Genomic DNA, 96,273 nt, shown 5'->3' on the forward strand with positions numbered 1-96,273 from the left:
GAAAGTAATTATTTGTATTGGTCACTTCGTTTCATTGAAACCTAATTTGAAGCCTAAGCTTCTAATTGGATTATCATCAACGAGTGCCCACACAGATTGATAGGTTTATATTGTTAAAGAGCTTTTCTTCTTTGTGACTCACATCACTTCGGAAGAGGCGGTCATTTTAGCGAGATAAAGTTTAGTGTCAACCACTTTTTTCAAACTTTTTTCAAGCGTTTCCGCTTGGCTAATTGACCTTGCTAACTCGTTGTTCGTTTCTTTCGAAGCGTTCCCGTGTCAGCGAGGTGGCATTATAGAGATCGCCATCACATTGGCAAGCCCTTTTTTCAGTTTTTTTTGATTTTTTAACTGTTTGAGTATTTTCTATTCAAAAGCACCTGTTTTAGTCACTTTTCTATGCCTTAATAGGCAAAGAATCTCGAACAAAGGATAAAAAATGAGCTCATTACGCAGTTATAAAGGAATCCAACCTCAAATTGGTCAACGCGTTTATATTGATAGTAGCTCAGTACTAGTGGGCGACATTAAAATTAATGACGATTCGAGTATCTGGCCATTGGTCGCTGCTCGTGGTGATGTGAACCACATTCATATAGGTAAGCGAACTAATGTCCAAGATGGCAGCGTTTTACACGTCACTCATAAAAATGCCGAAAACCCTGAAGGCTACCCACTGATTATTGGTAATGACGTTACCATCGGACACAAAGTCATGCTACATGGTTGCACGATTCAAGATCGAGTGCTTGTGGGTATGGGTGCGATTGTTTTAGATGGTGTAGTAATAGAAGAGGAAGTCATGATTGGTGCGGGAAGTTTAGTCCCACCTAGAAAGCGCTTGGAAAGTGGTTACCTTTATGTAGGTAGCCCAGTAAAGCAAGCCCGTCCTTTATCAGAGAAAGAACGAGCCTTTTTACAGAAGTCTTCTGATAACTATGTACAGAATAAAGAAGACTATCTGCATCAAGTTAACGAGATTAACTGATTACTGTAATTTGGCCTTGCTCATTAAAAGCCTCATCTTCTATTAACTCTTCAGCAAGCTCTTCCAATTCAAAACGGTTCTGAGCGAATACCTCTAGGGCTTGCTGCTCTCCTTTTATAGAGATACCTGCAATCTTTTCAAGTTCATCCAATAAGACAACGCACTCTATTAATGCCCCGGATTGTTGAGCAGGAAAACGGATGGCTTGGTTTTCTTCATCCCAAGTTTGAATATCAGCAAACAGAATCGACTGATTCATGAATCACATTCCTTCTAGATTTTTTCTTATTTCACGTAATATCTGCTTTGTACCCGGTCTTAAACCACGCCACAACATAAAGCTCTCTGCTGCTTGCCCCACTAACATCCCAAGACCGTCATATGCGGCAACAACGCCACTATCAAGTGCCCATTGATTGAATGCCGTTTTACCCGAGCCATACATCATGTCATAGGCATGTGTACGAGAAGTGAAAATCGCAGCGGAGATAGCCGGTAGCTCACCACTTAAACTCGCAGACGTCGAGTTAATGACAACATCAAATCCTTGGGAAATTTCAGACATCTCAATAGCACGAATCTGACCATAAGGTGCAAACATCTCAGCTAACTGCTCTGCTTTCGACAGCGTTCGGTTGGTAATAACAATTTCACTTGGCTGCTGATCAAGGAGTGGCTTAATCACACCACGTGCAGCACCACCGGCACCAATGAGTAATATACGCGCACCTGCTAATGGCACTTGGTATTGAAGTAAGTCTTGTACAAGCCCTTCCCCATCCGTGTTATCACCGATGATCTCCCCATCATCTAACTTCTTAAGCGTATTAACGGCACCCGCAAGTTGGGCTCTCTCTGTCAGACGGGTAGCAAATTGGTAGGCATCCTCTTTAAAGGGAACCGTGACGTTACATCCTTTACCTCCGGTAGAGAAAAACATCTTCGCCGCACTGGTAAACTCACCAACGGGTGCTAACTCAGCGGTATACGTTAAATGTTGATTGGTTTGACGTGCAAATAGCGTATGTATAAATGGGGATTTGCTGTGTCCGATGGGATTACCAAAAACGGCGTAACGATCTATTTGCTGTGTCATATCCTTACCTGCAGAAATAAAAAAAGGGTCAACTCGATTAAGTTGACCCTATCACTATCTACATAAGGAAGAAAGCCTTACCACTCTCGGGGTTTGAGGTAGTTCTCGTATAGATCAGCTTCAGGAGAATTTGGCTCAACTTGGTAACGATATTCCCAACGAGCGAGGGGCGGCATCGACATCAAGATCGATTCTGTTCTTCCACCACTTTGCAGCCCAAACAAGGTACCGCGATCATAAACTAGATTGAATTCGACATAACGACCACGACGGTACAGTTGGAACTCGCGTTCACGTTCACCAAACTCGGTCTTTTTACGGCGTTCAACAATAGGTAGATACGCTTCTGTATATCCTTCACCTACCGCTTTGATGTAGTCGAAGCATTTATCAAACTCCCACTGATTCAGATCATCAAAGAAAAGACCACCAACGCCACGGGTTTCATCGCGATGAGGTAGATAGAAGTATTTGTCACACCAAGCTTTATGATCTTGATATACATCGCTACCAAATGGGGCACAAATCTCTTTGGCTGTGTTATGCCAATATTGTGCGTCTTCTTCAAATGGATAGAAAGGCGTAAGATCGAAACCGCCACCAAACCACCAAATTGGATCTTCACCCTCTTTCTCAGCAATAAAGAAACGCACATTCGCATGTGAGGTCGGTATGTAAGGGTTTTTAGGATGCATCACCAAAGAGACACCCATCGCTTCAAAATGACGACCCGCTAACTCTGGACGATGAGCGGTTGCAGACGCAGGCATCTCTTTCCCTTGAACATGAGAAAAGTTAACGCCCCCTTGCTCAAATACGTCTCCGTCGCGCATCACGCGAGTACGACCACCGCCACCTAAGCGTTCACCAGGCTCTCGATGCCACGCATCCTCAATAAATTCTGCTTTGCCGTCAGCCGATTCCAACTGCTGACATATCGAATCTTGCAGCTCCATCAGAAACTGCTTTACTGCTTGCTTATCAATTGCCGACATCTTTCTTCCTTTGCAAGGTTAACCTTGTCTTAATACTTGTGAAGTTTTAGCATCGCGAATCTCACTTGGTTTATCTCTGCCACCGGTTTCGCCTTCAAGAACGGCCACCAGCTTATCGCCGAGCTGCTGATAAACTTCTGCAGTTTTCATACATGGTGGTTCACCAGTTAAATTCGCGCTGGTAGAGGTTAGCGGCTTTCCAAACGCATTACACATTTTTTGTACTAAAGGATGATCCGTTACACGCACAGCTATTGAATCAAATTGACCTGACACCCAATGAGAGACTTTGTCGCTACATGGCATAATCCAAGTAACCGGACCTGGCCACGTTTGTTGCACTTTAGCGAGTTGCTCAGAAGTTAACTGAGACTCATCAATATAAGGCAAAAGTTGCTCGTAGCTAGCGGCAATTAAGATCAGCCCTTTTTCTACTGGGCGCTGTTTCAACTCTAATAGTTTTTGAATTGCTTCTGGATTATCGGGATCGCACCCAACACCAAAGACACCTTCGGTTGGGTAAGCAATGACCTCACCATTATTGAGAGCGTTGAGCGCTTGATTAAAGTTATCCACGAATACTTCCTGTTGAATCTCTGTTTTGATAAGTGTACAAACAATCACAACCAGTGACTAAAGCTATTTATTTATAAATTGTATCAATCTGATTTCAAACCCCACGCAAACGTTTGCTTAACATCAAAATCCCCGTATAATGCGCTCAAAATAAATGCTCACCTATTACGCGAAGCTTTGAAGGAGTTTGAGATGAAAGTCGGTATCATCATGGGTTCAAAATCAGATTGGCCAACAATGAAACTAGCCGCGGAGATGCTAGATACATTTGGTGTCGAGTACGAGACCAAAGTTGTTTCTGCTCACCGCACACCTCAACTTCTTGCAGATTATGCGACTAGCGCGAAAGAGCGCGGACTAAAAGTCATTATTGCGGGTGCTGGCGGCGCTGCTCACCTACCGGGAATGACTGCAGCCTTCACTGCTCTTCCTGTACTTGGTGTTCCTGTTCAATCTCGCGCATTAAGCGGGCTAGACTCTCTTTACTCTATCGTTCAAATGCCAAAAGGAATTGCGGTTGGTACATTAGCGATTGGTGAAGCTGGCGCGGCAAACGCAGGTCTATTAGCTGCACAAATCATCGGAACACACGATGAAGAAGTGATGGCGAAAGTCGAAGCATTCCGTAGCGAGCAAACAGAGACGATTCTGGCTAACCCAAACCCAGCAGAGGATTAATCACATGCATGTTCTAGTGTTAGGCGCTGGCCAACTCGCTCGGATGATGTCTCTGGCAGGTGCGCCACTTAACATTGAGATCTCGGCGTATGATGTCGGTAGCGAAAACATCGTCCATCCTTTAACGCAAACCGTGTTGGGGCAAGGGCTAGAAAATGCTATCGAAAACGCAGATGTGATCACCGCAGAATTCGAACACATCCCTCATGATATTCTCGATATCTGTCAGCAGAGCGGTAAATTCCTCCCATCAACAGAGGCAATTAAAGCTGGCGGTGATCGCCGAATCGAGAAAGCTTTGCTTGATAATGCCGCGGTTCGTAACGCTAAGTACTACGTAATTAAAACTCGTGAAGACTTTTCTACGGCGATTGAGCGCGTTGGTATACCTATGGTGCTAAAAAGTGCACTCGGTGGCTATGACGGCAAAGGACAGTGGCGATTAAAAGACCTCAATCAAGCAGACGCTATTTGGGCTGAGATGGCAGAATGTATTGCAGCGACTGAGACTCAGGCGATTGTTGCCGAAGAGTTCGTTCCATTTAACCGTGAAGTTTCCCTAGTAGGTGCGCGCGGCAAAGATGGTAGCGTTGCTGTTTACCCACTTGCAGAAAACGTTCACACTAATGGCGTGCTGACATTATCTACAGCCATTGCTGACAATGAACTGCAGCAGCAAGCAAAGACCATGTTTACAGCGGTTGCAAATAGCCTCGATTACGTAGGCGTACTTGCACTGGAGTTTTTCGATCTAAATGGCGAGCTACTGGTCAATGAAATTGCTCCGCGAGTACATAACTCTGGTCACTGGACGCAACAAGGTGCTGAAACCTGCCAATTTGAAAATCACCTGCGTGCTGTGTGTGGCCTACCATTAGGCAGTACTAAACTGATTCGCTCGACTTCAATGATCAATATTTTGGGCGAAGATACACTGCCACCTGAAGTGCTCACAATGGCGGGATGCCATGTGCATTGGTATGGTAAAGAGAAAAGAGCGGGTCGTAAAATGGGTCACATCAATGTGTGTGGTGACTACAATGGCGAGTTGCAACGTAAGCTCTGTGCACTAGCTGACGTGCTAAGCAAAGAGGCATTTCCTGCAGTTCATCAATTTGCAGAAAATTTCTCAGAATAAACAGTAAACAAAAACGGCGCTCAATGCGCCGTTTTTCAATCTTGACCAGTTTGTGTGTGATGACACTTTCTTTCTGCACACTGCAGTTTGTCACCGCTGGCTAACTTTTTCTCTATCAGTAACGGATAACCACACTTCTCGCATTTGCCTGCAACAGGGGGCTGATTCACCGCAAATTTGCACTTCGGGTAATTGTCACACGCATAAAACAGCTTACCGAAGCGCGTTTTACGCTCAACTAAATGCCCCTTTTGGCACTCCGGACACATTAAATGCTGCGATTCTTGCTCTTCTTGAGGCTGATCCAGAGACTCAATATGATGACATTGTGGATAGTGACTACAGCCGATGAACATGCCATAGCGACCTTGGCGTAACACCAATTCATTACCGCATTCAGGGCAAGCTACACCAAGCTCTTTCACTACATGACCGTCATTTTGGTGTAACGGTTTAATGAAATCGCATGTGGGGTACTGATTACAACCGAGAAATGGCCCATGTTTACCATGGCGAAGCTGTAATTCACCATCACATTGCTCCGACTGACATTTCGGACACGCTTGATGCTCTAATGCATGCTCATGTAGAGAAAACAGCTGCTGATCGATTTTATTGCTCATGGTTAGTTATAAAGCTCGTTAATGAAGAACACCTTGCTCTTTGGTATATAACAGCTCTTCCATAAGCGTATAAGCGTTTTCATTGCCTGGTACATTAAACAGCACCATCAATACAATCCACTTAAGATCATCCAATTCAAACTCATCGGTTTCTAGACCCATAATACGGTCAATGACCATTTCGCGTGTCTCTGTCGTCAACACATTTACTTGCTCTAGAAAGGTAATGAAGCCTCGACACTCTAAGCTCAGGCGTTCACATTCTCTTGCCGTGTAAATACGAGTTGAAGTCGATGTACTGCATACAGAAATCGCAGAGTGAGCCTCACTTTGCTGTAGAGCAGCGAGCTCTTCCAGCCAGACAAGGGCTTTATAGATGTCTTTTTGATGAAAACCAGCGCGAAGAAGTTCTTCTTCTAGCTCATCTTGATTGACTTGTAACTCCGCATCGCTATGGATGTAAGTCTCGAACAGATACATAAGGATATCCATCATCATAGCTAGCCCCTCCCCTTTAAAATATAGCCACCGGAAACTGCAACAACATGCCCTGAAAGCTCAAGCTCTAAGAGCTGCATCATGACTTCTTGAACAGGTATATTGGTCCTGCTTGCAAGAATATCAACTGGTGTAGCCTTACTTCCTACGTTAGCTAACAGCTGAGGAAATGGCAATTCTTCTTTACTATCTAATTGTGTAAATAAATCGCTTTGAATCGGTGGCTTACTTATATGAGACCAGCGAATCAAAGTATCGATTTCAGCTAAGATGTCATCAACCGTTTGAACTAAGCAGGCCCCTTGTTTTATCAATAAGTTACAGCCGCGACCCTGAGGATGGTGAATGGAGCTTGGAATCGCAAACACATCACGCCCTTGTTCATTGGCATAGCGAGCCGTAATCAAGGATCCACTTTTTTCAGCCGCTTCAATCACCAATACTCCGGTGGATAAACCACTAATGATACGATTCCGACGAGGAAAATGATCTGCTTTGGGCTTCGCCAGTGGATGAAACTCAGACACCAATGCGCCGCTCGAAGCAATTCTCGCCGCCAATTGACGATGGCGAGCAGGATAAATAGAGGAAAGACCAGACCCTAGTACCGCGATAGTCTGCCCGTTTGCACTGAGCGCACCATCATGAGCATAACCATCAACACCAAGTGCCAAACCGCTAGTAATCACCAAATCATGTTCTACTAACTCACTTGCAAAGCTACGAGCACAATTAAGTCCATCAATACTTGCATTGCGACTACCCACAATCGCAAGTTGAGGTTTAGATAACGCTTCAACCTCGCCCTCAACAAATAACACCGCAGGTGCACTGCCCGCTTGTGTTAATAAGGAAGGATAAATGGCATCTTCGGTGGTGATAATGTGTCGCTGTTCTTCTGCCTCTAACCAGGTAAGGCAAGCCTCCACTTCTTTTTCAGCTCGGTGGCGCAAGAAGTGGATCTGGGAATCACTAAAGCCAACACTCTTTAGTGCACAAGAGTCCAGACTAATAATGTTGGCAGGTGTATCTATGGCCGTTAGCTTAGCAAAGGTTTTGGGGCCAACTCTGGGAGTAAAGTAAAGCGCTAACCAAGCCGCTAATGTATCATCCGTCATCACTTGGGCGGTCAAGCGGAGATTTTAGGGTGCTCTCAAGGCTTATTGGCTGACTGCTTTGCGTCACCACAGCTAAGCTGAAATGAGAATAGGGACGAATCACCATCACATGACCAATAGGAATATCCGGCAATTGTGCTTCTTCTCCACCGTTCAATTTCACCAAAGCGCCCGGTTTATAAAGCTCAAACATCATACCTTGACCAATTTGGTCTGAGCTACCGACATTCAGCACCACCACCTGATCTTGTGCAACATACTGACTGCCTTCTAGTGCCCCTAAAATAGTCGCGACACTTTGTGATGGCGAAGGTGCAGGAAAAAAGGTCGGAGTTAATGCAGCAAGCTGCTCCCGATCCGCTGGTAGAGCAATATCGTCTGCTAGGATCTCATGCTGCTGTGATAGAACTTTTAAGCCACTGTACTGCGCTCCGGTTAACTCAAGTTTAGCGACCGCTACTTTCTTAAGCGCCACCATTTTATGAGTGCCGTGCTCAAATTCTTCGACAGGGCGATAAATAACCCACTGCGGAAGGTTTTGCTCACCATTGATATAGATAAGGTCTTGCCCAGCTAGGTATTGTTTACCATCACTAGCCCCTAACACTCGAGCGCTAGATTGTAGCTCCTCAATAGTCAGCAGTCGGTCATCTTCGAGATAAGGTAATACTAAGCCATCAGGCAATGCTGCCAGCGGTTGTCTAATGGTCTTCCTTACTTTTGGGCTGAGTTTAATAACAGGTTTTAAGCCTAAAACGGGCTGACCATTACGCCAAAAGAGTGTCAGCTTGTCGCCAGGGTAAATAAGGTGAGGGTTTTCAATTGATGGATTAACCTGCCATAAACGAGGCCAAAGCCAAGGGCTATCTAGATAAAGTGCTGAGATATCCCACAAGGTATCACCCTTTACGACCGTGTATGTCGTCGGTGCATCTTTTTTTATTCGTAGAGGCTGCTCTTTTGTCCAAGCGGAAAAAGAAACCATCATAGACAACAACAAACCAATAAAATAAACCGTTCGAAATGGCATTACAATCATCCCAGATAACCCCTAAAGATGCGGTGATTAGATTCGCGACAACTGCTTATAAACGCGTCAAAAACGCAATGATGCTGTCATTTGGGCTACAAAATGTCTAGAATTGAGCCAACGAGGTTTATCCTGATTCGGCACAGTTCAACATTTCGAGTGTATATGTCTGTATTACAAGTATTAACATTCCCAGATGATCGCCTTCGCACCGTAGCAAAACCGGTTGAAGAGGTGACACCTGAAATCCAAAAATTCGTTGATGACATGATTGAAACCATGTACGACGAAGAAGGTATCGGCTTGGCTGCAACTCAAGTTGATTTCCACCAACGTATCGTTGTTATCGATATCTCTGAAACGCGCGATGAGCCAATGGTGCTTATCAACCCAGAGATTCTAGAAAAACGCGGCGAAGATGGCATTGAAGAGGGCTGTCTGTCAGTTCCTGGTGCTCGTGCGCTAGTGCCACGTGCGGCAGAAGTAACGGTTAAAGCACTTAACCGCGACGGCGAAGAGTACACATTTGAAGCTGATGATCTTTTAGCTATCTGTGTGCAGCATGAACTTGATCACTTAGAAGGCAAACTGTTTGTTGATTACCTTTCGCCTCTAAAGCGTAAGCGTATTCAAGACAAGCTCGCTAAGATCAAGCGCTTCAATGAGAAGAATGCTAACGCCTAACCGCTAATTAATAAAAGGAAGGTACCTTGAGCAAACCTTTAAAAATTGTTTTTGCTGGTACTCCGGATTTCGCCGCCCGTCACTTGGCGGCGTTGTTGTCTTCGGAGCATGATGTTATTGCTGTGTATACCCAGCCAGACCGTCCAGCAGGTCGCGGGAAAAAACTCACAGCAAGCCCGGTTAAACAACTCGCTCTTGAGCATGATATTCCGGTTTATCAACCAGAGAACTTTAAGTCAGATGAAGCCAAACAAGAGCTTGCAGGCTTAAACGCGGACCTAATGGTCGTGGTTGCTTACGGATTACTTTTACCTCAAGTGGTACTGGATACTCCGAAGTTAGGTTGTATCAATGTGCACGGTTCTATTCTTCCTCGCTGGCGCGGTGCCGCTCCAATTCAACGCTCTATTTGGGCAGGGGATAAAGAGACAGGCGTGACTATCATGCAAATGGACATTGGTCTTGATACCGGCGATATGCTGAGCATTGCTACACTGCCTATCGAAGCGACTGACACCAGCGCCACCATGTATGAGAAGCTGGCAGAGCTTGGCCCAGATGCACTCGTCGACTGCTTGACGGACATTGCGAATGGCAGTGCCGTTGCACAAAAGCAAGACGATGAACTGGCTAACTATGCGAAAAAGCTCAGCAAAGAAGAAGCCTTGATCAACTGGAGTGATGATGCCGCGCATATTGAGCGTTGCGTCCGCGCTTTCAACCCTTGGCCAATGAGCCACTTTGTTGCCGCTGAAAATAGCATCAAAGTGTGGCAAAGCCGCGTGGCAGATCAAACCACCGACAAAGCCGCAGGTACCATTCTTCAAGCGGATAAAACCGGTATCTATGTCGCGACAGGCAATGGAGTACTGGTACTTGAGCAACTGCAAGTTCCTGGTAAAAAAGCGATGCCAGTTCAAGATATTCTGAACGCTCGCGCAAACTGGTTTGAAGTCGGTACTCAACTGGCTTAACACTTATCCCGTAAGGGAGACGTACATTTTGAGGGTGGAGACACCCTCCCTTAATCTAAGGTATTCAACATGAATGTTCGCGCTGCTGCTGCTAACGTCCTTTTCCAAGTGGTCGACAAAGGCCAATCTCTTTCACACGCACTGCCTGCGGCTCAAAAAACTATCAGACCAAGAGACCATGCTCTCTTACAAGAGATCTGTTACGGCGCTCTACGTTATTTACCGCGTTTAGAGTCTATTGCCAATGAGCTAATGGATAACCCGTTGAAAGGCAAAAAGCGCGTCTTTCACCATTTAATTTTGGTTGGCATTTATCAGCTTAGCTTCATGCGTATTCCTGCTCATGCTGCAGTTGCAGAAACGGTTGAAGGCACTAAAACACTAAAAGGCCCAAGCCTAAGAGGCTTAATTAATGCAGTATTACGTAGCTACCTACGTGAGCAAGAAGCATTAGACGAGAAAGCCGTTAGCCACAACGCTGGTAAGTACGGTCACCCAAACTGGCTACTGAACATGCTGCGCGAAAGCTACCCTGAGCAATGGGAGCAGTTGATTGAAGCTAACAACAGCAAAGCCCCAATGTGGCTACGCGTAAACCGTCAGCACCATACTCGCGATGAATACCTTGAACTGCTGAAAGATGCAAACATTGAATTCAGCATTCACCCTGAAGCTGCTGATGCCATAAAATTGGCTTCACCTTGTGATGTAACACTGCTACCTGGCTTCAATAAAGGTTGGGTTTCAGTACAAGACGCAGCGGCTCAATTATCGGTGAACTACTTACAGCCACAAAATGGTGAACTGATCCTAGATTGTTGTGCTGCGCCGGGTGGTAAAACCGCGCACATTCTTGAGCACACCGAAGATACAGAAGTTGTTGCGATTGATTGTGATGTGAAACGCTTAGATCGCGTATACGACAATCTAGAACGCCTACAACTGCGTGCCGATGTGATTTGTGGTGATGCTCGTTACCCGCAAGAGTGGTGGACAGGCGATAAGTTTGACAGAATTCTGTTAGATGCTCCTTGTTCTGCAACTGGCGTAATTCGCCGTCACCCAGATATCAAATGGCTACGTCGCGCCAATGACATTGACGCGCTCGCTGAACTGCAGAGCGAAATCATGGATGCGATGTGGGGTCAGCTGAAAGAGGGTGGCACCATGGTTTACGCCACTTGCTCAATCACACCTAAAGAAAACGTCCTACAAGTAAAAGCCTTCCTTGAGCGTACGCAAAACGCAACATTGGTTGGCTCTGATATCGAAAACCCTGGTCGTCAGATTTTACCAGGAGAAGAAGATATGGATGGTTTCTACTATGCAGTGCTAGTGAAACAAGCATAATTAAATTTGAGCGGCTAATGACTTTGTCTTAGCCGCTATTTCATTGCAACGAATAAAAACTTAAGCTGTTATCGAACAAGCTAAGCGAACAAAGAGAAAAGCTATGAAAATCATCATTCTTGGCGCAGGTCAGGTTGGCGGTACACTCGCTGAAAACCTGGTAGGTGAAAATAACGATATCACTATCGTTGACCGAGATAATGACCGACTGCGCGAACTGCAAGACAAGTATGATTTACGCGTTGTTCACGGCCATGCCAGTCACCCAAATTCACTGCGTGAAGCCGGAGCACAAGATGCCGACATGTTGGTCGCCGTAACCAATACGGATGAAACTAACATGGCTGCATGTCAGGTTGCTTTTTCTCTGTTCAATACACCAAACCGCATTGCGCGTATTCGCTCTCCACAATACCTAATGGAAAAAGAAGCACTTTTCCAATCAGGTGCTGTGCCGGTCGATCACCTGATCGCCCCTGAAGAGTTGGTCACCAGCTACATCGAACGCCTTATTCAATACCCTGGCGCTTTGCAGGTTGTGAGTTTTGCTGAACAGAAGGTGAGCTTAGTCGCTGTTAAAGCCTACTACGGTGGCCCTTTGGTTGGTAATGCGCTTTCGACTCTGCGTGAACACATGCCACACATCGACACTCGTGTTGCTGCAATTTTCCGTCAAGGTCGCCCAATTCGCCCTCAAGGCACGACCATTATTGAAGCCGATGATGAAGTCTTCTTTGTTGCCGCAAGTAATCACATTCGCTCGGTAATGAGTGAGCTACAGCGTCTAGAAAAACCTTACCGCCGCATTATGATCGTCGGTGGTGGTAACATTGGTGCAAGCTTAGCTAAACGCCTTGAACAAACCTACAGCGTTAAGTTGATTGAGCGCAGCTACCAACGTGCTGAAAAACTATCAGAAGAGCTTGAGAATACGATTGTTTTCTGTGGCGACGCGGCAGACCAAGAGCTGTTAAGTGAAGAGAATGTCGATCAAGTCGACGTGTTTATCGCTCTAACTAACGAAGATGAAACCAACATCATGTCCGCTATGCTGGCAAAACGCATGGGCGCAAAAAAGGTGATGGTGTTGATCCAACGCGGCGCATACGTTGACCTAGTACAAGGCGGCGCGATTGATGTCGCGATCTCTCCTCAACAAGCGACCATCTCAGCACTACTGACTCACGTTCGAAGGGCCGATATCGTCAACGTATCATCACTACGTCGCGGCGCAGCAGAAGCGATCGAAGCAGTTGCTCACGGCGATGAAACCACCTCAAAAGTGGTGGGCCGCGCGATTGGCGACATCAAACTGCCACCAGGCACGACTATAGGTGCGATTGTTCGTGGTGAAGAAGTACTTATCGCCCACGACCGAACTGTGATTGAACAAGATGACCACGTTGTCATGTTCTTAGTAGATAAGAAATACGTGCCTGACGTGGAAGCTCTATTCCAGCCGAGTCCGTTCTTCCTTTAGGATTGGCATCATGGTCAACTTCCGTCCCGTATTATTTGTGATCGGGCTAGTTCTCTCAAAACTGGCCCTATTTATGTACATTCCGACCCTAGTCGCATTTTTTACAGGTACACCTGGCTTTCTCGAGTTTGGCCAAGCGGTCATCATCACTCACCTTGCCGCTTTCGCTTGTTTAAGTGCTGGCCGAACCAAACGATTCAAGCTCAGCGTGCGCGATATGTTCCTGATCACTAGCTTGGTCTGGACAATAGCCAGCGCTTTCGCTGCACTGCCGTTTGTCTTTATTAACCACATCAGCTTCACTGACGCCTACTTTGAAACCATGTCCGGCATTACCACCACAGGCTCTACCGTTTTAAGTGGTCTTGATAATATGGCACCGAGCATTTTGCTTTGGCGCTCGATATTGCAGTGGCTCGGTGGTATTGGTTTTATCGTTATGGCGGTGGCTGTTCTACCCATGCTGAACGTCGGTGGTATGAAATTATTCCATACCGAATCATCCGACTGGTCAGATAAAAGCAGCCCACGTGCAAAAACGGTAGCGAAAAACATCATGTCCGTTTATGTGGTACTGACCGGGCTCTGTTTAGTAGGCTTTATGCTGACGGGGATGAACCTATTCGAGGCAATAAACCACTCGTTTACCACCTTATCGACCGGCGGCTATTCCACCTCTGATGGGTCCATGAACCATTTCTCAAACGGTGCGCATTGGGTCGCGACTCTATTCATGTTCCTTGGTGGTTTGCCATTCTTGCTGTTCGTTTCAGCGATTCGTAAACGCCGCCTTAATGAGTTACTAGAAGATGCCCAAGTGCGCGGATTCACTTACCTATTTTTAGGCACCAGTGCTGTGATCAGCGCTTGGTTGGTGATTCGCGACGGCTATACCATTCTCGATGCTCTGCGAGTCTCAATGTTTAACATTGTTTCAGTGGTAACAACGACAGGTTTCGGCTTAGAGGATTTTACCGCTTGGGGTGCACTACCAACCACTCTATTTGCATTCTTGATGATGGCCGGGGCGTGTTCAGGTTCTACCTCCGGTGGGATTAAGATCTTCCGCTTTCAAATCGCGATAACCTTGCTTAATAAGCAAATGATGAAGCTGATTCACCCATCAGGTGTGTTTGTTCAGCGCTACAATCGCAGGCCTGTAAATGACGACATTGTCCGTTCAATTGTGGCATTTGGCTTAATGTTCTTCATCACCATTATTGCCATAGCAGGTTGCTTGAGCGCGATGGGGTTAGATCCGGTGACCAGTATTTCTGGAGCGATTACTGCCGTTGCCAACGTAGGTCCGGGAATGGGGAGTGTCATTGGTCCAACAGGTAACTTTGCCCCACTACCAGATGCTGCCAAGTGGATTTTGAGCTTAGGTATGCTAATGGGGCGTCTAGAAATTTTGACCCTATTGGTGCTGTTTTTTCCTGCCTTCTGGCGACGTTAAACCAAAGAACTCGCCACTAAACAGGCTGAACATAGAGATAGATAGCAAAAAAGTGGCAGGCGCATCCAGCCAATACGAAGCCATGCCAGATGGCGTGATTGTAAGGAATGCGTTTTGCCACATAGAACACCACGCCAAGCGAGTAAATTAGCCCGCCAATTCCAAGCAATACCAAACCACCCATTTCAAGGTTCATCGCCAACTGATAAATAACGATCAGTGACAGCCACCCCATGAGCAAGTAAGTGACCAACGATAGCTTTTTAAAGCGATAAACAAACGCTAGCTTCATGATGATACCCACCAGCGCAATGCTCCAGATCACCACCATCAAGCCAACAGCCAAGGGCGTACGTAAGCTCACCAGTAAGAAAGGGGTATAACTGCCGGCAATCAATAGATAAATAGCACAGTGGTCAAAGGTTTTAAGAGCGCGTTTGGCTCTGGGATTTGGAATAGCATGGTACAGCGTTGAAGCCAGAAACAGCACAATCATGCTGCTGCCATAAATAGCCATACTAGCTAGTGTCATGGTATCGGCATTATGCTCAACAGACTTCACTAGCAATAACACTAACCCCACGACACCTAGCAACATACCGAGTGCGTGAGTGGCGGTATTGGCGATCTCTTCTTTAACGCTATATTGAGATACTTCGCTCGCGGACATAACCGTGCCTACTCCAGAATTTGAATAATTGCTCCAGAGTATGGCACATTCAGCTTACACTTGTAAGCTCAAATTGTTAACTTTCGATTAAGAGTGCTGATCAAGATAAGCCAATACTTGCTCACCTGCCTGATCCGCTGGGGTATGCAAAGGAATGGTCAATTCACGTTTCAACTGACCGACACCAAGTAGACTTGCCAGCATTCCTTTAGCCCCTTTGCGGTGGCGATCAATTTCAAACCACATCTGGAGAGAATCTTCGGTGCGATAAGCGACCATCTCCAATTCTCTCCAACGACCATGAAATGGGCCTGTGGTTGGTACAAACTCAAACTCTTGAACAAATGGCATCGCAAAGCCATCCACTTGCTCACATTCGACTTGGCGAATACGCAGCCCTTGCTCCTCAAGCGCCGTAAAAATGCCATCAAGTAGAGGATCCGGGCGAACCGTTAAGATATCTTTATCGCTAGGGTCTTTGGCCATCGCAATGTCGAGCCCAGTCTCTAGCCAAACTTTCGAATCACCGATGGTTACTGGTGTATTCCAAGGCACGTCTAGCTCAACATCAAAGGTGCGCTCTTCACCCGGCTCGATCGTAAATGCGTAAGGTAACTTCCAATCGGCCAGAACATAACTGGTTGGGACACGACGCATTCGACCCGCGTTTTGCTGATTCTTATCATGATTCGCAGGGACTTCTTTGATATAGCGACAATAAAGCTTTAGCTCAATGTTATCGATATCTTGTGCCGTGGCGCCTCCATAGACGTGAATGGTAATATTGACCTTCTGACCCGGATAGAGCACTTCTTGCTGTAGAACTGAATCCACTTTTGCAGAGCCCACTCCAAAACTCGCCAGGGTTTTCTTGAAAAACGACATACACTTCTCCTTGGCAACCTTCGCCCTAAATATGCTTAAAGTAACATACTAATCTGTCACCTTGTCTTACTGCTGCAACCTCCCTCACAGATTTACCGACTCTACGACTAAGGCCGTAGCGATTATATATCGATCAATGAATAGCTTGATGCTAATCTAATCAGTGATATGCATGCATATCATTATTCCTGTCTCGTTATTTGGATTGGCGAAAGCCAGAGAGCCACCCTTCAGCGATGAAGCTCAACTCATAGCGGGTCAGGCCATTACATTGGCAATGGATATGCCTGACAGTTAGGTAACGTAATGCGACCAACTACCGTCAGGTTCTCGCACACAAATCGTAGTGCGATGCGTCGTCGTAGCGGCTTTGCTGCTGCTCCAACGGCAAAAAAAGTAGCGCCTGCTATGACTTTAGTAGAAAAGACCGTCTTAATGACGTCAGCTCCTGCTAAAATCGTGAAGGCAGCTTAATTAAAAAGCGCAGTTTCGACTGCGCTTTTTTCTTAACTCAAAAACACCAATCTGATACCTTTACCTCAAATCATTATAATTATTGTGGAGAAATCAAATGAAGTGTCACCGTATTGAGGAGCTGCTTGAGCTACTTGAGCCAGAATGGCAAAAAGACCAACAAATGAACCTGCTACAGTTCATCGTAAAACTGGCTGATGAAGCTGGTTATCAAGGTAAACTTGAAGATCTGACTGACGATGTGCTGATTTACCACCTAAAGATGCGTAACAGCGAAAAAGACGAGATGATTCCAGGTCTGAAGAAAGACCAAGAAGATGACTTCAAAACCGCAATTCTTCGTGCACGCGGCATCATCGACTAACCCCAAAATAATACGATAGGCGACCTTAAGGTCGCCTTTTTTATAGCTAAATAATTGTATCAACAGCAACTGTTAGGTCATTTATTCATAAAACTGTGCTGACCTTTGTTGTTAAAGGTTGATAGCCTTAAAGAAATAAAATTGTTATTGCGTATATAATCGCCGTCCATAAGTTTTTACTAAAATAGCAATGTCTACAGAGTGTGGAACGTATAAATCACACCATTAAGCCTAAGAAGGAAGCTCCATGAGTCAGGATAAAATCGATATCAAAGATGTGACTCCTAAAACCTTTAACCCTAAAACCCACAAAACCAAGGGCGATAGGTTTAACCCAAGCAACCGAATTTACGTCCGAGAAAGCAAAGGCACCTTCCAAACTCTTCGTCGCTACGGCGGTTGGTTTTTGTTGCTGCTGTTTGCTTTAGTACCGTGGATCCCTTACGGCGATCGCCAAGCGATCTTGCTCGATATAGGTAACCAACAGTTTAACTTCATCGGTACCACGCTTTACCCTCAAGATCTGACCCTATTAGCGCTGCTATTTATGATCGCAGCATTTGGCCTATTCTTTTTAACCACCTTTTTAGGCCGGGTCTGGTGTGGTTATCTCTGCCCACAAACCGTTTGGACATTCATGTACATTTGGTTTGAAGAGAAACTAGAAGGCAGTGCCAATAAACGTCGTAAACAAGACTCAAACAAAATTACGCCAAACCTCGCCATGCGCAAAGCCGCTAAACATGCGGCTTGGATTGGGATTGCACTGGCTACCGGTCTCACCTTTGTTGGCTATTTTGTACCGGTAAAAGAATTAGTGGTTGGCTTCTTTACCTTTGATGCCGACTTTTGGCCAGTATTCTGGGTTCTGTTCTTTGCAGGCTGTACCTATGCGAACGCAGGTTGGATGCGCTCTATTGTTTGTATTCACATGTGTCCTTATGCTCGCTTCCAATCAGCGATGTTTGATAAAGACACCTTCATCGTTGGCTATAACACAGAGCGCGGTGAGTCTCGTGGCCCTCGCTCTCGTAAAGCCGATCCAAAAGCCCTTGGATTAGGTGACTGTATTGACTGTGATTTATGTGTGCAGGTATGCCCAACCGGTATCGATATTCGCGATGGCCTACAATACGAATGTATTAACTGTGGTGCTTGTATCGATGCATGTGACAAAACCATGGATCGTATGGGCTATGAGAAAGGCCTTATCAGCTATACCACAGAACATCGCCTGTCCGGTAAACACACAAAGGTCATGCGACCAAAACTGCTCGGCTACGGTGCTGTGTTACTAGTGATGATTGGTCTCTTCTTCGCTCAGATCGCCGCCGTTGACCCTGCAGGTTTAAGCGTACTAAGAGATAGAAACCAGCTATTTAGAGAGAACAGCGCTGGTGAGATTGAAAACACTTACACCCTTAAGGTCATCAATAAGACTCAACAAGAGCAGAAGTACACGCTTGATGTAAAAGGGCTTACCGACGTTTCCTGGTACGGTAAACAGACTATTCAAGTTGCACCGGGTGAGGTGATTAACTTACCGATGAGCTTAGGTGTGAACCCTGACAATCTCGACTCTTCAGCTTCGACAATTCAGTTTATACTGTCTGACAGCGAAGACTTTACTATTACAGTCGAGAGCCGGTTTATTAAGAAACTTTAGGCGCTTCACTTAATCAATGGAAAAAGGCTCAGCAATGAGCCTCTTAAACATTCTTAACCCATTGAAATTGTTAATTTTTAAAAAATCAACGTCCACATAATAACCACACACATCTATTAATGTTGTTAATTGAGGGCACTAAGCCCCCTCAAAGTATTTATATAAACACAATTGAGTGCACGCAGTTCAATATGAAATACTTTCGTATTAAGACAGTATTGCCCTAAACTACTCTAAAGGAAGGAGATTGGTTATATGGAATTAACGAGACTTGTATACGCGAGTACTACTTCGCAACAATTTGATCTAGACGCCATGGATAAGATTCTTGAATCCTCAAGAAAGCACACCAACATAAAGGTCATTGAAATGTCTCCAGCTAACAAGAGAATGTTTGGAAGCTGGGACATGGCGTACATACCTATACCTGACCTCCTACTTCCACTGAACCTAACTTTTATGGGGAGCAAACGCTTTAACCCATACGAACTATCACCTAGTGACATTAATGATTTCTTTTTTCAGTTGTCTACTCAACTACCGAGAGCACATCGCATGAACAAAAGCCTATTATGCTAATAACGATAGAAATCATATTGCTTTTAACACCTATCATCGCAGTTGGCCTTATTCAGCATTCACTTGTAAAGCTAAAGATAGCAAAAATAATGCTAATTTTTGGTGCTTTAGTATTTAGCCTTAGCCTTGCAATTGAATGGTTAGAGGTCATTCTAAACAAAAATTTTTTGGCTGTTGGCAACTCAATAATTATGGGTAACAACTGGTGGTCCATAATCTTGAAACCACTTACGTTTGTTGTGTACTTACTCGCTTATTCAGAGCTAGACACCACATCAACAAAAGAAAACACAGATTAGCTTCATAGACTAAGCTCATTGTATAAGATGAACTTTAGGGTGAGTGGAGCTATGAACTATATTCTTATTTCTATCGAGCTGTTATTGGTTGTGACTCCTCTAATCATTCATTGGGCAATGCTTAACAATCAATTGTCGTTAAACCTATCATTCGCAATTATCACTCTTGGTTTTGGCGTAATGCTAATCGCTTTATTCGTGAATTTTATTGAAGCGTTTGAGCTGATACACACTAAAAGCTTAGAACCTTCAATTTTCTTCGGTGGTACTTGGCATTCCCTATTTTTTGTTCCTATTACATTTATCCTATATCTTGTAAAACTAAGTGAGATTTATGAGTTTAAGTTGTCCGACAGCTAAGCGACTAGCTGAGACAGCATACCCAAACGTCATATGACGAAGACAATGACGTTTATAATGACGTTTTCTTTGAGACAAACAAAAAGCCCACTGCAGTCAGTGGGCTTTTCTCATTAAAACACTTTGGTTTCGAGCCGAATTAGGCGGTTATTGTGTCGCCAGAAGATAGCGACGATAACCAACATGGAGGGCGGCAAGCCCATTGAGGTGAGGTATTGCAGCAACTCAACCATGATTACTTGAACTCGTTACGCAGGGTTTCCCATAGGCCAAGCGCAACCGGAACGAATGTACCAATCAGCCCACCAAAGCTCACGCCTGTTTCTGATACTGACGCAGTGACTAATTCAGGATGACCTACCGCAGCCGCGGCACTGGCCGCAAGCAATGCTACGCCTTTGTAAGTGGACGGCTGCTTAACGAGGTTCTTCAGATACTTTTTCATAATAGTTTGTTTTCCTTTAAGAACTTAAGGGCGTAAGCGCTGATGATTGCGCCCAGCACCACGACCATGATTTTTTTTGCATCTTGTTTGCTCATGCCATTGCGACCCCTTTCTGAGCCTGCTCTAGCGAGTAGTGACGGCCGACTTCCATAATCGACATGGAGTGAATCAGGCGCGCCAGCGTGTTATCGCTTCGCAGGTCAATCGGCGCGTCAGGGCTAATACCGACACGCTTTGCCACAAACTCCGCGTAATGGTCGGACGCGTTCTCATGGCTGGGTGCAAACTTATGGATAAGCTCACGGATACTCTCTAGGCCGTAGCGGCCTTGGTAGGTATCACGCAGCAATTTAGCGCCCGCACGAAAGCCATATTCCGGTGCTTGGAACGTCTCAAAACGCTTGTCCACCGATGGCGTGACTTTGCCGAGCCAGTTGTTATTTACATTGCTCTCGATGTTGAGCGGGTTATTCGCTCGAACGCCGCGAGGCTTACTAATGGAATTAACCACGGTTGTTACCTCTTGAGTAATCGTTGTTAGGACTTCATTTCCGCTCTTGGTGCGGGTGACGTACAACGCGCCACCCGCGACCAACAGACCAAACGCAATTAGGCCTCTCACATCGGCACCACATCTTCGACAACCTTGTCGACCACATTCATATTCATAATGGTGAGACAGAACGGGTCAGCTTCTCGGTTAGTGATAGGTGGGCGATTGAGCTCTATCGCGTCTTTTTTCCACATCAGCTTTTCTGAGTATTCAGGGAAGGTGAACCCCGCACGACTCCAATCAAGCGCACACGCCAAACGCGGATTGTTGAATGTAAAATTCAGCGCTTCGTCGGTCAGCTCGCGAAAGCCGAGAGGCAGATAAATCGCCTTGGTGTAGTTAGCTGTAAGAATCAGCACGTTATCGCGGTCACGAGTCACCGTGAGCGGAACATGAAGCGCCGCAAAAGAAATCTCCGGCTCAGAATCCACATCAAAGCCAATTTCCATCGTCAGACCACCCCACTTATCAAGGTTTTCGAACCCTTCTGAGTTCAAGGCAATCTCATAGCGAATATTGACGTTAACAATCAGCTCGATTTCTTTGTCTTGATGCCCTGCAGGGTCAGCAAAGATAGGGTCTGAAATGTAGCTTGGTATAAGCTCTCGGTAATGAATCGGTGTATTACCCTTGCGGTTACGTAATGAGCGAACGTCTTTACGCATGTAATAATCACTGTCGTCATCATTTTTCTTTTCAAGGATTTCATCAGGGTACTTGATAGGCTCAAGCGCAAACGTCATCGGCTTAAAGATACGCTCACTCTCGCTATTGCTGCCGCCAGAGCCTTGTCCCAAAGACAAAACGTATTCAGTTAGGCGCTCGACTTTGTTAACCGAGCTACCCTCACCAATAATGGCGCGGATTTGCTCAGTCAGTAGGTTTTTGTTCATCGTGACACTCCAAGATAAGTACGCGGTCAGTCTCAGCGCCTGTCAGCTCAATCGCTGCCGTGGATTCGATTTCAATGGTCTCGCCCTTATAGAGCGGGTAATTGCCATTGAGTTGAATCGCACCTTTGTTCCAGTTCGGCGTGCGAATGGTGATTTTCTTACGCGTTGGGTTTTCTGGAATGGTTGAAGGCATACCCAGATTTTTAGTCGTGATGGCATTGGCTACCGCGAGGCTTGCCTGAACCTTTGAGCCTTCCGCAAGACTGACAACTTGGTCAGGCGCAAAGCTGATGGTTTGGTCAGGTGCAATCTCTACAGGCGGCATCTTATCCACCGCTACGCGTTGGCCATCTGACGGCGGCTGAAAGTCACCCTTACCAAATTCGATATCAATGGTTTGCGAGGCTGACGAATGCAGCAGCACACGGCCAAGCAGCTCATTGTTTTTAATCACCGCACCTTGTGGAATCGTCACGCGCTCACCGGAGGAGGTTTCCATCAAGATAGGCTCAGCGGCATAGCGCAGCCAAAGCCAAGTACCGGAGATGGTCACCGGATACGGCTGATTTTCTTGCAAGGTAAATTTCATCGTTTCTTCAGCGCCATCATGGCCACCGCTCCCAGAATCAAGGCAATCACAACCAACATGATGATTTGCTCTTTGCGCGTCTCACTTTGGCCGTTGTCTTGTTTGAATTTCGCTAGCTCCATGACGGAATCTAGACTTTGTTTGTTTTGCTCCGCTTGGTTACCCGCGAGCCCTGCCAACATTTGCAAGTTCTCCGAGTTCGCCGAGCTCATATCGTCTAAGGCATCACCCGCAAACGACAGCGAGCCATTCATTGCGCTTTCCGCAAATAGCAGGCTTTTTTCAATCGCGCCGTGGTCGGTGGCTGTGACATTAATGGTCGATTCAGACACGCCACTGATGGCCGTGCCGAGGTTGTTACCAGAAATGGCGTTTTGACCACTGACGTTACTGGTTGAAGTGATGTTCTTAGAGCTGGATTTACCACCCATAATTACACTCTCATCGTTAGGTGCGTGGTTTGGGTTAATGGCTTCTCAGTGGTATTCAGGCGACGAACCAAGCGCGCCAACGCAGGAAAATACGTCTCAGCGGAAATACTCTTAAGCCCCGCTGTTTTCACATACTCGGTCAGCTCTTGAATGCCTTTGATAACGCCACAACCGGACACGCCCCACAGGTAATAGCTCTCGTTGATGATTTGTCCGGCCACCGTGATGCTGTAGCCCTCACCCGTTAATTGATAGAGGCTCACGCGCCCTGTCTGGACTTCGGCTTTTAGCTCCTCAAAGTCCTGCGGACAGGCACGAAAGGCCACTTTTAAACGGGCTAAGGCTTCGGGGCATTCAGTGACGCAGACAATCATTTTTTACGCAGCACCAGAAAAGCTAGAACGATGACCACCGCCGCAATCAACCAAGGGCTAACCCCTTTCGGGCTTCCCATGTTGATTGAGCCAATGCTTTGGCCGCTGTTATTGGTACTGGTCGCCGTCGATGGCCCCGCTTGACCACCACTGATAGGCATCGAGCCGCTATTGGTTAAGCCGCCGCCTAGCATCGGAATCATAGTTTCCCCTTAAGGAGCACATAGCCCACTACCAACAAGGTCAGCAGCATAATGAGTTTGCTAGAGCCCTCAGAGAGCTGAAAACCCACAATGCCACCGCCCACAAAGACCAACGGAATCAGTAAAGGCATTACTTCTTCCCCTTCATCAGCATCATGGCGAGCATAAGCAGCACAAGCGCACCGACACCCATTACGATGTAAGTCGTATTCATGCCGCCTTGGGTGCTCACCAGAGGGCGACCGTCTGCGGTCTGCCCTTCTACTTGATGTGGTCGCGCCGCGTCTGGATTGCTCGCGGTTTGCTTGTTGGCGATGTCGTTTTCAGCGACACCTTTAACCCAAGTGCTTCCCGCATCAGAGACAGCATCAACGAGCTCGCCGCCTGCCTCACTGATTGCATCTAACCAACTCATAGCGACTCCTATTGACCGTTAACGACAGCCACTTGCTCGATGGCTTCCACAATCAATGGCACGCTACCGCTTGAGGTCTTCTCAAGCTCAAATTGCAGTGAGCGCACCGCTTGAGTCTTCAACTTGCCTTCCGTACCAAAGCCAGTACGGATGAAATCAAGCGAGAACCAACCGCTGTTTTGCTCAAGCCCCATCGACGCCAAGTCAAAGATGTTGTCGGCCTTGTTCACGTTCATTTCTTCGCGATCATCACGAATCACACGAACGCGTTCAATCGTGTCGTCTTTGAAGTGAATACGGTTGATGTTTAGGTATGGCGAGCGCTCCGCCCAATCAAACGGAGTACGGCCAGAGGCTGACGCAAACCAAGTGAGTGAGAAGATACGAGGCATAAACAGACGCTGAGATTGCGCTTCCGTGATATGAGCGCGAGCACGAATCGACGGCGCGCTGCCGCTTTTCGCTTTTAGCTGGATGTAGACGAACCAGATTTCACCTGGCAACGTCACCAGCTCACCCTGACGCACACCAATTTTGGTACGCATGGTTAAGTCGCTAAACGAAATCACATAGCGGCCTTTTTGGGTGTAGTTTTGGCGGTGCTCTTGCAAATCCACCATGTCTTGACCAGACAGTGAGACAATCTCTTTACCGTTGTGAGTGATGCGCACGCGCTCAATATCAGACGGGTTTTCGATGTCCGTGACCAGCTCAAGGTTTTGGTAGGTTGGACCCGACACCAAGCGCAAAGTAGCTTGGTTACCCCAAGCGACACCCTCAACAGGGTCTAGCTCTTTAGGGCGCGGGTTAAATAGCGTTTGAAGTGCTTCCATTGTCGTTCTCCTTAGAACCAGCCAGTTTTGCCGTTGATGGTTTCTTTCAGAGTTTTCATGGCAGCAATGTTGTTAATCGCCGCCAGAATGATGATGGTCAGCAAGGCCGTGATTAACATGTTTTTGTGTTGTGCTTTCATGTTGTTTCCAATTCGTCACAGGTTGAAAAGAGCCTTGATTAAGAAAGGAAACCGAAGAAAGAACAATGGGAGGTAACCTATAGGTTAAACGTCTAACCTATAGGTTGGATTGTGAGTTGAATCACCGATAATTTAGGGTAAGTTTTGCGCCCGTTTGGCAGTTAAAAGCGCGCTTTTCAACGTTACCAATCCCGTCACGCACGAGCATGTATTCAGCAATCGGCTTGTTGATTTTCTGCTTGTTGACCTTGGCCGAGACGAGCGAGGCAATCTCGCTAATCTCTAAGCCTTTTTTGTCACCTAACCACTTCGCATCAGACATCGAGTTAACCGCCCCAATCCACCAAGTCGAGGATTGTTCAGTCACGGTTTTTGGCACTTCCTGACCACGCTGAAACACGGTGTGAATCACTAAACCATACTGGCGACCACCGCGAAGCAGCTCCCCCGCTTTGCCCTTGAGTTTGCCGGAGGTCTCAACGCAGCTCGCCAACTCTTCGATAACGGTATGCAACTTGGGCGAATGGCCGTTACCCATCGCCCATACCACCGCGCTAAAGAACTCCAATTCATCAGCCGTTGCCCCGCCCTTGGGAATGTACGCGAGCTTAAACGACTGACCGGAGCGACGAGCCACCAGCAAAGATTTGACGAACGCGGCGCGAGATTCAGTGCCATGACACATCTGCCCTTGAAACTTCGCCCCTGCATAATTTCGGTACGGGTCAAAAAACACCGCTTGCGAAGATTTGGGGACGAGCCCCAAATGCTTCACTGCCGAGGTTTTACCCCCGCCCGTTCCCGCCACATAAATCACATGCTCGGCATCGTGTGACGGATTGGAGTTCACCGGATTAGGCAGGTTGAGCGGCTTTGGCTTTTTCGACATTGCGCTTTTCCTCCTCCGCTTTTTGAATCGCTAACTCTTTGATGGTGCGCTTTGAGGTGTAAATCAGGCCAAGCACCGCAATCAGTAACGTGGCCTCTTCGATGTAATCCCCAAACACGGCCATAATGCTGCCGCCGTGTTTATTAAGCACTGGCACCGCCGCATTGATCACTTCGGTTTTGCCTTTTTCATCAAAACTAAACTCCACACCGGAGATAATGCAGGTGGCTTGCTCGCACAAGGTGAACATCACTCCCATAAAACCTTGCAGCGCTTCATCGTTCAGCCCTTCGGTTTCTGGTGCGGTTTCTTCGGTTAGTTCAGTGGGTGACTCTTCGGTTTCAAGCTGTTTAATGAACCCGCCAAAATCGCCCCAATCGTCGCCCTCAGCTAGAGGCTCTAAGGTTTCATTCGGTTGCTGCATTGGTCACCTCCTCAGATTGTGGTTTTGGCATCAACAAGCGAAACGCCCACAGCAGGGCAATCAGTACACCAAGCGCGGTCAATACACGTTTGAAGGTGAAAAACGACGTTGAGACAGGCGCTTTATCTTCGGTTTCGCTTTCGGTTAACGCAGTGCTTCCAACCTTGTCATCACTGGGCTCAGCGATTAACTCAGGTTCAACACTTTCAACGGTTTCTAGTGCACTGCTTTCGGTTACACCTAACACCTCTAACGGCTCAGCAATCAACGCTTTCAGCTCGCTTTCTTCGGTTACCCCGTTCTTTGTGATGTAGTCATCAATACGCTTGCTAATTGAACTGTTGCCACACTCAGGACACTTGTAATACTTCAAGCCAAGGTTGCGAGCGTTTTTAGGTGGCTCACCAAGCTCTATCAAACGCCCCTCACCCACTTGGTGAACAGTTGAAGCGCTAGCGCAAACCGGACACGACACATAGCCGCGAACCGGATTAGGATACTTACTCATCGCCAGCCTCCACCACTTGCGCCTCTTCAATGCTGCCTAACTGGTTTAAGTTAGCTGTCACATGAGCGCGGTATTTCTTGCGAGCGACATTGTTAAGCTTGGTGAGTTGCTCGATTTGCTCAAAGAAGTTAGGCGCAAGTCCTAGCGCCTCAAGTGAAAATGAGCCTGTCATCAACATCTTAGTTGCCCTGCTCATAAGCTTGCTCATATCCATGTTTTTGAGCTTGTTCACTTCACCCTCAACGCTGGCTGTCAGTTGGTCTGCCGCATCAAGCGCATCCAAATCACGCTGACAGTCTTGGATTGATAGTGTTTTCATAAGATTTCCCCTGTCTCTCGACGTTAGTTAATTGAAATTAGTAAGCGGTATTTTTGACAGTGAATGAAACCTTTGAGGTATCAGCCACAACGACAACGCCGCTATGAATCAGGCGAACGGCTTCATCTCGCCCAACAAGCTCAATAAATGGGTTGCCTTCTGTCTCCCCTAGTGACTGAGTATCAGCAATAACAAGCTGCTCTCCCATTGCGCTTTGAATTAGGCAAAAGCTCACCTTGTTCTCATCAAAACTCAGAATCATGCTCTATATCTCCTTAATTTGAATGGATTTGCCCCTGATTCCCATCGTTGGCGTGCTTGGTTAGTGACACTGAAAATACTGCTCAAGGTCACTCATGTTTCTGCTCAGCAGCTCGTTGTGAACCTCTTCACTCACCAAAGGCGGCAAGGGTTGCTCTAACTGACTCATCCAGTTAGCTTGCTTGAGCTGCCATGCCTTAAAAGCCCGTTGATAGCGGTCTTTGGCTTCAAGGCGTATATCATCTACATAGGCATCATCAGTGCGCATACTCCATCCGCGAGCGCCCGCCGCCCACTCTAAGAACTCATTAGCTTTGTGCTCGCACTCTTCCCCTTCGAAACTGATAGAGAATTGATTGCCAGAGCTGGCAAATACACCACGGCTGCGCAATTGCTCCTTATCTGCTTTGATTTCGCTTTCTAGCTGATTCATCAGGCGATTAAGCTTGACCACCACATCGACCTTTCGCGTTTTCTTGTTGATGTCGATAGCCTTTTTTGTTTCAGATTTAAGGGCTTGCTTGCGGTTAATTGAGCGCTGAATAGGTGCGCGCCATTGCTCCAAGCGATAGCCGCACTCTTTGATAATCCCAGTCATGTTGTGCACATCGAAACTCGCCAGCGCTTCCCAATTGGGGGCGCGACTACAGCGCGCAATGTTGTAACGGTTGCCCTTAATCAGTCCTTGGTCGTCATTGCCACCTTTGGCCGCATAACCCACCGCTTTAATTAGGTAACTCGCGGCCGCGTCTTTGTATTGAATGCGCTCAAGATGAGCGATGCCATGCCCCCACAAACGCTCTAGTCGTTTCGCCCATGCTTGGAAGTGCTCCGGCTTGACGCGCCAGTTAAGCAAGATGTGCACATGCGGGTTAGGCTGACCGTGCTCGTTGGTCGGACACTCAGCAACCCAAATGTAATGAAAATCCGCTTTACCGCGAGCAGGACCCACCAATTCAACCTTGCTCTCACATCCCCAAATAGGCTTTGCCTTCCAGCGCTTCGAGCTTAATGGTTTAGCGGGGCCGCAAAGCTCAACCTTGTTTTTCTTGCCCATCAAAGGCGCTGGCTTGTAGTGACCAGCCACCCGAACTTCATCACCCTCAAGGGGCAAGTTTGCCTGCCCAGAGAGGTGGCTTTGCTTATAGCTAAAGCCGCGATGAAACATACGCTTAGCACCATCAAGAAACCGCGAAACCTCACTACCAATCGTAATTTGCAGTGGTGAATATGGCGCCATGTCCTCAGACAGAGGCGTGAACTCACAGCCTTGCGAGGTCAGATGAACATTTGAATCAGTAGCAAACAATTTTGCGCGCTGAAAATCGTCAAACGTCAACGTTAGGAAGGTAGAAAACCCACCATGACACGCTGATACGTAAGCACCCGATTCAAATATTTTCTTAACTGCATTTTGAGACAGCTTTTCCGTGTTTCGCTCGCCCGTTGGTGCTTGTGGTGCATCACTTGGGCTTGGGTGATAAGTCACTTGCAGTTTGATTTGTTTCGACCAGTCACGCTTAAGCAAGTAAGCGCGGCTCAATCCCTTACTTGGGATGTAGTCGAGTTTTTTCAGCTCGCTATCTCGCACCCATCCGGTCTGCTGAGCATTTTGCTCGATGCCATAACACTGCGGCTCAACATAAACACTCTCGCTCTTGGTGCGCGGTTTGGGGCGGCGTGAGCGGGTAATAAAGCGGTCTAAGTGCTTACGATTGGTGTGTCGGACTTTGCCGCCCTTTGACAAGCCTAGTGTCTCCACGCCTACGGCGTGCGCTTCGCGCTTAGGATTGTTGAAATATTCAGGGGTGATTAACGTAAGTTTTCCATCCCGAACTAACTGCCAAGTGTCGGCTTGTTCTTTGGTATTAAGAAAATGAACTTGCTCGATTGCATTCAACTTACCAAGTTCACTATCCATCCAATCAGAATTTGGAGCACTAAAAAAACCGCTCTCGATAGCGGCTATGTTCTTCTCAGTTGTTGACACATCTTGTGCCAGTGCAGTTACAAAGCCCACATCGTGCGGGCTGAGAATATGGGTAATCTCTCGCTCAGCTTGCGGTTCGTAAAGATGATTCACACTCAAGCCACTCCACCAAAACTAAACCAGCCAAAAATAAAACTGAAACAGCCAATTAGCGCCCACGTAGCAAAAACAACATCACCTGTTTCATTAAGTGAAAATTCAGAGGCTTGAGGGTTATGCTCCTTTCCCATCAAAAAAGTAAGTACACCAAAAATGAATAGGCCTAATACGTCAGTGCTCATGCAATTACCTCCTTGTGCTTAATGGCTTGAAGTCGTGCAGCTTTCTTAAACTCTGCCTGCCCCTTGCGGCTGTACCTGTAATCTTTGCCACCTTGAGGCTTAGAGCGATATCCTTTCGGAAACCACTTAGCCTTGATGTCATCTATGGTTTTAAGCCCTTGCTCCGTTGGCATACCTACACCTCCACGCTTTCTAACAGTTCAATTGCCTCCTTGAGTTGGTCGCAAACACCATCAAGATAGGACTCAGCATTCGGGAAAGGAGCAAAACGCGCATCTAGAACTTCAAGCAGTGCTTTTGCTTCGCTAGAGTGCGAAAAATCAATATTGATTGAGTGAATTGGTGTTTTCATCGCTGCCCCCTACATCGCCGCTTTCCAGTCTTGATACTTAGCGGCTTGCTCTTCCGCTAACTGGTCAATAGCTCGCATATTGATGAGAACTCGACGTGCATCACTTGAGGTTTCGCGCTTCAAAAGGGGCAATTGGCCACGCTTAACTTGCATTCTCACAGCGGCAATAGAAAAACCTGTCAGCTCTGCATACTTCTCAACTGTGACGAAAGACCCATAAAAACCGCTAACATCATTCATTTCTGTTTGTTTATGACCTACCATGACTTAAACACTCCCAAAAAACAGTTAAAGAACCACTAAGTGGTTCGTAAAGGTTCTATTAGATTTAAACACAAGTTAAATGGTTTTCAAAGGTTCTCAAGGGTAATTTTATGAAAGAGTGGGTAATGAGCGATTTGCTAATTGAGCTCGATGGAATGCCAAACACCATCACAGGAATTGGACAAAAAGCCAGAAGAAACAATTGGTTAAAAAGAAAAGCCATAGGGCACGCACGCGCTGTCGAATACCATATTTCCAACTTTCACCCAGACATACAAAAGCAAATAATTGAGAGACTCGTCACAGATAAATCTGAGCAAGAAAAGCTCTTAGAGAAAGACTGGTCTCTTCCTCCTAGCAATGCACACGGTTTAAAACCTCTAAATGAGTTCGAAGAATGGGCAAAGCTACCAGTTTATGATGTACATGCAGCCGCAGGGGCGGGAACTTTGGTTCAATCGGAATTTCAAATCGGTGTATTTAGCCTACCGATAGAGTTACTACATGAATATGGCTTAAAGCCCGATTATAGCTCTGTAATATTCGTTGACGGCGACTCAATGGAACCAACTTTAAGCCATAGGGACAGGCTACTTGTTGATATAAGAGAGCAGCAGCACCCTGTTGCAAACGGGGTGTATGTAATTCGAATTGATGATGCGGTATACGTTAAACGCTTGCATTGGGATATTGAAAATGGCGTTTATAAGGTTATTTCTGACAACCTTAAATACCCTGCTTTCAACATTAACCACAAGAACGGGCGCAACTTTAAAATCATCGGCAAAGCGGTCGCTCCTGTTATGAAGAAAATCATATGAGCATCAAGAAAGACGGTGAAAAGTGGCTTGTAGACTTGAGGCCATCAGGAAGAAATGGCAAGCGCTTCAGACGTAAGTTTGACAAGAAAGCAGAAGCTTTAGCCTATGAAAAGCACATACTGTCTACGCACCACAATAAAGAGTGGTTAGGTTTACCCAAAGATAAACGCCGCCTTTCTGAGCTTATAGATATTTGGTGGGTTAAATCAGGCCAACTAAAACGAACCGCAGCCAACTACCGCAAAAAGGTAGAGCTAATTTGTCGTGAGTTAGGCGACCCCACCGTAAACAATATTGACGCGACTTTAATTAGTAACTGGCAATTAGAGCGTATGGCAAGAGGACAAAAAGCAAACACAGTTAGACGCCTGACCTCCTGCTTAAGTAATGTATTTTCCGTTCTGATTGAGACAGGCGATTTTACTGGTGCACATCCACTGAAAGACCTAAAGCAACCCGCGCCTGAAAAGTCGGAAATGACTTACCTGACTCTAAAGCAAACCCAAGAACTCTTGGATTATCTTAAAAATGATTGGGAGCTATTAAAAATAGTAGAGATTAGCTTAGCTACGGGCTCACGGTGGAGAGAAACGGTCACACTAAAATCAAGCAACCTTAGTCCTTATCGCATCCGATTTACTAACACAAAAACAGGTAAGCCAAGAACCGTACCTATCAGCAAGCAGTTATATGATGACATTTACCCAGAGAGCGGTGGCAACTTGTTTAGTGAAGACCCGCAAGTAAGGTTAGTTAAGATATTTGATAAGCTAGATTTTGATTTACCCAAAGGGCAAAAGGTGCACGTTTTACGCCATACGTTTGCAAGTCACTTTGTAATGAATGGTGGGGACATTTTAACCCTAAAGGAAATACTCGGGCACGCTAGTATTAATCAAACGATGACTTACGCGCACTTGGCTCCTGACCACTTGGTTGATGCAGTTAAACTCAACCCACTAAACAAACTAAGAGATCCACAAAATGACCACACTTATGACCCAGAGCGCCCCATAGCCATATAATGCATAAATTTAAGTGTTTGAATTTAATAACAATGAACTACTGTTACCCACAGTAAACAACTTAGGAAACGCTCAGCAATGAGCCTTTTTTATTTATGACTCAACAACAAGCATTCAACTTTGACGCACTCACACCAGACTTCATGTGGTACGCCCTTGAGAGTATTGGCATTCGAGCTGAGTCAGGTTTCTTAGCACTCAACAGCTACGAAAACCGCGTATATCAATTTACCGATGAAGAGCGTCAACGCTATGTGGTGAAGTTCTATCGCCCAGAGCGTTGGAGCCAAGCGCAAATTCAAGAAGAGCACGACTTTACTCTTGAACTGATTGAATCGGAGATCCCAGTTGCACCGCCCGTTGTGATTAACGGTCAATCACTGCATCAATATCAAGGCTATCTATTCGCATTGTTTAGTAGTGTCGGTGGTCGTCAGTTTGAGGTCGACAATCTAGAGCAGCTAGAGGGCGTGGGTCGCTTTCTTGGCCGTATCCATAAAGTCGGTGCCAAACAACCATTTCAGCACCGCCCAACCATCAGTTTGGACGAATACCTTTATCAACCACGTAAGTTACTCGAAAACTCGTCATTCATTCCCATGCATCTAGAGAATGCCTTTTTTAGCGATCTCGATTTGCTGATTAAAACCTTAGAGCAACATTGGGAAACTCCGAGCAGTATTATCCGCCTTCATGGTGACTGTCACCCTGGTAATATCCTGTGGCGTGACGGCCCGATGTTTGTCGATTTAGACGATTCACGTAATGGCCCGGCGATTCAAGATCTCTGGATGTTACTTAGCGGCGAGCGCGCTGAAAAGCTCATGCAGTTGGATATCGTGTTAGAGGCCTATCAAGAATTTAACGACTTTAATAGCAACGAATTGAAACTTATTGAGCCTTTACGCGGTCTACGAATGGTGCACTATATGGCATGGTTAGCAAAACGATGGCAAGATCCGGCGTTTCCGCTCGCCTTCCCATGGTTTAATGATCCAAAATATTGGGAAAGCCAAGTGCTTGGATTTAAAGAACAGATTTCGGCACTCAGTGAACCACCTTTGTCGCTTATGCCTCAGTGGTAAGATGAAAATAACGCCAACAAGCCAAACAACAATAACATGGAGTCAACAATGAAAAAGCTGTTTGCACTATTTGCAACATTGATGCTGAGCCTGACTGCTCACGCGGCACAATTCAAAGAAGGTGAGCACTTTAAAGTTCTCGACCTAGTAGCATCAAAGAAACCAACCGTAACTGAGTTTTTCTCTTTTTACTGCCCGCACTGTAATACGTTTGAGCCAATCATCCAGCAGCTTAAAGCGCAATTGCCTGCAGATGCAAAATTCCAAAAGAACCACGTTTCTTTTATGGGGGGCAACATGGGTGAGTCGATGAGCAAAGCTTATGCGACCATGCTAGTGCTTAAAGCTGAAGACAAAATGACCCCTGTGCTATTTAACCGCATCCACAACATGCGTAAAGCACCGAAAAATGATGAAGAGTTACGTCAGATTTTCCTAGATGAAGGCATTAATGCGAAGAAATTCGATGCTGCATTCAAAGGTTTTGCCGTTGACTCAATGGTACGCCGATTTGATAAGCAATTTAAAGACAGCGGTTTGTCTGGTGTTCCTGCAGTTGTGGTAAACAATAAGTACCTAGTTCAAGCGCAAAGCATCGCGACAATTGATGAGTATTTTGAGCTGGTTAACTATCTGCTGACTCAGAAGTAATCAGTAAAGTGAAAAGGAGCCAACGGCTCCTTTTTTTATTTACTCTGATAGATATCTTTTAGCAGATCATCTTTCTCTTGCCACACATTGCCCAACCATTGTTGGAATTGTCTTTTGTAAGGCTTATCTTGAAAGTAATCCCCACGAACCTGTTCATCCACCGGCAATACGTTTATTCGCACCACGACCTTTTTCATCCGCCCCATTAACAGATCTCTGAACGGCTTTTCTGTGTTTTCAGGGTAAGCCAGAGTGACATCAATGATACTTTCAAACTGATCCCCCATCGCAGCCAAGGTGTAAGCAATACCGCCGGTTTTAGGTTGCAATAAATATTGATAGCCCGCTTTGCTCTTACGCTGTTTTGCCTCAGTAAAACGGGTACCTTCAACGTAATTCACCACAGTTGTTGGGGAGTACTTAAATTTTTCACATGATCGTTTAGTCGTTTCTAAATCTTTACCGCGCATATGAGGATTGCGAATCAAATATTCGCGAGAATAGCGACGCATAAACGGCATATCGAGGGCCCAGCATGCCATCCCAATAAATGGAACGTATAAAAGTTGTTGTTTTAAGAAGAACTTAGGCATTGGAATACGATCTTTAAACACACTGCAAAGAACCACTATGTCCGTCCAGCTCAAATGGTTGCTGATCATCAAATACCAACCAGATTTGTTCAGCTCTTCGCCCCCTTGAACATCCCACTCAATTCGATTCAATAAACGCAAAATCACAGCATTAATCGTCGCCCACAGCCACATCATTTTATTTGCTATTCGAGTACATATAGCTTTGAGCCGAGCGCTCGGCAGTAAAAATTTAAACAGCGCAATTACGCAAATGATCAATGAACAGAATGCCGAATTAAATACGACAAGCACAACATTTAATACAAGAAGTAAATATGCCAACATAGCGATTAATAATGAGATCCGTATGAAATAAATAAAACTTTCATGTGTGAATAATAAAACAGCGTGTAATTATACTAGTCCTTAAGCACATTGGAATCGTTGTCGTTATGGTCAGATTAGTTAGTTTGATACGGATTCTGAGTCATAGATATCAAGTAGGGAAACCTTCATGAACAAAACACTTTCAGCAATCACACTCGCTCTGTTCGTAACACCTGCCGTAGCTCAACTCTCTGAACAGGCAGGATTCAGCGGAGAAATCAGCCTTAACACCGGATACACTTCTTCAACATCCAACTTTAATGCCTCTGGCGATAAGAAAATCGACTCACTCAACCATGATCCAGATACTGAAAATGGCTTTCTTGTCGCACCTTTAGGTAGCTTAGCGTATACCTTTGGTGAAACATTAAACCAGCAAGTCTATGCGGGTATGTCTCGTGACGACATTGCCGTCGGTACCCTCGCGCTTGAACTCGGCTATAAATATCAATTAGATTCAGGCATGGTCATTGATGCCTCTTATCTGCCAACAGTGATGTCCGGTGAAGTATGGGAAGACCCATATGTGGTCGGCGAAAACCGAAACAAAACGGATGAAACGGGCAACGCTTATCGAATTAAATTGAGCAACCTTTTCAATACCGCACTAACACTCGATGCCGCCTATGGCACCAAAAATGTTGAAGACGAGCTATCTGGTCAAACACAATTAACCACAGAGCAAGCGAAGCAGCTAGAACGAGACAGCAAATCTTACTATCTAAAAGGCAGTTACCGCTTACCTTTGAATCGAACTACGTTTCTTCTTCCTTCTGTGACGATGATCCAAACAGATGCTGATGGTGAGGCAAATTCCTATCGCTCACTTGGTGCAGAGCTCTCACTATTTAAGATCATCAATCGCCACCAATTTGCTCTAACCGCAAGTTATGCGAATCGCGCGTACGACAGTGAAAACCCACTCTACAACAAAACTCGCGATGAAAATGAATTTGGCTTTTTTGCAGCTTACGAATATCAACAGTTTATGGGTTGGCAAAATTGGTCACTAATCAGCTTTGCCGGTTATGGCACCACACAAGCCAACATCGACTTTTATGATCAACAAGAATCCATCCTCTCGGTGGGTATTAACTACCAGTTTTAAGTATAAAGCCCGCAAGTACGTAAATTAACGGTTTGCGGGCAGCTACTTATACCGCTTGCGCCGTTAACTGCTTCAATAACCTATCCATTGAACGATACCCTAATGCCTCTGCTAAGTGAGCTTTTTCAATCTGCTCAGTTCCTTCCAAATCGGCAATCGTGCGAGCTACTTTAATTATTCGATGGTAAGCACGAATCGATAAACCAAGGCGATGCAGCGCACTCTCTAAAAACTGCGCATCGGCCTTTTGCAGCGGACAATAGCGCTCAATCTCTCGACTCCCAAGTAGGGCATTAACCTTGTTTGCTCTGGCCAACATCCGCCTACGCGCAGCAAAGACTCTTGCTTTGACGACCTGTGTTTCTTCCCCCCTATCACCACCTTCTGCAAGAGTTCCTTTAGGTAGAGCAGGGATCTCTAACGACATATCAAACCTATCTAGCAGCGGCCCAGAAAGGCGACTCAGGTAACGAAGAATAGTTTGAGGATTAACCCGAGATTGACTGCCTTCGTAGTACCCGGTCGGGCTCGGGTTCAAAGCGCCAACCAATTGAAAGCGCGCCGGAAAACGCGTCTTACCTTGAGCGCGTGAAATAATAATCTCCCCCGACTCAAGTGGCTCACGTAACGAGTCCAAGACTTTTCTCTCAAACTCTGGCATCTCATCAAGAAACAACAAGCCATTGTGTGCCAATGAGATTTCCCCAGGGCGCGGAATTGAGCCCCCTCCAACTAATGCAGCCATCGAACTTGAATGATGTGGCGCTCGAAAAGGACGCTGCTTCCAATTGTTTGCATTGATTTCTTGTTGGGTTAACGAGGCCACCGAAGCTGTTTCCATCGCCTCCTCTTCATTCATCTCAGGCAATAAGTCGCACAGTCTCGACGCAAGCATGGTTTTCCCCGTGCCCGGCGGCCCGAGAAAGAGAAGGTTGTGATTACCTGCTGCCGCAATCTCAAGAGCACGCTTTCCCTGTTGCTGACCAATAATATCTTGCAAATCTCTGCCTGTTTTAGCTGTGGATGGTACCTCAGGCGTTTGGTGGAGAGTTAAAGCTTGTTGGCCACATAAGTCACCACACACCTCCAATAAACTTTGTGCAGATTTATGCACCTCTTCGCCAACTAAGGCCGCTTGGTCTCCATTTTGTTCTGGCACCACCAAACAACGCTTTTCTCGATTAGCGGCAAGGGCTGCTGGTAGTACGCCTTTCACACTGCGTAGCTCACCAGAAAGAGCCAACTCACCAATAAACTCTTTGTCAGATAAATGAGTCAATGGAATTTGCTCAGAAGCCGCAAGAATGCCCAGAGCTATCGGCAGGTCGAATCGACCTCCCTCTTTAGGCAAATCGGCAGGAGCCAAATTAACCGTGATCCGTTTGGCTGGAAATTCAAAGCGCGAGTTAATGATCGCACTTCGCACTCTGTCGCGAGACTCCTTTACAGTCGTCTCTGGTAAGCCAACTAAGGTAAACCCTGGCATACCATTACTAATGTGGACTTCTACCGTCACACTCGGGGCCTCAACGCCTACAGACGCTCGGCTATGAATTACCGCTAATCCCATATCACTCTCACACTCCAAACGCGCACTATTTATCTCCCTGATAGTTGGCTTAAATAGTCATCAGCTTTGTTATATAGCCTGCTCAGTTGCTGAAAGAATGTGAAAAAAGTATGAGTTTTTGCTTGTCATTTAACGGAATTGTATGTTACCACTAGAGACGCAAACAATTTCGTACCACATTAGGTACTAGAATCGATAGAAAGAGCTATGAACCTTAACGCCCGCTTCAACGCACTGATTGTCCTGATTATCGTGGTCATTATTGATTCCACGCGGGGGCTGGTGGGCGAAAGATAACCACAGAATTTCAAAAACCCCCGCACTGAAAAGTCCGGGGGTTTTTTTACAACTTATTACGCTGAAAAATTAGACTGAAATAGAGCTTATCCTAACCGTAGTCGTTCATGGTTAGAGATGACAGGAAGAATGGGAGCGCACATGAAGTGCAATGCAACACAATATCGTCCAAACGATAAAAAAGGAGGCTTACGATGACAGGTGCCCAGTTAGTCGTAGCCGCATTAAAGCAACAAGGGATTGAAACCGTATTTGGTTATCCTGGCGGCGCTATCATGCCAATTTATGATGCCCTCTATGATGGTGGTGTAGAACACATCCTCTGTCGACATGAACAAGGGGCGGCCATGGCAGCGATCGGTATGGCTCGTGCCACACAAGATGTCGCTGTTTGCATGGCAACATCAGGTCCAGGCGCAACCAACCTAGTTACAGGCCTTGCTGACGCCTTTATGGACTCAATTCCGTTAGTTGCAATCACAGGTCAGGTCGCGAGCTCCCACATTGGTACTGATGCATTCCAAGAGATGGATGTGATCGGTATGTCACTCTCTTGTACTAAGCACAGCTACCTAGTCACTGATATCAATGAACTAGCACCAACGTTGGCAGAAGCGTTTGAAGTAGCAAAAACAGGCCGACCAGGCCCTGTCATTGTCGATATCGCGAAAGATGTTCAATTAGGTCAAGCTCCTGTTGATGTCTTACCTCCTTTTACGCCACCAGCAATGCCAGTTGCGAGCCCAGAATCCATTGCTTTAGCACAAACACTGCTTTCTCAAAGCTCTCGCCCAGTTCTGTATGTTGGTGGGGGTGTGCAACTTGGCCGAGCAACTGATGCTGTCCGTGAGTTTGTACGTTTAAACCCAATGCCTTCTGTAAGTACATTAAAAGGTCTAGGGACGATCGAGCGCCATGACCCACACTACTTAGGCATGCTAGGCATGCACGGCACTAAAGCGGCAAATTTGGTCGTTCAAGAGTGTGATTTGTTGATTGCAGTCGGTGCGCGCTTTGATGACCGAGTAACAGGTAAACTCGATACCTTCGCTCCAAATGCCAAAGTGATTCATATCGATATCGATGCGGCAGAAATCCACAAACTACGCCAAGCGAACGCACCTGTGCGCGGCGAAATTCCGGCAGTACTACCTCAATTAGAATTAAGCCAAGACATCACACCTTGGGTTAAACACAGCGAAAGTCTGCGTAGCGGATTTAAATGGCGCTATGACCACCCTGGCGATCTGATCTTCGCTCCGGGTCTACTCAAGCAACTTTCTGATCTAATGCCAGATAGCTCTATTGTCTCTACTGATGTTGGTCAGCACCAAATGTGGGCAGCACAGCACATTCAGCCACGCGATCCACAAAACTTCATCACTTCAGCAGGCCTTGGCACTATGGGCTTCGGTTTGCCAGCTGCGATGGGTGCAGCAGTCGCACGTCCAGATGACCAGTCAATCCTAATCACAGGTGACGGTTCATTTATGATGAACGTTCAAGAGCTTGGTACGCTTAAACGTCGCCAAATCCCTGTGAAGATCGTTCTACTCAACAACCAACGCTTGGGCATGGTTCGTCAATGGCAATCACTGTTCTTTGATGGCCGCCACAGCGAAACGATTTTGGATGACAACCCTGATTTTGTCATGCTAGCTAAAGCCTTCGACATCCCTGGCAAAACCATCACCAAGAAAGAAGAGGTTGAGCCAGCTCTTAAAGAGATGCTAGAAAGTAAGACGTCTTACATGCTTCATGTTTTAATCGATGAAGAAGAAAACGTATGGCCGCTTGTACCGCCAGGTGCTTCAAATAATGAAATGCTGGAGAACACATAACATGGAAAGATATCTACTCGACATTAAAGCCGATGATAAGCCGGTACTGTTAGAACGTGTTCTTCGCGTAGTGCGCCACCGTGGCTTTATCGTCAAGCAAGTGGCAGGTACGCAAAATCACGAGAGCAAAATAGCTAGCGTTGAAATCATTGTCGACAGTGATCGCCCTATCTCATTTTTGACCAATCAGATCGAAAAACTATGGGATGTCCGCACTGTTGAGGTCACGCAAATCGCTCGTGACGAATTACCAAATAACAACTTACAACAAAAGATTTGTGCATAAGGAAGGCAATAATGGCTACAAAAACAGCAGATTACATTTGGTTTAATGGTGAAATGGTTCCTTGGGCAGAGGCAAACGTCCACGTTTTGACTCATGCTATGCACTACGGTACTTCAGTTTTTGAAGGCGTACGCTGCTACAACACACCAAAAGGTCCAATTGTCTTCCGCCATCTTGAGCACGCAAAGCGCTTAAAAGATTCAGCGAAAATCTACCGCTTCCCTATCCCGTACACGGTTGAAGAGATCATGGAAGCGACGCGCGAAACAATCCGTCAAAATAAACTGGATAGCGCTTACATCCGTCCACTCGGCTTTGTCGGTAACGTTGGTCTTGGTGTATGTCCACCAGCAGGCACGGAAATGGAACTGATCATTGCCGCATTCCCTTGGGGTTCTTACCTAGGCGAAGAAGCACTAGAAAATGGTGTGGATGCAATGATCTCTAGCTGGAACCGCGCTGCACCAAACACAATTCCAACTGCAGCAAAAGCAGGCGGTAACTACCTATCATCACTACTGGTTGGTGGTGAAGCTCGTCGCCATGGTTACGATGAAGGTATCGCACTGAGCGTGGATGGCTACCTATCTGAAGGTGCTGGTGAAAACATCTTTGTGATTAAAGATGGCGTAATCATGACTCCTCCAGCAACCAGTGCCATTCTACCGGGTATCACGCGTGACTCGATCATGACTATCGCACGCGATCGCGGCTATGAAGTACGTGAAGCAAACATTGCTCGTGAAGCGCTTTACCTTGCAGATGAAGTCTTCATGACAGGTACAGCGGCAGAAGTCGTGCCAGTATCCACCATCGACAAAATTGAAGTGGGCAGCGGCAAACGCGGTCCAATTACGAAAGAACTTCAAGAAGCTTACTTCGGCCTATTTAACGGCACCACAGAAGATAAGTGGGGTTGGTTAGATTACGTTTACCCAGCAGACGCGGCAAAATAAGGAAGTAGTAAGATGCCTAAATATAGATCAGCCACCACCACTCACGGACGTAACATGGCCGGCGCTCGTGCCCTATGGCGTGCTACTGGGGTAAAAGATGACGATTTCGGTAAGCCGATTATCGCGGTTGTAAACTCATTCACTCAATTTGTTCCAGGCCACGTGCACCTAAAAGATATGGGCCAACTGGTTGCCGGAGAAATTGAAAAAGCAGGCGGTATCGCCAAAGAATTCAACACCATTGCGGTCGATGACGGCATCGCTATGGGTCACGGTGGCATGCTTTACTCTCTGCCATCACGTGAATTGATCGCAGACTCGGTAGAGTACATGGTCAATGCACACTGTGCTGATGCCATGGTATGTATTTCGAACTGTGACAAAATCACTCCAGGAATGATGATGGCAGCTATGCGCCTTAACATTCCTGTTATTTTTGTCTCTGGCGGTCCAATGGAAGCGGGTAAAACTAAGCTTTCAGAGCAAATCATCAAACTGGATCTTGTTGATGCCATGATTCAAGGTGCCGATCCAACGGTTTCTGATGAGCAAAGTGAGCAAATCGAACGTTCAGCGTGTCCAACTTGTGGCTCATGTTCTGGCATGTTCACCGCCAACTCAATGAACTGTCTGACCGAAGCACTTGGTCTATCTCAACCAGGTAACGGTTCCATGCTGGCAACACACGCAGACCGCGAGCAACTGTTCATCAATGCAGGTAAACGCATTGTCGATTTGACCAAACGTTACTACGAGCAAGATGATGAATCGGCTCTGCCACGTAACATTGCTAACCGTCCAGCGTTTGAAAATGCGATGGCTCTTGATATTGCCATGGGCGGTTCGAGCAACACAGTTTTACACCTACTCGCCGCTGCGCAAGAAGGTGAGATTGATTTTGACATGAATGACATTGATGAGATGTCTCGTCGCGTACCACACCTTTGCAAAGTGGCACCATCGACTCAGAAGTACCACATGGAAGACGTACACCGCGCGGGCGGTGTGATGGCAATTCTGGGTGAACTGGATCGCGCCGGCCTTCTCAACGGTGACACAAGCACAGTCTTGGGCATGTCGATGAAAGAGCAGCTTGCTCAATACGACATCATGCAAACTGAAGATGAAGCGGTACTTAAGTTCTTCCGCGCTGGCCCTGCGGGTATCCGCACCACAAAAGCCTTCTCACAAGATTGCCGTTGGGATCGTCTTGATGATGATCGCGTAGAAGGCTGTATTCGCACCAAAGAGAATGCCTTTAGCCAAGAAGGTGGCTTAGCGGTACTTTCAGGTAACATCGCTGTAGACGGCTGTATTGTTAAAACAGCTGGTGTGGATGAAGAAAACCTTAAATTCCAAGGCCCAGCGATTGTATTTGAAAGCCAAGACACCGCCGTTGATGGCATCTTGGGCGGTAAAGTGAAAGCGGGCGAAGTGGTTGTTATCCGCTACGAAGGTCCAAAAGGTGGCCCAGGTATGCAAGAGATGCTTTACCCAACCACTTACCTAAAATCTATGGGTCTAGGTAAATCTTGTGCCCTACTGACTGATGGTCGATTCTCTGGTGGTACATCAGGCCTATCGATTGGTCACGCCTCTCCAGAAGCGGCAAGTGGCGGTACGATTGGTCTGGTTCAAGATGGCGATATTATTACCATCGATATCCCAAGCCGCTCTATCACTCTGGATGTGCCGGAAGCAGAATTAGCTGCACGCCGCGCGAAACAAGATGAGCTAGGTTGGAAACCTGCGAACCGTCAACGTGAAGTCTCTTTTGCTCTAAAAGCTTACGCAAGTATGGCAACCAGTGCAGACAAAGGTGCGGTGCGAGACAAATCCAAGCTAGAGGACTAGCTTATGTCTGACTCTCAACCAGCAAAACAGCTGCTACAAACTGGCGCGGACTACCTGCGCCAGATCTTGCGTGCACCTGTGTATGAAGTGGCGACGGTCACGCCACTTCAAGATATGCCTCGACTTGAAGAGCGCATTGGCAACAAAGTGCAAATCAAACGAGAAGATCGCCAACCGGTACATTCGTTTAAGCTGCGCGGTGCTTACAACATGGTCGCAAGCCTTAGCGAAGCTCAAAAAGCGGCTGGGGTCATTGCAGCCTCAGCGGGCAACCACGCACAAGGCATGGCACTATCTGGTACTAAACTTGGCATCAAAACCACCATTGTGATGCCAAAAACAACCCCAGACATTAAAGTTGATGCTGTGCGTAGCTTTGGTGGCAATGTGGTCTTGCACGGTAGCAACTTTGATGAAGCCAAAGCAGAGGCTGAACGCCTGTCTACAGAACATGGCTATACCTTTGTCCCGCCATTCGATCACCCATTAGTGATCTCGGGCCAAGGCACAATTGGTATGGAAATGCTGCAGCAAAACGGTCACCTGGACTACATTTTCGTCCCTGTTGGGGGCGGCGGTTTGGCTGCAGGTGTTGCGGTACTAGTCAAACAGCTGATGCCAGAGATCAAAGTCATCGCCGTTGAGCCAGAGGATTCAGCTTGCCTAAAAGCCGCTCTTGATGCGGGTGAGCCTGTCGTACTGGACCAAGTCAGCATGTTTGCCGATGGGGTTGCCGTTAAGCGTATCGGCGAAGAGACCTTCCGTCTGTGTGAACAGTTTATCGATGGCCATATTTCTGTCTCAAGCGATGAAATCTGCGCTGCTGTAAAAGATATCTTTGAAGATACCCGCGCAATAGCGGAGCCTTCAGGCGCTCTAGCACTAGCTGGTCTTAAAAAGTATGCCGAGCAACATCAGTTAAAAGGCAAAAATTTAAGTACAGTATTATCTGGAGCAAACACCAATTTCCACGGTTTACGCTATGTCTCTGAGCGATGTGAATTGGGTGAAAAACGTGAAGGTCTACTCGCCGTCACTATCCCAGAACGTCAGGGCGCTTTTTTCGAGTTTTGTAACTTGATTGGTGGCCGAGCCGTGACAGAGTTTAACTACCGCTACAACGACGATAAATTAGCCAATATCTTTGTCGGTGTTCGTTTACAAGGTGGGCAAGAAGAGCTCGACCACATCATTCACGATTTACGTAATGGCGGCTACCCGGTTGTCGACCTATCTGATGATGAAATGGCCAAGCTACACGTTCGTTACATGATTGGTGGTAAACCATCAAAACAGCTCAAAGAACGCCTCTACAGTTTTGAGTTTCCAGAATACCCTGGGGCTTTGGTTAAGTTCTTAAGCACGCTCGGTACCCATTGGAACATTAGCCTGTTCAACTATCGTAATCACGGTGCAGACTATGGCCGAGTTCTATGTGGTTTCGAATTAGATGAGTCGGACTTATCCCAATTCTCTGCGCATCTACGTGAATTGGGTTACCAATGTAAGGATGAAACGGACAACCCGTCCTACAAATTCTTCCTATCCTAACTACAATAAAGCCAATCATTCGATTGGCTTTATTTTCATCACCATCACTAAAATAAGCAAAATGCGTGATACGCATAAATATAATGCTAAAGTTTCATTTTAGTCATAACCATTTTAGGTCTACACTCAACTCAGTTTTTAAATTGCTGCTCTATGTTGTGGAGATCACCTATGTTTAACGCACTGATTCTAAACCAAGAAGACAAACGCACTATCGCTTCAATCGAACAGATCGACGAGGCACAATTACCTGAAGGTGACGTCCTAATCGAAGTTGATTACTCATCACTAAACTACAAAGATGGCTTAGCGATTACCGGTAAAGGCAAAATTATCCGCAACTTCCCTATGGTGCCAGGTATCGATCTCGCAGGTACCGTAGTGAGTTCAGAAGATGACCGCTACCAAACTGGCGACAAAGTGGTACTGACTGGTTGGGGTGTCGGTGAAAACCACTGGGGCGGTATGGCACAACGTGCGCGTCTAAAAGCAGATTGGTTAGTGCCTCTACCACAAGGCTTAGACAGTAAAAAAGCCATGATGGTCGGTACTGCTGGCTTTACTGGCATGCTATGTGTGCAAGCGCTGCTTGATGCGGGTATCAAACCAGAAAATGGTGAAGTACTTGTCACAGGCGCAAGTGGTGGTGTTGGCTCTGTGGCGGTTACTTTGCTTGCTCAGCTTGGCTACACAGTCGCTGCAGTAACAGGTCGCGTTGAACAAAATGGCCCACTGCTCGAAAAACTTGGTGCAAGCCGCATCATCGACCGCGTTGAGTTTGAAGAGCCAGCACGTCCGCTAGAGAAACAAATCTGGGCAGGTGCGGTTGACACGGTCGGCAGCAAAGTTTTGGCAAAAGTTCTCGCTCAAATGGATTACAACAGCGCAGTCGCAGCATGTGGTCTAGCGGGTGGTTTTGATCTGCCAACCACGGTTATGCCATTTATTCTGCGTAATGTTCGTCTACAAGGTATCGATTCAGTATCGTGCCCAACAGAGAAACGTATCGCAGCATGGGAAAAACTGGTTGAACTACTACCAGACAGCTACTTCGAGCAAGCATGTACTGAGGTTGAGCTGGCAGAAGCACCAAAATACGCTGAAGATATCACTAACGGTCAAGTAACAGGCCGCGTAGTTATCAAGCTTTAAGCTCGCACAATAAAAAGAGCCAGCACCTATAATGCTGGCTCTTTTTTTATTTAAGCGGTTTAGTCCAAACCAATATCTTCAATTCGTTTGGCAATCAAACGGCTGCACTCTTCCTTTACGATGCCTCTCAACCACTCTTGGGCAGGAGAATGTTCACAGCGCGGATGCCAGATCATCGAATAATCAAACGGCGTAAACTGAAATGGTAAAGGCTTAATCACCAAGTCATAACGCTCAGCAACCAGATAAGCTAAATCTGCCGGAACGGTAATAATGATTGGCATGGTATCAACGATAGCTAACGCCGCCTCAAGATGATAAGCACGCAGCACCATTTTGCGCTTAGGCTGATCCACCAATGCACCTTCAATCAAGGCTTTGACACCATCACTAATCGCAATCATTGCATGCGGATAAGTGAGGTAATCCGACAAGCTCATCTCTTGATTGGCTAACGGATGCTGTTTTGAAAGCAAACACAGCACACCTACCCGACCTAAAATCTCACTACGCAAAGGCTCAACAGGGCCAATGGGACGACAAATCGCAAGATCAGCATTTTCATAAGTCAGTTGATCGGCCAATCTGTCGTGCTGCAACGGCAGAAAATTAAACGACACATTCGGCGCTTCTTGATAAATACGCGGTAAGGCAAATGGCAAAATGGTCTGCATCGCATAATCTGTTGTCGCGATAGAGAAAGTTTGATCGCAGCTTTGTGGATCAAACTCTAATGGAGATAAAAGCTGACGCAAAGATTCTAGAGGCTCGCCCAAAGATCGATCAATTTCGAGCGCTTTCTCGGTTGGAATCAGATGCTGCCCTTGGCGAGTAAATAAAGGATCACCAAGCATTTCTCGTAAACGGCCAAGTACTCGACTCATTGCCGACTGGCTCAGATTCAAACGGTTTGCGGCCTTACTGACACTGCACTCTTCAATCAATACTCGCAGTGCCACCAGCAGATTCAAATCACGGCGATAGATATCTTCTAGTTCCACGTTCAATCACTGAATTAATAAGGGAATAAATGGATTGTACCTTTTTCAGGCAAAAAAAATCCCGCTTTTCAGCGGGGAAGCCCAAGAAAACTGGGGATAGTGTCGGAATGTAGTTGAATGTAGTCGCAAGTATGAACAATAGTTGGAAGTGCTATTGGCCATCCTCTTGCTCAGATGCGCTCGGCCAGCGATGCATCTCGAGCCAAATACCTATCACCGTGGCACCCATACCAAGCAATGGCATAAATGACGATGACTCCGCTGGAGAACGTAAAACCAAAGCACAGAAAGAGACAAAGCACAGCACGGAATAGATTGTTAAACGATCTAAAGCTGTCATAGAATTCTGATCCTTGATTTAAATGTTACCAACTTGTTAACTAAGTTAAAACAAAATGATCACTTTGCCAAGGGGTTATTGAATATTTTTTCTTCACTAGTATTATCTAGGCCAAATTGAGTTAAACAAAGAAACGACCATGACATTCAACCCAGAACAGGCAAATCAAACCCTAGAGGCAGAAGGATTACGCTGCCCAGAGCCAGTGATGATGGTCAGGAAGACAATTAGAAACATGCAAGATGGTGAGATTTTATTGGTGAAAGCCGATGACCCATCAACCACTCGTGATATTCCAAGTTTTTGTCGCTTTATGGATCATCAACTCATAGGCTCACAAACAGAAGAATTGCCTTATCAGTATCTGATCAGAAAAGGGCTCAGCTAAACATTTCAGCATACTCGCACTTTTTTATAACACCGCACAATTAATCAGTTTTTCATTATTTCCTCCCTTTATGCTGAGCGAAGTTAAGGGAGGAAACTTTATGCAACGCAATCATTCCATCGATGCTATTCGCGGTACGTTATTGCTCATTATGTCCATCAACCATTTTATTTGGATTACGGTCGGCTGGGCAGACATTCAATACATCACTCTTCAACCTTTTGGCCAAGTCGGTGCAGCTGAAGGTTTTATTTTCATTTCAGGTCTAATGGTGGGGTTAGTCTACTCAACCTACAACAGCCAAGTGATGCGTCAAAAGCTACATCAACGCGCAAAGCAGCTCTACATATACCACATGTCAGCTATCGCTGGTCTCCTCGTTGTCGGAGCGTTGTATATCCACTTTGTTCCACCTGTTCACACGTTCTATGACAATGTATTTCCTGGCTTAATGGAGAACAAAGCTCTCGCATTGGCTGCTAGCGCAACCTTGATTCACAAACCGGCCTACTTCGATATTTTACCCATGTATGTGATTTTCCTTCTGATCGCTCCAATCGTATTAAAGCAGCTATCAAAAGGACGTATGATTGAAATCTTAGTTGTGAGTTTAATTACGTGGCTGTCGAGTCGGTTTATTAATCTCTCGGAAATGCTTACACCTCTTTTCCCAGATAGTGAACTCAACACTGGCTATTTCAGCTTACTCGCGTGGCAATTATTATTTGTTATCGGGATCTGTTTAGGCTATCGCGCACAACACCAGCCCATCAATTGGTTCAAGTATCGTTCAGTGACTGCCTTAGTCGCAATTACAGCATTAGTGATATTCGTGCTTAATCGCAACGTATTAGGTCAGTATGGTATCCATCAAGGCACGCTGTATGAGCTAGCGGACAAACCGTTGATAGGCTGGCTACGAGCAGTCAACTTGCTGCTACTGGTATACCTGTTTGCATGGTTACTACACCGAAAACCCAACGCACTCGCCTTCAAGCCACTCGCATTGATCGGTCGTAACTCGCTACAAGTATTCACTTGGCATTATTTGGTGATATTTACTTTGGCTCCGGCAACCCTAGGTTACTTAGACTTTCAACCTAGCCTAACCATTAGTCTAATGATAGTTGCCTGTTCATTATTGATACCTCCTCTTTGGAGAGAGCGACGCAAAACCAACAAACTCAGCATCGAAAAAGTCAGACATAGTGGCTAAATAACATAAAATCAGCGTTTAATAACCGGGATAAGCAATTCAATATACCAAACTTGTCCCGGTTGCTCTTCAGCACAGACAATCCACTCAAGCCCTTTCCTTACAACAAAACCCACCTCATGAAGGTAAGAATAGTAAAGTGAGTCTAAGTCCTCACCTATTTGAGATAAGCAACCTTGTAGAACACATTTCAAAACCATACCTGATTTGATATGTGTTGAGCCACCCGATTCGATAGTAAAACGACTAACTTGATAATCATGATCTGGAGAGTAATCAGAGCTCTGTAACCGACCAATCATTAACTGTTCAGCACCGGCGTTTACTGCAGGTAGAGCGATTTTGAAATGATTCAAAACAAACGCCAATCGCTGGCTTTTTTCGACACACACAGCAGGAATTTCGACAGTTTCGATACGCCCTGATAAAGTTTGGTTGCTCAATGGAGAGCGACTTAAATGTTGAATTGAATCGGGAAGTGAGCTTGCCTTGGAGAAAGGTCGAAGCTCAACCCAAAACAGTAAGTTGCCATTTTCATCCAGTTGCCAAATATAGGGAAGGCGCTTAAGTGTCAATTTGCGAGGTATACAAAAGACCTGATTGAGGTAAACGAACAAGGCTTTAAGCGGAGGGTTATGAGATAAATTAAATCGCCACATCTTACGCTGAGATAACTCAATGCGAGCCAAAGGCTGTAATGAGCCTTCCTGCTCTCCATTACACACCGCCAACATTTGGAACTGACCAGAACTCACCGAACAATTATTGCGATATTCTAAAGCATAGTAGCGTCGATCTTGATGCTGCCAGCCACTAGTTGCTTCTGCGAACGTTTGCCACATCTGTTCAACCTTAAACCCCGTCTCTTTCTCATCAAAAAAAACAGAAGAAAAATTACTGACTACACCGAAGAAGGTATCAGCAGGAAAGGTGACCTCTTCTGGCGGGCATGACTGCATCCGTTGAAAAAATGACAGATAGATCGAGTCAATTGGAGGAACACCAAAAAACTTAGCCAATGTCGGATTACGTTTAAAATGCTTAGGTGATACGAGAAAATTTTGACGAACCGCTCGATACAGTGCTTCTTGAGATTCAAAACCATGCTCAAGCGCAATATCGAGCACATTGCGTTCAGAGCTTGCAAGAGCATCAATCGCAAGAGTAAGTAAACGCAAGCGATAATAGCGCCCAAGTGGGATGCCGGTGTAACGCTTAAACTCATGTTGAAGATGCCAACGACTGACATTTAAGGTAGTCGCGATTGCGTTGATGTTGAGTTTACACGGTAAACGTGTTTCAACCGTTTCAACAATACGATAAATAAAAGAAAACTGCCGCATAGCTCTAGTTGTATCAGGCAATTACAGCTGAGCAATCATGCTGCAAACAGTTTACGTCTCACTTCAAAAATTGCGTAAAAAAAAGCAGCCAATGGCTGCTTTTTACTATTCGTCGTATTCTAAGGTGCGGACTTCTGATTGAAGCTTATTGAGCTGCTTTCTCATCGCTCGCATCTCTTCATGCATTGGGATAATGTGCGCGACTCGAATCCAGGCCTCAACGGTCAATCCCGTCAAGATAAATGAGCCCGCGACAATCGGTAGCCACATATCCGTGAGTACCATGGCCAACAAGCACAAGGCTAGGCCAACAGTGAACAAATAACTCTGACTTTTTGGGGTCATCCCCATATAACGTGTAAGCATCTTCTTGCCCTCTCGCTATCATCCACAAGGTTAAATTACCATGACAATGATGACACTAATATGTCAACGATCACGTCTTTCACTGAATCCAATTAAAGAGTTTAAAAGCTGAGTTTTTTCCGTAAAAACAAAGGCCCCAACATAGAGTTAGAGCCTTGTGTCATTTTATTTTCTAGCGTTTAACTGCGAGGTTTCAAGTCAAGGACGTGTAATAAACGTTCTGGCGTTCCTTCCCAAATCATAGGGCGACCTTTCGGGTTTTCCGCATTCCACCAACCAGTGAAACGAGTCGTGTTGTACTGGTAGAAATTAGGGCCAGATAAGACAGGAACGGTGACTTGGTTCTCTGCAATCACCTTTTGGATAGAATGAGCAATCGCTCTCTGCTTTCCAACATCCGCTGTCTTGTAGAAGCTATCAAGAAGCGTATCTAATTTATCACTCTTCCAATGGTGCATAGCAAAACGCGGCATACCTTCTGAAGCTTGTAATCGAGAGTGGTAACCACTATCCCAATATTTGTGAGGCGTTGGTCCATGGAAGTAGTTGGTATAAGCAATGTCGTAATCAGCACCTAGCATACTCTTGTTGTAGATAGAGAAATCAGGTGTACGAGCTTTGACTTTAATTCCTACATCTAGCAATTGTTCCGTCGCCAACATGACCGTGTTGTTAAAGTCTGTCCAGCCCTGTGGTGACTGAATATTCAACTCAAACTTACCGCCGGATGGAGACTCAACAAAGCCATCATTATCTCGGTCTTTGTAGCCAGCTTTTGCCAATAGCGCTTTTGCTTGCTCTGGCGAATAGGTCATAAATGGCTTGTATTTATCGTGTACCGCTTCATCAGACCACGCTTCAAACGCATAGCCCAATCCAGACGCGAAGTCATTCATGACAGCATTGCCATAGTTAGCGATATCAATCAGTGTCTGACGGTCAATTGCCATAGAAAATGCGCGTCGGAACTGAATGTCATTTAACACTTCATGTTTAACTTTATCTTTCGATGCATAGTTAAACATAAAGGCTTGCGTCCCCGCTGGTGGGTACCAGTAACCATGATGGTTTGATGCTTTCATGTAAGTCTGATCAATGTCTGGGATAAATGAACCAGCCCAATCAATCCGAGAGTTCATCAACTCACCAAGCACTTGATCATTATGATTCATTTGTGGCACTCGCAAACAATCGACCTCCAGATTATCGTTATCCCAGTAGTGCGGATTACGACATTGTAAGAATAACGTCGAAGTAAACTGAGGCAGTTCAGTAAATGGTCCAGTACCAACAGGGTTAGGATTCATAAAGGCTGCGGGATCTTCAACGGACTTCCACTGATGCTCAGGCACCACAGGCACTTGAGCAATTTCGTAGCCAATATTGGTGTTTACCGTATCTAAATTGAAGCGAACTTGGTAAGGCCCCAACTTTTCTACCGACTTAATTTTACTGCTGATGCCACGATCGTCGATGTTTGGATTATTGCTTACCAGATCAAAGGTGAATACGACATCATCTGCATCGAACGTTTCACCATCTGACCATTTAACTCCTTCGCGTAGGTCAAACGTTATGCTGAGCAAATCATCACTCATCGTACTCCCAGTTGCGAGGCGATACTCAGGCACATTTCCTTTCAACTCATTAAAAATCACCAGAGGCTCGAACATGAAATCTCGCGCCGTATGAAGGCGAGAAACAGCATACGGGTTAAAGTTGCGAATCAATGATGGATTATGGTTTGGAATAATGGTCAGTTTAGACATGGCATCGAGATCAGACGCCAAAGTTGAGTTAGCAGAAAATACCAGTGCTGAGGTGATTAACGCAGATAGAAGATTTGTTTTCATGGCAATACCTTATGAGTAGTAATGCACAAAAATTAACCGGAGTATCCTTATTCTTCAACATGGGTAAAAGTAACTAAAAAACATAAAGTTGCACAAATAATACAACTTTTCCTGTTCGATAATTAAACAACGAAATTACCATAAAAAATAATGATACTTTGCGTGTCATATCATTGATTACAGCGGTATTTGAAGAAAAGTTACCACATTTTCAACAGGCATAAATTAATGCTGAATCTAATAAAATGCGATCAGATTAAAACTTCATCTGATCGCATCGACCGTAAGATCCAGATATTAAGAGAAAATGGCTGCACCAATGGCTAAACCAACAAACAGCAAAGCCGTCACTTTTCGGATCAATGCTAATGGCAATTTGTCTGCGGACAACTTGCCAATCAGCACCACTGGCACATTGGCAAGCAACATTCCGATAGTGGTACCGAGAATGACCATAATCAGCGCTTCAGAATACTGCGCACCCAATATCGAAGTGGCAATCTGTGTCTTATCACCTATCTCCGCAATGAAAAAGGCGATGAAACTGGCAACAAATGGGCCTCGATTGGAGATTTCCTCATCTTCATCCAATTTATCTGGAATAAGAACCCAGCCAGCCATAGCAAGGAAGCTCACCACCAACACCCATTTAAGAATATCAGGTGACAGGTAATCAGCCACCACAACACCAAGCCAAGCAGCAAGTGCATGGTTTGCTATAGTGGCAAAAAAGATAGCGGCAATAATGGGTATGGGTTTACGGTAACGACTCGCCAGTAGCAAGGATAGCAATTGGGTCTTATCGCCAATTTCTGCTAAGGCTACGGTAGTAATTGAAATAGCTAAAACGCTCACGACATGCTCATTGGGGCAGGGATTATAATTTTAACCATAGACAAACCTCATGCCCCACCCCGGTTCATGATGTTTATCTAAGGTCTTGCTAAGCTCATGTGCATGAGCCTCGAACGCCATGGTGATTGTGCACCAATTATGTTGACGAACGAACCGAGTAGAGACGACATCTACCAAGTAAGCTACTCCCCAAAGATGGCTGCATTTTAGCCATCTAAACCAGACATCTCAAGCAATTAACCCATCAAAAACTCCCTTTTAGGAAAATTTGAACCGATACGCCATTAAAAATCCACTAAAGGAGAATTTTGCTTAGGAATTAATCACGATTAGCGCTACTCCCATGCCAAATATCTGGGTATACTTGATTGTTATTTTTCTCTGTTTTAGACAGACCTTTTACTCAAAGAATCGCGCGAATTACTATGCAAAAATACGATATCAAAACCTTCCAGGGAATGATCCTCGCGCTGCAGGATTACTGGGCACAAAACGGTTGTACTATTGTTCAACCTCTAGATATGGAAGTAGGTGCAGGCACCTCTCACCCAATGACATGTCTACGTGCACTTGGCCCAGAGCCAATGTCGACAGCTTACGTTCAACCTTCACGTCGTCCTACCGATGGCCGTTACGGTGAAAACCCGAACCGTCTGCAGCACTATTATCAATTCCAAGTAGCCCTAAAACCTTCTCCAGATAACATTCAGGAGTTGTACCTAGGCTCGCTTGAAGTTCTTGGTATTGACCCGCTAGTTCACGATATTCGTTTCGTAGAAGACAACTGGGAAAACCCAACGCTAGGCGCATGGGGTCTTGGTTGGGAAGTATGGCTAAACGGTATGGAAGTGACTCAGTTCACTTACTTCCAGCAAGTGGGTGGCCTTGAGTGTAAACCTGTAACGGGTGAGATCACTTACGGTATTGAGCGTCTAGCAATGTACATTCAAGAAGTAGATTCAGTTTACGATCTTGTATGGAACGTAGCACCAGACGGCAGCAACGTGACTTACGGTGATATCTTCCACCAAAACGAAGTTGAGCAATCAACTTACAACTTCGAGCACGCCGACGTAGATTTCCTATTCACGTTCTTCGACCAGTGCGAGAAAGAGTGTAAAGAGCTACTTGAGCTTGAGAAGCCTCTACCACTTCCAGCTTACGAGCGAATTCTAAAAGCGGGTCACGCATTTAACATCCTTGATGCGCGTAAAGCTATCTCTGTAACAGAGCGTCAACGTTACATCCTTCGTATCCGCAACCTGACTAAATCAGTTGCTGAAGCATACTACGCATCACGTGAAGCACTTGGCTTCCCAATGTGTAAGAACAACGAGGAAAAGTAATCATGGCTAAAGAATTTCTAATTGAACTGGGTACTGAAGAGCTACCACCAACGCAACTTCGCACTCTAGCGGAAGCGTTCGCAGCAAACTTCGAAGCTGAGCTAAAAGGCGCAGACCTAGCACACGAAGGTGTGAAATGGTACGCAGCTCCTCGTCGTCTAGCACTTAAGGTTTCAGCTCTAGCTGAAGGCCAAGCTGACAAAGTGGTTGAGAAGCGTGGTCCTGCAGTTTCTGTGGCATTCGATGCTGACGGTAACGCAACCAAAGCGGCTCAAGGCTGGGCGCGTGGTAACGGCATCACAGTTGAGCAAGCTGACCGTCTAATAACAGACAAAGGCGAATGGCTTCTGTTTAAACAAGAAGTAAAAGGCCAAGCAACGTCTGAAATCGTTGTTGAACTGGCAGCAAAAGCACTGGGTAACCTACCTATCGCTAAGCCAATGCGCTGGGGTAACAAGACCACTCAGTTTATCCGCCCAGTAAAAACGCTAACTATGCTAATGGGCTCTGACCTTATCGAAGGTGAGATCTTAGGCGTAGCATCAGACCGCACTATCCGTGGTCACCGCTTCATGGGTGAGCAAGAGTTCACTATCGAATCTGCAGAGCAATACCCAGCGATCATAGAAGAGCGCGGTAAAGTAATGGCTGATTACGAAGCGCGTAAAGCAATCATCCTAGCTGATTCGCAAAAAGCAGCAGCAGCGGTTGGCGGTAAAGCTGACCTAGAAGATGACCTTGTTGAAGAAGTAACATCTCTGGTTGAATGGCCAGTAGTACTAACAGCGAAATTTGAAGAAGAGTTCCTAAAAGTTCCTTCTGAAGCTTTGGTTTACACCATGAAGGGTGACCAAAAATACTTCCCTGTTTACGATGAAAACAAGAAGCTACTTCCTAACTTTATCTTCGTATCGAACATCGAGTCTAAAGAGCCTCGCCACGTTATCGAAGGTAACGAGAAAGTTGTACGCCCACGTCTTGCTGATGCTGAATTCTTCTTCAACACAGACCGTAAGCGTCCTCTGATCGATCGTCTTCCAGAACTAGACCAAGCTATCTTCCAGAAGCAGCTTGGTACTATCAAAGACAAGACAGACCGCATCACAGAACTTGCTGGCTACATCGCTAAGCAAATCGATGCTGACGTTGAGAAGTCTAAGCGCGCAGGCCTACTGGCTAAATGTGACCTAATGACCTCTATGGTATTCGAATTCACGGATACTCAAGGTGTAATGGGCATGCACTACGCGACTCACGATGGTGAAGACGAACAAGTTGCACTGGCACTTTACGAACAGTACATGCCTCGTTTTGCTGGTGACGAGCTACCAAGCACAGGTATCTCATCTGCTGTAGCAATGGCTGACAAGCTAGATACTATCGTTGGTATCTTCGGCATTGGCCAAGCACCTAAGGGCTCTGACCCATTTGCACTTCGTCGTGCGTCTCTAGGTGTACTACGTATTATCGTAGAAAACGGCTACAACCTAGACCTAACTGATCTAATCGCAAAAGCGAAAGAGCTACTAGGCGACAAGCTAACCAACGACAACGTAGAAGCTGACGTTATCGACTTCATGCTAGGTCGTTTCCGCGCATGGTACCAAGATGCTGGCTTCAGCGTGGATATCATCCAAGCAGTACTGGCTAACCGTCCTACTAAACCAGCAGATTTCGATCAGCGCGTGAAAGCGGTATCTCACTTCCGTGAGCTAGAAGCGGCAGAAGCACTAGCAGCAGCGAACAAACGTGTAGGTAACATCCTAGCGAAATTCGATGGAGAGCTAGCTGCTGAGATTGACCTAGCACTTCTACAAGAAGACGCAGAGAAAGCACTAGCAGAAAGCGTTGAAGTGATGACAGAAGCGCTAGAGCCAGCATTCGCTACAGGTAACTACCAAGAAGCACTAAGCAAGCTAGCAGGTCTACGTGAGCCTGTTGATGCGTTCTTCGATAACGTAATGGTAATGGCAGACGACGAAGCTCTGAAGAAGAACCGTCTAACGCTACTTAACAACCTACGTAACCTGTTCCTACAGATTGCGGATATTTCTCTTCTACAGAAATAAATCTCAGCACAAATAAAGCCTTATGCTTTATAAGTCTACTCAAGCCCAACTCCTCGGAGTTGGGTTTTTCTTTATCAATGCCCCAATTTAGTGCTTTTCGTCTTATTATCATTAAGGTATGTTCAAGGATTACTCTATTGGTCAGCCACGCACTGATCTCTGATAACAATAAGCAATGACAATAATGAATTAGGTAAAATCAGTAATGCAATTCTCTAAGTTTGGTGAAAAATTCAATCAGTACTCCGGTATCACACAATTAATGGATGATTTAAATGATGGCCTCCGCACCCCTGGTGCCATCATGCTCGGTGGTGGTAATCCAGCCGCGATTCCAGCTATGCTCGATTACTTTCGTCAAACTAGTGAAGAGATGCTCGCCAATGGAGAACTCGTGGCCGCCATGGCGAACTACGATGGTCCTCAAGGCAAAAATACATTCGTAAAAGCACTCGCTCAACTACTGAAAGAGACCTATGGCTGGAACATCAGCGAAAAAAATATTAGCTTAACCAACGGCAGCCAAAGTGGTTTCTTTTACCTATTTAATTTATTAGCAGGTAAGCAGCCTGATGGTTCACACAAAAAGATTCTACTGCCTCTAGCACCTGAATATATTGGCTACGGTGATGCGGGTATCGATGAGGATATCTTCGTTTCTTATCACCCTGAAATCGAAATGCTCGACAACGGCTTGTTTAAATACCATGTCGATTTTGAGCAACTAAAAGTGGATGACTCTGTCGCTGCAATCTGTGCTTCACGCCCGACTAACCCAACTGGCAACGTTTTAACTGATGAAGAAATTCAAAAGCTCGATAAATTAGCGCGTGAAAACAACATTCCGCTGATCATCGATAATGCCTATGGCTTACCTTTCCCAAATATTATTTTTGAAGACGTACAGCCATTCTGGAATGAAAACACCATTCTATGTATGAGCTTGTCCAAGTTAGGCTTACCAGGCGTACGCTGCGGTATTGTGATTGCGAGTGAAGAGATCACCCAGGCGATGACCAATATGAATGGCATTATCAGTTTAGCTCCGGGAAGCTTAGGGCCTGCGATTGCCAATCGTATGATTGAGAAAGGCGATCTGCTAAAACTAAGTTCAAATGTCATCAAACCTTTCTATCAGCAAAAATCTCAGAGAGCGGTAGAGTTACTGCAAAATGAGATTACCGATCCTCGCTTTCGTATCCATAAGCCGGAAGGTGCCATCTTCTTATGGCTATGGTTTGACGAACTGCCAATCACAACCATGGAGCTGTATAAGCGCCTTAAAGCTCGTGGCGTGTTGATTGTACCAGGCGAATACTTCTTTATTGGCCAAGAAGATGACTGGGACCATGCTCATCAGTGTCTGCGTATGAACTATGTTCAAGAGGATGAGATGATGCAGAAAGGCATTAAGATCATTGCTGAGGAAGTTGAGAAGGCATACCAACAAGGTTAATACCAAGTTATGACCTGAATTGCGATTGCTTTCCAAGTCGCTAGAGCAAGATTCGCTACTAGGGATAAGCTCTAGCGCAATGTCTGCGCATACTTACCACAATCGCTACACATCCTACAAAGCTAGATACAAAAAAAGAGCACCGCCTTTTCAAGGTAAGGGTGCTCTTTCACTCTTCTTCCCGACTATACTCAGCTAGTTAAAGCTGATGACAATTAGCCTTCGATTAGGTTATTGCCATTAATCGCAATCTTACGTGGCTGCATCGCTTCTGGAATTTCACGCTCTAGGTCAATGTGTAATAGACCGTTTTCCATACTTGCACCCACTACTTTTACGTAGTCTGCTAGCTGGAATTTACGTTCGAAATCGCGCTCTGCGATACCTTGGTATACGTAGGTTTTTTCAGCTTCTGTTTTACGCTCACCCTTTACGATCAGCATATTTTCTTTTTGAGTCAGATCGAGTTGGCCTTCAGCAAAGCCAGCAACTGCCATCGTAATACGGTAGTTGTTCTCATCTTTTTGCTCGATGTTATACGGAGGGTAACCGCCAGAAGTGTTCTTCGAGGTGTTTGCTTCCATCATGTTGAATAGACGATCGAAGCCAATTGCGTTGCGGTAAAGTGGAGTGAAATCTACAGTTCTCATAATGCTATCCTTTTAGTAAGCAATAGTCTTAGTCGTGAGTTTGCACGGATCGATCTTATATTCGAACGTGAACGACTAAGGGACTCATTTGCTACTCCTCTGGCTGCCTCTGTTAGGCTATATGCGCGGGGACATAGAAACGAATCAAGTTCAATTGTGTGTTGCTATCGTCATCCTCTCTTGAGCGATGCGAAGCCAACAAGTCCAGAGGTCTGTTTCTTCTCTCTTGAGCAAGACAGCTTTCCTCTTCACAAATAGATATGTGGTTGGAGCAAATTAGTTTCAAGGGATCGAATTAAAAAATTTTCTATACGCTTCTAGAGATCCCCAACTCGGTCGTTCCTCCCTCTTGAGGATGACGCTCCGGACAATTGAAAAATAATGAAAACATCGGAAACAAAAAAGGACCACCATTTCGGGTAGTCCTTTAAAAATTTAGTTTTTTGAGACGAAGCTATTTCGTTTTAGTTCAAGGAGGAGGCGCGGAGCATACGAAGGTATGTGAGCACCTCTGACACAGAAATTAAGCGAAAGAGCAAAGTATCAAAGATACTAAACGTCTAGGTTAGCGACTTTCAGTGCATTCTCTTCGATGAAGTTACGACGAGGTTCTACTTGGTCACCCATTAGTGTCGTGAACAGTTGGTCAGCACCTACTGCATCTTCGATCGTTACTTGCATCATGCGGCGCGTTTCTGGGTCCATCGTAGTTTCCCAAAGCTGATCTGGGTTCATCTCACCTAGACCTTTGTAGCGCTGTAGGCTTAGACCACGACGTGACTCTTTAATTAGCCACTCTAGTGCTTCAACAAAGCTCGATACAGGCTGAGTACGTTCACCACGCTTGATGTAAGCGCCGTCTTCAACTAGGCCGTCTAATGCTTCAGAAAGAGACGCAAGTTTGCTGTACTCTTTAGAGTTAATTAGATCGATGCTTAGAGCAAAATCGTGTGTTACACCGTGTGTACGTACGATGATCTTAGGTAGATTTAGACCTAGCTCAGCGTGCTGTTCAACTTCGAAGCTGTATTGGCTTGCGCCCACTTCTTTCGCATTTAGCTGTTTCACTAACTGCTCAGTCCAAGATTCAACCGCTGCTGCATCATGACACTGCTCAGCCGTTAGGCGTGGCGTGTAAATGAACTCGTGCACTAGAGCGCGTGGGTAACGGCGGCTCATACGATCCATCAGCTTGATGCCCGCGTTGTATTGCTGAACAAGCTTCTCTAATGCTTCACCAGATAGAGCTGGCGCTTCAGGGTTAACATGAAGAGCTGCGTTATCTAATGCCAATGCTACTTGGTATTGGTTCATTGCATCTTCATCTTTGATGTACTGCTCTTGTTTGCCTTTCTTCACTTTGTAAAGCGGTGGCTGAGCGATGTACACGTAGCCACGCTCAATAAGCTCTGGCATTTGACGGTAGAAGAAGGTCAATAGTAGCGTACGGATGTGCGAACCATCGACGTCGGCATCGGTCATGATGATGATGTTGTGGTAACGCAGTTTGTCTGGGTTGTATTCGTCGCGACCGATACCACAGCCGAGTGCTGTGATTAACGTTGCAACTTCTTGTGAAGAAAGCATCTTGTCGAAACGTGCTTTTTCAACGTTAAGAATCTTACCTTTAAGCGGTAGGATTGCTTGGTTCTTACGGTTACGGCCTTGTTTTGCGGAGCCGCCTGCCGAATCACCCTCCACTATGTATAGTTCAGAGAGTGCAGGATCTTTTTCCTGACAGTCAGCTAGCTTGCCTGGTAGACCCGCTAAATCTAGCGCGCCTTTACGACGAGTCATTTCACGAGCTTTACGCGCTGCTTCACGAGCACGTGCTGCGTCGATGATTTTAGAACAAACCATCTTCGCTTCTGTTGGGTTTTCCACTAGGAACTCAGACAGTTTCTCACCCATTGCCGATTCAACTGCAGATTTCACTTCTGATGAAACCAGCTTGTCTTTGGTTTGGCTTGAGAACTTAGGGTCTGGCACTTTTACAGAGACAACCGCAGTTAGACCTTCGCGCGCATCATCACCAGACGTAGCTGTTTTCGCTTTCTTAGAAAAACCTTCTTTATCCATGAAAGTATTCAGAGTACGTGTTAGTGCTGCACGGAAGCCCGCTAAGTGAGTACCACCATCGCGCTGAGGAATGTTGTTGGTGAAACAGTAGATGTTTTCTTGGAAGCCGTCGTTCCACTGCATTGCCACTTCAACAGAAATACCATCTTCACGCTCATAATCGAAGTGGAAAATTTTCTCAATGATTGGTGTTTTGTTAGTGTTTAGGTGATCAACGAATGCTTGAATACCACCTTCAAACATAAAGTGATCGCTCTTGTCTTCTTCACGCTCATCTTTCAGCATGATAGAAACACCAGAGTTTAGGAATGATAATTCGCGTAGACGCTTCGCTAAAATATCGTAGTGGAATTCAGTGTTTGAGAATGTCTCACCACTTGGCCAGAAACGGATTTGCGTACCGGTTTTATCCGTATCACCGACAACTGCTAGTGGTGCTTGAGGCTCACCATGATGGTAAGTCTGAGTATGGATATGACCACCACGATGAATCGTTAGTGTCACTTTTTCAGACAGTGCGTTTACCACAGAGACACCAACACCGTGAAGACCGCCCGATACCTTGTATGAGTTGTCATCGAACTTACCACCAGCGTGAAGTACCGTCATGATAACTTCTGCTGCTGATACTTTCTCTTCTGGGTGCATTTCCGTTGGAATACCACGGCCGTCATCGCTCACAGAAACTGAGTTATCCTCATGAATTGTCACAATGATGTCTTTACAGTGACCTGCCAACGCTTCATCAATTGAGTTATCCACCACCTCAAAAACCATGTGGTGCAGACCGGTACCATCATCCGTGTCGCCGATGTACATACCAGGACGCTTACGTACGGCGTCCAGACCTTTTAGTACTTTAATACTCGATGAATCGTAATTTTCAGACATGAGTTATCTTCCGCTATATATTTTGTTCTATTGTGCCATGTTCCACATGGAACATCTTGCCATTTTCATCGACCATGTCGGCTATCTGGCTGTCAGTAATAGAACTTACAAAAACTTGAGCCCCCGTCTCTTTCAAGCAATCTGCAAGACGCTTGCGACGTTGGCTATCTAATTCCGATGCAAAGTCATCAATTAAGTAAATACACTGTTTGCCCGTCATCTCTGTCAGATGTTGTCCCTGCGCAACACGCAATGCACACACCATCAATTTAAGCTGACCACGTGACAGAACATCCTCTACAGGCGTGCCATTTACTTTGATTTTTAAGTCGGCTTTGTTGGGTCCACTAAAGGTGTACCCCAAGGCCTGATCCCGTTCAAAATTCTTCTCGAGAATTTCTTGGTAAGGTGTTTCTTTATCCCAGCCCCGATAGTACTTGAGCTGGATATCAAACTCGGGCAAAAAAGTCTGACATATTTGTTCTGCTTTGGACTTCATCTGTTCAACATAAACAGAGCGCCAAAGACTGATATTCTCCGCCAGTCGAGCCATCTCTTGATCCCAATAACTGAGTTCGCGATAACTACGAGCGGTTTTAAGCAGCGCATTACGCTGTTTGTTCAAGCGTTTAAATCGGCCCCATGCATCATAAAATGCTGACTCGGTATGAAAGACTCCCCAGTCGATAAATGCACGGCGATGTTTTGGTCCATCTGTCAGTAAATCAAACCCTTCAGGATGAATTAACTGTAGCGGTAACACTTGTGCCAACTGAGCCAACTTTTGCCCAGATTGACCGCCTATTTTAACCTCTGTTGAGCCATCACGCTGCTTATTAATGCCAATTGGTAGCTCAAATTGATCCGAGTTCAAAAAACGCCCATGAACAAACAGTTCGTTATGGTCATTTTGGATCACTCGCCCCGTCAGAGAACTCTTAAACGAGCGGCCATGCCCTAACAAATAGATCGCTTCTAGAACGCTCGTTTTGCCACTTCCGTTAGGACCAATAAGAAAGTTAAAGCCTGCTGATAGTTCAATATCACAGGCTTTAATGTTTCGAAATTGCTGAATAATAAGACGAGAAAGCGGCATGCTAGAGTCGAATTGGCATCACCACATACATGGCACTGTCATCATCGGCATTCTCGATTAATGCACTCGCATTGGCATCCGACATTGAGATTCGAACTTTTTCACAACGCAATGTATTAAGAACATCCAAGACGTAGCTAACGTTAAAACCAATCTCAATTGGCTCGCCTTCAAAGCTAACGTCTAGCATCTCTTCCGCTTCTTCTTGCTCAGGGTTGTTCGCGGTGATACGCATTTCAGTATCAGCTAAATTCACCCGTACACCACGGAATTTTTCATTCGACAAGATAGCTGCGCGTGAAAACGCCTGACGCAATTCATCACAACCAGTCTCTAGCGTTTTAGTGGTACTTTGCGGCATTACGCGGCGATAATCTGGAAAACGACCGTCAACAAGCTTAGAAGTGAAGACAAAGTTGTTCACTTCTGCACGTACATTGGAACTGCCAATCTGTAGAGTCACCGGTTGCTCTGGAGCATCCATCAGCTTAACCAGTTCAAGCACACCTTTACGCGGTACAATGATCTGCTGCTGAGCAAAATCGGCACCTAACTGAGTTTGAGATACCGCCATACGGTGACCATCGGTTGCCACACTGCGCAGAGTTGTCCCTTCAATCTCAAACAACATACCGTTGAGATAGTAACGTACGTCTTGGTTGGCCATCGAGAATTGTGTCTTCTCAACCAAGCCGCGTAATTCAGCTTGAGTTAGAGAGATTTCAACTTCGCTCTGCCAATCTTCAATATTTGGAAACTCATTTGCCGGCAATGTCGATAGTGAAAATCGGCTACGACCAGAACGAACTTGAACGCGATCGCCTTCTAATACAAAGGTAATCACTGAATCATCTGGCAGACCACGGCAGATATCTAAGAATTTACGTGAGGGTACAGTAATACTACCCGCTTCAAAATCCCCTTCTAACGTCACTCGACTGATCAGTTCCACTTCAAGATCGGTTGCCGTCATAGACAGCACATTATCTTCTACTTTTAGCAGTAGGTTACCAAGGATAGGTAAAGTTGGACGACCACCTAAAGCACCCGACACTTGTTGAAGAGGCTTAATTAAATGGCTACGTTCAATGGAAAATTTCATAGGACGCTCTTATCAGATTTCTTTTTGCTTATACAAAGAGTAATGGTCAGGTGCAATTACCTCAATACTTGAGGCGTTAGGATACTGCGAATTAAGAAGAAAGGGTACGAATCAAGTTCGAGTAATCTTCTTTAATGTCATGACTCTCTTCGCGTAGCTGCTCTATCTTACGACAAGCATGTAGAACCGTTGTATGGTCACGGCCACCAAACGCATCACCAATTTCAGGTAAGCTGTGGTTAGTTAGCTCTTTAGCCAAGGCCATAGCAAGTTGGCGTGGGCGAGCAACCGAACGTGAACGACGCTTAGACAGCAGATCTGCCACTTTAATCTTGTAGTATTCCGCGACTGTCTTTTGAATATTGTCGATGGTCACGAGCTTTTCTTGCAGAGCCAGTAGATCACGAAGCGCTTCACGAACAAAATCAATCGTAATAGGACGGCCGGTGAAGTTGGCATTGGCAATAACGCGATTTAGTGCACCTTCGAGTTCACGAACATTCGAGCGTAGACGCTTAGCAATAAAGAATGCCACTTCATCCGCAAGGTGAATTTGGTGATCTTCAGCTTTCTTCATCAAGATCGCAACGCGCGTCTCTAGCTCAGGAGGCTCGATCGCAACCGTTAGACCCCAACCAAAGCGAGATTTTAAACGATCTTCTACACCGCTGATCTCTTTCGGATAACGGTCAGACGTCAAAATGATCTGCTGATTGCCTTCAAGTAACGCATTAAAGGTATGGAAGAACTCTTCTTGCGAACGCTCTTTATTAGCAAAGAATTGAATGTCATCGATAAGCAATGCGTCAACGCTACGATAGTAACGTTTGAACTCTTCAATCGCGTTGTTCTGCAGCGCTTTCACCATATCTTGCACGAAACGCTCTGAGTGCATGTACACCACTTTCGCGTTTGGCTTGTTATCCACAATGGCATTGCCGACTGCGTGCAATAGGTGAGTTTTGCCTAAGCCCGTACCGCCATATAAAAACAGAGGGTTATAAGCAGAGCCTGGATTATCAGAGACTTGACGCGCTGCTGCCAAACCGAGTTGGTTCGATTTACCTTCAACGAAGTTAGTAAACTTATGCTTAGGGTTCACATTTGAACGGTGATTGATGTCCGCGATCGCCTCTGCGTCATCATCCCATGTTTTATGCACAGGCTTACGAGCTTGCAACTGCGCTGGCGCTGATGATTCAGCGGCGATGTCAGCTGGAGTCCGCTTTGGCTTTGGTGCAACCGCAGGACGACTGCCAATTTCAAAATGCAGGCTCGGAATATCGTTTCCACAATATTCTTTTAATAAACGGTTGATGCTATTGAGATACTTATCACGCACCCAATCAAGCACAAAGCGATTTGGGGCAAATAAAGTGAGAGTATTGTCATTGAGCTCCGCTTGTAGACCACGGATCCAAGTATTGAACTCAGTTGCGGTAAGCTCTTCTTGTAATTGTTGCTGGCATTGCAACCAAAGCGAAGATGACACGGTGCCCCCACTCGAAGTAATTGATCGGAAAAGATTGGCAATTTTACCTGTTGATAACCAAGATCGCCAGCAATTGATCGTCGTTCCAGTGAATAAGATCTAAGTTATTCACAATATTTTCGAGATTATTGGTTGGATCCCCACACTCTGCCCCACTATTACTCACACATTGATCCACAAATGAGCAAATATACTAAGATCGTCATTCTGGTGATAACTCTGTGTATGAAACTTTTTTGTAGCACCCAATTTACCCTGATTTGGATCGTTATTCACCGACTTCAAACATGACAAATGTATGCCATCAAATTTAACCTTATTACTCTAATATCTAGGTTATCGCACTTGGTTATTTCTCTAATTAAGTGAACTAACAGTAATATTTATCCCCATAATTATATGGAGTTGTACTATGAAAACCTGGATTAAAGCTGCCGTTGCAGCAATCGCACTATCTGCCGCAACCGTTCAAGCTGCGACTGAGGTCAAAGTTGGCATGTCTGGACGCTATTTTCCGTTCACTTTTGTTAAGCAAGACCAGCTACAAGGTTTTGAAGTGGATTTATGGGATGAGATCGGCAAACGTAATGATTATAAAGTTGAATACGTTACGGCGAATTTCTCTGGCCTATTTGGTTTACTAGAAACAGGTCGCATTGATACGATTTCTAACCAGATCACAATGACGGACGCACGTAAGGCGAAGTACCTATTTGCTGACCCATACGTTGTTGACGGTGCTCAAATTACCGTTCGTAAAGGCAATGACGCGATTCAAGGTGTTGAAGATCTTGAGGGTAAAACAGTTGCAGTTAACCTAGGTTCTAATTTCGAGCAACTGCTTCGTAATTACGATAAAGCAGGCAAGATCAACATTAAAACTTACGATACAGGTATCGAGCATGATGTGGCTTTAGGTCGTGCTGATGCGTTTGTGATGGATCGTCTATCTGCTTTAGAGTTAATCAAAAAGACGGGTCTGCCACTTCAACTAGCAGGACAACCGTTCGAGACCATCGAAAACGCATGGCCATTTGTTAACAATGACAACGGTAAAAAACTGCAAGCTGAAGTGAACCAAGCACTTGCAGCAATGCGCGCCGATGGCACGCTTGAGAAAATCTCGCAAAAATGGTTTGGTGCTGACATCACTCAGTAATCCAACTTAGTTTTCTACCTAACTTATTCAGGTAGAGCTTTAACCCACTGCTTTCCTTCCTTTGCAGTGGGTTTTGCTTTTCTATGTCGTTATACATTTAGGACAAATTATGGGATTTGATTTTAACTACATGCTGGAGTTGATGCCGATACTACTCAAGTATCTGGGAACAACCATGGAAATGGCCACATGGGGTCTGGTCTTTTCACTGATTTTGTCAGTCATCTTAGCCAATATCCGTGTATTTAAAGTGCCGGTATTGGATCAACTTAGCCAACTGTACATTAGCTTCTTTCGTGGTACTCCACTTTTAGTGCAGTTGTTCCTACTCTACTATGGCCTACCGCAAGTTTTCCCTTGGTTAGTAGGGCTAGACGCATTCAGCGCGGCGGTCATTGGTTTAACGCTCCACTTTGCCGCTTACATGGCAGAGAGTATCCGCGCAGCCATTATTGGTATTGATCGCAGCCAAATGGAAGCCAGTCTATCTGTCGGCATGACAACCACTCAAGCTATGCGTCGAGTGATCCTGCCGCAAGCAACTCGCGTCGCTCTACCTTCACTAATGAACTACTTCATTGACATGATCAAATCGACGTCGCTTGCCTTTACGCTGGGCGTAGCTGAAATCATGGCCAAAGCGCAAATGGAAGCATCATCAAGCTTCCGATTCTTTGAAGCATTCTTAGCTGTAGCACTTATCTACTGGGGTGTGGTTGTGATCCTAACTCGAGTACAGATTTGGGCAGAAGCGAAACTGAATAAGGCGTATGTACGATGATCAAACTAGATAATATTAATAAGCGCTTTGGCGAGACAGAGGTCTTAAAAGGTATCAACCTAGAGATCAAACAAGGCGAAATCATCGTGATTATTGGCTCAAGTGGTACAGGTAAATCGACCTTACTTCGTACAGTCAACTTCCTAGAAAGTGCAGATAAAGGCACGATTACTATTGATGATGTCAGCGTCGATAGTGAAAAACATAGCAAAGCTGAAGTGCTTGCTCTGCGCCGTAAGACCGGTTTTGTCTTTCAAAACTACGCACTTTTCGCTCATATGACCGCTTTGCAAAATATTGCTGAAGGGCTGATCACGGTGAGAGGATGGAAGAAATCCGACGCACTGAAGCGTGCTCAACAGATTCTTGATGATATTGGCTTAAGTGACAAAGGCCAAAGTTATCCAGCGGCATTGTCTGGGGGCCAACAGCAGCGTGTCGGTATTGGTCGCGCGATGGCACTACAGCCAGAATTACTGCTTTTCGATGAGCCGACTTCAGCTCTTGATCCTGAATGGGTAGGAGAAGTTCTTAATCTAATGAAGGACTTAGCGACAAAACACCAGACAATGCTGGTGGTTACTCACGAAATGCAATTTGCTAGAGAGGTCGCGGATCGCGTGATCTTTATGGCGGAAGGCAACATTGTCGAGCAAGGTTCTCCACAGGATATCTTTGGTAATCCACAAGATCCTCGCTTACAAAAATTCCTTCGACAAGTCGGTGCAGAGTAAAGATCACAAAAGAGGATCGTTTGATCCTTGAGATTTTGCTCACACTACGTATAATCGCCCGGCCGGAATTTAGCAGTTGCACAATGATTGACACTTTGTGTGACTGTGATTACAATTCCGCCTCTTTGTTGAGAGGCGTCGGTTTGTCCTCTTTATATATAAAGAAGACCTATATGCCCACGCCGGGTTAACATTGACCTAAAACTACTGATCAGTAAAGGTAATAATCATGAAACGCACTTTTCAACCTTCAGTTCTAAAGCGCAAGCGTACTCACGGTTTCCGTGCACGTATGGCTACAAAGAACGGTCGTGCAACAATCAACGCACGTCGCGCTAAAGGCCGTAAGCGTCTTTCTAAGTAATCTTCGATTATTTTGAATACGTACGCGTTCAATCGGGAGTTACGTTTGTTAACTCCCGAGCATTATCAAAATGTCTTCCAGCAAGCTCATCGAGCTGGCTCACCTCATTTCACCATCATTGCTCGTAAAAATAGTCTACCTCACCCTCGACTAGGTCTAGCCGTTCCAAAGAAACAGATTAAAACCGCTGTTGGTCGCAATCGTTTTAAACGTCTGGCTCGTGAAAGCTTTCGTAACAATCAACATCAACTTGCACACAAAGATTATGTTGTTATTGCTAAGAAAAGCGCGCAAGATTTAAGCAATGACGAAATTTTCAAATTGTTTGATAAATTATGGCAGCGCCTGTCTCGCCCCTCTCGCGGATAGCGATCGGTTTAGTCCGACTTTATAAAGGCTTTATAAGTCCACTTCTTGGACCTCGTTGTCGTTTTTCTCCAACCTGCTCTACTTATGCCATAGAAGCGTTGAAAGCTCACGGTTTTGTAAAAGGGTGTTGGTTATCAAGCAAACGTCTATTAAAATGCAACCCTTTAAATAGCAAGGGTTGGACTTACGACCCCGTTCCACCAGTCCAAAAACAAGACAGAGACAATTAACGATGGATTCTCAACGTAATATCCTGTTAATCGCGCTAGCACTGGTTTCTTTCCTATTGTTCCAACAATGGCAAGTTGCAAAGAACCCTACGCCTCAGCCGGTTGAGCAGGCTCAATCAAGCAGTACTCTACCTGCACCATCATTTGCTGACGAGCTAGATCCAGCTCCTGCGCAGCAATCTTCGGCCAAAACGATTACCGTGACCACAGATGCATTGACTCTATCGATTGATACGGTTGGTGGTGATGTGATTCATGCTGATCTAAACCAATACTCGGCGGAACTAGACTCAGCTGACTCTTTCGTTCTTCTTAAGAATGAACCTGGTCACCAGTTTATTGCTCAAAGTGGCCTAGTCGGTCCTCAAGGCATTGACTTAAGCAGCACAAATCGCCCAGCTTACTCTGTTTCTGCAGACAGCTTTACCCTAGCTGATGGTCAAGATGAACTTCGCGTTCCAATGACATTTGCAGCAAACGGCCTAGAGTACACTAAGACATTTGTTCTTAAACGTGGTAGCTACGCTGTTGACGTTGAATACGATATTGTCAATAAATCAGGTAACAACGCGACATTTGGTATGTACGCTCACCTACGTCAAAACCTATTAGACGCTGGTGGTAGCATTACAATGCCAACATATCGTGGTGGTGCATACTCAACAGAAGATACTCGTTACAAGAAGTACAGCTTCGAAGATATGCAAGATCGCAACTTGTCTCTAAACCTTCCTGATGGTCAAGGTTGGGCTGCGATGATCCAACACTACTTCGCTTCTGCGTGGATCCCACGTAACGAGCCAGGTACAAATGTTTACACACGTGTTATCGGCAACCTAGGCGATATCGGTGTGCGCATGCCAAACAAAACTATTGCTGATGGCGATAGCGCTCAATACAAAGCGACACTATGGGTAGGTCCAAAACTTCAAGACCAAATGGCTGAAGTAGCACCAAACCTAGACCTAGTAGTGGATTACGGCTGGTTATGGTTCATTGCGAAACCACTTCACTCACTGCTTTCATTCATCCAAAGCTTCGTGGGTAACTGGGGTGTGGCAATCATCTGTCTAACCTTCATCGTTCGTGGTGCTATGTACCCACTAACTAAAGCGCAATACACCTCTATGGCAAAAATGCGCATGCTTCAGCCTAAGCTACAAGCAATGCGTGAGCGTATCGGCGATGACCGTCAACGCATGAGCCAAGAGATGATGGAACTGTACAAGAAAGAGAAAGTGAACCCACTTGGTGGCTGTTTACCTCTTATCCTACAGATGCCAATTTTCATCGCGCTATACTGGGCACTAATGGAATCGGTTGAGCTTCGTCACTCACCATTCTTCGGTTGGATTCATGACCTTTCGGCGCAAGACCCTTACTACATCTTGCCACTACTGATGGGTGCTTCAATGTTCCTAATCCAGAAGATGAGCCCAACGACAGTAACGGATCCAATGCAGCAGAAGATCATGACCTTTATGCCGGTTATGTTTACATTCTTCTTCTTGTTCTTCCCGTCAGGTTTGGTTCTTTACTGGCTAGTATCGAACATCGTGACACTTATCCAGCAAACGCTAATTTACAAAGCACTGGAGAAGAAAGGCTTACATACTAAATCGTAAGTAAGTGGAAATATCAGAGAAAGGCGGCCAAAAGGTCGCCTTTTTTATTTGGGGTGATTACAATTCACCTCAGTACTTATTTGCCTCTATATGGCACCGAGAATAAACAGGCACCACTATGACAACTGATACCATTGTTGCTCAAGCTACCGCGCCCGGCCGTGGTGGCGTCGGCATTATCCGTGTTTCTGGCCCCCTAGCAGCTAAAGTAGCGCTGGAAGTGACTGGGAAAGAACTGCGTCCACGTTACGCAGAATATCTCCCGTTTACCGCACAAGACGGCACCGAGTTAGACCAAGGTATCGCGCTCTACTTCCCGAACCCACACTCATTTACTGGGGAAGATGTTCTCGAGCTGCAAGGTCATGGCGGCCCAGTAGTCATGGATATGCTGATCAAGCGTATTCTACAAATCTCCGGTATTCGCACCGCAAGACCGGGTGAATTCTCTGAACGAGCATTTCTCAACGACAAGCTCGACCTAGCCCAAGCTGAAGCCATTGCTGACTTAATTGACGCTAGCTCAGAAGAAGCAGCTAAGTCAGCCCTAAAATCTCTGCAAGGTGCTTTCTCAGAGCGAATCCATACGCTAGTGGAGTCATTAATTCACCTACGTATTTACGTTGAAGCTGCGATCGACTTCCCAGAGGAAGAGATCGACTTTCTAGCCGATGGCAAAGTATCTGCCGACCTACAAGCTATCATCGATAACTTGTCAGCCGTTCGCCAAGAAGCTAACCAAGGCGCCATCATGCGTGAAGGTATGAAGGTTGTTATCGCAGGTCGTCCAAATGCCGGTAAATCAAGTCTACTCAATGCACTCTCGGGTAAAGACAGCGCAATTGTGACGGATATTGCGGGTACCACTCGCGATGTGCTACGTGAACACATCCATATTGATGGTATGCCGCTGCATATCATTGATACCGCGGGCCTGCGTGATGCGTCGGATGAAGTTGAGAAAATAGGCATTGAACGTGCGTGGGACGAAATCGCTCAAGCAGATCGCGTTCTATTTATGGTCGATGGCACAACGACAACAGCAACGGATCCGAAAGAAATTTGGCCTGACTTTGTAGATCGTCTGCCAGAAAGCATTGGCATGACGGTGATCCGCAATAAAGCGGATCAAACCGGTGAAGATCTGGGGATTTGCCACGTTAATGATCCAACCTTAATTCGCCTATCTGCCAAAACTGGTGAAGGTGTCGAGGCTCTTCGCACCCACTTAAAGGAGTGTATGGGCTTTGCCGGTGGTAATGAAGGCGGCTTTATGGCGCGTCGACGTCACCTAGAAGCGTTAGAAAGTGCTTCTGAGCATCTCGATATTGGCCAGCAGCAACTTGAAGGCTATATGGCGGGAGAGATTCTGGCAGAAGAACTGCGCATTGCCCAGCAACATTTAAGCGAAATCACCGGTGAATTCAGCTCAGATGACTTGCTGGGCAGAATCTTCACTTCATTCTGTATCGGTAAATAACCTTTTTGATGTGCGACCCATTGGTCGCACTTCTTTTATCCAAAGGACACATAATGATTCATATAATAACAGGCAGTACCTTAGGTGGCGCGGAATACGTCGGTGATCACCTTAGTGATTTATTAATTGAAAAAGGCTTTGAGACCAGTATTCACAACCAACCAAGCTTGAGTGAGATTGAAGCCAGTGGTACTTGGCTCATCATCACTTCAACTCATGGAGCTGGAGAGTACCCAGATAATATCCAACCTTTTATCGCCGCAATACAAAACACTCCGCCCAAAATGAGCGATGTTAAATTTGCTGTTATAGCCATTGGTGATTCGAGTTATGACACTTTTTGTGCTGCTGGCAAACACGCCTATGATCTATTGAAAGATATCGGTGCGACACCAGTGGCAGACTGTGTAACCATCGATGTATTGAGCCATGATGTTCCTGAAGATGCAGCTGAAGAGTGGCTAAATCAACATATCAATCGCTTCTAAGATCCCTCCCAGAGTCGCTCCGCGGCTCTGAATTTCTCTCATGTGAATAACTTTTCCTACCAAGCAATAAACTGTTTGCACAAAAAACAAACAAACCGTCTGTGGATAAATAAGAGGAGATCCAGTGATTTTCCTATAGTTATCCAAATAACAACTTAGATCCATTTTTATGCCTGTGCATAACCACCCTTTTTGATCCCAGTTAATCCTCACGCAGATCAAAGTATGATCACAGTTTTAGATCAACAAAAGATCCATGATCTTGTTGATCATTTTTCACTTATCCACAGAGATCGTCGATCCTAATAATAGATCTAATAAAAGATCATATAAAAGGATCTAATATACATAACACTCTTAAGCCTTTAGATGAAAAGTAGCAAAAGCGTTTTCACTCACTATGAAAGAAGGTAGAATAACGCTCTTTTATTTTCTATAGCTTGATTGAATACCTGAGGTCAGTTCATGCTCTATCACGAAAACTTTGACGTCATTGTTGTTGGTGGCGGTCACGCAGGAACGGAAGCCGCACTCGCATCTGCGCGTACAGGACAGAAAACTCTGTTGCTTACGCATAACATTGATACATTAGGTCAGATGTCTTGTAACCCCGCGATCGGTGGTATTGGTAAAGGCCACTTAGTGAAAGAAGTGGACGCTATGGGCGGTTTAATGGCTCAAGCGATCGATCATGCTGGTATTCAATTCCGTACACTTAACGCATCTAAAGGACCAGCAGTACGAGCCACTAGAGCTCAAGCTGACCGTGCCCTTTATAAAGCGTTTGTTCGCAATATTCTTGAGAACACACCGAACCTGACGCTATTCCAACAATCTGTTGATGATTTGATCGTAGAACAAGATCAAGTAGTGGGTGTGGTGACTCAAATGGGTCTTAAATTCCACGCAAAAGCGGTGGTTTTAACCGTAGGCACTTTCTTAGGTGGAAAGATCCATATTGGTATGGAAAGCTCATCTGGTGGTCGAGCAGGTGATCCACCATCGATCGCTCTAGCGGATCGCTTACGTGAGTTACCTTTCCGTGTGGATCGATTAAAAACGGGTACACCACCACGTATCGACGCTCGCAGTGTCGATTTTTCTGTACTGGAAGCACAACATGGTGACAATCCAACTCCTGTGTTCTCTTTCATGGGGGAGCGTTCTCAGCAGCCACGTCAAATACCATGCTTTATTACACATACCAATGAGCAAACGCACGATGTTATTCGCAATAACCTAGATCGCAGCCCTATGTATGCTGGTGTAATCGAAGGTATTGGCCCACGTTACTGTCCTTCCATTGAAGACAAAGTAATGCGCTTTGCTGACAAAAACAGTCACCAAATTTTCATTGAGCCTGAAGGCTTAACAACGCACGAGCTATACCCGAACGGTATTTCCACCAGCTTGCCTTTTGATGTTCAGGTTCAAATTGTGCGCTCTATGAAAGGTTTTGAAAACGCACATATCGTTCGACCTGGTTATGCTATCGAATATGATTTCTTTGATCCTAGAGATTTAAAACAGACCTACGAAACCAAGTTTATTAACGGTCTGTTCTTTGCTGGTCAAATTAACGGTACAACAGGTTACGAAGAAGCAGCAGCACAAGGTTTAATGGCTGGTCTGAATGCGAGCTTATACAGCCAAGATAAAGAAGGCTGGAGTCCTCGTCGTGACCAAGCGTACATGGGCGTGTTAATTGATGACTTGTCGACCATGGGTACCAAAGAACCGTACCGCATGTTCACTTCTCGTGCCGAATATCGTTTGTTGCTTCGTGAAGACAATGCCGATTTGCGTTTAACGGAGAAAGCACGTGAGCTTGGTTTGGTCGATGATGCACGCTGGGCTCGCTTTAACCAAAAAGTTGAGAATATGGAAACTGAGCGTCAACGCCTTGCTGCAACGTGGATGAATCCAAAGTCAGAAGGGATTGATGATCTTAACCAATTATTGAAAAGCCCGATGATCCGTGAAGCAAGTGGTGAAGATCTTTTGCGTCGCCCGGAAATGACTTATGCGCAATTGACTGAACTTGAAGCGTTTGCTCCTGCAATGGATGATCAACAAGCCGCTGAGCAAGTTGAAATTCAAGTGAAATACGAAGGTTATATTAAGCGTCAACAAGATGAGATTGAGAAGTCTCTACGTCATGAAAACACTAAGTTACCTGTTGAGCTTGATTATGCAGATGTAAAAGGGCTATCAAACGAAGTGATCTTGAAATTGAATGAGGCGAAACCAGAATCAATTGGTATTGCTTCTCGAATTTCAGGTATTACACCAGCGGCGATTTCTATTTTGCTTGTACATTTGAAAAAACACGGAATTTTAAAAAAAGGTGAGGACGCGTAAATGAGTCAACTACGTTTAAAACTCGATGCGCTGATTGCACAAACTGACCTTGAAGTTTCTGACCAGCAACGTGATTTGTTGGTTGGTTACGTCGAAATGCTCAATAAGTGGAATAAAGCGTACAACTTAACTTCAGTCCGCAATCCTGAAGAGATGCTGGTTAAGCATATTTTGGACAGCATCATTGTGAGCACCCACTTACAGGGTGAACGTTTTATCGATGTCGGAACTGGCCCGGGCTTACCGGGTATTCCATTAGCAATCATGTGCCCTGAGAAGCAGTTCTTTTTGCTAGATAGCTTGGGCAAACGAATTCGATTTATCAAACAAGCTCTGCATGAATTGAAAATTGAAAATGTGACGCCGATTCAAAGTCGCGTGGAAGAGTTCCAACCGGAAGAGAAATTTGATGCGGTCCTTAGCCGTGCCTTCGCTTCTATGGTAGATATGGTGAATTGGTGTCATCACTTACCAAAACCAGAAACAGGTTTGTTCCTTGCATTGAAAGGGCAATTACCACAGAGTGAGATTGAAGAATTACCTGAGTGGTGTTCTGTGACTGATGTCAAAGCTTTGAATGTTCCTGAGTTGGAAGGCGAGCGTCATCTAGTAATCTTATCGCGCAAGGAATAAAAGCGAGGTCCATTGTGGGGAAAATCGTAGCAATCGCCAACCAGAAAGGCGGCGTTGGTAAAACAACAACATGCATTAACTTAGCTGCATCTATGGCTGCGACTAAGCGTAAAGTCTTGGTGATTGATCTCGATCCGCAAGGAAATGCAACTATGGCTAGTGGTGTCGATAAATACCAAGTCGATGCCACGGCTTATGAACTGTTAGTTGAAGATGTTCCATTTGAAGAAGTCGTATGTCGAGAAACGTCTGGCAACTACGATTTGATCGCTGCGAACGGTGATGTCACTGCTGCAGAAATCAAGCTAATGGAAGTCTTTGCTCGTGAAGTTCGTTTGAAACACGCACTTGCGTCAGTTCGCGATAACTATGATTTCATCTTTATCGATTGTCCTCCCTCTCTAAACCTCCTTACAATCAACGCTATGGCCGCAGCTGATTCGGTCTTGGTTCCAATGCAGTGTGAGTACTTTGCATTAGAAGGTTTAACAGCGTTGATGGATACAATTAGTAAGCTGGCAGCTGTGGTGAATGAAAACCTCAAGATTGAAGGGTTACTGCGTACTATGTATGACCCAAGAAATCGACTGTCCAACGAAGTTTCTGATCAACTCAAAAAGCACTTTGGCAGCAAAGTGTACCGCACCGTTATTCCTCGTAATGTTCGCTTAGCCGAAGCGCCCAGTCATGGTAAGCCTGCCATGTACTACGACAAATACTCTGCAGGTGCAAAAGCATATCTGGCTCTGGCTGGTGAAATGCTTCGCCGCGAAGAAATCCCTGCATAAACCAACACAAAGGAACTCCATCTCATGTCTAAACGTGGTTTAGGTAAAGGGCTTGATGCTCTGCTTTCGACTAGTTCATTGGCTCGTGAAAAACAGCAAAGCGCTTTACACAGCCAGCAGTTGTCATCCGATGGTGAGTTGACCGATTTAAGCATTAACAGTCTTAAGCCAGGCGTTTATCAGCCGCGTAAAGAGATGGCGCCTGAAGCATTAGAAGAGTTGGCTGCGTCTATTGAGTCACAAGGTATTATTCAACCGATTGTGGTTCGCCAAGTTGAGCATGACAAATTTGAAATCATCGCCGGTGAACGTCGTTGGAGAGCTGCACGCAAAGCGGGCTTAAAGCAAGTCCCTTGTGTGATCAAAAATGTTGAAGATCGTGCAGCGATCGCTATGGCGCTGATCGAAAATATTCAGCGCGAAGATCTTAATGTGATCGAAGAAGCGAGTGCATTAGAGCGTTTGCAAGATGAATTTACGCTTACCCATCAGCAAGTAGCAGATGTGATTGGTAAGTCCCGAGCGGCAGTCAGTAACATATTACGTCTAAATCAGCTTGAAAATGATGTAAAGAGTTTGGTTTCAAACAATCAGCTTGATATGGGGCATGCTCGTGCTTTGCTAGCGCTCCAAGGTGATCAGCAGGTTGAAGTGGCAAATCATGTCGCCAGCAAGCAAATGACGGTTCGCCAGACAGAGCAATTTGTTAAAAAGTGTCTCCAACCAGTATCTGAGCCAGAAAATGTCGCTCAAGACACTGAGGTACAACAATTGTCACAAAAACTGAGCGTAATGCTTGGTGGTAAAGTTGCTATTGTCCGTAATTCAAACGGAAAGTCTAAAGTGACGATTAGTCTTGATGAGCCTCACAAATTAGAGCAACTGATTGCCAAGCTCGAGAGCTAAATGAGATAATTGATCTCAATCAATTATGTAAAAAACTATTTTTTGTGCGAAAGTTGTCGGTTTGTAAACAAAATTGTAACTTTTTGCGGTGTTTTAATTGCATTCAGGTGCACTGACCGTATAATTTTCGCCAATTTCCCAGCACAGAGTGAAGTCGTGCAAAGTGGATATTACTAGAGGTACGAATACATGGTAGCTGCGTTAGCTAGACCAGGACGAGAGCTTGCAAAGCGATTGTTGATGATCGAGACCGGCGCGGTTACGTTAGTGGCAGCAGGTGTAACAGTCGCTGTTAATAGTGAATGGGGAGTTTCAGCGCTTATTGGAGGGAGCATATTTGTTTTCGCCAATGCTGTATTCGCATTGTGTGCCTTTCTCTTTGTAGGAGCTCGCGCCGCCAAAATGGTTGCCGTGTCCTTCTATGCAGGGGAAGCGCTCAAGATCCTCATCACAGTGGCACTTTTCTCCGTTGCTTACATGTATATGCAGGTGGAACTTGTTCCCCTCAAACTAACCTATTTGCTGGTATTAGGGATTAACATCTTTGCGCCAGCGCTATTCATTAACAACAAAAAATAGGATGAGTTATGGCTGCGCCAGGTGAAGCGCTAACATCGTCCGGATACATTGCCCACCACTTATCAAACCTTTCTTTAGCTAAGTTAGGCTTGGTAGCGGATGAAGCAAGTTTCTGGAACGTACATATCGATAGCCTGTTTTTTTCTTGGTTTACTGGTTTAATTTTCTTAGGAATCTTTTACAAAGTAGCGAAGGGAACAACAGCGGGTGTACCAGGTAAGCTTCAGTGTGCTGTTGAAATGATCGTAGAATTTGTCGCGGAAAACGTCAAAGATACGTTCCATGGACGCAACCCATTGATTGCCCCTCTGGCACTAACTATCTTTTGTTGGGTATTTTTGATGAACGTGATGGACTTAGTTCCTATCGACTTCTTACCTTACCCAGCAGAGCATTGGCTTGGTATTCCTTACCTTAAGGTTGTACCGTCTGCTGATGTAAATATCACCATGGCTATGGCTCTAGGCGTGTTCGCTCTGATGATTTACTACAGCATCAAAGTGAAAGGTCTAGGTGGCTTTGCAAAAGAACTTGCACTACACCCATTTAATCACTGGACTATGATCCCGTTCAACCTACTGATTGAAGTGGTATCGCTACTAGCGAAGCCTCTATCACTTGGTATGCGTCTATTCGGTAACATGTTCGCTGGTGAGGTTGTATTCATTCTTTGTGCGGCAATGTTACCATGGTATTTACAATGGATGGGTTCACTACCGTGGGCGATTTTCCATATTCTGGTAATCCTGATTCAGGCCTTCGTGTTTATGATGCTAACGATTGTTTATATGTCGATGGCACACGAAGACAGCGATCACTAATTTTTTTTAATTCTTATTAGTCAAAAGTATATTTGGAGATAGTAATGGAAACTGTACTGAGCTTTTCAGCAATCGCAGTAGCAATCATCGTTGGTCTATGTGCAGTAGGTACTGCAATCGGCTTTGCAATTCTAGGTGGTAAATTCCTAGAAGGCGCTGCTCGTCAACCAGAAATGGCTCCTATGCTACAAGTTAAGATGTTCATCATCGCTGGTCTACTAGATGCGGTTCCAATGATCGGTATCGTAATCGCACTACTATTTACTTTCGCAAACCCATTCGTTGGTCAACTAGCTGGTTAATCATTGCTTTTCAGAGGCAAACATCGGTTTGTCATTGATTAACACTAAGTCCAATAGAGAGGGGTAGCTGTTGTGAATATGAACGCAACTCTGCTAGGTCAAGCAATCTCGTTCGCACTATTTGTGTGGTTCTGCATGAAGTATGTATGGCCGCCAATTATGCAAGCAATTGAAGAGCGTCAGAAGAAAATTTCTGATGGTCTTGTAGCTGCTGAACGTGCAGCGAAAGACTTGGATCTAGCACAAGCCAACGCTTCTGACAAAATGAAAGAAGCGAAGCGCACTGCAACTGAGGTTATTGAACAGGCAAACAAACGTAAAGCTCAAATTATTGATGAAGCTCGCGAAGAAGCTTTGGCAGAACGCCAGAAAATTCTTGCGCAAGCAGAAGCTGAAATTGAAGCTGAACGCACACGTGCCCGCGATGACCTGCGCAAACAAGTCGCAACTCTGGCTATAGCTGGTGCTGAGAAAATCCTTGAGCGTACTATCGATAAAGATGTACACAAAGATCTTCTTGACAATATCACTGCAAAACTTTAACGCAAGGGGTTGTATATGTCTGATTTGACAACAATCGCACGCCCCTATGCCAAAGCAGCTTTTGACTTTGCGGTAGAAAAAGGTGAGCTAGACCAATGGGGTCAAATGCTAACTTTTGCTGCTGAAGTCGTTCAAAACGACGATATGGCTAACTTACTAAGCAGTTCTCTAACTGCTGAAAAATTAGCAGAAATATTTATCGCCGTTTGTGGTGAACAATTTGATGAATTCGGCCAGAACCTGATTAAGGTAATGGCAGAGAACGGCCGCTTAGTGGCTTTTCCTGATGTATGCAAAGAGTTCTTGATGCTTAAACAAGAGCATGAGAAAGAGATCGACGTTGAAGTCACTTCAGCGGTAGAGCTTTCTGAAGAGCAACTTGCAGAAATCAGCAACAAATTGGAACTGCGTATTGAACGTAAAGTTCAGCTGAATTGCAGTATAGATGAGACTCTACTTAGTGGAGTTATTATTCGAGCCGGAGACTTAGTCATCGATAACTCAGCTCGTGGTCGTTTAGACCGCCTGAGCGATGCATTGCAGTCTTAATGGGGATTGGAGCATGCAACTTAATTCCACGGAAATTAGCGATCTAATTAAACAGCGTATCGAATCTTTCGACGTTGTTAGTGAAGCTCGCAATGAAGGTACTATCGTATCGGTAAGCGATGGTATTCTTAGCATTCACGGCCTAACGGACGTGATGCAAGGTGAAATGATTGAACTACCGGGTGGCCGCTACGCGCTAGCACTTAACTTGAACCGTGATTCGGTTGGTGCAGTTGTAATGGGCCCATATGCTGACCTACAGGAAGGCATGAAAGTTACAGGTACTGGCCGCATTCTTGAAGTGCCAGTAGGTCCAGAACTACTTGGTCGTGTTGTTAACACGCTAGGTGAGCCAATTGATGGTAAAGGTCCTATTGAAGCGAAATTGACTTCGCCTGTAGAAGTAATCGCACCGGGTGTAATCGACCGTAAATCGGTAGATCAGCCTGTTCAAACTGGTTACAAATCAGTTGACTCAATGATCCCAATCGGTCGTGGTCAGCGTGAGCTAGTAATCGGTGACCGTCAGACTGGTAAAACAGCAATGGCGATCGATGCGATTATCAACCAGAAAGACTCTGGTATTTTCTCTATCTACGTAGCTATCGGTCAGAAAGCATCGACTATCGCAAACGTAGTTCGCAAACTAGAAGAGCACGGCGCATTAGCAAACACTATCGTTGTTGTTGCATCGGCTTCTGAATCTGCAGCGCTACAATACCTAGCGCCATACGCAGGTTGTGCGATGGGTGAATACTTCCGTGATCGCGGTGAAGATGCACTGATTGTTTATGATGACCTATCTAAGCAAGCGGTAGCTTACCGTCAGATCTCGCTATTACTTAAGCGTCCACCAGGCCGTGAAGCATTCCCAGGTGATGTATTCTACCTTCACTCACGTCTACTAGAGCGCGCAGCTCGTGTAAGCGAAGTGTACGTAGAAAAATTCACTAACGGTGAAGTGACAGGTAAGACAGGCTCTTTGACAGCTCTTCCTATCATCGAAACGCAAGCTGGTGACGTATCTGCATTCGTACCGACGAACGTAATCTCGATTACCGATGGTCAGATCTTCCTACAAACTGAGCTATTCAACGCGGGTGTACGTCCAGCTGTTGACCCTGGTATCTCAGTATCTCGTGTAGGTGGTTCAGCGCAGACTAAAATCATCAAGAAGCTATCTGGCGGTATCCGTACAGCTCTAGCTCAGTACCGTGAACTAGCAGCATTTGCACAGTTCTCGTCTGATCTTGATGAGGCGACCAAGAAGCAGCTAGACCACGGTCAAAAAGTAACAGAGCTAATGAAGCAGAAGCAGTACGCTCCTATGTCTGTATTTGACCAAGCTCTAGTTATCTTTGCAGCAGAGCGCGGTTACCTAGCAGATGTTGAATTAAGCAAACTGCTAGATTTCGAAGCGGCTCTACTATCGTTTGCTCGCGGTCAATACGCTGACTTTGCAGCTGAGATCGACAAGACGGGTGCATACAACGATGAAGTTGAAGCACAGCTTAAGAAGCTGACTGACGACTTCGTAGCAACCCAAACTTGGTAATAGGTCGGTGGCAGTAATGCCACCAACTAATGGAGAGTAACGATGGCCGGCGCAAAAGAGATACGTAATAAAATCGGTAGTGTTAAAAGCACACAGAAGATTACGAAAGCAATGGAAATGGTAGCAGCTTCAAAAATGCGTCGTTCTCAAGACGCAATGGAAGCTACTCGTCCATATGCAGAAACAATGCGTAAAGTGATCGGTCATTTGGCTAACGGTAGCCTTGAGTATAAGCATCCTTATCTTGAGGAACGTGAAGCCAAACGTGTTGGTTACATCATCGTTTCTACAGACCGTGGTCTGTGTGGCGGTTTGAACATTAACTTGTTCAAGAAAGCCATGCTAGATATGAAAGATTGGTCTGCGAAAGGTGCTGATATTGAACTGGCGATTATCGGTTCAAAAGCAACAGCATTTTTCAATAACAGCGGCGCGAAAGTAGCAGCTCAAGTATCAGGTTTGGGTGATAACCCAGCACTTGAAGACTTGATCGGTTCTGTGAGCGTAATGCTGAAGAAATACGATGAAGGTGAATTGGATCGCCTGTACGTAGTGTTCAACAAGTTTGAAAACACTATGGTACAAGAACCAACGATCGATCAATTACTTCCTTTGCCTAAATCGGATAGCGAAGACATGCAGCGCGATCATGCTTGGGACTACATTTATGAGCCTGAGCCAAAACCATTACTAGATGCACTATTGATTCGTTATGTCGAATCTCAAGTGTACCAAGGTGTGGTAGAGAACCTTGCTTGTGAGCAAGCGGCTCGAATGATTGCAATGAAAGCTGCAACGGATAACGCTAGTGACCTGATTGATGATTTAGAACTTGTGTACAACAAAGCCCGTCAGGCTGCAATCACACAAGAGCTATCAGAAATCGTATCAGGCGCAGCAGCGGTTTAAGCTTAGGTAAAACTAAATAGTTAGAGGATTAACGATGGCTACAGGTAAGATCGTACAGATCATCGGTGCGGTAGTCGACGTAGAGTTCCCACAGGGCGAAGTACCTCGTGTATACGATGCTCTGAATGTTTCTGAATCTAAAGAGCGTTTAGTTCTTGAAGTTCAGCAACAGCTTGGCGGTGGCGTAGTTCGCGCAATCGTAATGGGTAGCTCTGATGGTTTACGTCGTGGTTTGACAGTAGAAAATACTGGCGCTCCAATCTCGGTACCAGTAGGTACTAAGACCCTAGGTCGTATCATGAACGTTCTAGGTGACGCGATTGATGAGTGTGGTGAAATCGGTGCTGAAGAGCATTACGCAATTCACCGCGAAGCGCCTAGCTACGAAGAGCAGTCAAACGAGACAGCACTTTTAGAAACAGGTGTTAAGGTAATCGACTTGGTTTGTCCATTCGCTAAGGGTGGTAAAATCGGTCTATTCGGCGGTGCAGGTGTAGGTAAGACCGTTAACATGATGGAACTTATCAACAACATCGCACTACAGCACTCTGGCCTATCAGTATTTGCTGGTGTAGGTGAGCGTACTCGTGAAGGTAACGATTTCTACTTTGAAATGCAGGAAGCAGGCGTTGTAAACGTTGAGAAGCCTGAAGAATCAAAAGTAGCGATGGTTTACGGTCAGATGAACGAGCCACCAGGTAACCGTCTACGTGTTGCACTGACTGGTCTAACAATGGCAGAGCGCTTCCGTGACGAAGGTCGTGACGTTCTACTGTTCGTTGATAACATCTACCGTTACACGCTTGCAGGTACTGAAGTATCAGCACTTCTAGGTCGTATGCCTTCAGCGGTAGGTTACCAGCCAACTCTTGCAGAAGAGATGGGTGTACTACAGGAGCGTATCACGTCAACTAAGCAAGGTTCTATCACGTCTGTACAGGCGGTATACGTACCTGCGGATGACTTGACTGACCCGTCTCCAGCAACAACATTCGCGCACTTGGATGCAACGGTTGTACTTAACCGTAACATCGCAGCAATGGGTCTATACCCAGCGATCGACCCGCTAGATTCTACTTCTCGTCAGCTAGATCCATTGGTAGTTGGTCAAGAACACTACGACATCGCGCGTGGCGTTCAGTCAACACTTCAGCGCTATAAAGAGCTGAAAGACATCATTGCTATCCTAGGTATGGACGAGCTATCTGAAGAAGATAAGCAAGTAGTATCTCGTGCTCGTAAGATTGAGAAGTTCCTTACTCAGCCTTACCACGTAGCGGAAGTATTTACAGGTGACCCTGGTGTTTACGTACCTCTTAAAGAGACTCTACGTGGCTTCCAAGGTCTACTATCTGGTGAATACGATGACATTCCAGAGCAAGCGTTCATGTACTGCGGTACTATCGACGAAGCTATCGAGAATGCTAAGAAGCTATAAGGCTAACTAGGAGGCGATATGGCAGCAATAACCTTTCACCTAGACGTAGTAAGTGCAGAGAAAAAGCTTTTCTCTGGCCTTGTTGAAACGTTTCAGGTGACCGGTAGCGAAGGTGAACTTGGTATTTTCCATGGTCATACACCGCTGCTGACCGCTATCAAGCCTGGTATGGTGCGTATTGTGAAGCAGCACGGCCACGAAGAAATTATTTATGTTTCTGGTGGTATGGTAGAAGTTCAGCCTGGTACAGCGACTGTACTGGCTGATACGGCTATCCGTGGTGAAGAGCTAGACGCAGCAAAGGCGGAAGAAGCCAAGCGCAAAGCTGTGGAGAATATCCAAAATCAGCATGGCGACATGGACTTCGCACAAGCGGCCGGTGAACTGGCTAAAGCCATTGCTCAGTTACGAGTTATCGAACTGACAAAACAGCGTCGTTAATTAATAGCGTTGTTTTAAAAGTGATAAAGGCGGTCGTTAGACCGCCTTTTTGCTTATTTTTCATTAGAATTTTACCTTTCCAATTAACTAATTGACGGTTAGTGTCTAAAATACCTCTCAAAATTAATACAACGTCTTATAGGTAGCACAAATGAAGTTTAGCGCGGTTATTCTCGCAGCGGGCAAAGGGACTCGCATGTATTCTCATAAACCTAAGGTTTTGCACACTTTAGCTGGCAAACCTATGGTGAAACATGTAGTAGACACCTGTAATAGTTTAGGCGCACAGAATATTCATTTGGTTTATGGTCACGGTGGCGACCAGATGCAAGCTGAGCTTTCACAGGAGTCTGTTAACTGGGTACTTCAAGCTGAACAACTTGGTACTGGCCACGCTGTTGATCAAGCTTCACCGCAATTTGAAGATGATGAAAAGATCTTAGTACTTTATGGCGATGTACCATTGATCTCTGAAGAGACTATCGAAGGCTTACTTGATGCGCAGCCAAATGGTGGTATTGCGCTATTAACGGTCGTACTGGACAACCCAATGGGATATGGTCGAATTGTCCGTCGCAATGGTCCAGTGGTTGCTATCGTAGAGCAAAAAGATGCAACTGATGAGCAAAAGCTTATTAAAGAGATCAACACAGGCGTCATGGTAGCGACGGGTGGCGATCTGAAACGTTGGTTATCAGGCCTAAACAATCAAAATGCTCAGGGCGAGTATTACCTAACAGATGTTATCGCAGCTGCACATGACGAAGGTCGAGCAGTTGAAGCGGTTCACCCGGTAAACCCTATTGAAGTTGAAGGCGTGAATGATCGTGCTCAGTTAGCTCGTCTAGAGCGCGCATTTCAATCTATGCAGGCGCAAAAGTTATTAGAGCAAGGTGTAATGCTGCGCGATCCAGGTCGCTTTGACCTGCGTGGTGAACTTCAATGTGGTATGGATTGTGAAATCGACGCTAACGTGATCATTGAAGGTAAAGTATCTTTAGGTGATAACGTGGTGATTGGCACCGGTTGTGTACTAAAAGATTGTGAAATTGACGATAACACTATTGTTCGTCCATATAGCGTTATCGAGGGAGCAACTGTAGGTGAAGAGTGTACTGTTGGTCCATTCACGCGTTTACGCCCAGGTGCTGAGCTACGTAATGACGCGCATGTTGGTAACTTTGTCGAAGTGAAAAATGCTCGTATTGGTGAAGGCTCTAAAGCAAACCACCTAACGTATCTTGGTGATGCAGAAATTGGCCAACGTACTAACGTTGGTGCAGGCGTGATTACCTGTAACTACGATGGCGCAAATAAATTTAAGACAGTGATTGGTAATGACGTATTTGTTGGTTCCGACTGTCAGTTAGTTGCACCTGTCGCCATTGCTGACGGTGCTACGATCGGTGCTGGAACGACATTGACTAAAGATGTTGCAGAAGGTGAGTTAGTGATTACTCGCGCCAAAGAGCGCAAAATTTCAGGCTGGCAACGCCCTGTTAAGCAAAAATAATCATTAGAGATTGATATAAGAGGCCACTCACATGAGTGGCCTTTTTTGTGTTTGATTAATTACTTGGTATTGCAATGCGCCTCTCTAGCCAGCGTACCGCTTGAGAAACCAATAAAATCAATACAAGGTATTCCAATACAAGGAAGGTATAAATCTCCAAAGGTAAGTATTCATTAACTACCAGTTCATTGGCGCGGCGGGTTAAGTCACTTAGGCCAATCACACTGACTAATGAACTCATCTTCAAGATATAGATGAATTGGTTACCGAGTGGTGGAAGAATCTGTCTCAATGCTTGAGGAAGAATCACTAGACGCATTCTTTGCCAATAGTTTAAGCCTAATGAACTGGCTGCTTCATGCTGTCCTTTGGCGATGGCTTGGATACCGCCACGGAATACTTCTGCCATAAATGCACTTTCAGCAATCGTAAGCGCAATAACGCCAGCCCAGAAATGATCAAGCGAGATATCCATGAGTGTAGGCATTCCATAGTAAACCCATAGCAATAACACCAAGACGGGAATGGAACGAATTACTTCGACATAAATTCGATTAAATGCTTTAAGTAATTTGGAGTTCGAGAGTGATGGAAGAGCAACAACTAAGCCGATAGACATGGCAAATAGCATACTCAGTAATGACACGGAAATGGTGTCATAAAAGCCGGCAATGAGAAATTGCAGGTTTGTTTGTCCTTGATCTGTTGTGGGATCGAGTACGTACCAACCCCATTGATAATCAGAGCAACCCGTCAGTAGCAGAGATAAAAATAGCCACAGATATCGACAATTCACACTTCTTTCCCTAAGTAGACTAAAAAATCTCATATGTTGCTGCTATGTTATCAAGGTTGCTGTTGTAAATCTTGAATGGAATAAGTATCTAAAGGAAAAATAATGAAAAAACTTATGCTTGCATTAGGGGTGACTTTATTGGCCATAGCAAATGTGGCTAATGCAGAGAGTCGTTTACATGAGATTTTGGATAAAGGCGTATTGCGCGTTGGAACCACAGGGGATTGGAATCCGATGACAATGAAAGATCCAGCGACAAACAGTTATCGCGGATTTGATATTGATGTGACCACCGAACTGGCGAAAGACTTAGGAGTCAAAGTTGAGTATGTGGCGACGGATTGGAAAACGTTAGTTAGTGGTATACAAGCGGATAAGTACGATATTACCGGGAGTGCTTCACTGAACATGTCACGAGCGAAAGTCGCTGGCTATAGTCAACCATACTTCTATCTTGCTTTCGTTCCTGTAGTCCAGAAAAAAGATCTGGCGAAGTTTTCTGATTGGAGTGATTTTGATAATGCAGATATCAAAGTGGCGGCGACTCTTGGCACTGTGCAAGAAAAAATGGTCAAAGCCTTCTTCCCATCGGCGCAACATATTGTCATAGAAGCGCCTGCGCGTGATTTTCAAGAGTTATTAGCTCGTCGTGCTGACGTCTCAGTGACTTCGAATGTCGAAGCTGCAACGCTGGTGGAAAAATTTAAGCAGTTAGCGATAGTGCCAGTTAAAGAGCCACGTAAGCCAACGCCTATTGCTATGTTGTTAGATCAAGACGACCAAGTTTGGATTAACTATATTAACCATTGGGTTGAGCTGAAGAAAACACAGGGCTTTTTTAAGCAAACGGCTGAAAAGTGGGGATTGCAGAGTCTATAGAACATAAAGAGCCGCGAAATGCGGCTCTTTTTATCGATTAGTCGTCGCTGATCACCCGTGCGTTATCTGGTGTTGTAAAATGCTTAGATAGCTCACGGTTAGACAATATGTAGCCCATCCATAAACCTAACATACACAAAATAATCGCAATACCCGTCACCGCTTGAGCTTGGCTTGCCATCGCGGCAACTAAAGCACTGGATAAACTACTGACGCTGATTTGTAGGCTATTTTGTAGTCCTGCAGCTGTCGCTGGGCTCTGTTTTGCACTAGCAAGAGCTCGGTTAACGACGATCGGGTAAAGCGCGCCATTAGCTACCGCAATCAAACAGAAAGGCGCAAGGATTGGCCAAATTGAACTAAGTTGCCACTGTGAAGCGATAAAGATTAACAGTGAAGCGACACTAAACAGCCCGATCAATTGGCGTAATACCTTCTCATCACCAAACTTAGCGACGCCTACTTTTCCTAGGTAGCCACCGACCATAAATGCGATGGTTTGTGGAATAAAGCTTAAACCAATATCTTTTGCTTCATAGCCAAGTTTAGCCATGATTTCTGGCATTCCGGTTAAGTAAGCAAAGAACGCTGCTGAAGCAGTTGCAAACATCAAGACATTACCAAGGTAAGTCTTAGAACTAATCAGGGCTTTAATATCTGAAGAAATGCTGGTTTGTTTCGCTTCACTTTTCTCATTGGTTTGAGCCATGGTTGCAGCCACGAGCAGTAAGCCCATGATAGTGAGTGCAACAAAAATGCTGTGCCAACCAAAATTGTCTGCCAGCACTACCCCTAATTGCGGAGCCAGTGCAGGCGACAATGCTACTAAAGGCATAATGGTGGCAAATATCTGCTGGCTGCTACCAGAATAACGTTTGATAACCATGGCTTGCCAGATTACTGCTGGTGCGCAAACCCCAATTGCTTGGATAAAGCGTAAAACCAGTAACTGCCATACTTGATCGCTAAAGGCGAGGCCAAAAGATGCGACGGTAAATAACACTAACCCTGCAGCGAGTGTATTTCGATGACCGAACTTATCAGAGGCAAGGCCCCATAACAGTTGTCCAACGGCCATTCCGACTAAGAAAACGGTGAGAGAAAGAGCGATTTGTTCTGGGCCGGTAGCAAAGTCGACCTCCATTGCTTTAAAAGCGGGTAGGTACATATCGGTGGCAATAAAACCGAGCATTGAAAGAGCGGCTAAGTAAAAAAGTTGCAGTTTTGAAATTTTCATTTCTTATTCCATTCAAAAAAATTCACGGATGTTTATCTGTTGGCGCCAACCTTTTTATTAACCTGGGTAGTCTATTCTTCGCTTTTAAATAAATGAAACGTTAAAATTTGTAGTTATGAATCAAATTTTTTGAAAGGTGTGTTGTGGGTGTTTTTTCTCAAACTTCTCTCGAGTTGGTTGATACGGTCGCGCGTTTAGGCAGTTTTACGGCAGCGGCAGAGGTATTACACAAGGTTCCTTCGGCAATTAGCTACAGCATTCGACAAATTGAGCAAGAGTTGGATGTGATTCTGTTTCGTCGCTTGCCTCGAAAAGTTGAGTTGACCCCTGCCGGTGAGCAGTTTCTCGTTCAAGCTCGTCTCATGCTTAGGCAGATGGAAGAAGTGAAAGCGCAAACACGCCGAGTTGCCCAAGGTTGGCAAAAAACCTTGAAACTGACCTTGGATAACGTAGTAAAACTTGAACGACTAAAGCCACTCATTGAAGCGTTTTACTCTACTTTTCCTAATGCAGAATTACAGATCAATATGGAAGTGTTTAATGGTTCATGGGAGGCGATATCTCAAGGGCGTGCAGACATTGTGATTGGTGCGACCTCTGCTATTCCTGTTGGCGGTGACTTTGAAGTAAGAGACATGGGGATTCTTGATTGGGCATTTGTTATGTCGCCAAGCCACCCATGTGTGAAGCAGCAAACTTTAGACGCTACCTTCGTTAGCCAGTTCCCAGCCATATGCTTAGACGATACATCGAGTATATTGCCTAAACGCCACACGGTTCATTACCCTCAGCAGCGCCGTTTATTGTTACCTAATTGGTATAGCGCGATTGAGTGCCTTAAATCCGGTGTTGGTGTGGGGTATATGCCGAGACACATCGCTACGCCTTTAATCGGGGAGGGCTTGCTGGTGGAAAAAATACTCCCAGAGGAAAAACCGTTAAGCCATTGTTGCTTGGTTTGGCGAAAAGATGAAAACCACAAGATGATTCAATGGATGGTCGATTATTTAGGCTCATCTCAGCAGTTATACCAAGATTGGCTGCAATCCTAAATCTGATCAAATAAGCCGCCTTATAAAGGCGGCTTAGGTATTTAGATTAGTGTAATCTGGAGGGGTTAAGGGCGTTCAAACACTGTAGCGATCCCTTGACCTAAGCCAATACACATTGTCGCTAGGCCATATTTGGCATCCTTTGATTCCATTAAGTTGATCAACGTTGTAGAGATCCGAGAGCCCGAACAACCTAGTGGGTGACCAAGCGCGATGGCGCCACCATTTAGGTTCACTTTTTCATCCATCACTTCTAATAAACCAAGATCTTTTGCACATGGTAGTGATTGTGCAGCAAACGCTTCGTTAAGCTCTACCACATCCATGTCTTCAATTGATAAACCCGCGCGCTTCAGTGCTTTTTGCGTTGCAGGTACTGGGCCGTAACCCATGATTGATGGATCACAACCCGCAATGGCCATCCCCTTGATACGAGCGCGAATGGTTAAACCTAGCTCGTTGGCTTTTTCTTCGCTCATGATCAGCATGGCAGATGCACCGTCTGACAGAGCCGATGAGGTTCCTGCTGTTACTGTGCCATTGACAGGGTCAAACACAGGTCTAAGCTGAGACAAGCCTTCAACAGTTGTCTCTGGGCGAATTACTTCATCATAATCTAGAGTAATAAGCGTACCATCTGCAGCATGTCCTTCTGTCGGAAGTATTTCATTCTTGAAGCGGCCTTCTACCGTTGCGGCTTGCGCTCTCGCGTGAGAGCGTGCCGCAAACTCATCTTGCTGCCCACGACTAATGCCGTGCAGTTTGCCTAGCATTTCCGCCGTCAGACCCATCATTCCAGCCGCCTTAGCAACATTCTTTGACATTCCTGGGTGGAAGTCGACACCATGGTTCATTGGCACATGCCCCATGTGTTCTACACCACCAATCAAGCAAATTTCGGCGTCGCCAGTCATAATAGCGCGAGTACCATCGTGCAAAGCTTGCATGGAAGAGCCACATAAACGGTTTACCGTGACGGCGCCAATTTCAATCGGTAGGCCAGCAAGTAGGGCTGCGTTTCTTGCAACATTAAAGCCTTGCTCTAAAGTTTGCTGAACACAACCCCAGTAGATATCTTCAATTTCACTTGGGTTTACCTGCGGATTACGGGCTAGAATTCCCTTCATCAAATGAGCTGAAAGATCTTCAGCGCGAGTATGACGGAATGCTCCACCCTTAGAGCGGCCCATTGGTGTTCGTAGACAGTCTACTACGACAACATTTTTTGTTTGCATAGACATTGGGATATCTCCTTAGATAGAACCTTGTTGCTGGTTGCCGTAAAACGTCGCCCCTTTTTCTGCCATGTCGATAAGCAGTTGGGGAACTTGATACATAGCACCTAGATGTGAATGTTGTTTTGCCATCTCAACAAACTCGGCAATACCAACACTATCTAAATAACGGAATACACCGCCGCGGAATGGAGGGAATCCAAGGCCATACACCAAAGCCATATCCGCCTCTTGAGGAGAAGCAATGATCTTCTCTTCAAGACACAATACCACTTCGTTGATCATAGGAATCATCATACGTTGAATGATGGTTTGATCATCGAACTCTTGTTTATCAGAGCAAACATCAGCAAGTAGAGGAAGGATATCTGCTGAGAATGTTTTCTTCGGCTTTCCTTTTTTATCAAGCGTGTAGCTGTAGAAACCGTGACCATTTTTCTGTCCATACTTGTCGGCGTCATACAGTACATCAATTGAATCGCGTTCTTGTTTGCCCATTCTTTCAGGGAAACCTTGAGCCATAACTGCTTGAGCATGATGAGCAGTATCAATTCCAACGACATCGAGCAGATATGCAGGCCCCATTGGCCAACCAAATTTGCGCTCCATGACTTTATCTATTTGTGTAAAGTCAGCGCCATCACGCAACAGCATGCTAAAGCCGCCGAAGTATGGGAAAAGTACTCGATTTACAAAGAACCCTGGACAGTCGTTGACAACGATCGGTGATTTACCCATTTTCGCAGCGTAAGCGACTACTCTGTTGATGGTGTCTTCAGAGGTATGCTCACCACGAATGATCTCAACAAGAGGCATGCGATGTACTGGATTAAAGAAGTGCATCCCGCAGAAATTTTCAGGGCGCTGAAGGGATTTAGCCAAAAGGTTGATGGGTATGGTTGAAGTATTCGAAGTGATAACAGTATCTTCTCCGACATTTTGTTCTACCTCACTCAATACAGCCGCTTTGATTTTCGGGTTTTCTACGACCGCTTCTACAATGACATCAGATTGCTCGATACCAGCGTAGTGTAAACTTGGAGTGATAGAGGCAAGAATCCCCGCCATTTTGAAGCCATCCATGTGGCCACGAGCGAGTCGTTTGTTGAGCAGTTTTGATGCTTCATTCATACCTAAATCTAGAGATGCTTGCGCAATATCTTTCATTAGAACAGGCACACCTTTGAGCGCAGATTGGTAGGCAATACCACCACCCATAATACCCGCACCAAGCACTGCAGCTCGTTGAGTCTCTTTATTTGCTGACTTGGCTGACTGCTTTGCAAGACCTTTAATGTACTGATCATTTAGGAATAGGCCAACAAGCGCGCTGGCTTCTTCAGATTTGGCGAGTTTGACGAAGTTTTCACGTTCAATAGTGAGCGCTTCGTCGCGAGCAAAGCGTGCGCCAGACTCAATCGTTTTAACCGCTGTCATTGGGGCAGGGTAATGAGGACCAGCCTTTTGTGCCACTAGGCCTTTTGCCATCGTAAAGCTCATCATCGATTCAAGCTTGCTTAAGGTCAGGGCAGAAGTTTTTTGATTTCGACGTGCTTTCCAATCCAGCTTTTCGTTAATTGCAGATGTTAGAGTTGTAAGAGCGGACTCATACAGAGAATCTGTTTCCACTATCGCGTCGAGTAAACCTATTTTTAATGCTTCATCAGCTCGACACGCTTTACCTTGAGTGATGACTTCCATGGCACTATCAGCACCAATTACTCGTGGAAGTCGGACACAACCACCAAAACCAGGCATGATACCGAGCTTGGTTTCAGGTAGACCAATGCTGGTGGTCTTATCGCCGATACGAATGTCTGTTGCGAGTACACACTCACAGCCGCCACCCAACGTGTGGCCTTTTAATACCGAAACGGTCGGTACAGGAAGATCTTCAAGTTTGTTAAAAATGCTATTTGCAAACTGTAACCATTGGTCAAGTTCTGCTTCAGGTTTGGCAAATAAGCCTAAAAACTCAGTAATGTCAGCTCCGACAATAAAGGCGTCTTTATCTGAAGTCAGTAGTAGGCCTTTTAAACCTGAATGGTTATTTAGAGCATCTAGTGCTTTGTCTAGCGACTCTAATGTTGCTAAATCGAGCTTATTAACAGATTTTGGTGAGCAGAAGGTCAGCTCAGCGATGCCGTCTTGAACTTCCTTTACCTGTAGGGTGTTGGCTTGGTAAATCATTGTCTATCTCCATGACATACAATCTTGGATTGCGTGCTTAGCTATCATTCTTTGAATTGTGATGATAGGTAACCAGGACAGTTGTTATATTTTTAATCTGGTTAGACCAGTGGTTTTAGTTTGGATCGCTTGATGGTTAAATTCAATACATTTTTTAAACAAGTGTTTAACATTGTGCGCTTGTGCAGATCTTTATCGGCGTAGAAATCGCTGTCGTGATAGACTTCTCTCATCACTTTGAGTCCACTATCACTATGAATGACCAACCTTATTTGATACCAGCGCAACTCACTTTGTACGAAGAAGAAATAAAGAAGAGTGTCTTTATTACGCATTTGTCTCATACGCCATCGATTGAGAGTGCTAAAGCCTTTGTCGATGACATTAAGCAACAGCATTCAACAGCAAGGCATAACTGCTGGGGTTTTGTTGCAGGTCGCCCGGAAGATTCTATGAAGTGGGGCTTTAGTGATGACGGTGAACCCTCAGGGACAGCAGGTAAACCCATATTGGCTCAGTTGTGTGGTTCTGGCGTTGGTGAGGTAACTGCTGTTGTAACTCGCTATTCAGGTGGAATAAAGCTAGGCACAGGTGGACTTGTGAAAGCTTATGGAGGCGGCGTTCAACAAGCTCTCAAGTTGCTTCAAACAATTGAGAAAAAAATAACCACACAGTTGAAACTAGAGTTAGACTATGGGTTTATGCCGACAATGCAATCGCTGATAAATCAGTATGAGGCGCATGAGGTATCTGCTGACTATAGTGACCAAGTAAAATTGGTGATAGAAATTGAGCTTCGAAAAGTGGACGATTTTACTCAATCAGTAGTGAATAAAAGTGGTGCAAAAGCACTTGTGACTCCCCTAAAGGGACAATAAATCAGGAAGTCAGAAGCTTAGCTTCAATAGTCAGTCTATCAATGCAATTTCGTTCAATTATTCGCATCGTCGGGCTTTTGCTCGCCCTTTTTAGTGTTTCAATGCTCGCACCAGCACTGGTGGCGCTTATCTATCGTGATGGTGCCGGTGTTGCATTCGTGACAACCTTTTTCGTACTGCTTTTTTGTGGAGCAGTATGCTGGTTTCCTAATCGCCACTTTAAACATGAACTCAAAGCTCGTGATGGCTTTCTTATTGTTGTTTTATTTTGGACCGTACTGGGTAGCGCAGGTTCTATACCATTCTTATTGTCAGATAATCCGAGCATTTCTATTACTGACGCTTTCTTTGAGTCGTTTTCAGCATTAACGACCACAGGAGCGACAGTGATTGTCGGCCTTGATGATTTACCGAAAGCAATTTTGTTCTACCGACAATTTCTTCAGTGGTTTGGGGGGATGGGGATCATCGTGCTTGCGGTCGCTATTTTACCCGTTTTGGGGATCGGTGGCATGCAGCTCTATCGTGCTGAAATTCCAGGTCCAGTTAAAGACAGTAAGATGACGCCAAGGATTGCTGAAACCGCAAAAGCACTTTGGTATATCTATTTAAGTTTGACGTTAGCCTGTGCTGGCGCATTTTGGTTGGCAGGTATGACACCCTTTGACGCGATCAGTCATAGTTTCTCAACGATAGCGATTGGTGGCTTTTCAACTCATGATGCGAGCATGGGCTACTTTAATAGCTATGCCATTAACATGATTACTGTTGTCTTCTTGTTGATCTCTGCTTGTAACTACTCTTTGCACTTTGCTGCATTTGCTTCAGGTGGTGTTCATCCTAAATACTATTGGAAAGATCCTGAGTTTCGCGCTTTCCTCTTTATTCAAGCACTATTGTTTATCGTCTGTTTTTTAGTGTTGCTCAACCATCATTCATACGACTCTGTTTACGACGCATTTGATCAAGCCCTGTTCCAAACGGTATCTATATCAACAACCGCGGGTTTTACGACGACGGGTTTCTCCGATTGGCCAATTTTCCTTCCTGTATTATTGTTATTTTCATCGTTTATTGGTGGTTGTGCCGGCTCTACAGGCGGCGGGATGAAAGTTATCCGAATTCTACTGCTTACTTTGCAGGGGGTTCGTGAATTGAAGCGCCTTGTTCACCCTAGAGCTGTCTATACCATTAAAGTTGGTGGGACAGCCCTTTCTCAGCGAGTTGTTGATGCGGTTTGGGGATTCTTTTCTGCTTATGCATTGGTGTTTGTTGTTTGTATGCTTGCGTTGATAGCGACAGGTATGGATGAACTGAGTGCGTTCTCTGCGGTAGCCGCAACGCTGAACAACTTAGGTCCAGGCTTAGGTGAAGTCGCACTGCATTTTGGTGATATAAATGATAAAGCTAAATGGGTTTTGATTGTCTCAATGCTGTTTGGACGACTTGAAGTCTTCACCCTACTTATATTACTAACACCAACATTTTGGCGTAGCTAAGGAGCAAACGTGGCAAAGGCACTGTTTCTTTATTCCTCTAGAGAGGGACAGACAAAGAAAATACTTAACGTGATAAAAGACGAGTTCGCTGAATTTGAGTGTGAAGTTGTAGATTTGCATACTCTTCGTCATGAGTTGGACTTCTCTCAATACGAACGTGTCCTTATTGGTGCCTCTATTCGTTACGGACACCTTAATAAGAAACTCTACCAGTTTATTGAGCATAACCTTGCTCAGCTAGAACAGAGTAAAGTGGCTTTCTTTTGCGTAAATCTTACTGCACGTAAAGAAGAACAAGGTAAAGATACTCCTGAGGGAAGTGCATACATTCGGACTTTTTTAAAGAAATCGCCTTGGCAGCCAAAGCTTATTGGTGTGTTCGCCGGTGCCCTCTATTACCCACGTTATGGCTTCTTTGATAAAATGATGATTAAGCTGATTATGACATTAACTGGTGGTGAGACTGATACCAGTAAAGAAGTGGAGTACACGAACTGGGAAAAAGTCTCTTTATTTGCTCAAAAGTTTAAAGAATTGTAATCAGAACGTTTGCTTTTACCCTGTTCGGGTTAATTAATAATCGAACAGTAAAAAAAAACAGAAAATTCGCAAAAAGGGGTTGCCAAGAATCTTTCGATCTCTATAATGCCCCCTCGCTGACACGGGAACGATTCGAAAGAAACGAACAACGAGTTAGCAAGGTCAATTAGCCAAGCGGAAACGCTTGAAAAAAGTTTGAAAAAAGTGGTTGACACTAAACTTTATCTCGCTAAAATGGCCGTCCGATTTGAGCGAAGCTCAATAGGAAAGCTCTTTAACAATATAAACCTATCAATCTGTGTGGGCACTCGTTGATGATAATCCAATTAGATACCTCGGTATCATATTAGGTTTCAATGAAACGAAGTGACCGATACAAATAACTTCGGTTATTTGGCACAGTCAATTCATTACCATTCTGTTGGAGTGGTAATAGCTTTAAAATTACACAGTAGTTTTGAAGTCAGTATTCATTGAGCCGAACAAAATCTTAAATTGAAGAGTTTGATCATGGCTCAGATTGAACGCTGGCGGCAGGCCTAACACATGCAA

104 protein-coding genes are annotated in these 96,273 nt (G+C 45.4%); 57 read left to right on the forward strand and 47 right to left on the reverse strand.

Features of this window, described 5'->3' with window-relative positions:
• Positions 1-439 precede the first annotated feature (439 nt).
• Positions 440-988 carry a gamma carbonic anhydrase family protein gene (locus tag GVO60_RS19675; protein WP_159657122.1) on the forward strand — a complete coding sequence of 183 codons (549 nt, stop codon included), beginning with the start codon at positions 440-442 and terminating at the stop codon, positions 986-988.
• Here the strand turns inward: GVO60_RS19675 and GVO60_RS19680 are convergent.
• The 4 genes from GVO60_RS19680 to tsaC all read right to left on the reverse strand — a co-directional run bounded on the left by GVO60_RS19680 (position 981) and on the right by tsaC (position 3,655).
• On the reverse strand, positions 981-1,247 hold the full coding sequence (locus GVO60_RS19680) for a DUF1488 family protein (RefSeq protein ID WP_159657124.1): 267 nt from the start codon (positions 1,245-1,247) through the stop codon (positions 981-983). The genes GVO60_RS19675 and GVO60_RS19680 overlap by 8 nt on opposite strands.
• Positions 1,248-1,250: 3 nt before the next feature.
• Entirely contained in the window at positions 1,251-2,084 is an 834-nt protein-coding gene (aroE, locus tag GVO60_RS19685; RefSeq protein ID WP_159657126.1) for a shikimate dehydrogenase, read from the reverse strand.
• Between the two features lie 77 nt (positions 2,085-2,161).
• Entirely contained in the window at positions 2,162-3,079 is a 918-nt protein-coding gene (gene hemF, locus GVO60_RS19690) for an oxygen-dependent coproporphyrinogen oxidase (RefSeq protein WP_159657128.1), read from the reverse strand.
• Positions 3,080-3,097: 18 nt separating this feature from the next.
• On the reverse strand, positions 3,098-3,655 hold the full coding sequence (gene tsaC / locus GVO60_RS19695; protein ID WP_159657130.1) for an L-threonylcarbamoyladenylate synthase type 1 TsaC: 558 nt from the start codon (positions 3,653-3,655) through the stop codon (positions 3,098-3,100).
• A gap of 192 nt (positions 3,656-3,847) precedes the next feature.
• Between tsaC and purE the strand changes: the two genes are divergently transcribed.
• Both purE and GVO60_RS19705 read left to right on the forward strand, forming a co-directional pair.
• Positions 3,848-4,333, forward strand: a complete 486-nt coding sequence (gene purE, locus GVO60_RS19700; RefSeq protein WP_159657132.1) for a 5-(carboxyamino)imidazole ribonucleotide mutase — start codon at positions 3,848-3,850, stop codon at positions 4,331-4,333.
• 4 nt (positions 4,334-4,337) lie between these two features.
• A complete protein-coding gene (locus tag GVO60_RS19705) occupies positions 4,338-5,471 on the forward strand; it encodes a 5-(carboxyamino)imidazole ribonucleotide synthase (protein ID WP_159657134.1) in 1,134 nt (377 codons plus the stop codon).
• Positions 5,472-5,506: 35 nt separating this feature from the next.
• Here GVO60_RS19705 and GVO60_RS19710 read toward each other — a convergent pair whose 3' ends face one another.
• From GVO60_RS19710 to GVO60_RS19725, 4 genes are read right to left on the reverse strand one after another with little or no spacing between them, the layout of a single operon-like run.
• Positions 5,507-6,094: a DNA topoisomerase family protein gene (locus GVO60_RS19710; RefSeq protein ID WP_159657136.1), complete on the reverse strand. Its 588-nt coding sequence runs from the start codon at positions 6,092-6,094 to the stop codon at positions 5,507-5,509.
• An 18-nt stretch (positions 6,095-6,112) separates the two neighbouring features.
• Positions 6,113-6,592 (reverse strand): DUF494 family protein, encoded by a 480-nt coding sequence (locus tag GVO60_RS19715; RefSeq protein ID WP_159657138.1) that lies wholly within the window; start codon positions 6,590-6,592, stop codon positions 6,113-6,115.
• Between the two features lie 2 nt (positions 6,593-6,594).
• Positions 6,595-7,710: a DNA-processing protein DprA gene (gene dprA, locus GVO60_RS19720; protein ID WP_159657302.1), complete on the reverse strand. Its 1,116-nt coding sequence runs from the start codon at positions 7,708-7,710 to the stop codon at positions 6,595-6,597.
• Positions 7,700-8,740, reverse strand: coding sequence for a LysM peptidoglycan-binding domain-containing protein (locus tag GVO60_RS19725; protein ID WP_159657140.1), 1,041 nt, complete (start codon positions 8,738-8,740; stop codon positions 7,700-7,702). Before GVO60_RS19725 ends, dprA begins: the two co-directional genes overlap by 11 nt.
• A gap of 165 nt (positions 8,741-8,905) precedes the next feature.
• On the opposite strand from GVO60_RS19725, the gene def reads away from it, so the two are divergent.
• From def to GVO60_RS19750, 5 genes are all read left to right on the forward strand, one after another.
• Positions 8,906-9,424: a peptide deformylase gene (def, locus tag GVO60_RS19730; RefSeq protein ID WP_216838387.1), complete on the forward strand. Its 519-nt coding sequence runs from the start codon at positions 8,906-8,908 to the stop codon at positions 9,422-9,424.
• Positions 9,425-9,450: 26 nt separating this feature from the next.
• Positions 9,451-10,398, forward strand: a complete 948-nt coding sequence (gene fmt, locus GVO60_RS19735) for a methionyl-tRNA formyltransferase (protein ID WP_159657144.1) — start codon at positions 9,451-9,453, stop codon at positions 10,396-10,398.
• Between the two features lie 69 nt (positions 10,399-10,467).
• Entirely contained in the window at positions 10,468-11,748 is a 1,281-nt protein-coding gene (gene rsmB, locus GVO60_RS19740; protein ID WP_159657146.1) for a 16S rRNA (cytosine(967)-C(5))-methyltransferase RsmB, read from the forward strand.
• Between the two features lie 103 nt (positions 11,749-11,851).
• On the forward strand, positions 11,852-13,228 hold the full coding sequence (gene trkA / locus GVO60_RS19745) for a Trk system potassium transporter TrkA (RefSeq protein WP_159657148.1): 1,377 nt from the start codon (positions 11,852-11,854) through the stop codon (positions 13,226-13,228).
• A gap of 10 nt (positions 13,229-13,238) precedes the next feature.
• On the forward strand, positions 13,239-14,684 hold the full coding sequence (locus GVO60_RS19750) for a TrkH family potassium uptake protein (RefSeq protein ID WP_159657150.1): 1,446 nt from the start codon (positions 13,239-13,241) through the stop codon (positions 14,682-14,684).
• A gap of 16 nt (positions 14,685-14,700) precedes the next feature.
• On the opposite strand, the gene trhA is transcribed toward GVO60_RS19750, so the two are convergent.
• Together trhA and GVO60_RS19760 are read right to left on the reverse strand one after the other, a co-directional pair.
• Positions 14,701-15,354, reverse strand: coding sequence for a PAQR family membrane homeostasis protein TrhA (gene trhA, locus GVO60_RS19755; RefSeq protein WP_159657152.1), 654 nt, complete (start codon positions 15,352-15,354; stop codon positions 14,701-14,703).
• An 87-nt stretch (positions 15,355-15,441) separates the two neighbouring features.
• On the reverse strand, positions 15,442-16,239 hold the full coding sequence (locus GVO60_RS19760; protein WP_159657154.1) for a sporulation protein: 798 nt from the start codon (positions 16,237-16,239) through the stop codon (positions 15,442-15,444).
• A 172-nt stretch (positions 16,240-16,411) separates the two neighbouring features.
• Between GVO60_RS19760 and GVO60_RS22650 the strand changes: the two genes are divergently transcribed.
• The 5 genes from GVO60_RS22650 (at position 16,412) to GVO60_RS19775 (ending at position 19,981) form a co-directional block, all read left to right on the forward strand.
• The gene (locus GVO60_RS22650; protein WP_263971953.1) at positions 16,412-16,537 is read left to right on the forward strand and encodes a hypothetical protein; all 126 of its coding nucleotides are present in this window, start codon (positions 16,412-16,414) and stop codon (positions 16,535-16,537) included.
• 8 nt (positions 16,538-16,545) lie between these two features.
• Positions 16,546-16,713, forward strand: a complete 168-nt coding sequence (locus GVO60_RS22460) for a hypothetical protein (RefSeq protein WP_167522347.1) — start codon at positions 16,546-16,548, stop codon at positions 16,711-16,713.
• A 97-nt stretch (positions 16,714-16,810) separates the two neighbouring features.
• Positions 16,811-17,077 carry a YihD family protein gene (locus tag GVO60_RS19765; protein ID WP_159657156.1) on the forward strand — a complete coding sequence of 89 codons (267 nt, stop codon included), beginning with the start codon at positions 16,811-16,813 and terminating at the stop codon, positions 17,075-17,077.
• A gap of 247 nt (positions 17,078-17,324) precedes the next feature.
• Complete coding sequence (gene ccoG, locus GVO60_RS19770) at positions 17,325-18,743, forward strand: cytochrome c oxidase accessory protein CcoG (protein ID WP_159657158.1); 1,419 nt, start codon at positions 17,325-17,327, stop codon at positions 18,741-18,743.
• Between the two features lie 929 nt (positions 18,744-19,672).
• Positions 19,673-19,981, forward strand: coding sequence for a hypothetical protein (locus tag GVO60_RS19775; protein ID WP_159657160.1), 309 nt, complete (start codon positions 19,673-19,675; stop codon positions 19,979-19,981).
• A 235-nt stretch (positions 19,982-20,216) separates the two neighbouring features.
• On the opposite strand, the gene GVO60_RS19780 is transcribed toward GVO60_RS19775, so the two are convergent.
• The 20 genes from GVO60_RS19780 to GVO60_RS19860 form a co-directional block, all read right to left on the reverse strand.
• Entirely contained in the window at positions 20,217-20,426 is a 210-nt protein-coding gene (locus tag GVO60_RS19780) for a hypothetical protein (protein WP_159657162.1), read from the reverse strand.
• A 91-nt stretch (positions 20,427-20,517) separates the two neighbouring features.
• Positions 20,518-21,048 (reverse strand): structural protein, encoded by a 531-nt coding sequence (locus GVO60_RS19785; RefSeq protein ID WP_159657164.1) that lies wholly within the window; start codon positions 21,046-21,048, stop codon positions 20,518-20,520.
• A complete protein-coding gene (locus GVO60_RS19790; protein WP_159657166.1) occupies positions 21,045-21,872 on the reverse strand; it encodes a hypothetical protein in 828 nt (275 codons plus the stop codon). Before GVO60_RS19790 ends, GVO60_RS19785 begins: the two co-directional genes overlap by 4 nt.
• Positions 21,850-22,461 (reverse strand): hypothetical protein, encoded by a 612-nt coding sequence (locus GVO60_RS19795; protein WP_008072518.1) that lies wholly within the window; start codon positions 22,459-22,461, stop codon positions 21,850-21,852. The genes GVO60_RS19790 and GVO60_RS19795 overlap by 23 nt, the downstream gene beginning before the upstream one ends.
• Positions 22,458-22,892, reverse strand: a complete 435-nt coding sequence (locus GVO60_RS19800) for a hypothetical protein (RefSeq protein WP_008072516.1) — start codon at positions 22,890-22,892, stop codon at positions 22,458-22,460. The genes GVO60_RS19795 and GVO60_RS19800 overlap by 4 nt, the downstream gene beginning before the upstream one ends.
• Positions 22,893-22,894: 2 nt before the next feature.
• Positions 22,895-23,266, reverse strand: a complete 372-nt coding sequence (locus GVO60_RS19805; RefSeq protein ID WP_159657168.1) for a DNAase — start codon at positions 23,264-23,266, stop codon at positions 22,895-22,897.
• Positions 23,263-23,469 (reverse strand): hypothetical protein, encoded by a 207-nt coding sequence (locus GVO60_RS19810; RefSeq protein WP_008072512.1) that lies wholly within the window; start codon positions 23,467-23,469, stop codon positions 23,263-23,265. Before GVO60_RS19810 ends, GVO60_RS19805 begins: the two co-directional genes overlap by 4 nt.
• Before the next feature lie 130 nt (positions 23,470-23,599).
• Positions 23,600-23,884, reverse strand: a complete 285-nt coding sequence (locus GVO60_RS19815) for a hypothetical protein (RefSeq protein WP_159657170.1) — start codon at positions 23,882-23,884, stop codon at positions 23,600-23,602.
• A gap of 8 nt (positions 23,885-23,892) precedes the next feature.
• Positions 23,893-24,717 carry a major capsid protein P2 gene (locus GVO60_RS19820; protein ID WP_159657172.1) on the reverse strand — a complete coding sequence of 275 codons (825 nt, stop codon included), beginning with the start codon at positions 24,715-24,717 and terminating at the stop codon, positions 23,893-23,895.
• Positions 24,718-24,728: 11 nt separating this feature from the next.
• The gene (locus GVO60_RS22655) at positions 24,729-24,857 is read right to left on the reverse strand and encodes a hypothetical protein (protein ID WP_005475944.1); all 129 of its coding nucleotides are present in this window, start codon (positions 24,855-24,857) and stop codon (positions 24,729-24,731) included.
• Positions 24,858-24,978: 121 nt separating this feature from the next.
• Entirely contained in the window at positions 24,979-25,746 is a 768-nt protein-coding gene (locus GVO60_RS19825) for a hypothetical protein (RefSeq protein WP_159657174.1), read from the reverse strand.
• The gene (locus GVO60_RS19830; protein WP_159657176.1) at positions 25,712-26,170 is read right to left on the reverse strand and encodes a hypothetical protein; all 459 of its coding nucleotides are present in this window, start codon (positions 26,168-26,170) and stop codon (positions 25,712-25,714) included. Before GVO60_RS19830 ends, GVO60_RS19825 begins: the two co-directional genes overlap by 35 nt.
• Positions 26,154-26,678 (reverse strand): hypothetical protein, encoded by a 525-nt coding sequence (locus GVO60_RS19835; protein WP_159657178.1) that lies wholly within the window; start codon positions 26,676-26,678, stop codon positions 26,154-26,156. The genes GVO60_RS19830 and GVO60_RS19835 overlap by 17 nt, the downstream gene beginning before the upstream one ends.
• A complete protein-coding gene (locus GVO60_RS19840) occupies positions 26,671-26,997 on the reverse strand; it encodes a hypothetical protein (protein ID WP_159657180.1) in 327 nt (108 codons plus the stop codon). The genes GVO60_RS19835 and GVO60_RS19840 overlap by 8 nt, the downstream gene beginning before the upstream one ends.
• Positions 26,998-27,034: 37 nt before the next feature.
• Positions 27,035-27,259, reverse strand: a complete 225-nt coding sequence (locus GVO60_RS19845; protein ID WP_159657182.1) for a hypothetical protein — start codon at positions 27,257-27,259, stop codon at positions 27,035-27,037.
• Positions 27,260-27,319: 60 nt separating this feature from the next.
• Complete coding sequence (locus GVO60_RS19850; RefSeq protein ID WP_159657184.1) at positions 27,320-29,341, reverse strand: rolling circle replication-associated protein; 2,022 nt, start codon at positions 29,339-29,341, stop codon at positions 27,320-27,322.
• 2 nt (positions 29,342-29,343) lie between these two features.
• Positions 29,344-29,529, reverse strand: coding sequence for a hypothetical protein (locus GVO60_RS19855; RefSeq protein ID WP_159657186.1), 186 nt, complete (start codon positions 29,527-29,529; stop codon positions 29,344-29,346).
• Positions 29,526-29,702, reverse strand: coding sequence for a hypothetical protein (locus tag GVO60_RS22465; RefSeq protein WP_167522348.1), 177 nt, complete (start codon positions 29,700-29,702; stop codon positions 29,526-29,528). The genes GVO60_RS19855 and GVO60_RS22465 overlap by 4 nt, the downstream gene beginning before the upstream one ends.
• 2 nt (positions 29,703-29,704) lie before the next feature.
• Positions 29,705-29,881: a hypothetical protein gene (locus GVO60_RS22470; RefSeq protein WP_167522349.1), complete on the reverse strand. Its 177-nt coding sequence runs from the start codon at positions 29,879-29,881 to the stop codon at positions 29,705-29,707.
• A 9-nt stretch (positions 29,882-29,890) separates the two neighbouring features.
• A complete protein-coding gene (locus tag GVO60_RS19860; RefSeq protein WP_159657188.1) occupies positions 29,891-30,145 on the reverse strand; it encodes a hypothetical protein in 255 nt (84 codons plus the stop codon).
• 110 nt (positions 30,146-30,255) lie between these two features.
• On the opposite strand from GVO60_RS19860, the gene GVO60_RS19865 reads away from it, so the two are divergent.
• The 4 genes from GVO60_RS19865 (at position 30,256) to GVO60_RS19880 (ending at position 33,727) form a co-directional block, all read left to right on the forward strand.
• Complete coding sequence (locus GVO60_RS19865; protein WP_174855902.1) at positions 30,256-30,966, forward strand: helix-turn-helix domain-containing protein; 711 nt, start codon at positions 30,256-30,258, stop codon at positions 30,964-30,966.
• Positions 30,963-31,991, forward strand: coding sequence for a phage integrase (locus tag GVO60_RS19870; protein ID WP_159657192.1), 1,029 nt, complete (start codon positions 30,963-30,965; stop codon positions 31,989-31,991). The genes GVO60_RS19865 and GVO60_RS19870 overlap by 4 nt, the downstream gene beginning before the upstream one ends.
• 95 nt (positions 31,992-32,086) lie before the next feature.
• On the forward strand, positions 32,087-33,076 hold the full coding sequence (locus GVO60_RS19875; protein ID WP_159657194.1) for a serine/threonine protein kinase: 990 nt from the start codon (positions 32,087-32,089) through the stop codon (positions 33,074-33,076).
• 48 nt (positions 33,077-33,124) lie between these two features.
• Entirely contained in the window at positions 33,125-33,727 is a 603-nt protein-coding gene (locus GVO60_RS19880; RefSeq protein ID WP_159657196.1) for a thiol:disulfide interchange protein DsbA/DsbL, read from the forward strand.
• 35 nt (positions 33,728-33,762) lie between these two features.
• Here GVO60_RS19880 and yihG read toward each other — a convergent pair whose 3' ends face one another.
• Positions 33,763-34,647, reverse strand: a complete 885-nt coding sequence (gene yihG / locus GVO60_RS19885; protein WP_159657198.1) for a 1-acylglycerol-3-phosphate O-acyltransferase, YihG family — start codon at positions 34,645-34,647, stop codon at positions 33,763-33,765.
• 169 nt (positions 34,648-34,816) lie between these two features.
• Here yihG and GVO60_RS19890 point away from each other — a divergent pair, with 169 nt between their 5' ends.
• Positions 34,817-35,797 (forward strand): DUF2860 domain-containing protein, encoded by a 981-nt coding sequence (locus GVO60_RS19890; protein WP_159657200.1) that lies wholly within the window; start codon positions 34,817-34,819, stop codon positions 35,795-35,797.
• A 46-nt stretch (positions 35,798-35,843) separates the two neighbouring features.
• Here GVO60_RS19890 and GVO60_RS19895 read toward each other — a convergent pair whose 3' ends face one another.
• Positions 35,844-37,367: a YifB family Mg chelatase-like AAA ATPase gene (locus GVO60_RS19895; protein ID WP_159657202.1), complete on the reverse strand. Its 1,524-nt coding sequence runs from the start codon at positions 37,365-37,367 to the stop codon at positions 35,844-35,846.
• Positions 37,368-37,858: 491 nt separating this feature from the next.
• On the opposite strand from GVO60_RS19895, the gene ilvG reads away from it, so the two are divergent.
• From ilvG to acuI, 6 genes are all read left to right on the forward strand, one after another.
• The gene (gene ilvG / locus GVO60_RS19900; protein WP_159657204.1) at positions 37,859-39,505 is read left to right on the forward strand and encodes an acetolactate synthase 2 catalytic subunit; all 1,647 of its coding nucleotides are present in this window, start codon (positions 37,859-37,861) and stop codon (positions 39,503-39,505) included.
• Between the two features lies 1 nt (position 39,506).
• Complete coding sequence (gene ilvM / locus GVO60_RS19905) at positions 39,507-39,791, forward strand: acetolactate synthase 2 small subunit (RefSeq protein ID WP_159657206.1); 285 nt, start codon at positions 39,507-39,509, stop codon at positions 39,789-39,791.
• 11 nt (positions 39,792-39,802) lie between these two features.
• On the forward strand, positions 39,803-40,747 hold the full coding sequence (gene ilvE, locus GVO60_RS19910; RefSeq protein WP_159657208.1) for a branched-chain-amino-acid transaminase: 945 nt from the start codon (positions 39,803-39,805) through the stop codon (positions 40,745-40,747).
• Positions 40,748-40,759: 12 nt separating this feature from the next.
• Positions 40,760-42,601 carry a dihydroxy-acid dehydratase gene (gene ilvD, locus GVO60_RS19915; RefSeq protein WP_159657210.1) on the forward strand — a complete coding sequence of 614 codons (1,842 nt, stop codon included), beginning with the start codon at positions 40,760-40,762 and terminating at the stop codon, positions 42,599-42,601.
• A 3-nt stretch (positions 42,602-42,604) separates the two neighbouring features.
• The gene (ilvA, locus tag GVO60_RS19920) at positions 42,605-44,152 is read left to right on the forward strand and encodes a threonine ammonia-lyase, biosynthetic (protein WP_159657212.1); all 1,548 of its coding nucleotides are present in this window, start codon (positions 42,605-42,607) and stop codon (positions 44,150-44,152) included.
• A 171-nt stretch (positions 44,153-44,323) separates the two neighbouring features.
• Positions 44,324-45,304: an acrylyl-CoA reductase (NADPH) gene (gene acuI / locus GVO60_RS19925; protein ID WP_159657214.1), complete on the forward strand. Its 981-nt coding sequence runs from the start codon at positions 44,324-44,326 to the stop codon at positions 45,302-45,304.
• A 59-nt stretch (positions 45,305-45,363) separates the two neighbouring features.
• Here acuI and GVO60_RS19930 read toward each other — a convergent pair whose 3' ends face one another.
• Both GVO60_RS19930 and GVO60_RS19935 read right to left on the reverse strand, forming a co-directional pair.
• Positions 45,364-46,305: a LysR family transcriptional regulator gene (locus tag GVO60_RS19930; protein ID WP_159657216.1), complete on the reverse strand. Its 942-nt coding sequence runs from the start codon at positions 46,303-46,305 to the stop codon at positions 45,364-45,366.
• A 151-nt stretch (positions 46,306-46,456) separates the two neighbouring features.
• A complete protein-coding gene (locus GVO60_RS19935; protein ID WP_159657218.1) occupies positions 46,457-46,645 on the reverse strand; it encodes a hypothetical protein in 189 nt (62 codons plus the stop codon).
• 139 nt (positions 46,646-46,784) lie between these two features.
• Between GVO60_RS19935 and tusA the strand changes: the two genes are divergently transcribed.
• Together tusA and opgC are read left to right on the forward strand one after the other, a co-directional pair.
• Positions 46,785-47,033, forward strand: coding sequence for a sulfurtransferase TusA (gene tusA / locus GVO60_RS19940; RefSeq protein ID WP_159657220.1), 249 nt, complete (start codon positions 46,785-46,787; stop codon positions 47,031-47,033).
• A gap of 100 nt (positions 47,034-47,133) precedes the next feature.
• Entirely contained in the window at positions 47,134-48,249 is a 1,116-nt protein-coding gene (gene opgC, locus GVO60_RS19945; RefSeq protein WP_159657222.1) for an OpgC domain-containing protein, read from the forward strand.
• A gap of 11 nt (positions 48,250-48,260) precedes the next feature.
• Here the strand turns inward: opgC and GVO60_RS19950 are convergent, their stop codons facing one another.
• The 4 genes from GVO60_RS19950 to GVO60_RS19965 all read right to left on the reverse strand — a co-directional run bounded on the left by GVO60_RS19950 (position 48,261) and on the right by GVO60_RS19965 (position 52,666).
• Positions 48,261-49,592, reverse strand: coding sequence for a helix-turn-helix domain-containing protein (locus tag GVO60_RS19950; RefSeq protein ID WP_159657224.1), 1,332 nt, complete (start codon positions 49,590-49,592; stop codon positions 48,261-48,263).
• A gap of 105 nt (positions 49,593-49,697) precedes the next feature.
• A complete protein-coding gene (locus GVO60_RS19955) occupies positions 49,698-49,958 on the reverse strand; it encodes a hypothetical protein (RefSeq protein WP_159657226.1) in 261 nt (86 codons plus the stop codon).
• Between the two features lie 179 nt (positions 49,959-50,137).
• Positions 50,138-51,811, reverse strand: a complete 1,674-nt coding sequence (locus tag GVO60_RS19960) for an ABC transporter substrate-binding protein (protein WP_159657228.1) — start codon at positions 51,809-51,811, stop codon at positions 50,138-50,140.
• A 297-nt stretch (positions 51,812-52,108) separates the two neighbouring features.
• A complete protein-coding gene (locus GVO60_RS19965; protein ID WP_159657230.1) occupies positions 52,109-52,666 on the reverse strand; it encodes a TMEM165/GDT1 family protein in 558 nt (185 codons plus the stop codon).
• A gap of 425 nt (positions 52,667-53,091) precedes the next feature.
• Here GVO60_RS19965 and glyQ point away from each other — a divergent pair, with 425 nt between their 5' ends.
• The 3 genes from glyQ (at position 53,092) to GVO60_RS19980 (ending at position 57,537) form a co-directional block, all read left to right on the forward strand.
• Positions 53,092-54,012: a glycine--tRNA ligase subunit alpha gene (glyQ, locus tag GVO60_RS19970; protein ID WP_159657232.1), complete on the forward strand. Its 921-nt coding sequence runs from the start codon at positions 53,092-53,094 to the stop codon at positions 54,010-54,012.
• 2 nt (positions 54,013-54,014) lie between these two features.
• Positions 54,015-56,081: a glycine--tRNA ligase subunit beta gene (glyS, locus tag GVO60_RS19975; protein ID WP_159657234.1), complete on the forward strand. Its 2,067-nt coding sequence runs from the start codon at positions 54,015-54,017 to the stop codon at positions 56,079-56,081.
• Between the two features lie 205 nt (positions 56,082-56,286).
• On the forward strand, positions 56,287-57,537 hold the full coding sequence (locus GVO60_RS19980) for a valine--pyruvate transaminase (RefSeq protein ID WP_159657236.1): 1,251 nt from the start codon (positions 56,287-56,289) through the stop codon (positions 57,535-57,537).
• 215 nt (positions 57,538-57,752) lie between these two features.
• Here GVO60_RS19980 and GVO60_RS19985 read toward each other — a convergent pair whose 3' ends face one another.
• The 5 genes from GVO60_RS19985 to dnaA form a co-directional block, all read right to left on the reverse strand.
• Positions 57,753-58,187 carry an Hsp20 family protein gene (locus GVO60_RS19985; RefSeq protein WP_159657238.1) on the reverse strand — a complete coding sequence of 145 codons (435 nt, stop codon included), beginning with the start codon at positions 58,185-58,187 and terminating at the stop codon, positions 57,753-57,755.
• A 552-nt stretch (positions 58,188-58,739) separates the two neighbouring features.
• Complete coding sequence (gene gyrB, locus GVO60_RS19990) at positions 58,740-61,157, reverse strand: DNA topoisomerase (ATP-hydrolyzing) subunit B (protein WP_159657239.1); 2,418 nt, start codon at positions 61,155-61,157, stop codon at positions 58,740-58,742.
• Positions 61,158-61,170: 13 nt separating this feature from the next.
• Positions 61,171-62,253, reverse strand: a complete 1,083-nt coding sequence (recF, locus tag GVO60_RS19995; protein WP_159657241.1) for a DNA replication/repair protein RecF — start codon at positions 62,251-62,253, stop codon at positions 61,171-61,173.
• Position 62,254: 1 nt separating this feature from the next.
• Entirely contained in the window at positions 62,255-63,355 is a 1,101-nt protein-coding gene (gene dnaN, locus GVO60_RS20000; protein WP_159657243.1) for a DNA polymerase III subunit beta, read from the reverse strand.
• Between the two features lie 91 nt (positions 63,356-63,446).
• Positions 63,447-64,847: a chromosomal replication initiator protein DnaA gene (gene dnaA, locus GVO60_RS20005; protein ID WP_159657245.1), complete on the reverse strand. Its 1,401-nt coding sequence runs from the start codon at positions 64,845-64,847 to the stop codon at positions 63,447-63,449.
• A gap of 412 nt (positions 64,848-65,259) precedes the next feature.
• Here dnaA and GVO60_RS20010 point away from each other — a divergent pair, with 412 nt between their 5' ends.
• The 23 genes from GVO60_RS20010 to glmU all read left to right on the forward strand — a co-directional run bounded on the left by GVO60_RS20010 (position 65,260) and on the right by glmU (position 85,415).
• The gene (locus tag GVO60_RS20010; RefSeq protein ID WP_159657247.1) at positions 65,260-66,006 is read left to right on the forward strand and encodes an amino acid ABC transporter substrate-binding protein; all 747 of its coding nucleotides are present in this window, start codon (positions 65,260-65,262) and stop codon (positions 66,004-66,006) included.
• 109 nt (positions 66,007-66,115) lie between these two features.
• Complete coding sequence (locus GVO60_RS20015; protein ID WP_159657249.1) at positions 66,116-66,787, forward strand: amino acid ABC transporter permease; 672 nt, start codon at positions 66,116-66,118, stop codon at positions 66,785-66,787.
• The gene (locus GVO60_RS20020; protein ID WP_159657251.1) at positions 66,784-67,521 is read left to right on the forward strand and encodes an amino acid ABC transporter ATP-binding protein; all 738 of its coding nucleotides are present in this window, start codon (positions 66,784-66,786) and stop codon (positions 67,519-67,521) included. Before GVO60_RS20015 ends, GVO60_RS20020 begins: the two co-directional genes overlap by 4 nt.
• A gap of 229 nt (positions 67,522-67,750) precedes the next feature.
• Positions 67,751-67,885: a 50S ribosomal protein L34 gene (gene rpmH, locus GVO60_RS20025; protein ID WP_004411068.1), complete on the forward strand. Its 135-nt coding sequence runs from the start codon at positions 67,751-67,753 to the stop codon at positions 67,883-67,885.
• 45 nt (positions 67,886-67,930) lie between these two features.
• Positions 67,931-68,254, forward strand: a complete 324-nt coding sequence (gene rnpA / locus GVO60_RS20030) for a ribonuclease P protein component (RefSeq protein WP_263971954.1) — start codon at positions 67,931-67,933, stop codon at positions 68,252-68,254.
• A complete protein-coding gene (gene yidD / locus GVO60_RS20035; protein WP_159657255.1) occupies positions 68,221-68,484 on the forward strand; it encodes a membrane protein insertion efficiency factor YidD in 264 nt (87 codons plus the stop codon). The genes rnpA and yidD overlap by 34 nt, the downstream gene beginning before the upstream one ends.
• Positions 68,485-68,486: 2 nt before the next feature.
• Complete coding sequence (gene yidC / locus GVO60_RS20040) at positions 68,487-70,109, forward strand: membrane protein insertase YidC (RefSeq protein WP_159657257.1); 1,623 nt, start codon at positions 68,487-68,489, stop codon at positions 70,107-70,109.
• Between the two features lie 118 nt (positions 70,110-70,227).
• Positions 70,228-71,589 (forward strand): tRNA uridine-5-carboxymethylaminomethyl(34) synthesis GTPase MnmE, encoded by a 1,362-nt coding sequence (gene mnmE, locus GVO60_RS20045; RefSeq protein ID WP_159657259.1) that lies wholly within the window; start codon positions 70,228-70,230, stop codon positions 71,587-71,589.
• Between the two features lie 53 nt (positions 71,590-71,642).
• Positions 71,643-72,077 (forward strand): FMN-binding protein MioC, encoded by a 435-nt coding sequence (gene mioC, locus GVO60_RS20050; protein WP_159657261.1) that lies wholly within the window; start codon positions 71,643-71,645, stop codon positions 72,075-72,077.
• Between the two features lie 465 nt (positions 72,078-72,542).
• Positions 72,543-74,438, forward strand: a complete 1,896-nt coding sequence (gene mnmG / locus GVO60_RS20055; protein WP_159657263.1) for a tRNA uridine-5-carboxymethylaminomethyl(34) synthesis enzyme MnmG — start codon at positions 72,543-72,545, stop codon at positions 74,436-74,438.
• The gene (rsmG, locus tag GVO60_RS20060) at positions 74,439-75,071 is read left to right on the forward strand and encodes a 16S rRNA (guanine(527)-N(7))-methyltransferase RsmG (protein ID WP_159657265.1); all 633 of its coding nucleotides are present in this window, start codon (positions 74,439-74,441) and stop codon (positions 75,069-75,071) included.
• Between the two features lie 14 nt (positions 75,072-75,085).
• On the forward strand, positions 75,086-75,859 hold the full coding sequence (locus GVO60_RS20065) for a ParA family protein (RefSeq protein WP_159657267.1): 774 nt from the start codon (positions 75,086-75,088) through the stop codon (positions 75,857-75,859).
• 24 nt (positions 75,860-75,883) lie between these two features.
• Complete coding sequence (locus GVO60_RS20070) at positions 75,884-76,765, forward strand: ParB/RepB/Spo0J family partition protein (protein WP_159657269.1); 882 nt, start codon at positions 75,884-75,886, stop codon at positions 76,763-76,765.
• 189 nt (positions 76,766-76,954) lie between these two features.
• The gene (locus GVO60_RS20075; RefSeq protein ID WP_159657271.1) at positions 76,955-77,344 is read left to right on the forward strand and encodes a F0F1 ATP synthase subunit I; all 390 of its coding nucleotides are present in this window, start codon (positions 76,955-76,957) and stop codon (positions 77,342-77,344) included.
• Between the two features lie 8 nt (positions 77,345-77,352).
• On the forward strand, positions 77,353-78,165 hold the full coding sequence (gene atpB, locus GVO60_RS20080; protein ID WP_159657273.1) for a F0F1 ATP synthase subunit A: 813 nt from the start codon (positions 77,353-77,355) through the stop codon (positions 78,163-78,165).
• Positions 78,166-78,209: 44 nt separating this feature from the next.
• Complete coding sequence (gene atpE, locus GVO60_RS20085; protein ID WP_004411110.1) at positions 78,210-78,467, forward strand: F0F1 ATP synthase subunit C; 258 nt, start codon at positions 78,210-78,212, stop codon at positions 78,465-78,467.
• A gap of 72 nt (positions 78,468-78,539) precedes the next feature.
• A complete protein-coding gene (atpF, locus tag GVO60_RS20090) occupies positions 78,540-79,010 on the forward strand; it encodes a F0F1 ATP synthase subunit B (RefSeq protein ID WP_159657275.1) in 471 nt (156 codons plus the stop codon).
• A 15-nt stretch (positions 79,011-79,025) separates the two neighbouring features.
• Positions 79,026-79,559 carry a F0F1 ATP synthase subunit delta gene (atpH, locus tag GVO60_RS20095; protein ID WP_159657277.1) on the forward strand — a complete coding sequence of 178 codons (534 nt, stop codon included), beginning with the start codon at positions 79,026-79,028 and terminating at the stop codon, positions 79,557-79,559.
• 13 nt (positions 79,560-79,572) lie between these two features.
• Positions 79,573-81,114 (forward strand): F0F1 ATP synthase subunit alpha, encoded by a 1,542-nt coding sequence (gene atpA / locus GVO60_RS20100; RefSeq protein WP_159657279.1) that lies wholly within the window; start codon positions 79,573-79,575, stop codon positions 81,112-81,114.
• A gap of 42 nt (positions 81,115-81,156) precedes the next feature.
• The gene (gene atpG / locus GVO60_RS20105; RefSeq protein WP_159657281.1) at positions 81,157-82,023 is read left to right on the forward strand and encodes a F0F1 ATP synthase subunit gamma; all 867 of its coding nucleotides are present in this window, start codon (positions 81,157-81,159) and stop codon (positions 82,021-82,023) included.
• Between the two features lie 34 nt (positions 82,024-82,057).
• Positions 82,058-83,461: a F0F1 ATP synthase subunit beta gene (gene atpD, locus GVO60_RS20110; protein ID WP_159657283.1), complete on the forward strand. Its 1,404-nt coding sequence runs from the start codon at positions 82,058-82,060 to the stop codon at positions 83,459-83,461.
• Between the two features lie 18 nt (positions 83,462-83,479).
• Positions 83,480-83,902, forward strand: coding sequence for a F0F1 ATP synthase subunit epsilon (locus GVO60_RS20115; RefSeq protein WP_032548643.1), 423 nt, complete (start codon positions 83,480-83,482; stop codon positions 83,900-83,902).
• A gap of 151 nt (positions 83,903-84,053) precedes the next feature.
• On the forward strand, positions 84,054-85,415 hold the full coding sequence (gene glmU, locus GVO60_RS20120; RefSeq protein WP_159657285.1) for a bifunctional UDP-N-acetylglucosamine diphosphorylase/glucosamine-1-phosphate N-acetyltransferase GlmU: 1,362 nt from the start codon (positions 84,054-84,056) through the stop codon (positions 85,413-85,415).
• A gap of 55 nt (positions 85,416-85,470) precedes the next feature.
• On the opposite strand, the gene GVO60_RS20125 is transcribed toward glmU, so the two are convergent.
• Entirely contained in the window at positions 85,471-86,211 is a 741-nt protein-coding gene (locus GVO60_RS20125) for an amino acid ABC transporter permease (protein WP_159657287.1), read from the reverse strand.
• 102 nt (positions 86,212-86,313) lie between these two features.
• On the opposite strand from GVO60_RS20125, the gene GVO60_RS20130 reads away from it, so the two are divergent.
• Positions 86,314-87,090 carry a transporter substrate-binding domain-containing protein gene (locus GVO60_RS20130; RefSeq protein WP_159657289.1) on the forward strand — a complete coding sequence of 259 codons (777 nt, stop codon included), beginning with the start codon at positions 86,314-86,316 and terminating at the stop codon, positions 87,088-87,090.
• 37 nt (positions 87,091-87,127) lie between these two features.
• Here GVO60_RS20130 and punC read toward each other — a convergent pair whose 3' ends face one another.
• Positions 87,128-88,327 (reverse strand): purine nucleoside transporter PunC, encoded by a 1,200-nt coding sequence (gene punC / locus GVO60_RS20135; RefSeq protein WP_159657291.1) that lies wholly within the window; start codon positions 88,325-88,327, stop codon positions 87,128-87,130.
• Between the two features lie 143 nt (positions 88,328-88,470).
• On the opposite strand from punC, the gene punR reads away from it, so the two are divergent.
• Positions 88,471-89,379: a DNA-binding transcriptional activator PunR gene (punR, locus tag GVO60_RS20140; protein WP_159657293.1), complete on the forward strand. Its 909-nt coding sequence runs from the start codon at positions 88,471-88,473 to the stop codon at positions 89,377-89,379.
• Between the two features lie 65 nt (positions 89,380-89,444).
• On the opposite strand, the gene fadA is transcribed toward punR, so the two are convergent.
• Both fadA and fadB read right to left on the reverse strand, forming a co-directional pair.
• Entirely contained in the window at positions 89,445-90,620 is a 1,176-nt protein-coding gene (gene fadA, locus GVO60_RS20145; RefSeq protein WP_159657295.1) for an acetyl-CoA C-acyltransferase FadA, read from the reverse strand.
• Positions 90,621-90,632: 12 nt separating this feature from the next.
• Positions 90,633-92,804, reverse strand: coding sequence for a fatty acid oxidation complex subunit alpha FadB (gene fadB / locus GVO60_RS20150; protein ID WP_159657297.1), 2,172 nt, complete (start codon positions 92,802-92,804; stop codon positions 90,633-90,635).
• A gap of 254 nt (positions 92,805-93,058) precedes the next feature.
• Here fadB and GVO60_RS20155 point away from each other — a divergent pair, with 254 nt between their 5' ends.
• From GVO60_RS20155 to hemG, 3 genes are read left to right on the forward strand one after another with little or no spacing between them, the layout of a single operon-like run.
• Complete coding sequence (locus GVO60_RS20155) at positions 93,059-93,682, forward strand: YigZ family protein (RefSeq protein ID WP_159657304.1); 624 nt, start codon at positions 93,059-93,061, stop codon at positions 93,680-93,682.
• A gap of 41 nt (positions 93,683-93,723) precedes the next feature.
• Positions 93,724-95,181 (forward strand): TrkH family potassium uptake protein, encoded by a 1,458-nt coding sequence (locus GVO60_RS20160; protein WP_159657299.1) that lies wholly within the window; start codon positions 93,724-93,726, stop codon positions 95,179-95,181.
• 9 nt (positions 95,182-95,190) lie between these two features.
• Entirely contained in the window at positions 95,191-95,721 is a 531-nt protein-coding gene (gene hemG, locus GVO60_RS20165; protein WP_159657301.1) for a menaquinone-dependent protoporphyrinogen IX dehydrogenase, read from the forward strand.
• Positions 95,722-96,273 lie beyond the last annotated feature (552 nt).

This window comes from Vibrio atypicus, assembly GCF_009811315.1.
Taxonomy (GTDB): domain Bacteria; phylum Pseudomonadota; class Gammaproteobacteria; order Enterobacterales; family Vibrionaceae; genus Vibrio; species Vibrio atypicus.

Bases quoted from the DNA above. Each gene is read 5' to 3' on its own strand.
- GVO60_RS19675 (WP_159657122.1), top strand. From the start codon at position 440: ATGAGCTCATTACGCAGTTATAAAGGAATCCAACCTCAAATTGGTCAA.
- GVO60_RS19680 (WP_159657124.1), bottom strand. From the start codon at position 1,247: ATGAATCAGTCGATTCTGTTTGCTGATATTCAAACTTGGGATGAAGAA.
- aroE (WP_159657126.1), bottom strand. From the start codon at position 2,084: ATGACACAGCAAATAGATCGTTACGCCGTTTTTGGTAATCCCATCGGA.
- hemF (WP_159657128.1), bottom strand. From the start codon at position 3,079: ATGTCGGCAATTGATAAGCAAGCAGTAAAGCAGTTTCTGATGGAGCTG.
- purE (WP_159657132.1), top strand. From the start codon at position 3,848: ATGAAAGTCGGTATCATCATGGGTTCAAAATCAGATTGGCCAACAATG.
- GVO60_RS19705 (WP_159657134.1), top strand. From the start codon at position 4,338: ATGCATGTTCTAGTGTTAGGCGCTGGCCAACTCGCTCGGATGATGTCT.
- GVO60_RS19710 (WP_159657136.1), bottom strand. From the start codon at position 6,094: ATGAGCAATAAAATCGATCAGCAGCTGTTTTCTCTACATGAGCATGCA.
- GVO60_RS19715 (WP_159657138.1), bottom strand. From the start codon at position 6,592: ATGATGATGGATATCCTTATGTATCTGTTCGAGACTTACATCCATAGC.
- dprA (WP_159657302.1), bottom strand. From the start codon at position 7,710: ATGACGGATGATACATTAGCGGCTTGGTTAGCGCTTTACTTTACTCCC.
- GVO60_RS19725 (WP_159657140.1), bottom strand. From the start codon at position 8,740: ATGCCATTTCGAACGGTTTATTTTATTGGTTTGTTGTTGTCTATGATG.
- def (WP_216838387.1), top strand. From the start codon at position 8,906: ATGTCTGTATTACAAGTATTAACATTCCCAGATGATCGCCTTCGCACC.
- rsmB (WP_159657146.1), top strand. From the start codon at position 10,468: ATGAATGTTCGCGCTGCTGCTGCTAACGTCCTTTTCCAAGTGGTCGAC.
- trkA (WP_159657148.1), top strand. From the start codon at position 11,852: ATGAAAATCATCATTCTTGGCGCAGGTCAGGTTGGCGGTACACTCGCT.
- GVO60_RS19750 (WP_159657150.1), top strand. From the start codon at position 13,239: ATGGTCAACTTCCGTCCCGTATTATTTGTGATCGGGCTAGTTCTCTCA.
- trhA (WP_159657152.1), bottom strand. From the start codon at position 15,354: ATGTCCGCGAGCGAAGTATCTCAATATAGCGTTAAAGAAGAGATCGCC.
- GVO60_RS19760 (WP_159657154.1), bottom strand. From the start codon at position 16,239: ATGTCGTTTTTCAAGAAAACCCTGGCGAGTTTTGGAGTGGGCTCTGCA.
- GVO60_RS22650 (WP_263971953.1), top strand. From the start codon at position 16,412: ATGCATATCATTATTCCTGTCTCGTTATTTGGATTGGCGAAAGCCAGA.
- GVO60_RS22460 (WP_167522347.1), top strand. From the start codon at position 16,546: ATGCGACCAACTACCGTCAGGTTCTCGCACACAAATCGTAGTGCGATG.
- GVO60_RS19765 (WP_159657156.1), top strand. From the start codon at position 16,811: ATGAAGTGTCACCGTATTGAGGAGCTGCTTGAGCTACTTGAGCCAGAA.
- ccoG (WP_159657158.1), top strand. From the start codon at position 17,325: ATGAGTCAGGATAAAATCGATATCAAAGATGTGACTCCTAAAACCTTT.
- GVO60_RS19775 (WP_159657160.1), top strand. From the start codon at position 19,673: ATGAACTATATTCTTATTTCTATCGAGCTGTTATTGGTTGTGACTCCT.
- GVO60_RS19780 (WP_159657162.1), bottom strand. From the start codon at position 20,426: ATGAAAAAGTATCTGAAGAACCTCGTTAAGCAGCCGTCCACTTACAAA.
- GVO60_RS19790 (WP_159657166.1), bottom strand. From the start codon at position 21,872: ATGAACAAAAACCTACTGACTGAGCAAATCCGCGCCATTATTGGTGAG.
- GVO60_RS19795 (WP_008072518.1), bottom strand. From the start codon at position 22,461: ATGAAATTTACCTTGCAAGAAAATCAGCCGTATCCGGTGACCATCTCC.
- GVO60_RS19800 (WP_008072516.1), bottom strand. From the start codon at position 22,892: ATGGGTGGTAAATCCAGCTCTAAGAACATCACTTCAACCAGTAACGTC.
- GVO60_RS19805 (WP_159657168.1), bottom strand. From the start codon at position 23,266: ATGATTGTCTGCGTCACTGAATGCCCCGAAGCCTTAGCCCGTTTAAAA.
- GVO60_RS19810 (WP_008072512.1), bottom strand. From the start codon at position 23,469: ATGATTCCGATGCTAGGCGGCGGCTTAACCAATAGCGGCTCGATGCCT.
- GVO60_RS19815 (WP_159657170.1), bottom strand. From the start codon at position 23,884: ATGAGTTGGTTAGATGCAATCAGTGAGGCAGGCGGCGAGCTCGTTGAT.
- GVO60_RS19820 (WP_159657172.1), bottom strand. From the start codon at position 24,717: ATGGAAGCACTTCAAACGCTATTTAACCCGCGCCCTAAAGAGCTAGAC.
- GVO60_RS22655 (WP_005475944.1), bottom strand. From the start codon at position 24,857: ATGAAAGCACAACACAAAAACATGTTAATCACGGCCTTGCTGACCATC.
- GVO60_RS19825 (WP_159657174.1), bottom strand. From the start codon at position 25,746: ATGTCGAAAAAGCCAAAGCCGCTCAACCTGCCTAATCCGGTGAACTCC.
- GVO60_RS19830 (WP_159657176.1), bottom strand. From the start codon at position 26,170: ATGCAGCAACCGAATGAAACCTTAGAGCCTCTAGCTGAGGGCGACGAT.
- GVO60_RS19835 (WP_159657178.1), bottom strand. From the start codon at position 26,678: ATGAGTAAGTATCCTAATCCGGTTCGCGGCTATGTGTCGTGTCCGGTT.
- GVO60_RS19840 (WP_159657180.1), bottom strand. From the start codon at position 26,997: ATGAAAACACTATCAATCCAAGACTGTCAGCGTGATTTGGATGCGCTT.
- GVO60_RS19845 (WP_159657182.1), bottom strand. From the start codon at position 27,259: ATGATTCTGAGTTTTGATGAGAACAAGGTGAGCTTTTGCCTAATTCAA.
- GVO60_RS19855 (WP_159657186.1), bottom strand. From the start codon at position 29,529: ATGAGCACTGACGTATTAGGCCTATTCATTTTTGGTGTACTTACTTTT.
- GVO60_RS22465 (WP_167522348.1), bottom strand. From the start codon at position 29,702: ATGCCAACGGAGCAAGGGCTTAAAACCATAGATGACATCAAGGCTAAG.
- GVO60_RS22470 (WP_167522349.1), bottom strand. From the start codon at position 29,881: ATGAAAACACCAATTCACTCAATCAATATTGATTTTTCGCACTCTAGC.
- GVO60_RS19860 (WP_159657188.1), bottom strand. From the start codon at position 30,145: ATGGTAGGTCATAAACAAACAGAAATGAATGATGTTAGCGGTTTTTAT.
- GVO60_RS19865 (WP_174855902.1), top strand. From the start codon at position 30,256: ATGAAAGAGTGGGTAATGAGCGATTTGCTAATTGAGCTCGATGGAATG.
- GVO60_RS19870 (WP_159657192.1), top strand. From the start codon at position 30,963: ATGAGCATCAAGAAAGACGGTGAAAAGTGGCTTGTAGACTTGAGGCCA.
- GVO60_RS19875 (WP_159657194.1), top strand. From the start codon at position 32,087: ATGACTCAACAACAAGCATTCAACTTTGACGCACTCACACCAGACTTC.
- GVO60_RS19880 (WP_159657196.1), top strand. From the start codon at position 33,125: ATGAAAAAGCTGTTTGCACTATTTGCAACATTGATGCTGAGCCTGACT.
- yihG (WP_159657198.1), bottom strand. From the start codon at position 34,647: ATGTTGGCATATTTACTTCTTGTATTAAATGTTGTGCTTGTCGTATTT.
- GVO60_RS19890 (WP_159657200.1), top strand. From the start codon at position 34,817: ATGAACAAAACACTTTCAGCAATCACACTCGCTCTGTTCGTAACACCT.
- GVO60_RS19895 (WP_159657202.1), bottom strand. From the start codon at position 37,367: ATGGGATTAGCGGTAATTCATAGCCGAGCGTCTGTAGGCGTTGAGGCC.
- ilvG (WP_159657204.1), top strand. From the start codon at position 37,859: ATGACAGGTGCCCAGTTAGTCGTAGCCGCATTAAAGCAACAAGGGATT.
- ilvM (WP_159657206.1), top strand. From the start codon at position 39,507: ATGGAAAGATATCTACTCGACATTAAAGCCGATGATAAGCCGGTACTG.
- ilvE (WP_159657208.1), top strand. From the start codon at position 39,803: ATGGCTACAAAAACAGCAGATTACATTTGGTTTAATGGTGAAATGGTT.
- ilvD (WP_159657210.1), top strand. From the start codon at position 40,760: ATGCCTAAATATAGATCAGCCACCACCACTCACGGACGTAACATGGCC.
- ilvA (WP_159657212.1), top strand. From the start codon at position 42,605: ATGTCTGACTCTCAACCAGCAAAACAGCTGCTACAAACTGGCGCGGAC.
- acuI (WP_159657214.1), top strand. From the start codon at position 44,324: ATGTTTAACGCACTGATTCTAAACCAAGAAGACAAACGCACTATCGCT.
- GVO60_RS19935 (WP_159657218.1), bottom strand. From the start codon at position 46,645: ATGACAGCTTTAGATCGTTTAACAATCTATTCCGTGCTGTGCTTTGTC.
- tusA (WP_159657220.1), top strand. From the start codon at position 46,785: ATGACATTCAACCCAGAACAGGCAAATCAAACCCTAGAGGCAGAAGGA.
- opgC (WP_159657222.1), top strand. From the start codon at position 47,134: ATGCAACGCAATCATTCCATCGATGCTATTCGCGGTACGTTATTGCTC.
- GVO60_RS19950 (WP_159657224.1), bottom strand. From the start codon at position 49,592: ATGCGGCAGTTTTCTTTTATTTATCGTATTGTTGAAACGGTTGAAACA.
- GVO60_RS19955 (WP_159657226.1), bottom strand. From the start codon at position 49,958: ATGCTTACACGTTATATGGGGATGACCCCAAAAAGTCAGAGTTATTTG.
- GVO60_RS19960 (WP_159657228.1), bottom strand. From the start codon at position 51,811: ATGAAAACAAATCTTCTATCTGCGTTAATCACCTCAGCACTGGTATTT.
- glyQ (WP_159657232.1), top strand. From the start codon at position 53,092: ATGCAAAAATACGATATCAAAACCTTCCAGGGAATGATCCTCGCGCTG.
- glyS (WP_159657234.1), top strand. From the start codon at position 54,015: ATGGCTAAAGAATTTCTAATTGAACTGGGTACTGAAGAGCTACCACCA.
- GVO60_RS19980 (WP_159657236.1), top strand. From the start codon at position 56,287: ATGCAATTCTCTAAGTTTGGTGAAAAATTCAATCAGTACTCCGGTATC.
- GVO60_RS19985 (WP_159657238.1), bottom strand. From the start codon at position 58,187: ATGAGAACTGTAGATTTCACTCCACTTTACCGCAACGCAATTGGCTTC.
- gyrB (WP_159657239.1), bottom strand. From the start codon at position 61,157: ATGTCTGAAAATTACGATTCATCGAGTATTAAAGTACTAAAAGGTCTG.
- recF (WP_159657241.1), bottom strand. From the start codon at position 62,253: ATGCCGCTTTCTCGTCTTATTATTCAGCAATTTCGAAACATTAAAGCC.
- dnaN (WP_159657243.1), bottom strand. From the start codon at position 63,355: ATGAAATTTTCCATTGAACGTAGCCATTTAATTAAGCCTCTTCAACAA.
- GVO60_RS20010 (WP_159657247.1), top strand. From the start codon at position 65,260: ATGAAAACCTGGATTAAAGCTGCCGTTGCAGCAATCGCACTATCTGCC.
- GVO60_RS20015 (WP_159657249.1), top strand. From the start codon at position 66,116: ATGGGATTTGATTTTAACTACATGCTGGAGTTGATGCCGATACTACTC.
- GVO60_RS20020 (WP_159657251.1), top strand. From the start codon at position 66,784: ATGATCAAACTAGATAATATTAATAAGCGCTTTGGCGAGACAGAGGTC.
- rpmH (WP_004411068.1), top strand. From the start codon at position 67,751: ATGAAACGCACTTTTCAACCTTCAGTTCTAAAGCGCAAGCGTACTCAC.
- yidD (WP_159657255.1), top strand. From the start codon at position 68,221: ATGGCAGCGCCTGTCTCGCCCCTCTCGCGGATAGCGATCGGTTTAGTC.
- yidC (WP_159657257.1), top strand. From the start codon at position 68,487: ATGGATTCTCAACGTAATATCCTGTTAATCGCGCTAGCACTGGTTTCT.
- mnmE (WP_159657259.1), top strand. From the start codon at position 70,228: ATGACAACTGATACCATTGTTGCTCAAGCTACCGCGCCCGGCCGTGGT.
- mioC (WP_159657261.1), top strand. From the start codon at position 71,643: ATGATTCATATAATAACAGGCAGTACCTTAGGTGGCGCGGAATACGTC.
- mnmG (WP_159657263.1), top strand. From the start codon at position 72,543: ATGCTCTATCACGAAAACTTTGACGTCATTGTTGTTGGTGGCGGTCAC.
- rsmG (WP_159657265.1), top strand. From the start codon at position 74,439: ATGAGTCAACTACGTTTAAAACTCGATGCGCTGATTGCACAAACTGAC.
- GVO60_RS20070 (WP_159657269.1), top strand. From the start codon at position 75,884: ATGTCTAAACGTGGTTTAGGTAAAGGGCTTGATGCTCTGCTTTCGACT.
- GVO60_RS20075 (WP_159657271.1), top strand. From the start codon at position 76,955: ATGGTAGCTGCGTTAGCTAGACCAGGACGAGAGCTTGCAAAGCGATTG.
- atpB (WP_159657273.1), top strand. From the start codon at position 77,353: ATGGCTGCGCCAGGTGAAGCGCTAACATCGTCCGGATACATTGCCCAC.
- atpE (WP_004411110.1), top strand. From the start codon at position 78,210: ATGGAAACTGTACTGAGCTTTTCAGCAATCGCAGTAGCAATCATCGTT.
- atpH (WP_159657277.1), top strand. From the start codon at position 79,026: ATGTCTGATTTGACAACAATCGCACGCCCCTATGCCAAAGCAGCTTTT.
- atpA (WP_159657279.1), top strand. From the start codon at position 79,573: ATGCAACTTAATTCCACGGAAATTAGCGATCTAATTAAACAGCGTATC.
- atpG (WP_159657281.1), top strand. From the start codon at position 81,157: ATGGCCGGCGCAAAAGAGATACGTAATAAAATCGGTAGTGTTAAAAGC.
- atpD (WP_159657283.1), top strand. From the start codon at position 82,058: ATGGCTACAGGTAAGATCGTACAGATCATCGGTGCGGTAGTCGACGTA.
- GVO60_RS20115 (WP_032548643.1), top strand. From the start codon at position 83,480: ATGGCAGCAATAACCTTTCACCTAGACGTAGTAAGTGCAGAGAAAAAG.
- glmU (WP_159657285.1), top strand. From the start codon at position 84,054: ATGAAGTTTAGCGCGGTTATTCTCGCAGCGGGCAAAGGGACTCGCATG.
- GVO60_RS20130 (WP_159657289.1), top strand. From the start codon at position 86,314: ATGAAAAAACTTATGCTTGCATTAGGGGTGACTTTATTGGCCATAGCA.
- punC (WP_159657291.1), bottom strand. From the start codon at position 88,327: ATGAAAATTTCAAAACTGCAACTTTTTTACTTAGCCGCTCTTTCAATG.
- fadA (WP_159657295.1), bottom strand. From the start codon at position 90,620: ATGTCTATGCAAACAAAAAATGTTGTCGTAGTAGACTGTCTACGAACA.
- fadB (WP_159657297.1), bottom strand. From the start codon at position 92,804: ATGATTTACCAAGCCAACACCCTACAGGTAAAGGAAGTTCAAGACGGC.
- GVO60_RS20155 (WP_159657304.1), top strand. From the start codon at position 93,059: ATGAATGACCAACCTTATTTGATACCAGCGCAACTCACTTTGTACGAA.
- GVO60_RS20160 (WP_159657299.1), top strand. From the start codon at position 93,724: ATGCAATTTCGTTCAATTATTCGCATCGTCGGGCTTTTGCTCGCCCTT.